The 115343-nt window shown below is 67.4% G+C and carries 89 protein-coding genes, 1 tRNA gene and 3 pseudogenes (2 of these 93 running past the window's edge); 44 read left to right on the top strand and 49 right to left on the bottom strand.

Annotated features, from left to right (window positions below; all coding sequences use genetic code 11):
- Nucleotides 1-1103, bottom strand: partial view of an FAD-containing oxidoreductase gene (locus ABFO07_RS26840; protein ID WP_060351161.1) — the 5' portion only. Its footprint begins 277 nt before the window's first position; 1103 of the gene's 1380 nt are visible here — the first part of the coding sequence; the start codon lies at nucleotides 1101-1103; its stop codon lies off the left edge, out of view.
- Nucleotides 1104-1366: 263 nt separating this feature from the next.
- Between ABFO07_RS26840 and ABFO07_RS26835 the strand changes: the two are divergent.
- Nucleotides 1367-1510: pseudogene (locus tag ABFO07_RS26835) on the top strand (LysE family translocator); the annotation flags it as partial.
- A 63-nt stretch (nucleotides 1511-1573) separates the two neighbouring features.
- On the opposite strand, the gene ABFO07_RS26830 reads toward ABFO07_RS26835, so the two are convergent.
- The gene (locus tag ABFO07_RS26830; RefSeq protein ID WP_060149610.1) at nucleotides 1574-2785 is read right to left on the bottom strand and encodes a DUF1444 family protein; all 1212 of its coding nucleotides are present in this window, start codon (nucleotides 2783-2785) and stop codon (nucleotides 1574-1576) included.
- A gap of 235 nt (nucleotides 2786-3020) precedes the next feature.
- Here ABFO07_RS26830 and ABFO07_RS26825 point away from each other — a divergent pair, with 235 nt between their 5' ends.
- The 9 genes from ABFO07_RS26825 to ABFO07_RS26785 all read left to right on the top strand — a co-directional run bounded on the left by ABFO07_RS26825 (nucleotide 3021) and on the right by ABFO07_RS26785 (nucleotide 17359).
- Entirely contained in the window at nucleotides 3021-3749 is a 729-nt protein-coding gene (locus ABFO07_RS26825) for a DUF3348 domain-containing protein (RefSeq protein WP_060291025.1), read from the top strand.
- Between the two features lie 10 nt (nucleotides 3750-3759).
- A complete protein-coding gene (locus tag ABFO07_RS26820) occupies nucleotides 3760-6807 on the top strand; it encodes a DUF802 domain-containing protein (protein WP_322237397.1) in 3048 nt (1015 codons plus the stop codon).
- Nucleotides 6808-6810: 3 nt separating this feature from the next.
- Nucleotides 6811-7461: an OmpA family protein gene (locus tag ABFO07_RS26815; RefSeq protein WP_059564078.1), complete on the top strand. Its 651-nt coding sequence runs from the start codon at nucleotides 6811-6813 to the stop codon at nucleotides 7459-7461.
- On the top strand, nucleotides 7451-8089 hold the full coding sequence (locus ABFO07_RS26810) for a DUF2894 domain-containing protein (RefSeq protein WP_155635994.1): 639 nt from the start codon (nucleotides 7451-7453) through the stop codon (nucleotides 8087-8089). The genes ABFO07_RS26815 and ABFO07_RS26810 overlap by 11 nt, the downstream gene beginning before the upstream one ends.
- Nucleotides 8090-8636: 547 nt before the next feature.
- On the top strand, nucleotides 8637-11450 hold the full coding sequence (locus tag ABFO07_RS26805; RefSeq protein ID WP_347468886.1) for a type VI secretion system Vgr family protein: 2814 nt from the start codon (nucleotides 8637-8639) through the stop codon (nucleotides 11448-11450).
- Between the two features lie 88 nt (nucleotides 11451-11538).
- Nucleotides 11539-11985, top strand: a complete 447-nt coding sequence (locus tag ABFO07_RS26800; protein ID WP_059886457.1) for a hypothetical protein — start codon at nucleotides 11539-11541, stop codon at nucleotides 11983-11985.
- Nucleotides 11986-12071: 86 nt separating this feature from the next.
- Nucleotides 12072-12551, top strand: a complete 480-nt coding sequence (locus ABFO07_RS26795) for a DUF1795 domain-containing protein (protein WP_059890245.1) — start codon at nucleotides 12072-12074, stop codon at nucleotides 12549-12551.
- Between the two features lie 15 nt (nucleotides 12552-12566).
- Nucleotides 12567-16766, top strand: coding sequence for an RHS repeat-associated core domain-containing protein (locus tag ABFO07_RS26790; protein ID WP_230962941.1), 4200 nt, complete (start codon nucleotides 12567-12569; stop codon nucleotides 16764-16766).
- Nucleotides 16763-17359 carry a hypothetical protein gene (locus ABFO07_RS26785; protein ID WP_155628626.1) on the top strand — a complete coding sequence of 199 codons (597 nt, stop codon included), beginning with the start codon at nucleotides 16763-16765 and terminating at the stop codon, nucleotides 17357-17359. The genes ABFO07_RS26790 and ABFO07_RS26785 overlap by 4 nt, the downstream gene beginning before the upstream one ends.
- Before the next feature lie 643 nt (nucleotides 17360-18002).
- Here ABFO07_RS26785 and ABFO07_RS26780 read toward each other — a convergent pair.
- The 3 genes from ABFO07_RS26780 to ABFO07_RS26770 form a co-directional block, all read right to left on the bottom strand.
- Nucleotides 18003-18656 (bottom strand): histone acetyltransferase, encoded by a 654-nt coding sequence (locus tag ABFO07_RS26780; RefSeq protein WP_347468884.1) that lies wholly within the window; start codon nucleotides 18654-18656, stop codon nucleotides 18003-18005.
- Between the two features lie 466 nt (nucleotides 18657-19122).
- Entirely contained in the window at nucleotides 19123-20406 is a 1284-nt protein-coding gene (locus tag ABFO07_RS26775; RefSeq protein ID WP_347468883.1) for an isoprenylcysteine carboxylmethyltransferase family protein, read from the bottom strand.
- Between the two features lie 103 nt (nucleotides 20407-20509).
- A complete protein-coding gene (locus ABFO07_RS26770) occupies nucleotides 20510-21904 on the bottom strand; it encodes a collagen-like triple helix repeat-containing protein (protein WP_347469697.1) in 1395 nt (464 codons plus the stop codon).
- Between ABFO07_RS26770 and ABFO07_RS26765 the strand changes: the two genes are divergently transcribed.
- Together ABFO07_RS26765 and ABFO07_RS26760 are read left to right on the top strand one after the other, a co-directional pair.
- The gene (locus ABFO07_RS26765) at nucleotides 21786-22553 is read left to right on the top strand and encodes a highly repetitive protein (RefSeq protein WP_347469696.1); all 768 of its coding nucleotides are present in this window, start codon (nucleotides 21786-21788) and stop codon (nucleotides 22551-22553) included. The genes ABFO07_RS26770 and ABFO07_RS26765 overlap by 119 nt on opposite strands.
- A 379-nt stretch (nucleotides 22554-22932) precedes the next feature.
- Nucleotides 22933-23331, top strand: a complete 399-nt coding sequence (locus ABFO07_RS26760) for a carboxymuconolactone decarboxylase family protein (protein WP_059886436.1) — start codon at nucleotides 22933-22935, stop codon at nucleotides 23329-23331.
- A gap of 42 nt (nucleotides 23332-23373) precedes the next feature.
- Here the strand turns inward: ABFO07_RS26760 and ABFO07_RS26755 are convergent, their stop codons facing one another.
- The 3 genes from ABFO07_RS26755 to ABFO07_RS26745 are packed head-to-tail and all read right to left on the bottom strand — an operon-like array spanning nucleotide 23374 to nucleotide 26862.
- Nucleotides 23374-24360: an alpha/beta fold hydrolase gene (locus ABFO07_RS26755; RefSeq protein WP_347468881.1), complete on the bottom strand. Its 987-nt coding sequence runs from the start codon at nucleotides 24358-24360 to the stop codon at nucleotides 23374-23376.
- Between the two features lie 7 nt (nucleotides 24361-24367).
- Complete coding sequence (locus tag ABFO07_RS26750) at nucleotides 24368-25969, bottom strand: flavin-containing monooxygenase (protein ID WP_347468879.1); 1602 nt, start codon at nucleotides 25967-25969, stop codon at nucleotides 24368-24370.
- The gene (locus ABFO07_RS26745; protein ID WP_059963577.1) at nucleotides 25966-26862 is read right to left on the bottom strand and encodes an SDR family NAD(P)-dependent oxidoreductase; all 897 of its coding nucleotides are present in this window, start codon (nucleotides 26860-26862) and stop codon (nucleotides 25966-25968) included. Before ABFO07_RS26745 ends, ABFO07_RS26750 begins: the two co-directional genes overlap by 4 nt.
- An 89-nt stretch (nucleotides 26863-26951) precedes the next feature.
- Here ABFO07_RS26745 and ABFO07_RS26740 point away from each other — a divergent pair, with 89 nt between their 5' ends.
- Nucleotides 26952-27614: a TetR/AcrR family transcriptional regulator gene (locus tag ABFO07_RS26740; RefSeq protein ID WP_347468877.1), complete on the top strand. Its 663-nt coding sequence runs from the start codon at nucleotides 26952-26954 to the stop codon at nucleotides 27612-27614.
- A 13-nt stretch (nucleotides 27615-27627) separates the two neighbouring features.
- Here the strand turns inward: ABFO07_RS26740 and ABFO07_RS26735 are convergent, their stop codons facing one another.
- The 12 genes from ABFO07_RS26735 to ABFO07_RS26680 all read right to left on the bottom strand — a co-directional run bounded on the left by ABFO07_RS26735 (nucleotide 27628) and on the right by ABFO07_RS26680 (nucleotide 40218).
- A complete protein-coding gene (locus ABFO07_RS26735) occupies nucleotides 27628-28524 on the bottom strand; it encodes a LysR substrate-binding domain-containing protein (protein WP_347469695.1) in 897 nt (298 codons plus the stop codon).
- 23 nt (nucleotides 28525-28547) lie between these two features.
- Entirely contained in the window at nucleotides 28548-29273 is a 726-nt protein-coding gene (locus ABFO07_RS26730; RefSeq protein ID WP_322237420.1) for an amino acid ABC transporter ATP-binding protein, read from the bottom strand.
- 40 nt (nucleotides 29274-29313) lie between these two features.
- On the bottom strand, nucleotides 29314-29970 hold the full coding sequence (locus ABFO07_RS26725) for an amino acid ABC transporter permease (protein ID WP_059963571.1): 657 nt from the start codon (nucleotides 29968-29970) through the stop codon (nucleotides 29314-29316).
- On the bottom strand, nucleotides 29967-30731 hold the full coding sequence (locus ABFO07_RS26720) for an amino acid ABC transporter permease (RefSeq protein ID WP_059801815.1): 765 nt from the start codon (nucleotides 30729-30731) through the stop codon (nucleotides 29967-29969). The genes ABFO07_RS26725 and ABFO07_RS26720 overlap by 4 nt, the downstream gene beginning before the upstream one ends.
- Nucleotides 30732-30774: 43 nt before the next feature.
- Nucleotides 30775-31599 (bottom strand): transporter substrate-binding domain-containing protein, encoded by an 825-nt coding sequence (locus ABFO07_RS26715; RefSeq protein ID WP_124491573.1) that lies wholly within the window; start codon nucleotides 31597-31599, stop codon nucleotides 30775-30777.
- Between the two features lie 40 nt (nucleotides 31600-31639).
- Nucleotides 31640-32710 (bottom strand): ABC transporter ATP-binding protein, encoded by a 1071-nt coding sequence (locus ABFO07_RS26710; RefSeq protein WP_060018686.1) that lies wholly within the window; start codon nucleotides 32708-32710, stop codon nucleotides 31640-31642.
- 39 nt (nucleotides 32711-32749) lie between these two features.
- On the bottom strand, nucleotides 32750-33592 hold the full coding sequence (locus tag ABFO07_RS26705; protein ID WP_347468875.1) for an ABC transporter permease: 843 nt from the start codon (nucleotides 33590-33592) through the stop codon (nucleotides 32750-32752).
- Nucleotides 33589-34509 (bottom strand): ABC transporter permease, encoded by a 921-nt coding sequence (locus ABFO07_RS26700; protein ID WP_059563358.1) that lies wholly within the window; start codon nucleotides 34507-34509, stop codon nucleotides 33589-33591. The genes ABFO07_RS26705 and ABFO07_RS26700 overlap by 4 nt, the downstream gene beginning before the upstream one ends.
- A 4-nt stretch (nucleotides 34510-34513) precedes the next feature.
- Nucleotides 34514-35611: an ABC transporter substrate-binding protein gene (locus ABFO07_RS26695; protein WP_347468873.1), complete on the bottom strand. Its 1098-nt coding sequence runs from the start codon at nucleotides 35609-35611 to the stop codon at nucleotides 34514-34516.
- Between the two features lie 162 nt (nucleotides 35612-35773).
- Nucleotides 35774-37246 carry an aldehyde dehydrogenase family protein gene (locus ABFO07_RS26690; RefSeq protein ID WP_347469694.1) on the bottom strand — a complete coding sequence of 491 codons (1473 nt, stop codon included), beginning with the start codon at nucleotides 37244-37246 and terminating at the stop codon, nucleotides 35774-35776.
- Nucleotides 37243-38937, bottom strand: a complete 1695-nt coding sequence (locus ABFO07_RS26685; RefSeq protein ID WP_347468871.1) for a 5-guanidino-2-oxopentanoate decarboxylase — start codon at nucleotides 38935-38937, stop codon at nucleotides 37243-37245. Before ABFO07_RS26685 ends, ABFO07_RS26690 begins: the two co-directional genes overlap by 4 nt.
- A 330-nt stretch (nucleotides 38938-39267) precedes the next feature.
- Entirely contained in the window at nucleotides 39268-40218 is a 951-nt protein-coding gene (locus ABFO07_RS26680) for a LysR family transcriptional regulator (protein ID WP_059563355.1), read from the bottom strand.
- Nucleotides 40219-40343: 125 nt separating this feature from the next.
- Between ABFO07_RS26680 and ABFO07_RS26675 the strand changes: the two genes are divergently transcribed.
- The 6 genes from ABFO07_RS26675 to ABFO07_RS26650 all read left to right on the top strand — a co-directional run bounded on the left by ABFO07_RS26675 (nucleotide 40344) and on the right by ABFO07_RS26650 (nucleotide 48031).
- Nucleotides 40344-40988 carry a glutathione S-transferase family protein gene (locus ABFO07_RS26675; protein WP_059563354.1) on the top strand — a complete coding sequence of 215 codons (645 nt, stop codon included), beginning with the start codon at nucleotides 40344-40346 and terminating at the stop codon, nucleotides 40986-40988.
- A gap of 33 nt (nucleotides 40989-41021) precedes the next feature.
- A complete protein-coding gene (locus tag ABFO07_RS26670; protein ID WP_347468870.1) occupies nucleotides 41022-43085 on the top strand; it encodes a pyridoxamine 5'-phosphate oxidase family protein in 2064 nt (687 codons plus the stop codon).
- Nucleotides 43086-43267: 182 nt separating this feature from the next.
- Nucleotides 43268-43471, top strand: coding sequence for a DUF2970 domain-containing protein (locus ABFO07_RS26665; RefSeq protein ID WP_059563352.1), 204 nt, complete (start codon nucleotides 43268-43270; stop codon nucleotides 43469-43471).
- 429 nt (nucleotides 43472-43900) lie between these two features.
- Complete coding sequence (locus tag ABFO07_RS26660; protein WP_347468869.1) at nucleotides 43901-46135, top strand: TonB-dependent siderophore receptor; 2235 nt, start codon at nucleotides 43901-43903, stop codon at nucleotides 46133-46135.
- 33 nt (nucleotides 46136-46168) lie between these two features.
- Entirely contained in the window at nucleotides 46169-46804 is a 636-nt protein-coding gene (gene pnuC, locus ABFO07_RS26655) for a nicotinamide riboside transporter PnuC (protein ID WP_059801830.1), read from the top strand.
- A 24-nt stretch (nucleotides 46805-46828) separates the two neighbouring features.
- Complete coding sequence (locus ABFO07_RS26650; protein WP_347468868.1) at nucleotides 46829-48031, top strand: phosphotransferase enzyme family protein; 1203 nt, start codon at nucleotides 46829-46831, stop codon at nucleotides 48029-48031.
- 51 nt (nucleotides 48032-48082) lie between these two features.
- Here ABFO07_RS26650 and ABFO07_RS26645 read toward each other — a convergent pair whose 3' ends face one another.
- Nucleotides 48083-49375 carry an O-acetylhomoserine aminocarboxypropyltransferase/cysteine synthase family protein gene (locus ABFO07_RS26645; RefSeq protein ID WP_059801832.1) on the bottom strand — a complete coding sequence of 431 codons (1293 nt, stop codon included), beginning with the start codon at nucleotides 49373-49375 and terminating at the stop codon, nucleotides 48083-48085.
- A gap of 156 nt (nucleotides 49376-49531) precedes the next feature.
- On the opposite strand from ABFO07_RS26645, the gene ABFO07_RS26640 reads away from it, so the two are divergent.
- Complete coding sequence (locus tag ABFO07_RS26640; protein WP_347468867.1) at nucleotides 49532-50200, top strand: O-methyltransferase; 669 nt, start codon at nucleotides 49532-49534, stop codon at nucleotides 50198-50200.
- Nucleotides 50201-50227: 27 nt separating this feature from the next.
- Here the strand turns inward: ABFO07_RS26640 and ABFO07_RS26635 are convergent, their stop codons facing one another.
- Nucleotides 50228-51535, bottom strand: a complete 1308-nt coding sequence (locus ABFO07_RS26635) for an XAC2610-related protein (protein ID WP_347468865.1) — start codon at nucleotides 51533-51535, stop codon at nucleotides 50228-50230.
- Between the two features lie 224 nt (nucleotides 51536-51759).
- Entirely contained in the window at nucleotides 51760-53028 is a 1269-nt protein-coding gene (gene fabF, locus ABFO07_RS26630; RefSeq protein WP_059963528.1) for a beta-ketoacyl-ACP synthase II, read from the bottom strand.
- A gap of 179 nt (nucleotides 53029-53207) precedes the next feature.
- Here fabF and ABFO07_RS26625 point away from each other — a divergent pair, with 179 nt between their 5' ends.
- Together ABFO07_RS26625 and ABFO07_RS26620 are read left to right on the top strand one after the other, a co-directional pair.
- Nucleotides 53208-54239 carry an AraC family transcriptional regulator gene (locus ABFO07_RS26625; protein WP_059563345.1) on the top strand — a complete coding sequence of 344 codons (1032 nt, stop codon included), beginning with the start codon at nucleotides 53208-53210 and terminating at the stop codon, nucleotides 54237-54239.
- Nucleotides 54240-54267: 28 nt separating this feature from the next.
- Nucleotides 54268-54360 (top strand): annotated as a pseudogene (locus ABFO07_RS26620) (ATP-dependent protease); the annotation flags it as partial.
- A 275-nt stretch (nucleotides 54361-54635) separates the two neighbouring features.
- On the opposite strand, the gene ABFO07_RS26615 reads toward ABFO07_RS26620, so the two are convergent.
- From ABFO07_RS26615 to ABFO07_RS26600, 4 genes are all read right to left on the bottom strand, one after another.
- A complete protein-coding gene (locus tag ABFO07_RS26615; protein WP_347468864.1) occupies nucleotides 54636-55451 on the bottom strand; it encodes a nucleotidyltransferase domain-containing protein in 816 nt (271 codons plus the stop codon).
- A 51-nt stretch (nucleotides 55452-55502) separates the two neighbouring features.
- A complete protein-coding gene (locus ABFO07_RS26610) occupies nucleotides 55503-56726 on the bottom strand; it encodes an RtcB family protein (RefSeq protein WP_060352254.1) in 1224 nt (407 codons plus the stop codon).
- Nucleotides 56727-56783: 57 nt separating this feature from the next.
- Nucleotides 56784-57905, bottom strand: a complete 1122-nt coding sequence (locus ABFO07_RS26605; protein ID WP_347469693.1) for a slipin family protein — start codon at nucleotides 57903-57905, stop codon at nucleotides 56784-56786.
- Between the two features lie 732 nt (nucleotides 57906-58637).
- Nucleotides 58638-58710, bottom strand: a tRNA-OTHER gene (locus ABFO07_RS26600).
- Between the two features lie 342 nt (nucleotides 58711-59052).
- Here ABFO07_RS26600 and rtcR point away from each other — a divergent pair.
- Nucleotides 59053-60663, top strand: a complete 1611-nt coding sequence (gene rtcR / locus ABFO07_RS26595) for an RNA repair transcriptional activator RtcR (RefSeq protein WP_059963522.1) — start codon at nucleotides 59053-59055, stop codon at nucleotides 60661-60663.
- Between the two features lie 13 nt (nucleotides 60664-60676).
- Here the strand turns inward: rtcR and ABFO07_RS26590 are convergent, their stop codons facing one another.
- Nucleotides 60677-61267 carry a nuclear transport factor 2 family protein gene (locus ABFO07_RS26590; protein ID WP_347468862.1) on the bottom strand — a complete coding sequence of 197 codons (591 nt, stop codon included), beginning with the start codon at nucleotides 61265-61267 and terminating at the stop codon, nucleotides 60677-60679.
- Nucleotides 61268-61276: 9 nt separating this feature from the next.
- On the opposite strand from ABFO07_RS26590, the pseudogene ABFO07_RS26585 reads away from it, so the two are divergent.
- Nucleotides 61277-61462, top strand: a pseudogene (locus ABFO07_RS26585) (MarR family transcriptional regulator); the annotation flags it as partial.
- A 9-nt stretch (nucleotides 61463-61471) separates the two neighbouring features.
- Here the strand turns inward: ABFO07_RS26585 and ABFO07_RS26580 are convergent.
- The 4 genes from ABFO07_RS26580 to ABFO07_RS26565 form a co-directional block, all read right to left on the bottom strand.
- Nucleotides 61472-62695 (bottom strand): IscS subfamily cysteine desulfurase, encoded by a 1224-nt coding sequence (locus tag ABFO07_RS26580; RefSeq protein WP_059884463.1) that lies wholly within the window; start codon nucleotides 62693-62695, stop codon nucleotides 61472-61474.
- Between the two features lie 196 nt (nucleotides 62696-62891).
- Nucleotides 62892-63641 carry a class I SAM-dependent methyltransferase gene (locus ABFO07_RS26575; protein WP_347468860.1) on the bottom strand — a complete coding sequence of 250 codons (750 nt, stop codon included), beginning with the start codon at nucleotides 63639-63641 and terminating at the stop codon, nucleotides 62892-62894.
- Complete coding sequence (locus ABFO07_RS26570) at nucleotides 63638-64264, bottom strand: LysE family translocator (RefSeq protein ID WP_059892380.1); 627 nt, start codon at nucleotides 64262-64264, stop codon at nucleotides 63638-63640. The genes ABFO07_RS26575 and ABFO07_RS26570 overlap by 4 nt, the downstream gene beginning before the upstream one ends.
- An 89-nt stretch (nucleotides 64265-64353) precedes the next feature.
- Nucleotides 64354-65274, bottom strand: a complete 921-nt coding sequence (locus tag ABFO07_RS26565) for a LysR substrate-binding domain-containing protein (RefSeq protein WP_059563337.1) — start codon at nucleotides 65272-65274, stop codon at nucleotides 64354-64356.
- Between the two features lie 108 nt (nucleotides 65275-65382).
- Between ABFO07_RS26565 and ABFO07_RS26560 the strand changes: the two genes are divergently transcribed.
- Together ABFO07_RS26560 and ABFO07_RS26555 are read left to right on the top strand one after the other, a co-directional pair.
- The gene (locus ABFO07_RS26560; protein ID WP_059563336.1) at nucleotides 65383-66465 is read left to right on the top strand and encodes a tartrate dehydrogenase; all 1083 of its coding nucleotides are present in this window, start codon (nucleotides 65383-65385) and stop codon (nucleotides 66463-66465) included.
- A gap of 126 nt (nucleotides 66466-66591) precedes the next feature.
- On the top strand, nucleotides 66592-67902 hold the full coding sequence (locus ABFO07_RS26555) for an MFS transporter (protein WP_059563335.1): 1311 nt from the start codon (nucleotides 66592-66594) through the stop codon (nucleotides 67900-67902).
- A gap of 68 nt (nucleotides 67903-67970) precedes the next feature.
- Here the strand turns inward: ABFO07_RS26555 and rpsU are convergent, their stop codons facing one another.
- The 4 genes from rpsU to ABFO07_RS26535 all read right to left on the bottom strand — a co-directional run bounded on the left by rpsU (nucleotide 67971) and on the right by ABFO07_RS26535 (nucleotide 69521).
- Nucleotides 67971-68183 carry a 30S ribosomal protein S21 gene (gene rpsU / locus ABFO07_RS26550; protein ID WP_059563334.1) on the bottom strand — a complete coding sequence of 71 codons (213 nt, stop codon included), beginning with the start codon at nucleotides 68181-68183 and terminating at the stop codon, nucleotides 67971-67973.
- Nucleotides 68180-68416, bottom strand: coding sequence for a hypothetical protein (locus ABFO07_RS26545; protein ID WP_059563333.1), 237 nt, complete (start codon nucleotides 68414-68416; stop codon nucleotides 68180-68182). Before ABFO07_RS26545 ends, rpsU begins: the two co-directional genes overlap by 4 nt.
- A gap of 49 nt (nucleotides 68417-68465) precedes the next feature.
- Nucleotides 68466-68741 carry a hypothetical protein gene (locus tag ABFO07_RS26540; protein WP_059563375.1) on the bottom strand — a complete coding sequence of 92 codons (276 nt, stop codon included), beginning with the start codon at nucleotides 68739-68741 and terminating at the stop codon, nucleotides 68466-68468.
- Nucleotides 68742-69014: 273 nt separating this feature from the next.
- Entirely contained in the window at nucleotides 69015-69521 is a 507-nt protein-coding gene (locus tag ABFO07_RS26535) for a hypothetical protein (RefSeq protein WP_059985778.1), read from the bottom strand.
- Between the two features lie 214 nt (nucleotides 69522-69735).
- On the opposite strand from ABFO07_RS26535, the gene ABFO07_RS26530 reads away from it, so the two are divergent.
- The 10 genes from ABFO07_RS26530 to ABFO07_RS26485 all read left to right on the top strand — a co-directional run bounded on the left by ABFO07_RS26530 (nucleotide 69736) and on the right by ABFO07_RS26485 (nucleotide 94667).
- Nucleotides 69736-71892, top strand: coding sequence for a filamentous hemagglutinin N-terminal domain-containing protein (locus ABFO07_RS26530; protein ID WP_347468857.1), 2157 nt, complete (start codon nucleotides 69736-69738; stop codon nucleotides 71890-71892).
- An 8-nt stretch (nucleotides 71893-71900) separates the two neighbouring features.
- On the top strand, nucleotides 71901-73685 hold the full coding sequence (locus tag ABFO07_RS26525; RefSeq protein ID WP_347469692.1) for a ShlB/FhaC/HecB family hemolysin secretion/activation protein: 1785 nt from the start codon (nucleotides 71901-71903) through the stop codon (nucleotides 73683-73685).
- Between the two features lie 89 nt (nucleotides 73686-73774).
- Nucleotides 73775-74641 (top strand): peptidylprolyl isomerase, encoded by an 867-nt coding sequence (locus ABFO07_RS26520; RefSeq protein ID WP_430733082.1) that lies wholly within the window; start codon nucleotides 73775-73777, stop codon nucleotides 74639-74641.
- Between the two features lie 138 nt (nucleotides 74642-74779).
- Nucleotides 74780-86242 carry a filamentous hemagglutinin N-terminal domain-containing protein gene (locus tag ABFO07_RS26515; protein ID WP_347468854.1) on the top strand — a complete coding sequence of 3821 codons (11463 nt, stop codon included), beginning with the start codon at nucleotides 74780-74782 and terminating at the stop codon, nucleotides 86240-86242.
- 8 nt (nucleotides 86243-86250) lie between these two features.
- Nucleotides 86251-86970 (top strand): hypothetical protein, encoded by a 720-nt coding sequence (locus tag ABFO07_RS26510; protein WP_124649197.1) that lies wholly within the window; start codon nucleotides 86251-86253, stop codon nucleotides 86968-86970.
- Between the two features lie 77 nt (nucleotides 86971-87047).
- Nucleotides 87048-87338 (top strand): hypothetical protein, encoded by a 291-nt coding sequence (locus ABFO07_RS26505; RefSeq protein WP_059563330.1) that lies wholly within the window; start codon nucleotides 87048-87050, stop codon nucleotides 87336-87338.
- 659 nt (nucleotides 87339-87997) lie between these two features.
- Entirely contained in the window at nucleotides 87998-88909 is a 912-nt protein-coding gene (locus ABFO07_RS26500) for a hypothetical protein (RefSeq protein ID WP_322228375.1), read from the top strand.
- Nucleotides 88910-89692: 783 nt separating this feature from the next.
- Nucleotides 89693-91075, top strand: a complete 1383-nt coding sequence (locus tag ABFO07_RS26495) for a hypothetical protein (RefSeq protein ID WP_063899257.1) — start codon at nucleotides 89693-89695, stop codon at nucleotides 91073-91075.
- Entirely contained in the window at nucleotides 91072-94050 is a 2979-nt protein-coding gene (locus ABFO07_RS26490) for a tetratricopeptide repeat protein (RefSeq protein ID WP_230961526.1), read from the top strand. The genes ABFO07_RS26495 and ABFO07_RS26490 overlap by 4 nt, the downstream gene beginning before the upstream one ends.
- A gap of 296 nt (nucleotides 94051-94346) precedes the next feature.
- Entirely contained in the window at nucleotides 94347-94667 is a 321-nt protein-coding gene (locus tag ABFO07_RS26485) for a hypothetical protein (RefSeq protein ID WP_196481529.1), read from the top strand.
- Between the two features lie 233 nt (nucleotides 94668-94900).
- Here ABFO07_RS26485 and argG read toward each other — a convergent pair whose 3' ends face one another.
- From argG to ABFO07_RS26470, 3 genes are all read right to left on the bottom strand, one after another.
- On the bottom strand, nucleotides 94901-96238 hold the full coding sequence (gene argG / locus ABFO07_RS26480; protein WP_059563327.1) for an argininosuccinate synthase: 1338 nt from the start codon (nucleotides 96236-96238) through the stop codon (nucleotides 94901-94903).
- Nucleotides 96239-96519: 281 nt separating this feature from the next.
- Nucleotides 96520-97590 carry an FUSC family protein gene (locus ABFO07_RS26475; protein WP_059563326.1) on the bottom strand — a complete coding sequence of 357 codons (1071 nt, stop codon included), beginning with the start codon at nucleotides 97588-97590 and terminating at the stop codon, nucleotides 96520-96522.
- A gap of 129 nt (nucleotides 97591-97719) precedes the next feature.
- Nucleotides 97720-99255: a sensor domain-containing diguanylate cyclase gene (locus tag ABFO07_RS26470; RefSeq protein WP_347468852.1), complete on the bottom strand. Its 1536-nt coding sequence runs from the start codon at nucleotides 99253-99255 to the stop codon at nucleotides 97720-97722.
- A gap of 558 nt (nucleotides 99256-99813) precedes the next feature.
- On the opposite strand from ABFO07_RS26470, the gene ABFO07_RS26465 reads away from it, so the two are divergent.
- Nucleotides 99814-101358, top strand: a complete 1545-nt coding sequence (locus ABFO07_RS26465; RefSeq protein ID WP_060018649.1) for an amino acid permease — start codon at nucleotides 99814-99816, stop codon at nucleotides 101356-101358.
- Nucleotides 101359-101447: 89 nt separating this feature from the next.
- On the opposite strand, the gene ABFO07_RS26460 is transcribed toward ABFO07_RS26465, so the two are convergent.
- Nucleotides 101448-101741: a hypothetical protein gene (locus ABFO07_RS26460; protein ID WP_059807381.1), complete on the bottom strand. Its 294-nt coding sequence runs from the start codon at nucleotides 101739-101741 to the stop codon at nucleotides 101448-101450.
- 330 nt (nucleotides 101742-102071) lie between these two features.
- Here ABFO07_RS26460 and ABFO07_RS26455 point away from each other — a divergent pair, with 330 nt between their 5' ends.
- From ABFO07_RS26455 to ABFO07_RS26445, 3 genes are all read left to right on the top strand, one after another.
- A complete protein-coding gene (locus ABFO07_RS26455; protein WP_059563372.1) occupies nucleotides 102072-102317 on the top strand; it encodes a DUF3717 domain-containing protein in 246 nt (81 codons plus the stop codon).
- A gap of 98 nt (nucleotides 102318-102415) precedes the next feature.
- Complete coding sequence (locus ABFO07_RS26450) at nucleotides 102416-102817, top strand: hypothetical protein (protein WP_230942601.1); 402 nt, start codon at nucleotides 102416-102418, stop codon at nucleotides 102815-102817.
- On the top strand, nucleotides 102814-103290 hold the full coding sequence (locus ABFO07_RS26445) for a DUF2846 domain-containing protein (RefSeq protein ID WP_059892390.1): 477 nt from the start codon (nucleotides 102814-102816) through the stop codon (nucleotides 103288-103290). The genes ABFO07_RS26450 and ABFO07_RS26445 overlap by 4 nt, the downstream gene beginning before the upstream one ends.
- A 33-nt stretch (nucleotides 103291-103323) precedes the next feature.
- Here ABFO07_RS26445 and ABFO07_RS26440 read toward each other — a convergent pair whose 3' ends face one another.
- The 5 genes from ABFO07_RS26440 to catA all read right to left on the bottom strand — a co-directional run bounded on the left by ABFO07_RS26440 (nucleotide 103324) and on the right by catA (nucleotide 108031).
- Nucleotides 103324-104118 (bottom strand): 1,6-dihydroxycyclohexa-2,4-diene-1-carboxylate dehydrogenase, encoded by a 795-nt coding sequence (locus ABFO07_RS26440; RefSeq protein ID WP_060018645.1) that lies wholly within the window; start codon nucleotides 104116-104118, stop codon nucleotides 103324-103326.
- The gene (benC, locus tag ABFO07_RS26435) at nucleotides 104115-105134 is read right to left on the bottom strand and encodes a benzoate 1,2-dioxygenase electron transfer component BenC (RefSeq protein ID WP_059563320.1); all 1020 of its coding nucleotides are present in this window, start codon (nucleotides 105132-105134) and stop codon (nucleotides 104115-104117) included. The genes ABFO07_RS26440 and benC overlap by 4 nt, the downstream gene beginning before the upstream one ends.
- A gap of 13 nt (nucleotides 105135-105147) precedes the next feature.
- Nucleotides 105148-105639: a benzoate 1,2-dioxygenase small subunit gene (gene benB / locus ABFO07_RS26430; protein WP_059563319.1), complete on the bottom strand. Its 492-nt coding sequence runs from the start codon at nucleotides 105637-105639 to the stop codon at nucleotides 105148-105150.
- Nucleotides 105636-107003 (bottom strand): benzoate 1,2-dioxygenase large subunit, encoded by a 1368-nt coding sequence (gene benA, locus ABFO07_RS26425; protein WP_059922462.1) that lies wholly within the window; start codon nucleotides 107001-107003, stop codon nucleotides 105636-105638. The genes benB and benA overlap by 4 nt, the downstream gene beginning before the upstream one ends.
- 107 nt (nucleotides 107004-107110) lie before the next feature.
- Complete coding sequence (gene catA, locus ABFO07_RS26420; RefSeq protein WP_347468849.1) at nucleotides 107111-108031, bottom strand: catechol 1,2-dioxygenase; 921 nt, start codon at nucleotides 108029-108031, stop codon at nucleotides 107111-107113.
- A 200-nt stretch (nucleotides 108032-108231) separates the two neighbouring features.
- Here catA and ABFO07_RS26415 point away from each other — a divergent pair, with 200 nt between their 5' ends.
- The 3 genes from ABFO07_RS26415 to ABFO07_RS26405 all read left to right on the top strand — a co-directional run bounded on the left by ABFO07_RS26415 (nucleotide 108232) and on the right by ABFO07_RS26405 (nucleotide 111076).
- The gene (locus ABFO07_RS26415) at nucleotides 108232-109149 is read left to right on the top strand and encodes a LysR family transcriptional regulator (RefSeq protein ID WP_059563316.1); all 918 of its coding nucleotides are present in this window, start codon (nucleotides 108232-108234) and stop codon (nucleotides 109147-109149) included.
- A 161-nt stretch (nucleotides 109150-109310) separates the two neighbouring features.
- Nucleotides 109311-110111, top strand: a complete 801-nt coding sequence (locus ABFO07_RS26410; protein WP_347468847.1) for an alpha/beta fold hydrolase — start codon at nucleotides 109311-109313, stop codon at nucleotides 110109-110111.
- Complete coding sequence (locus ABFO07_RS26405; RefSeq protein WP_347468846.1) at nucleotides 110108-111076, top strand: WD40/YVTN/BNR-like repeat-containing protein; 969 nt, start codon at nucleotides 110108-110110, stop codon at nucleotides 111074-111076. The genes ABFO07_RS26410 and ABFO07_RS26405 overlap by 4 nt, the downstream gene beginning before the upstream one ends.
- 59 nt (nucleotides 111077-111135) lie before the next feature.
- Here ABFO07_RS26405 and ABFO07_RS26400 read toward each other — a convergent pair whose 3' ends face one another.
- The gene (locus ABFO07_RS26400; protein ID WP_059563313.1) at nucleotides 111136-111483 is read right to left on the bottom strand and encodes a hypothetical protein; all 348 of its coding nucleotides are present in this window, start codon (nucleotides 111481-111483) and stop codon (nucleotides 111136-111138) included.
- 185 nt (nucleotides 111484-111668) lie between these two features.
- A complete protein-coding gene (locus ABFO07_RS26395) occupies nucleotides 111669-112313 on the bottom strand; it encodes a TetR/AcrR family transcriptional regulator (protein WP_347468845.1) in 645 nt (214 codons plus the stop codon).
- 95 nt (nucleotides 112314-112408) lie between these two features.
- On the opposite strand from ABFO07_RS26395, the gene ABFO07_RS26390 reads away from it, so the two are divergent.
- Nucleotides 112409-113656, top strand: a complete 1248-nt coding sequence (locus ABFO07_RS26390) for a glycosyltransferase (RefSeq protein WP_347468843.1) — start codon at nucleotides 112409-112411, stop codon at nucleotides 113654-113656.
- Here the strand turns inward: ABFO07_RS26390 and hutC are convergent.
- Together hutC and ABFO07_RS26380 are read right to left on the bottom strand one after the other, a co-directional pair.
- Nucleotides 113640-114335 carry a histidine utilization repressor gene (gene hutC / locus ABFO07_RS26385; protein ID WP_059807408.1) on the bottom strand — a complete coding sequence of 232 codons (696 nt, stop codon included), beginning with the start codon at nucleotides 114333-114335 and terminating at the stop codon, nucleotides 113640-113642. The two genes, ABFO07_RS26390 and hutC, sit on opposite strands and share 17 nt — an antisense overlap.
- Before the next feature lie 169 nt (nucleotides 114336-114504).
- Nucleotides 114505-115343, bottom strand: the 3' portion of a protein-coding gene (locus ABFO07_RS26380) for a porin (protein ID WP_347468842.1). It continues 286 nt past the right edge of the window; only the last 839 of its 1125 coding nucleotides appear in the window; its start codon lies off the right edge, out of view; its stop codon occupies nucleotides 114505-114507.

The raw sequence follows: 115343 nt of genomic DNA, 5'->3' as shown, positions 1-115343 counted from the left end.
CGGCCCGACTGCCGCGCCTCGGCCTCGGTCATCCCGACGCGTCCGAGCGGCGGGTCGATGAACATCGCGTATGCGGGGATGCGGTCCGACACCTTGCGCGGATCGTTGTCGAGCAGGTTCGCCGCGACGATCTCGTAGTCGTTGTAGGCCGTATGCGTGAACGCGCCGCGGCCGTTGCAGTCGCCCATCGCCCAGATGCCGGGCACGCTGGTGCGCAGCTGTTCGTCGACCTTGATGTAGCCGTGCGCGTCGGTATCGACGCCGGCGCGTTCGAGCCCGAGGTCGTCGGTGTTCGGCACGCGCCCGACCGCGAGCAGCAGGTGCGAGCCCGCGACTTCGCGCGCGCCGCCCGTGCAATCGAGGCCGACCACGACGCCGCTGCCGTCGCGCCGCGCGCTCAGGCAGTTCGCATCGAGCTGCACGTCGATGCCTTCGCGCTCGAGGATCTCGCGCACCGCATCCGATACGTCCTCGTCCTCGCGCCGGATCAGGCGCGGCCCCTTTTCGACGATCGTCACGCGCGAGCCGAAGCGCCGGTACATCTGGCCGAATTCGAGCCCGACGTAGCTGCCGCCGACCACCACCAGATGCTCGGGCAGGAAGTCGACGTCCATCATCGTCGAGTTGGTGAGGTACGGCACCTGGTCGAGGCCGGGCATCGGCGGCACCAGCGCCCGCCCGCCGACGTTGATGAAGATCCGTTCCGCCTCGAGCAGCGCATCGCCGACGCGCACCGTGTTCGCGCTGTCGAAGCGCGCGTGGCCCTCGAACACGGTCGCGTGTTCGAGGCCGCGCACCCACTGCTCGACGCCGTGGTTCGACCGCCCGGAGATCTGGTCCTTGCGCGCCTTCACCTGCTTCATGTCGACCGTTACCGGCCCGCCGAGCGTCACGCCGTATTCGCCGGCGCGCCGCGCGAGATGTGCGGCGTACGCGCTGGCGATCAGCGTCTTGGTGGGAATGCAGCCGGTGTTCACGCAGGTGCCGCCGAACCGGCCCCGTTCGATCACGGCCACGTTCATGCCCGCGCCGGACAGCCGGGCGGCGAGCGGCGGGCCGGCCTGCCCGGTGCCGATGATGATTGCGTCGAAGCGTTGGGCCATGGCGTTCTCCTGCGCTGCGGGTGCGTTGCGTCGTGAACGATGCATGACGGAAGCATCATGCGTGCCGGCCGGGCCGCGTTCGCGGCGCACGGTTCGTCTATGGTAGACCTTGTCGATCTGGCCGGCTGGGTCAGTCCTTGCGACGCCGCGCGCCGAAGGCAGTCGGCCGCTTCGGGGCCGCGCGTGTCGCGTACAGGCGCGGTCGAATGGGGGCAGGTTGCGGCGGGGAACCGGCAGCATGGCCGCTCGCATGGCGCCGTTGCACGATCGTCGCGCTGTGCTTCTCGACCCGCCGGCCGCGCGAATGGTATCTGCGCGCGAAGAAATGGGTCGACCGCGCCGCGGCCGGCGCGATCTCCGCGCTCGGGCTGCGGCTGATCCTGACCGCGCCGAAAGCGGGGATCTGACGCGGGGCGCGAAGGGCGACGCATGATGCGGTGCCGCATCCGCCCGCGCCGCCGTTCACCCCCTCAGCATTCCGGGTATTGCGCGAGCAACGCGCCGAATACCGCGTCGTCCGGGAACGCATCGACCTCGTAGCGCACGGGGCGATGCCCGGTCGCCTTCATCAGCCCGCCGCACGCGCGCATCAGCTCGGCCATCGGCACGTACGCCGACTGCCGGGTCGACTGCCGGTACAGCACCACGCAGTCCGTTTCAGGCAGCAGCGCGCGCACGCCTTCGGTCCACACGCACACGCTGAACACTTCCCCGCTCGGGCGCTGGTACGCGCCGTACTTCGCCACGAAGATGTCGACGCCGTCGCGGGCATGCGCCTCGTTCAGCAGCGCCTGCTGGTCCTGGTAGTCGCCGGCGAGCTCGTTCACGCGCAGCTGCTGCAGTCTCGGCGCGAGCGCGTCCGGCACGAACTGCCGCCAGGCTGTGCCGTCCCAGCGGAGCATCAGCGGTGACAGCGGGCGCGGCTGCGCGAGCGCCTGCTCGGCGAGCCCGAGCAGGGTGTCGAGCCCCGCCGCGTTGCGGTCGCCGGTGAGCAGCAGCACGGACCGGTTCGGCGCCATCACCACCGGCGCGCCGGCGATCGGCTGCCGGTAGAGCAGGTCGGTCAGCAGCAGCCGGGCCGCGTCGTAGTAGTCGCCGAACTGCGACAGGAATACGCCGTGCTGCAGCGGCAGCCACGCGCGCGACGAAGCGGCGCGCAGGTTGTCGAGCGCGACGTCGTACGCGTCGTCGAACGTGACGCCCCATTCGTCCAGCTTGGCCGTGGTCAGCCGCGTCACGGTGAATTCGCTGTCGTACGCGATGCCGATCTCGAGGTTCTCGCACAGCGGCCGGTGCGCGATTGCCGGACGGTTCGCGCGCGTCTCCATCTGCAGGTCGATCACGCCGCGCTCCGTCGCGCTGCGGATCACCGGCCGCAGCTGCGCCCTCGCCTCGGCGAACGCGGCGGGAATGGCGTGCTGCAGCATCCCGCTCGCCTGGCGCGCCAGCGTGGCTTGCCGGTCCGCCGGTTTCGCGCCGACGTAGTCGCGGAACAGGTTGTGCAGGTTGATCACGTTCGAGCGGGTGTCCGACTGCACGAGGCGGCTCTTGTCGCTTTCGTAGATCCACGCGCGCGTGTCGCCGGCCGCGCGCAGCGCGTTCGTCAGCCGTTCGGCGAATTGTTGCTGGGTGACCGGCTTGCGGAAGCGGTCGAGAAAGCGCAGGGCAAAATCGGGAAGCATCGTGTGGAGTCGAGTCGGGCCGGCAATGCAGACGCGCGGGGCAAGCCCGCCGTGTCCGGTTTATCGGTCCGGCGCGCCGGATTCTTGAGCGCCGGCCGCCGCCAATCGCGCTGCGAGCCTTGTCCGGTGGGCGTTCGCGGGCTCTGCCGCGGTGCGTTGCCGCACCCGCCGGGCGCAATCCGGCGGCGGACCCCGCGCCGACGTGTAAACTGCTGCCTTTTTTGACGGTTGCAGCATGGTGCAAGCCCCCCAGCGCACGGCACTGAGCGGCCCGACGCTCGTTCGCCTGCTCGCGCGGCTGGCGGATGCCGACGTACCCGAATCCCGGCAGACGCTGGCGGACCGGCTGAGCCAATGGCTCGGCTGGACCGACGCGATCACGCTGTCCTCGGCGCTGAACGGCAGTCCGCCCGCGCTCGCCGGCGGCGCGCGCGCGCCCGGCGGCGACGCCGAGCGCGAGTGCGCGCGCGTGCGCCACGAGCTGGCGCAGGCGGTGACGCGCAGCCGCGCGGCCGGCGCGAGCCGCCGCAACGGCGCGATGCCGGCGGCGCCGGCCGCCGAGACGGCCGACTTCGCGGATTTCCGCCAGCGCTATCTGTCCCTGCAGCAGGAGATGGAAACGGCGATCGGCCAGCTGCGCGGCCGCCTGCGGGTCGCGCTCGCGGCGCGCACGCCCGGCATGGCGCGGCTCGCGACGCTCGACGCGATCATGGAGCGGGTGCTCGGCGCGCGCGAGCGCAGCCTGCTGGCCACCGTGCCGGCGCTGCTCGGCGCGCACTTCGAGCGGCTGCGCGACGCGGAGCGGCAGGCGCTCGGCGATGCCGAGGAATCGGGAAACACGGCGGTCACGTCCGGCGCATGGCTGGACGTGTTCCGCAAGGATATGCAGAGCGTGCTGCTCGCCGAGCTCGAAGTTCGGTTTCAAACGGTGGAAGGGCTGCTCGAAGCCCTTCGCGCCAGCTAAACAAGACGTTATGTCCAGAATTCGTATTGATCTCGTTGTATTCGTGGCCGGTCTGATCGCGGTGTGCTGGATCGGCGCCGGTTATGTCGCGTCGAACCCGGTGGCGGCGGCCGTCACCCTGTTGATCGCCGCCTGCTATCTCGCCGGCGGATTCGAACTGCTGCGCTACCGGCAGGCCACGGCGACCCTTTCGCGCGCGGTGGCCGGCCTGTCCGAGCCGCCGGCTGCGCTCGACGCGTGGCTCGACACGCTGCCCCCGGGCCTGCGCGGCGCGGTGCGCGCGCGCATCGAGGGCACCCGCGCGGCGCTGCCGGGGCCGTCGCTCACGCCTTACCTGGTCGGCCTGCTCGTGCTGCTGGGGATGCTCGGCACGCTGCTCGGGATGGTGGTGACGCTCAAGGGCACCGGCGCCGCGCTGGAAAGCGCGACCGACCTCGACGCGATTCGCGCGTCGCTGATCGCGCCGGTCAAGGGCCTCGGCTTCGCGTTCGGCACGTCGATCGCCGGGGTGGCGACGTCCGCGATGCTCGGGCTGCTGTCCGCGCTGCTGCGCCGCGAGCGCATCGATGCGGCGCAGCAACTCGACGCGAAGATCGCGACGACGCTGCGCGTGCATTCGCATGCGCATCGCCGCGACGAGTCGTTCCGGCTGCTGCAGCGGCAGGCCGACGTGATGCCGGCGCTGGTCGACCGGCTGCAGACGATGATGACGACGCTCGAGCAGCGCAGCGTCGCGCTGCACGAGCAGCAGGCCGCGAGCCAGCAGGCCTTTTTCGACCGGACCGAGCACGCATACGGGCGGCTCGCGTCGTCGGTCGGGCAGTCGCTGCAGGACAGCGCCGCCGAGAGCGCCCGCGTGGCCGGTGCCGCGCTGCAGCCGGTGATGGAAGCGACGATGGCGGGGCTCACGCGCGAAATGACCGTACTGCGCGACACCGTCACGCAGGCCGTCGATCGGCAGCTGGATGGCCTGGCGAGCGGCTTCGAGGCGACCACCCACAACGTGGCCGGCATCTGGAACCGCGCGCTCGCGGACCAGCAGCGTTCGAACGACGCATCGGCCGAGCAGCTGCGCACCACGCTCGGCCAGTTCACCGACACCTTTGCGCAGCGCTCGACCGACCTGCTGGACGGCGTCGCGACGCGCCTCGAGGCGACCGAGCAGCGGATGTCGGACGCGTGGCGGCACGCGCTGGCGCAGCAGGCGCAGGCCGGCGAGACGATGGCCGGCCACAACGCGCGCGCGCTGGAGACGGCCGCCGCCGCGTTCGGGCAGCATTCGGCGTCGCTGCTGGACACGATGCGCGCGTCGCACGCGGGGCTGCAGACGGAACTCGCGTCGCGCGACGAACAGCGCCTCGCGGCATGGCGCGACTCGCTCGCGGCGATGGCCGCCGCGCTGCGCGACGACCTCGCGCAGACGAGCGCAAGCCAGACCACCCGCCAGCAGGCGATCAGCGATGCACTGGCGCAAACGGCGCGCGACATCGGCGCGCAAACGTCGGCGTTCGAGCAGCATTCGGCATCGCTGCTGAATACGATGCGCGAATCGCATGCGGGCCTGCAGAGCGAGCTCGCATCGCGCGACGAACAGCGTCTCGCGGCATGGAGCGCGTCGCTTGAAGCGATCGCGGCGAAGCTCGGCGACGAATGGGCGCAGACGAGCGCGAACCACACGAGCCGCCAGCAGAAGATCATCGACGCGCTTGCGCAATCGGCAAGCGATATCGGCGCGCAGACGTCGGCGTTCGAACAGCATTCGGCATCGCTGCTGAATACGATGCGCGAATCGCACGCGGGCTTGCAGAGCGAACTCGCATCGCGCGACGAACAGCGCCTCGCGGCATGGAATGCGTCGCTTGCAGCGATCGCGACGAAGCTCGGCGACGAATGGGCGCAGACGAGCGCAGACCACACGAGCCGCCAGCAGAAGATCATCGACGCGCTTGCGCAATCGGCAAGCGATATCGGCGCACAGACGTCGGCGTTCGAACAGCATTCGGCATCGCTGCTGAACACGATGCGCGAATCCCACGCGGGCCTGCAGACCGAACTCGCATCGCGCGACGAACAGCGCCTCGCGGCATGGAATGCGTCGCTTGCAGCAATCGCGACGAAGCTCGGCGACGAATGGGCGCAGACGAGCGCGGACCACACGAGCCGCCAGCAGAAGATCATCGACGCGCTTGCGCAATCGGCAAGCGACATCGGCGCGCAGACGTCGGCGTTCGAACAGCATTCCGCATCGCTGCTGAACACGATGCGCGAATCTCACGCGGGGCTTCAGGCCGAACTCGCATCGCGCGACGAACAGCGCCTCGCCGCATGGAACGCGTCGCTCGCGTCGATGGCCGCGACGCTGCGCGACGAGTGGGCGCAGGCGAGCACGCAGGCCGCGAGCCGTCAGCAGGACATCTGCGACACGCTCGCCCGCACCGCGAACGACATCACCGCGCACGCGCAGGCGCATGCGAGCGACACGATCAACGAGATCTCCCGCCTCGTGCAGGCTGCATCGGAGGCGCCGAAGGCCGCGGCCGAGGTCGTCGCCGAACTGCGCCAGCGCCTGTCCGACAGCATGGTGCGCGACACCGCGATGCTCGAGGAGCGCAGCCGCCTGCTGGCGACGCTGGAAACGCTGCTCGACGCGGTCAACCACGCATCGACCGAGCAACGCAGCGCGGTCGATGCGCTGGTCGGCACGTCGGCCGACTTGCTCGAACGCGTGGGCGCGCGCTTCAACGACACGGTCGACGCGGAAACCCGCAAGCTCGACGCGGTTGCGGCGCAGGTGACGGCGGGCGCCGTCGAAGTCGCGAGCCTCGGCGACGCGTTCGGGATGGCCGTGCACGCGTTCGGCGAATCGAACGACAAGCTGCTGTCCCACCTGCAGCGCATCGAGGCCGCGCTGGAGAAGTCGCTCGTGCGCAGCGACGAGCAGCTCGAATACTACGTCGCGCAGGCGCGCGAAGTGATCGACCTGAGCATGATGTCGCAGAAGCAGATCGTCGAAGACCTGCAACAGCTCGCCGGCCGGCGCGCGTCCGTCGGAGCGTAACGCATGCACGACGAAATCGACGGCGGCGCGGAATCGGCCGCGCCGGTCTGGCCTGCGTTCGCCGACCTGATGTCGGTGCTGCTCGGCGCGTTCGTGCTGATCCTGGTCGGCGTGATCGGCATGCAGCTGCAACTCACGTCGAAGCTCGAGGAAGCGGTGCGGCAGCGCCAGCAGGAAGCGCAGCAACGCAAGTCGCTCGAGCAGGCGCTGGCCGGCCCGCTCGCGGCCGGCCGCGTGACGCTCGTGAACGGCCGCATCGGCATCGCCGGCAACGTGCTGTTCGCGCTGAACTCCGACCAGCTGCAGCCCGAGGGCCGCGAGCTGCTGAAGACGCTGGCCGGGCCGCTCGCCGCGTACCTGAAGAACCGCGACGAGATCCTGATGGTCAGCGGCTTCGCCGACGACCAGCAGGTGCACGCCGGCAACCGCCAGTTCGCGGACAACTGGGAGCTGTCCGCGAAGCGCGCGCTGACGGTCACGCGCGCATTCATCGACGCGGGCGTGCCGAGCGCGTCGGTGTTCGCCGCCGCATTCGGCTCGGAGCAGCCGGTCAGCTCGAACGCCGACGATGCGGGGCGCGCGAAGAACCGCCGCGTCGAGATCGCGCCGGTGCCGCGCCGCACGGCGTCGAACGGGGGCCGGCGTGGGCAGTGACGCGACGCAGGCCCGCGCGATGCTCGACGCGTGGCGCGAGCAGGGCGCGGATCGCCTCGACCCGGTGCGGTTTCACCTGATGGACGCGCTGGCGCGTCGCGCGGCCGGCCACGACGGCGACGCGCGGCGCCTGCTCGACGCGCGGCTGGCGACGCTGCTCGCCGGCTATGCCGATATCGTCGAACGTGGTGCGCCGAATGCGGCTGACGTGGGCATTCCGCCCGGCGAGCCTGCGCGCGGCGAACCCGCGCCCGGTGAGCCCGCACGCGGCGCGCTGGCGGCGCTCGTCGCGCAGCTCGCGCGCGATGCGCAGGCGGACCGCGCCGGCATCGATCCGGCCATGATCGAGTTCTTCCGGGAGACGTGGTCGAAGGTCCGCACCGAGAAGCAGTATCGCCAGGCGCTCGACCAGGTGCCGCGCAATGCGGGCCCGCTGAATTCGAGCAGCCTCGTGCACCGCTCGCTGTCGCTGATGCGCGACCTGTCGCCGGGCTATCTTCAGCAGTTCCTGTCGTACGTGGACGCGCTGTCGTGGCTCGAGGATCTGATGGGCGGCGGCGCGCAGGCCGAGAAGGAAGCGCCGCGCGCGAAGGGCGCGAAGAAGGCGGCGCGGGGCAAGACGCGCTAGCGGCACGCATCACGGCCTCCGCGCCGGTGTCGTGCCGTCACGCGGCGGCGGCATTCATTTCTCGTCAATCGACCAATCATGCATGAATGGGGCGATTGAATCTTCCGGGTTATCAAACCGGACTTCAAATGAATCGGTAAATATGACAATCGGGTTGCGTAAAACCCGATTTTGATCGGTATTAATTTAACGGCCGGTTATCAAGACGTCGAAGTCGATTCACGTATATGGGTTGGGCAGGATGACACATCGCTGCGTGACACATGAATGACAGGCATTCATGCGCGGGGGGCCGGCGATTGCCTGACGCATTGCAGCACAACGGCCTGTAGCCAGTGCACGGCCGATCACTGGCGCTGTTTGACGGAGGAGGCTGAACCGCCGAGCGCCACGGTGATTTAAACGAGCGTTACATACTCCGAAATGCTTATGAATTTTCCTCCAATTTGTTATATTTGGCGACGCGCGAGGAACTGAGAGACCCTCGCAGCCGGGCGCATTGCGAATTCGGCAATCGGCCCGCCCGAATAGAATAAAGAGGTTAATCATGAGTTTCGTGGAAGACAGGGGCGCCAGCGGGCTGGCCGGTGGCGCCGTCCCCGCGACGGCGGGCGGCCTGGCGAGCCTGGGCTCGATCGCCGGCATGGCGGGGCAACTCGGCGCACTGACCGGCATGCCGGGCGCGGGGCTGCTCGGCGGCGCGGCAAGCGCCGTCCAGCTCGCACAAACCGGCATGGCGATGCTCGGCAAGACCCCCGAATCGATCGCCGACGCACTCAACAGCGTGACGGGCGGGCGCCCGCAACTGACCCAGGACAACCGCTACGTCACGCTCGACACGCCGCTGGGCCAGGACGTGCTGCTCGTCAACGCCGCCGTGATCGACGAGCACGTCAACCAGTTGCCGGAGATTCACCTCGACCTGCTGTCTCACCGGAACAATATCGGGCCCGAGCAGATCGTCGGCCAGCGCGTGAAGATCGCGCTGGATCCGCAGGGCAAGACTTTCAGCCTGACGAAGATCGTGGCCGCGTCGGCCGAGACTGACGCGCGTCGCTATTTCGACGGCTACGTCGCGTCGTTCGGCCGGGTCGGCAATTCCGGCACGGTCACGCGCTACGAGATGTCGGTCGTGCCGTGGTTCTGGTTCCTCACGCGCTCGACGGACTGCCGGATCTTCCAGAACCTGGCGCCGCAGGACATCCTGCGCGAGATTTTCCAGGAGATGGGGTTCGCGGATTTCGAATTCGACATCCGCAGCGAGCGGCCGCCGCTCGAATACATCGTGATGTACGACGAGTCGTACTACCACTTCTGCACGCGATTGATGGAGCAGGAGGGGCTCGTCTGGACGTTCCGCTTCGAGAAGGACAGGCACGTGCTGGTGATCGGCGACAGCAATTCGCTGTTCCGGCCGATCCCGAATCTCGAGACGATCCCGTACTACGCGGACAGCGCCGCCAGCGAACTGAACGGCATCGACCGGTGGGACGAGGCGTTCAGCTTCCGGGTCGGCAAGATCACGTTCCGCGACTTCAACTACAACCAGCCGTCGTCGAGCCTGATGCATGTCGAGGTGCCGACCGTCAGCCTCAAGCACGACAACATTCAGGGCACCGAACGCTATCAGTACCACTCGCTGTACGACCACGGCGAGGACGGCGAACGCTATGCGCGTTACGCGATGGAAGCCGAAGAAGCGCAGGCGCGGCGCTTCAACGGTGCCGGGTATGCGCGCGGGATGACGACGAACGGCCGGTTCACGCTCGTCAATCACGCTTCGTCCAGCTACAACGACAAGGAATTCGTGATCCTGCGCGTGCGCCACCAGGCGGTGAACGATTACACGCGTCAGGGTGCCGAGCTGCCGTACCACAATACGTTCACGTGCCTGCCGTTCGACATTCCGTTCCGGCCGGAGCGGCGTACGCGCAAGCCGTCCATGCACGGCACGCAGTCGGCGATGGTGGTGGGGCCGAAGGGCGAGGAGATCCATACCGACGGCAGCCGCGTGAAGCTGCATTTCCCGTGGGATCGGCGCGGCAAGCGTGACGGCTCGGATTCGATGTGGGTGCGTGTGTCGCAGCCGTGGGCCGGCAAGGGCTGGGGCGGCGCGGCGATTCCGCGGATCGGGCAGGAAGTGATCGTCGCGTTCAACGAGGGCGATCCGGACAACCCGGTCGTGGTCGGGCGCGTGTTCAACGGTGATTCGGGCAACCCGTATCACGGCAGCGGCGGCCAGACGATGGGGATCAAGAGCCAGACGCACAAGGGCGCCGGCTCGAACGAGCTGCGCTTCTCGGATGCGAACGGCGCGCAAGAGTTCTTCATGCACGCGCAGAAGGACATGAACACGGTCGTCAAGGATAACGAATCGCATACGGTCGAGGGCGGTGCGCGGAAGGTGTCGGTGCTGAAGGGCGATGAAACGAAACACGTCGCGCAGGGCAGCCTGACCGAGACGATCGCGCTGACGCGCTCGTCGACCGCCAACGTGATCAACACCCAGGCGGTGGCGAACGCGGCCGGCCCCGGCACGCAAAGTCACGAAGCGAGCGACGGCATCGAGCACCGGGTCGGCGACAGCGTCGTGACGATGACGAAGGGCAGCATCAAGCTGACGCATGGCGCGTCCACCATCCTCATCGACGCGAGCGGCATCTATATCGACGGGCCGGTCATCCACCTGAACCAAGGGGGCGCGTCTGCGCCGCCGGGCGGGACCGGCGCGGCCGGCGGCGATGCGGCAGCGGCGGCCGGAGCCGCCGGTGCAGGCGCGGCCGCGGCAGGCGGCGCCGCCGCGCCGCAGCAGACCGGCCTGGGCGACGACGTCGACAAGCTCGCGGCGAAATCGCCGGGGCTGCAAGGCGACCTGAAGAAGCTCAAGGACGACGGCTGGAAGTTCAAGTACGGTGCGCCCGGCGGCGGCTCGTTCGCGAATCGCGGGGAGCAGACCGTCACGCTGGACGGCAACCTCAAGGGCAACACGGCGGCAACGACCCAGGCGCTCGCGCACGAGGCCGGGCACGCGACCTATCCGTTCAAGCCCGACTATTCGTCGAAAGCCGCGTACGTCGATGGCACACTGGCGGACGAGGGCGCGGCGACGCTGAACAACATCAAGGCGCAACGCGAAATCCTCGCCAACGGCGGCCAGGACATCGGCATTGCCGGCAACAGCGCCAATCACGCGGCGTACAACAAGGCCTACGACCAGTTCCTGAAGGACGGCAACGCCGACGCGGCGAGACATGCGATCGGCGCGCAATTCGGCAAGGGGGAAATCACGTCAACCACGAAACAACCCTATGCGGAGTATTACGGAGGCTGGTATGACAAGAATTTCCCGCCCAAGAAGTAACTTGCGACGGGTTCTGATGACGCTCGGCGTCGCGGCCTGGCTGGCCGGATGCGGTCAGGCCGATGGAAAAAACGTACAGGATTCACACATGACGCAACCGAAGATGACGCTGTGGCAAGCGATCGACGCGCTGGCACGGCAAGTCCCGTTCTCGAAGTCCGGGATCGAAAACACGCTGTCGACGCGCCTGAGCGAGACCGACGACGAAGGCAGCGACGTGTTCCAGTTCTTCAAGGGCACGCCCGTCAAGCTGACGGACGGCGTGGTCATCGAGAACGTGGACCTGCGCATCAAGCGCCAGGGCGCGCACCCCGGTTTCATGGTGCTGCGTCTCGGCGGCCCGTGTGTCGGACTGGATGCGGTGCGCGGGCACTACGGCGGGCTCGAGATCACCGACGTGCCGCGCGGGCGCTCGCTCGACGAGGCCACGACGCATTCTGCGCGCCTGCCGTGGGGGCAATTGTCGTTCAGTTTCACGGAGCGCAATCCAGGCTGTCTCGCGTCCGTGGCGTTCAAGCCCAAGCAGGGGGAGTGAGCCGGGCGAGGGCGTTTCCGTACCAATGATCCGATGCGCCTGCCGGCAACACCGATCCATTCCTCAAGATTCGTCCGATGACCCGCATGACCGATCCAGACAACCGCATCCGGATTCACGAAGGCAGCATCACGCTGCCCGCCGGCTTCGAGGACCGCACCACCAACGTGTTCGTGCCGGCCGATCCGGCGAACCAGCCGAACCTGAGCGTCGCGCGCGACTGGCTGAAGGACGGCGAGACGCTCGCGCCGTACGTCGACCGGCAACTCGCGCTGCTCAAGTCGCGCCTGCAGGGGCACAAGCTGATCGCACGACAGGCCGAACGGCTCGGCCCGGACGACCGGGCGCTCGCCGGCGAACGCATCGACGCGAGCTACCGCAACGGCGCACGGCTCGTGTACCAGCGGCAGGCGGCCTTCATCGTGGCGCCCGGGCGCGTGCTGATCTTCACGGCCTCGGGCACGCGCACCTTCAACGACGAGATGGACGCGCTATGGCGCGGCTGGCTTGACGACTACCGGCCGGCGGACGAGACCGGCGAGACCGGCGAACCCAGGCCGGCCTGACGAGGGCAGCACATCATGTTCGAGGCCGCACGCGTTACCGATCCGATCGAGCATACGAGCGCGCTGACGGGGTTCCTGATCGGCGCCGTGATCGGCATTGCGCTGATCGCCGCCGTCGCGTTCGCGACCTTCACGTGCGGCTTCGGCGTCGCGCTGCTGGCGGGCCTCGCGGCCGGCGTCGGCGCCAGCGGGATCCTGTCGCTGGGGGAGGCGATCGGCAAGATGTTCACGTCGACGTCCGGCGCGATCGTGTCGGGCTCGCCGAACGTCTTCATCAACGGCCGGCCCGCCGCGTATGCGACGCTGAGCGGCGTCATGTGCGACAAGCACAATCCGGTGCCGCTCGTCGCGCAGGGCTCGACCAACGTCTTCATCAACGGGCGGCCCGCCGCGCGCAAGGATGACAAGATCACGTGCGGCGCGGCGATCGGCGACGGCTCGCACGACACGTTCGTTCACGGCGGCACGCAGACCTACCTGCCGGTGGACGACGAGGTGCCGCCGTGGCTGCGCACCGCGGTCGATTGGGCCTTCGCGCTGGCGGGGCTCGTCGGCGGGCTCGCGGGGCTCGTCAAGGCCGCGGGCGGACTGTCGCGCGCGGTGCTGCCGTGCGCGGCGAAGTTCATCGGCGGCTTCGTGCTCGGCGAAGTCGTCAGCCGCTACGTGGCCGGGCCCGCGATCAACCGCGCGATCGGCGGCCTGTTCGGCAACCCGGTCGACGTGACGACGGGGCGCAAGGTCCTGCTGGCCGACGCGGAAACCGATTACGTGATTCCGAGCCCGCTGCCGGTCCCGATCAAGCGCTTCTACTCGAGCCACCTCGACCAGGTCGGGACGCTCGGCCGCGGCTGGGTGCTGCCGTGGGACCTGCGGCTGCAGGCGCGCGACGGGCGGCTCTGGTACACGGACGCGCAAGGGCGCGAAAGCGGGTTTCCGCTGGTTCGCAGCGGGCAATCGTCGTTCAGCGACAGCGAGCAGCGTTACCTCACCTGCACGCCCGATGGCCGTTATGTGCTGCACGACGTCGGCGAAACATACTGCGATTTCGGGCGGCTCGATCCCGATACGGACCGGATCGCATGGGTGCGCCGCATCGAGGATCAGGCCGGGCAGTGGATGCAGTTCGAGCGCGACAGTCAGGGGCGCGTGCGCGAGATCCTCACCTGCGGCGGCATTCAGGCAGTGCTCGACTACGAGGCCGTCCACGGGCGGCTCGGGACGATCACGCTCGTGCATGGCGACGAACGCCGTCTCGCGGTGGCCTATGGCTACGACGACCACGGGCAGATGGCGTCGGTGACGGACGCCAACGGCGCCGTCGTGCGGCGTTTCACGTATGCCGACGGCTTGATGACGAGCCACGCGAATGCGCTCGGCTTCGTGTCGAGCTACACGTGGGCGACGATCGGCGGGCAGCCGCGGGTCGTCGCGACCCAGACCAGCGAGGGCGAGCGCTGGACCTTCGAATACGACCTCGACGCGCGCGAGAGCCGCGTTCGCCATGCCGACGGACGCTCGGCGCGCTGGCGTTACGACGCGCGCTTCCAGATCGTCGAATGCACGGACCTGGATGGCGCGCAGTACCGGGTCGAATACGACGATGCCGGGATGCCGACCGCGTTCCTGCTGCCGGGCGAACGCAAGGTGACGCTGGAATATGACGAAGCGGGACGCATCGTCGCCGAGACCGATCCGCTCGGGCGTACGACGCGCACGCGGTATGACGGCAACAGCCTGCGGCCGGTGGAAGTCACCGCGCCGGACGGCGGCGTCTGGCAGGCGGAATACGATCGCCAGGGGCGTCTCGTGCTCGGCCGCGATCCGCTCGGCCGGACCAACCGGTACACGTATCCCGACGGACTGACGTCGCAGCCCGACGCGCATGTCGATGCGCGCGGCGGGCGGAAGGTGCTGGCGTGGAACCGGCTGGGCCAGTTGATTGCATATACGGATTGCTCGGGGAAGACGACGCGTTACGCATTCGATGCATTCGGATTGCCGGTCGAGACGGTCAACGCACTGGGGCAGCGCGTCGCGTATGCGATGCGCCCGACCGGCGAGCCGGTGCGTATCGCCTATCCCGACGGCAGCGAGGAATCCTTCGAATACGATGCGGCGGGGCTCCTCGTGCGGCAGGTCGGGCCGGGCGGACGCATCCGGCAGTGGCGTCGCAATGCGCGTGGCCAGTTGTGCGAAGCGATCGACCCGGCCGGGCGCAGGTTGCAGTATCGCTACGATGCGGAAGGGCGCCTGTTCGAGTTGCTGAACGAGCATGCCCGCTATGCATTCGCTCATGACGCGGGCGGGCGACTCGCGTCCGAAACGCGGCCGGACGGCGTGACGCGGCGCTTCGCGTACGACGACGCGGGCGGGCTGCGGGAATTGACGATCGTCGGCGCGGCCGACCCGGCGAATCGTCGCGACGCGGGCCCGGTGCGGGTGATCCGCTTCGAGCGCGATCCGATGGGGAACCTGACGGCGCAGCACACGCCGACCGACGTGACCCGCTATGAGCGCGATGCGGGAGACCGGCTGCTGGCGGTCGAGCGGGCGCCGACGGACGCGGGTGCGGCGCTCGGCATCGGGCCGGATGTGGTCCGGTTCGAATACGACAAGGGCGGCCGGCTGATTGCCGAGCATGGCGTGAACGGCGCGGTCGGGTATGGGCTCGACGAGCTGGACAACGTGTCGACGCTGTCGCTGCCGCATGCGCAGACGCTGCAGATGCTGCGCTACGGTTCCGGGCACGTGCATCAGATTCGCTGCGGCGACCAGGTGGTCAGCGATTTCGAACGGGACGACCTGCATCGCGAGATCTCGCGGACGCAAGGGCGCCTGATGGAACGGTCGGGTTATGACTTGCTGGGGCGCAAGCTGTGGCAGGCGGCGGGCATGTCGCCGGAAACGACCGGGCGGATGCGCGGGCAGTTGTGGCGCAACTACGGCTACGACGCGGCCGGCGAACTGACGGAGATGCACGATAGTCTGCGGGGCAGCACGCAGTATGGCTACGATGCGGCGGGGCAATTGGTGCGTCAGTACCGCGCGGCGGACCGGCATCTCGAGGAATTTGCGTGGGACGCGGCCGGCAACCTGCTGGATGACCGGCAACGCCTCAGCCGCGGCTATGTGGAAGGCAACCGGCTGCGGATGTGGCAGGACTTGCGGTTCGCCTATGACGCGTTCGGCAACCTGGCGACGAAGCAGCAGGGGCCGAACCGGACGCAGCGCTTCAGCTACGACGGGCAGGACCGGTTGATCGCCGTCCGCACGGAAGATGCGCGTGGCGCGGTCGAGGCGCGGTTCGAGTACGACCCGCTCGGAAGGCGGACGGCGAAGAGCGAGACGTATTTCGATGTCCGGGGCGTCGAACTCCGCAAGGCGCGCAAGCGCTTCGTGTGGGAGGGGCTGCGGCTCGCGCAGGAGATTCGCGAGACGGGCGTCAGCAGCTATGCGTATAGCCCGGATGCGCCGTATTCGCCGGTTGCGCGCGTCGACGCGGTGATCGCGGATGCGGTGGCGGCCGTCGCGATCGAGCAGGCGAGGCATGCGGCGCGGATTTACCACTTCCATACGGATCTGGTGGGGGCGCCGCTGGAGGTGACGGACGAGGCGGGACAGGTTGCGTGGGCCGGGCGGTATGCGGCGTGGGGGAAGGTCGAGGCAGGCGATCGGGAACTGGTGGCGCCGCGCACCGAGCAGCCGCTGAGGTATGCGGGGCAGTATGCGGACGACAGTACCGGGCTGCATTACAACACGTTCCGGTTTTACGATCCGGACGTGGGGCGGTTCGTCAATCAGGATCCGATTGGGGTGCTGGGGGGCGAGAATCTTTACTCGTATGCGCCCAATTCAGTGCGGTGGTCCGATCCGGTCGGGTGGTTTTGCGGTGCATCCCAAAAACACCATCCTATTCCCAAGTTCCTGGGTGGTAACGAAAAGCAAAACCTCATCGCTCTCGCGAAAGATCCGCACGTCGACTTTCATGGAGCCTTGAACAAGCGTCTTATGGATTTGTTCGGGATGCGAGGCGGAGGTCGAGGAGGGGGAGCCGCAGATTGGGCGGTTGAAATGGCCAACACGCCGGGAATGCAAAAGGAAGCATTGGATGCGGTGCTTGATGCGGCTCGTTCGGTTGATGCCACGCATGGTACGAATTTGACGAGTGCGGTGTGGGAAAATATTGTTAACGGAAATTTCAAGGTTTACCCATGAGGAAGCGAGAGTTATATCACCTTTATTATTCTGGAATGGATCGATATGATTTCGATCAGGACTGGCTGAATCGCAATGCTGAAATTTTTTGCGGGAGTTGTCGTAGGTTAAAGATATTTGATCGTGAGATTGATGTCAGGCTGGATCGAAAAATATCGGGTAAGCCCGACATGCTGTTTGCCGGCTACTTGCCGGTTCCGGGTATTGCGTCAGATCGGCTTATAGGTTTGCTTGGGAGCGAGGGGCGTCGCTTTTTGAATGTGGGAAGGGTGATTTCCGTTGAGGGTGGGGTGGAGTTCGAGCAGCCCTATAAGTCGTTTTCAGGAAAGTATGGATATGTAACGTTGAGAGGGAAAAAGCCAAGTATTTTCAAAGGTGTTCCTTTCCCTGAAAATGAGCGGCTTGTTGTTTGCAATGAATGTGGTTTTGAGTCAAGGCGTGAGAGGGCGCCATGGTTTTTGCTGGAATCGGAATGCCCTGATGCGCCAATTTCTTGTACCGGCTTGGGGATTTTGATCGACGAGAATATCTATAAGGAAGTTGAAGGGGTGAAGCTGAAGGATGTTCTGGTCCAGAGTGTGGAGATACTGTGAGGAAAATCCGGTATTTGATCATGCTGATGGCCAAATTGAAGATTTTCCCGGTGGGTTCGAATTGATGTGCCGTGACAGGCGAGCCGGGATGGCGACCCTGCATTTCATTCTTCCCCCGGGATTGTGACAACGCCCTTGGCGTGACACATCAACGACCATCCGCCCGTACGTCCCGTTTCGATCCCGATTGCATTTCTCCCTCCGGCAAGGCCGGCCAGCATGTGTTCATATAGGCATTTCAATCGCACGCTGGCGTTGTCCTGTCTGTCCTCCATGTCGCCGCGGCGAAATCTTCCACTGTTCACCCGCTTCCCGGCAGTAGGCGGCGCGTATGCAGTGCACCGTGTCAGGCTGGATCGAAAAATATCGGGTAAGCCTGACATGCTGTTTGCCGGCTACTTGCCGGTTCCGGGTAATGCATCAGATCGGCTCATAGGTTTGCTTGGGAGCGAGGGGCGTCACTTTTTGAATGTTGGAAGGGTGATTTCCATTGAGAGTGGAGTTAGAGCAGCCCTATAAGTGGTTTTCACGCAAATATGGATATAAGTTTAAGTTTCGATAAACGGAGCCTGTCCGAAACTTTCCGCGTTTTTGCGGGCGAGGTGAAGTGATACGTGTGCGCCCAAAGCCGGTACACGCAGGGTCATATCGATTCACGCGCGTCATCCACGGGCCACGCCGGCCAGCGCTTGCGCGCGTGCGCATCCCGATCCTCGGCCGGCGCAGGCGCATCGCTCATCCCCGCCACGGCCGCGAAGTCCGCCACCGTCCACCCGGTGCCGAGCAACAGACGCCGCGTATGCAGCGCACCGTGCACGTCATCGGGCACGCACTCGCCCAGATACCGCAGCGCCCGCCCTTCGACATCGACGAACCCGTGCAGATAATCGTGCGCGAGCATCGTCCACAGCCACGCCGCGCCGTGCGATTGCCGCGCACCGCTGATCAGGCACAGGCCCGCGTCGAGCCCCCAGCGGTACAACGTGCTCGCGAGGCCGCGCCTTTGGTACGCGATACGAAACTTGGAATGCGGCGCGCGCAGGTAGCGATCCGCGCGGCGAGGGATTTCGGGCAGCCGGTTGAACACCGTATAGCCGGCGAGCTGCCGGGCCGCCGGATCCTCGACGTAAAGAAAGTATTCGCCGTCCGCCTCGCGGTGGCGGACGATCAGCCCGGACGCGCCGAGCGTGACGGCGGGCAGGCCATGCAGGCGGTGGCCCGGTTGATGGAGACGCGCGTGGAGCGTGTCGAGTTCATCGTCGATGGTGTGCTGGCAGTGCTGTACGTCGATACGCATGGCAAAGGAAGGCCGTGTCGGGCGAGTCGAATGAATGGGTCATGGCGATGGGAAATGAAGAACGCGGCCCCGTGGCTCGACGCGCGAGCCGGGGCCGCCAATCAGCTGGGGATGTGCTGGAAACCGGCGGCGATCGCGGCGAGGCCCGCGATGCAGAGAGCGATCAGGATCAGGACTTTGTGTATCACGCCTCTTCCCTCATGAATGCGCGGCGCCGACGGGCGGCGTCGCGGAGACGGTGAACGGCGGGCCGAAGCCCGCGCGGCCGTCGTCGTGGACGACGTTCGGGTGACCGTGGCGGGGCTGGCGTCAGGTGGCCCGGCGAGCCGCCGCGCTTGCGGACGGAACGCACCATACGCGGTTGCGGCCGAGTCGGCAATCCGATCGGGCGGGAAAGGCGTCAATTCGCTTCGTTTCGCGACAATAGGCCGCAAGTTTGGCTAATTTAGAGATAACTGGCGACCCATCAGGCCGCCCGCGGCTGCCCGAACACCCGCCGCACCCGTGCGAACAACCCGTGCTCGGCGATCCACGCGGCATACGCGCGATAGTCCGGGTCGCGCATCAGGTGGCGCTCCTCGGTTTTCGCGCGCAGGTAGTAGATCAGGTTCACTGCGGCGAGCGCCGAGCAATGCGCGAGCGCGATCTGCCAGCCGAGCGGCTCGACGAACGGCACCGAGACCATCCAGTACGACAGGTTCTTCGTGATGTACGCCGGATGCTTCGTGAAGCGGTACGGGCCGGACGTGATGATCCCGCGGTTGGTCAGGTTCGAGAAGCGCAGGCCGAACGAGATCGTCGACAGCGCGTAGCACAGCAGCAGCGCGATGATCGTCGCGCCCCAGATCACGCGGATCACCGGCGCGGAGAGCAGCCAGTTGTCCCAGAACAGCGAGCCTTCGTAGCGGATGTAGTTGCTGGAGATCAGCGACCAGAACGGCTGGTAGCAGATCAGCGCGGCGAGCCAGCCGAGCGTGGTCGGCTCGACGGTGCGCACGTGGCTGTCGAGGAGGCGGAACGTGCACAGGTAGCCGACGGTGCCGAACATCAGGTCCATCGTGAACGACAGGTCGTACATGAACACGAACAGCGCGAGCGACATCGGCGCGTGCATCGCGTTCGCGAGCGACGCGCTCAGGTGATCGGCGTCCTTCGACAGGTAGACCGTCATCAGCGGCAGGAAGAACGCCTTCACCATCCAGCCGGCGAGCATCTCGCGCACCGGCTGCCAGCTCGCGGGCCGCTCGCCGCGGAACAGGAAGCGCCCCCACAGCAGGTACGCGTCGTCGGTTTCGCGTTGATGGCGATCCATCCACGCGAAGTAGAACGGCGCGGCGGCGATCACGTACGGCGCGAGCGAGCGCAGCAGCGACCAGAACGGCTGGTAGAACGCGCCGTGATACTCGGGCAGCAGCCAGTACAGCATGCCGATGCCCGCGTAGACCGACGCGAGCGCGGCGAGCCGCACCGCGACGCGGGCGATGCCGAGCGGCCGCACGGCCTGTCGCGACAGCCCGGCGCTCGGGCGCAGGTGGACGCGCGAGATGAGGAGTTCGTGCAGCGCGATCGTGCCGATGATCGCGAGGCTCGCGATCACCGCGCGCGTGGCGCCGTCGAGCGCGGGCTGGTCGCGCGTGATCCACAGCGCGAACAGGCCGGCCGCGATGCCGAGCAGGCCGGCGCGGAGCGGGGTGGCGGAGCGGGGCGGCCGGTCTTGGACGGCTGCGATGCCTTCGAGCGTCGAGTTCATGTGATCCTCGTATGGATGAGGCCGGCGTCGCCGTGGCGGCGGCGCCGGCGGGCGGCCGGGCGTGGAGTTGTTGTGTGCCCGGCCGCCTTGCGCTGCGGGTCGATTACTTCTTGACGGTGCCGCCGAGCAGGCCGCCGACCAGGTTCGTCACCGGCGCGAGCAGGTTGGCCGCCCCTGCCGTGCCGCCGCTCGAGCTGCCGGTCAGGCCGCTCGTGACGGTGCCGCCGCCGCTGCTGCCCGGCGTCGTCACCGTGCCGCCGGTCACGCCGCTCGGGCTGCCCGTGACGGCTGCGCCCGTGGTGCCGAGCGGCGACGTCAGCGCGCCGGCGAGCGTGCCGACCGGGCCGCTCGTCAATGCGCCGCCGAGGGTGCCCGTCGTGCTGCCGCCCGGTGTCGTGACCGTGCCGGTAAGGCTCGCGCCGAGCGGCGTCAGCGAATTGACGAGGTTCGTGACGGGCGCGAGCAGGCCGCCTGCGCCGGTGCCGCTGGTGCCGCCCGTTGCGCCGCCGAGCGAGCCGAGCAGGTTCGTGACGGGGGCGAGCGGGCCGCTGCCGCCGCTGCTGGTGCCGCTCGTTCCGCCCGAGCCGCTGCTGCTGCCGCCGATCGAACCGAGCGAGCCGAGCAGGTTCGTGACCGGTGCGAGCGGGCCGCTGCCGCTGCTGCTGGTGCCGCTCGTTCCGCCTGAGCCGCTGCTGCTGCCGCCGATCGAACCGAGCGAGCCGAGCAGGTTCGTGACCGGCGCGAGCGGGCCGCCGCTGGTGCTGCCGCTGGTCCCGCTGGTGCCGCCGGAACCGCTGCTGGAACTGCCGGTCGTGCCGCCGAGCAGGCCGCCGACGCTCGTGACCGTGTTGCCGAGCTGCGTCACGACGCTGCCGAGATCGGCGCCGGCCGGATTGCCGGTCGCGCCGCCGATCTGCGAGCCGGCCGTGCCGAGGCCGTTGCCGACCGTGGTCAGCAGGTTGCCGACCGGCGTGCCGAGGCCGGTGGCCGAGCCGGCGTTCTGCGTCGTGCCGGGCGTCTGCACGCCGCCGGTCAGCGTGTTCGTGATCGGGTTGATCAGGCTGCCGGCCTGCGTCTCGAGCTGCTGGATCGGCGTGGTGTTCAGCGTCGTGTTCAGGCCGGACGCGGCGGTGTTGATCACGCTGCCGACCGTGTTCACGAGGCTGCCGACGGTCGTCGTCACCGGTGCGAGCGGCGACAGCGGGCCGCTGCCGAGGCTCGTCACCGCGTTGCCGAGGTTGTTGACGGCGGCGCCGGTGCCGCTCAGCAGGCCGGTGGTCGACGTGACCGTCGGGCCGAGCGGGTTGGCCGACACGCCGATCGAGCCGAGGCCGGCCGCGATGCCGTTGCCGAGCGACTGGACGCCGTTGCCGAGGCTCGTGACCGCATTGCCGACGCTGGTGGCTGCCGGGTTGCTGGATACGCCGCCGACTTGTGCGCCGCCGTTCGCGACCGTCGTGCCGAGCGATGTGACGAGGTTGCCGGTCTGCTGGAGGATGTTGCCGAGCGGGGTGGCGCCGGAGGTGCCGGAGGAAGTACCGGAAGACGTGCCCGACGAAGTGCCCGACGAAGTGCCCGAGGAAGTACCGGAAGACGTACCGGACGAGGTACCTGAAGACGTACCGGACGAAGTACCCGAGGACGTGCCGGACGAAGTACCCGAAGACGTACCGGAGGACGTGCCCGACGAGGTACCCGAAGAAGTACCGGAGGACGTACCCGACGAGGTACCCGAAGAAGTACCGGAGGACGTGCCCGACGAGGTACCCGAAGAAGTACCGGAGGACGTACCCGACGAGGTACCCGAAGAAGTACCGGAGGACGTGCCCGACGAGGTACCCGAAGAAGTACCGGAGGACGTACCCGACGAGGTGCCCGAAGAAGTACCGGAGGACGTGCCCGACGAGGTACCCGAAGACGTGCCGGAGGACGTGCCCGACGACGTCCCGGAGGATGTACCCGAAGACGACCCCGAACTCCCCGAACTCCCCGAACTCCCCGACGACCCCGATGTACCTGATGCCCCCGATGTCCCCGACGTCGTCGGCTTGAGCGTGCTCGGCGTGGACGGTCCGTCGACCGAACTGCAGCCGTACAGCGCGAGCAGTGACGTGATGGCGAGTGAGAGCGTCGTTTTTGTGAAGTAATTCTGCATATTGGCCTCGACAATTGATGTTTGTCCGGGCCAGAACTGCAATTTCCGCGCCACCCGCGCCGGCGCGGAGCGTCGCCATTTAGCGTTGCAGAATGTGCGACGTTCGCTGCGTTTTGTTCTGAGTAATTGTGTTTTTGCTCGACGACGGCACGATGTACGGCGAGATGTTCCCGTCAGGCCCGTAACGCGCACGGAAAACGTTACGTAGCGCCGGCGCGCCGCCCCGTGCGCGCGTTCACAACCTTACTGGCGAGCATGCCGCGCCGGCCGGACCGAGTCCCGCGTCTTTGACGAATCGCCCGCGCGCCGCGAACATCACGTGAACGCGCGGGCCGGCCCCGTGGCGGCAATCGAACCGACAGGACAGGGACATGAGCGAACACGACAGGGAGCAGGGCAAGGCGCGCCGCATCGACGTGATGGGCGAGGCGTTCGTCGAACGGGCGATGCGCGATCTCGACGGATTCTCGCGGCCGCTGCAGGACTGGCTGAACGAGCACGCATGGGGCAGCACCTGGCAGCGCGGCGGGATCGACCTGAAGACGCGCAGCCTCTGCACGTGCGCGATGCTGGCAGCGCTCGGCCGCGGCAACGAACTGAAGGGCCATGTGCGCGGCGCGCTCAACAATGGCGCGAGCCTCGTCGAGATTCGCGAGGTGCTGCTGCACAGCGCGCTGTACGCGGGCGCGCCTGCGGCGGTCGAGGCGTTCCGCAACGCGCGCGAGGTGCTGGCGGAGCTCGGCCTGACGCTGCCCGACGACGAAGGCTGAGCGCGGCGGCGCCGTGGCCGGCCGCCGCGCCGGGGCGAGACGTCAGCGCCCGGCCTGCGCCGCCGGCGCATCCGCGGCAACCGGTTCCGCCGCCACTTCGGCCAGCCATTGCGCGGTCGGGCCCGGAATCGTCACCGGCAGCATGTGGCCGCCCTCGACCACCCGCAGCCGCACGTGCGGCGACTTCTGCGCAAGCGCCTCGCCGTGGCTGCGCCAGTTCAGGATGCGGTCGCCGCGGCCGTACAGCACGTCCACCGGCAGCGCGAGTTCCGCGTAGCGGCGCTCCAGCGCGGGCATGTCCTCGGGCACCGCGATCAGGTCCGACGCCGTTGCATAGAAGCTGCTCGGCCGCAGCCCGAGCAGCCCGCCGCCCTTCACCGGGAAATCCTTCGGCACCGCTTCCGGCGCGAACACCGCGTCGACCGCCTTGCGGCCGGTGAGGATCGTCAGCGGAATCGCGAACGTCCACGACACGAAGCGGCGCACGAGCCGCGACGGAATCAGCAGCGGGCGGAACGGCGCCGGCGGCGCGGCTTCCTGGTGCGTGAGCGGCGCGATCAGCGCGAGGCGGCTCACGTGCTGCGGATGGTTGAGGCCGACCGCGAGCGAGATCGCGCCGCCGAGCGAGTGCCCGACGAGCACCGGCTTGTCGAGCTGCAGCGCGTCGATGAAGCCGGCGACCATGCGCGCCTGCGCGAAGATGTTCGCCTGCGAGCGCGCGCCGCGGATCGAATGCCCGGCGCCCGGCCGGTCGATCAGGATCACGCGATGCCGTTCCGCGAGCCGCTGCAGCGGCAGGTACGCGAAATTGCGCAACTGCCCCGCGAGCCCGTGCACGAATACGATCGGCGGGCCGCTGCCGTATTCGACGTAATGGATGCGGTCGCCGTTGACGTCGACGAAGCGGCCTTCGGGCCGGAACGCGCGCGTCACGCGGCGCGCGATGTACCAGGTAAACACCGCGAGCGCCGCGCACACGGCCACGACGGCGATCAGCGCCTGCTGGATAAGATGGAGCGTAGGGCTCATGTCGGCCTCACCGGGTTTCGAAAGCGGGTTGCGGGACGGGCGCGGCCGCCGCGCCGGGCTGCGCGCGGCGTTCGAAGCGCATCGCCGAATCGGCGAGCGCGCTGAACTTCAGCGACGCGAGGTCGAGCACGTAGTTCTGGTGGAACTTCCACGGCTTCTTCTCCCCCTGTTTCGGCAGGATGCCGGCCGCGCGCTGGATGTAGCCCGAGCTGAGGTTCACCGCCGGCACGTTGCCGAGATCGCCCGGCGCGAGGCGCGGCACGCAGGTGTCGTAGTCGTGCGCGCGCATGTGGTTGAGCAGGCGGCACACGTAGCGCGAGATCAGCTCGGCCTTCAGCGTCCAGGACGCGTTCGTGTAGCCGAACGACGACGCCAGGTTCGGCACGTCGCTGTACATCATTCCTTTATACGACACCGTTTCCGACAGGTCGACCGCGCGGCCGTCGACGGTGATCTGCGCGCCGCCGAGCATCTTCACCTTCAGCCCGGTCGCGGTGACGATCACGTCCGCTTCGAGCCGCTGGCCGCTTTTCAGCAGCAGGCCGGTGGGCGTGAAGCGCGCGATCTCGTCGGTGACGATCGACGCGCGGCCCGAGCGGATCGCCTTGAACAGGTCGCCGTTCGGCACGAGGCACAGGCGCTGGTCCCACGGCTGGTAGCGTGGCGTCAGGTGCTTCGCGACGTCGAAGCCGGGGCCGAGCTGCTTGCCGGCCGCGCGGATGATGAACTGCTTCGTCCGGTCGGGCTTGCGGCGCGAGACGTTGTACAGGTACATCGTCAGCAGCACGTTCTTCATGCGCACGAGCCGGTGCGCGAGCCGCGACGGCAGCACGCGGCGCAGCGCGTTCGCGATCTTGTCGCGCGCGGGCAGCGACACGATGTAGGTGGGCGAGCGCTGCAGCATCGTCACGTGCCGCGCTTCGCCGGCCATCGACGGCACCAGCGTCACCGCGGTCGCGCCGCTGCCGATCACGACCACGCGCCGGTCCGCATACGACAGGTCCTTCGGCCAGCGCTGCGGATGCACGAGATCGCCGGTGAACGCGTCCATGCCGGGCCAGTCGGGCAGGTAGCCCGCGTCGTAGTCGTAGTAGCCGCTGCACATGTACAGGAAGCGGCAGGTCAGCACCAGCGTCTCGGCCGTTTCGGCCGTCTCGCCGGCGGTGCGCTCGACGCGCACCGTCCAGCGTGCGCGGTTCGAATCCCAGTCCGCGCCGACCACCTTGTGGCCGTAGCGGATCGACCGGTCGATGCCGTACGCGCGCGCGGTGTCGCGGATGTAGTCGAGGATCGTCTGGCCGTCCGAGATCGCCTTGTCGCTGTGCCACGGCCGGAAGCTGTAGCCGAGCGTGAACATGTCGGAATCCGAACGGACGCCCGGATAGCGGAACAGGTCCCAGGTGCCGCCGATCGCGTCGCGGGCTTCGAGGATCGCGACGCTCGCGAACGGGCAGCGCTGCTGCAGGTGATAGGCCGCGCCGATGCCGGACAGGCCCGCGCCGACGATCAGCACGTCGAGGTCGGTCGCGTCGCGGTGCGCGCCGCCGGCGGGCGCGGCGCGGTCGAAGGCGGGCGGCGCGGCGCGCCGGTCGGTCGTCGTCGGGGTCATGCGAGGTCCTTGGTCGGCGTGGTCGGGAGTGCGCCGGGTGCGCGCTCGAGGTTGCGGGCGCGGGCGCGGCGCACGTGGCGCAGCATCAGCGTCTGGTAGGCGGCGCCCAGCAGGCGCGCGAGCCGGTCGAGGCGGCGTGCGTCGGCGCCCACCAGCACGCGTCGCGCGTTGCGCTCGACGCCGGCGAGGATCTGCCGCGCGGCGGCGTCGGCCGTCGTCGCGTTGATCAGGCGGTTCGCCTGGCGGCGGTGCGTGGCTTCGTCCTGGCCGGTCAGCGCATGGATGCTGGTGTCGACGCGCGACGCGTCGACGATGTTCGTCGCGACGCCGCCCGGATGCACGCAGGTCGCGCTGACGGGCGCGCCGTCGAGTTCGAGCTCCATCCGCAGCGCCTCGGTGAAGCCGCGCACCGCGAACTTGGTCGCGTTGTACGCGCTTTGGGTGGGCATCGCGATCAGCCCGAACAGGCTCGACGTGTTGACCACGTGGCCGTCGCCGGACGCGCGCAGGTGCGGCAGGAACGCCTGCGTGCCGTGCACGACGCCCCAGAAGTTGATGCCGACGATCCACTCGAGATCCTCGATGCGCGCGGTCTCGGCGCTCGCCGCGAGCGACACGCCCGCGTTGTTGAAGATCAGGTTGACCTTGCCGTGCGACGCGCGCACGAACGCGGCCCATGCGAACACCGCGTCGCGGTCGGCGACGTCGAGCCGCTGCGAGCTCACGCGCACGCCGTAGCGTGTGCAGGCGGCCGCCGTGCCGGCGAGCCCGGCCTCGTTGACGTCGGAGAGCGCGACCTCGCAGCCGCGCTTCGCGAGCTCGACCGCGAGGCTGCGGCCCATGCCCGAGCCGGCGCCGGTGATCGCGGCGACCTTGCCGGAAAACCCCTTCATGCGTCGTTCCTCCTGTGTCCGCTGGCGCTGCGCGGCGGCGCGTCTAATTGTGGTGTTGGTCGTCACCACTTTAGTTTTCGGGTGTCCTGATGTCAAATAGCGGAATGGAGAAAGCACTCGAAACGGATAAACGGGGCCGCTCGTACGGCGGCGTGGCGCCCGAGGTACGCGCGGCGGAGCGGCGCGACGCGCTGATCCGCGCGGCGACGCGCGTGTTCGGCACGGTCGGTTTCCGGAAGGCGACCGTGCGGTCGATCTGCCAGGAAGCGAAGCTGAACGACCGCTATTTCTATGCGGCGTTCGACAGCACCGAGGATTTGCTGCGCCGCACCTATCTGCATCACGCGGAGCAGTTGCGCGACGCGGTCGCGCAGGCGGTCGCCGCGCGCGGCGGCGAGCTCGGCGCGCGCGTCGACGCGGGGCTCGCGGCGTTCTTCGGGTTCCTGCGCGACCGCCATGCGGCGCGCGTGCTGCTGCTCGAGGTGATGGGCGTGAGCCTGGACACCGACGCGACCTACCAGCGCGTGCTCGTCGACTTCGGCAAGCTGATCATGGCGATCGGCGCGCCGGGCGAGGCGGCCACGGCCGCGGCCGCGGCGCGCGCCGAGCAGCGGCTGATCGGAATCGCGCTGGTCGGCGCGATGACGAACGTCGGCGCGGCGTGGCTGCTGACCGACTATCGCGATCCGGAGGCGCAGGTGATTGCGAGTTGCCGGAAGGTGCTGATGGGGACGTTGAGGGAGGCGGGGTAGCGGCGCGCCCGCCTCAACGCGCCGCATTGCCCATCGTGCGCTCGCGTTCGTCCGCGATCCACGCGCCGAACAGCAGGAGCTTCTGGTGCTGCTCGACGCCGGCCGGGTAGACGAAGTAGTAGCCCATCCCGGTCGGCATCGACACGTCGAACGGCATCACGAGCCGGTTCGATGCGACGTTCTCGTCGACGAGCGTCCGGTCGCCGATCGCGATGCCGTAGCCGTCGATCGCCGCGTGCGTCGCGAGGTCGAGCGTGTCGAAGCTCAGCCCGCGCGTCGCGTCGACGTGCGGCGCGCCGGCGTGTTCGAGCCACCGTTTCCAGTCCCGATGATCGCGGGTCGGATGCAGCAGCGTCTGGCCGGCGAGGTCGTCGAGGCCCGCGAGCGGCTGCCGCGCCAGCAGGCCCGGCGCGCACACGGGCGTGAGCTGCTCGTCGAACAGCGGGATCGCATGCATGTCGGGGCCGGCGCGGGCCGCGTAGATCACCGCGGCGTCGAACGGCTCCATGCGGAAATCGACGTGATGCTCCCACGTCGTCGTGATCTGCACCTGGAGTTCGGGATGCTCGGCCTGGAACCGCATGATCCGCGGCAGCATCCACTGCATCACGCAGGTCGGCACCTTCAGCGCGAGTTCGGTGCGCCGGCGCGACAGGCGCATCGACACTTCCTCGATGCGCGCGAAGCTCTCGCGCACGGTCGGCAGCAGCAGTTCGCCTTCCGCCGTCAGCGTCAGGCCCTTCGGCGTGCGCTTGAACAGCGGAAACTGATAGAACCCCTCGAGCGCGAGGATCTGCCGGCTCACGGCGCCCTGCGTCAGGCACAGTACCTCGGCGGCGCGCGTGAAGCTGCCGTGTCGGGCGACGATGTCGAAGATCTGCAGCGCGTTGAGGGAAGGCAGGCGTCTCATCATGGTGGGTCCGGCGCGCCCGCTCAGTGCAGGATCTTCGCGAGGAAGTCTTTCGCGCGATCCGACTTCGGGTTCGCGAAGAACGCTTCCTTGCGGTCGTCCTCGACGATCGCGCCCTGGTCCATGAAGATCACGCGATGCGCGACCTTCTTCGCGAAGCCCATCTCGTGCGTGACGACCATCATCGTCATCCCTTCCTGCGCGAGTTCGACCATCACGTCGAGCACTTCGTTGATCATCTCCGGATCGAGCGCCGAAGTCGGCTCGTCGAACAGCATCGCGATCGGGTCCATCGACAGCGCGCGCGCGATCGCGACCCGCTGCTGTTGGCCGCCCGACAGCTGGCCCGGATACTTGTGCGCGTGCGCCTTCAGGCCGACGCGATCGAGCAGCTTCAGCCCCTTCTCGTTCGCCTCGTCCTTGCCGCGGCCGAGCACCTTGACCTGCGCGAGCGTCAGGTTCTCGGTGATCGACAGGTGCGGGAACAGCTCGAAGTGCTGGAACACCATGCCGACCTTCGAACGCAGCTTCGACAGGTTCGTCTTCCTGTCGCCCACCGACTGGCCGTTGACGAGGATCTCGCCCTGCTGGAACGGCTCGAGGCCGTTCACGGTCTTGATCAGCGTCGACTTGCCCGAGCCCGACGGCCCGCACACCACCACCACCTCGCCCTTCTTCACCTCGGTCGTGCAATCGGCGAGAACCTGGAACGGGCCATACCACTTCGAAACGTTGCTGATGGAAATCATGTCTGAACCTGCATCGTAATGAGGCGCACGCGGCGCCGGGTCAGCGCGGCCGCGCGACGCGATAGCGGCGTTCGAGCATGCGCGCATACCAGGTCAGCGGGAAGCACATCGCGAAGTAGAGCAGCGCGACCATCGCGTAGATCGGAAACGGCTTGAACACCGCATTGGTGATGATGTTGCCGGTCTTGGTCAGCTCGGTGAGCCCGATGATCGACGTGAGCGCGGTGCTTTTCACGGCCTGCACGAGAAAACCGACGGTCGGCGGCAGCGCGATCTTCCATGCCTGCGGCCAGATCACGTAGCGCAGCTGCTGCGTCCACGTCATGCCGAGGCTCGCCGCCGCGCTCCACTGGCCGCGCGGCACCGCGTCGACGCAGCCGCGCCAGATATCGGCGAGATACGCGCTCGCATGCAGCGTCAGCGTGACCGACGCGGCGACCCACGGGGTCACGTCGATGCCGACGAGCGGCAGCCCGAAGAAGCCGAGGAACAGCTGCATCAGCAGCGGCGTGCCCTGGAACAGCTCGACATACAGGTTCACGAAGCGGCGCAGCGCCGGCGCCGGCGACACGCGCATCGCGAGCAGCACGAACCCGGCGAGGCTGCCGCCCACGAATGTGACCAGCGACAGCAGCACGGTCCAGCGCGCGGCGAGCAGCAGGTTCCACGCGATATCCCAGGTGGTGAATTCGATCATCGGGCACGCTCCGTCGGCAGCGCGGTTTCGGGGGCGCGGGCGCGCCATGTGAAGCGGGCGAGGCGCGTGCGCGGCGGCGCGGCGGCCGCGCCGTGCGGCGTGCGGCCCGCGAACAGCCGGCGGCCGGCGCGATTGAGCAGCACGCGCAACGCGATCGACAGCAGCAGGTAGATCGCCGTCACGACGATGTAGATCTCGAACGCGCGGAAATTGCGCGACTGGATGAAGTTCGCCGCGTAGGTCAGGTCGGGCACCGAGATCTGCGAGACGACGGCCGAGCCGAGCATCACGATCAGCACCTGCCCGAGCAGCGCGGGGTAGACGTTCGCGAGCGCCTGCGGCAGCACGACGTGGCCGAACACCTGCCGCCCGTGCAGCCCGAGCGCCATCGCGGCCTGAGTCTGGCCGCGCGGCACCGATTCGATGCCCGCGCGCAGGATCTCCACCGCGTATGCGCCGAGGTTGACCGTCATCGCCAGCACGGCCGCCTGTCCTTCGTCGATGTGCACGCCGATGCCGGGCAGGCCGAAGAAGATGAAGAACAGCTGCACCAGGAACGGCGTATTGCGGATCAGCTCGACGTAGGCCGCGACGAGCGCGCGCGCCCACCGCGGGCCGGCGAGCGCGGCCCACGCGCCGGCCGTGCCGACCAGCGCGCCGAGCACGGTGGAGGCCGCGGTGAGGCCGAGCGTCACGCCGATTCCGCGCGCGAGCATGCCCGCGTACAGGCCGAAATCGCTGAAATCGAACACGTAACTCATCGCAGTGCCTCTCGTCGGGCGTGCGGGGCGGGCGCGGCGCGCATCACAGGTCCGCCGGCAGTGCCGCGTGCAGCCACTTCTGCGCCAGCGCGTTGAGCGTGCCGTTCTTCTTCGCGCCGGCGATCGCGTCGTTGACCTTCTGCATCAGGCGCGGCTCGTTCTTGTTCAGGCCGACGTGATCGGGCGAACTGAACAGCGAGAACTTCTGCTCCGGATCGATCGACGGGTGGCGCGCGATGATCGTCGCGCCGACGTCGTTGCCGACGACGAGCAGCTGCGCCTGCCCCGACAGGAAGGCGGCAATCGCGCCGTTCGGATCGTCGAAGCGCTTGATCGTCGCGGACGGCGGCGCGACCTTGCTCACGCTCAGGTCCTCGAGCGTGCCGCGCGCGACCGCGACCGATTTGCCGGCGAGATCGGCGGTGCCCTTCACGGCGAGCGTTTTCGGGCCGAACACCGCGAGATAGTACGGCGCGTACGCGTTCGAGAAGTCGATCACCTTCGCGCGCTCCGGCGTCTGGCCGACCGACAGCAGCATGTCGGTCTTGCGGTCGGCGAGGTAGGCCATCCGGTTGTCGCCGGTCACCTGCACGAGTTCGACCTTCGCGTTGAGCGCCTTGCCGATCAGGTTCGCCATGTCGATGTCGTAGCCCCGCGGCTTCATGTCGGGGCCGATCGAGCCGAACGGCGGGTAGTCCTCGAACACGCCGATGCGCACGACGCCGGATTTCGCGATCGTGTCGAGCGCGTCGGCGTGCGCGGGCGGCGCGAAGGCGGCAAGGCTCGCCGCGCCGGTGCAGGCGGCGACGAGCGCGGTACGGGCGATGAGGCGCCGCACGAGGCGGGCGGCTTGGGTCGATGCGTTCATGGTGAGGTCCTTGTTGCTGCGCTGGGGGAAAGAAGGGGCGTCAGGCGCCGCGTGCGGCGATCAGCTTGCACGCGTGCGCGGGCAGTTCGGCGAACACGGGCATGCCGACGTGCAGGTCGGGCGTCTCGCGCGGCGTCGTCGCGGCCGTCAGCGTGAAGCCCCGGCAATCGATCGTCGCCTCGATCGATGCGCCGACGTCGCGGACGAACGTGATCGTGCCGGCGAGCGCATTCGGCGCGGCGGGCGACGACGTCGGGCGCACGCAGACGTCCTCGGGGCGGATCAGCAGGCGCACGTCATGCGCCGTGCGGCGCGCGGGCGACGCGGGCCGGATGGCGAGCCGCTGCCCGCCCGGCAGGACGATCGCGTCGTCGCCGTCGCAGGCAACCGGCAGGATGTTGCCGAGGCCGATGAAATCGGCGACGAATTCGTTGACGGGATCGCGATAGATGTCGAGCGGGCGGCCGACCTGCTGGATGCGGCCTTTCTCCATCACGACGATCTCGTCGGCCATCGTCATCGCCTCGCGCTGGTCGTGCGTGACCATGATGGTCGTGATGCCGAGCCGCTGCTGGAGCAGCCGGATCTCGACCTGCATCGCCTCGCGCAGCTTCGCGTCGAGCGCGGACAGCGGCTCGTCGAGCAGCAGCAGGCGCGGCGACGATGCGATCGCGCGCGCGATCGCGACACGCTGGCGCTGTCCGCCCGACAGCTGCGTGACGAGCCGATCGGCCATGTGCGGCAGCTGGATCAGTTCGAGCAGCTCGGCCACGCGCCGGGCCTGCGCGGCCTTGGCCGTCTTGCGCAGCCGCAGCGGGTACGCGATGTTCTGCGCGACGCTCATGTGCGGAAACAGCGCGAGCGACTGGAACACCATCCCGAAGTCGCGCCGGTTGGCCGGCACGTGCGTGAGATCGCGGCCGGCGAACGCGATGGTGCCGGAGGTCGGCCTCTCGAGGCCGGCGATGATCCGCATCAGCGTGGTCTTGCCGCAGCCCGACGGGCCGAGAAAACAGACGAGCTTGCCGTCCGGCACCGACAGGTCGACGTGGTCGACCGCATGCGTGTGCTGGAAGCGCTTCGTCACGTTCTGGAGGATGAGCTGGGTCATGAGGGTTCCTTGCACGGGCGAGGGCGGGGCGGCGCGCGCTCAGAGCGCGATGCCCTTGTCGCCGACGAGTTTTTCGAGCAGCCAGATCAGCGCGAAGTCGATCGCGACCGTGAACACCGCGAAGCAGAACACGGTCGGGTCGAGCGACGACACGGTGCGGCTGTAGAGCCACACGGGCAGCGTCATCGTGTCGATGCTGTACAGGAAGAACGTCACCGTGAATTCGTTGAACGACACGATGAACGCGAACAGCATGCCGGCGAGGATGCCCGGCCGCATCAGCGGCAGCACGACGTCGACGAGCGCGCGGCCCGGGCTTGCGCCCATCAGGCACGCGGCTTCCTCGAACTCGGGGCCGATCGACGCGACGGACGCCGCGCAGTTCTTCACGGTGAACGGCAGCGTGAGGATCACGTGCGCGACGACGAGCCGCAGCGTGCCGAGCTCCACCGGCAGCAGGTTGAACACGAGCAGCAGCGCGAGGCCCAGCATCACCAGCGGATAGACGATCGGCAGCGCGACGAGCTGCTCGACGAGCGCCTTGCCGCGGAACCGGTAGCGTGACAGCGCGTAGGCCGCGGGCACCGATACGGCGGTTGCGATCAGCATCGTCGCGAGCGCGACGACGAGGCTGGTCGTCAGCGCGGCGCCCATCGACAGCGAGCCGCCCGTGTCGTTCGACACGAAGGTCTGCCACGCGGCGCGATACCAGTGCAGGCCGAACTGGCGCGGCGGAAATTCGAGGGTGTCGGACGTGCCGAACGACATCGTCACCATCGTCAGGATCGGCAGCGCGGCGAGACACAGCACGATCGTCGCGCACAGGCTCGTCGCGCGTCCCAGGCGGCCGGGCATCGGCGCGTGCAGCGGCAGGGCATTCATCGGGGCACCTCGTCGATGCGTTGCAGGTTGCGCGCGAGGCGCTGCGAGACGGCCATCACGACGAGGGTCGCCGCCATCAGCACGACGCCCGACGCCGACGCGGCCGGCCAGTTCAGGAGCGGCGCCACCTGGTCGTGGACGAGCACCGCCAGCATCGGCACGCGCCGGCCGCCGAGCAGCAGCGGCACCGCGAACGCGCTCGCGTTGTAGGCGAACACGAGCAGCGCGCCCGACACGAGCCCCGGCATCGCGAGCGGCAGCGTCACGTGGCGCAGCGTTTGCCAGCGCGACGCGCCGAGCGTCGCGGCCGCCTCGTCGTAGCTGCGCGACACCGCGCGCAGCGCGCTCGACAGCGGCAGCACGGCGAGCGGGAACGCGGTCTGGATCAGGCCGAGCAGCACGCCCTGCTCGCGGTACAGCAGCTGCAGCGGCCGCCCGATCACGCCGGCCGCGAGCAGCGCGTGATTGAGCAGGCCGGCCGGGCCGAGCATGATCAGCCAGCCATAACCTTGCAGCAGCAGGTTGACGAGCAGCGGCAGCAGCACGCCGGCGAGCAGCAGGCGGCGCGCGAGCCGCGATTCGGCGCGCGCCATCGCGAGCGCGACGGGGATCGCCAGCAGCACCGCGCAGACCATGCTCGTGAACGCGAGGCGCAGCGTCAGCCACAGCGATTTCAGGAAATACGCATCGGCGAGATCCGCGTAGTTCTGCAGTGTGAACGCGCGCCATTCGTTGCCGGATACGCCGACGCTCATCCGCAGCACCGCGAGCGACGCGGCGACGAGCACGGCGAGAAACGCGAGGATCGGCGCGAGCAGCAGCCACGGCGGCACGCCGGGCAGCGCAGGCGCGCCGGCGGGGCCGGCGCCGCCGCCGGCGGCGAGGGCGCCCGCATCGCGGGAGGGAAGCGAGGACATGGCGTCAGGCCGAGAACAGGTCGGTATAGCGCTTGATCCAGGCCGGCTGGACGACGGCGAGCGCCTTGTCGTCGTGCAGCACGGCCTTCTCGGCGATCTGCTGCGGCGACGGCACGAACGCGCGGCTCTCGGCGGGAATCACGGCCTTCGCGTTGACCGGGCCGTTCAGCACGTCGGCCGCCATCCGGCCTTGCACGCCCGCGTCGAGCGAATGATTGATGAACGCGTGGATCAGGTCGAGATCGCCCGGATGCGCCTTCGGAATCACCGTGAACATCAGTTGCGTCGCAAAACCTTCCTTCATCCCGTACGTGATGCCCATCCGGTACTCCGGCTTGCGGATCTGGGCCGGCAGGAACGCGGGCGAGTAGAGGCCGCCGATGTCGAGCGAGCCGGTGCGGAACAGGTCGGCCACCTGGTTCGGGTTTTCGCCGAGCGTCATCACGCGGTCCTTGAGCTGCGCGAGCTTCCTGAAGCCCGGCTCGATGTTCTGCTGCGAGCCGCCCGCGAGCTTCGCGGCGATGATCGCGAGATCGACGGCTTCCGCCCACTCGGGCGGCGGCAGGAACAGGCGGCCCGCATATTTCGGATCCCACAGCGCCTCGTAGCTCGACGGCGCGCTCTTCACGGTGGACGTGTTGTAGATCAGGCCGTCCGACCACAGCAGGTAGCCGATGCCGAAGCCGTTCGCGCCCGTGCGGTACTGCGGCGCGACGTCCTTCAGGTTCGGCAGCCGGTCGAGGTGGGGCTTCGCGAGCAGGCCCGCGTCGGCGAGGCCGGCCGCGCCGACCCCGGCCAGCGTGATCACGTCGTAGGTCGGCCGCTCGCCCGCGGCCTTGACCTTCGCGACCATCCCCGACGTGCCGTCCGCGCGATCGGCGATCACGCGTGCGCCGGTCTTCTTGCTGAAGGTCTCCGCGATGTTGCGCAGCGCGGCCGCGCCGGTATCGTCGGACCACGTCAGCAGGCGCAGCGTCTTGCCCGCGAAGCTGCGCTCCTGGGCATTCGCAGTGCTGATGAACGGCATCGGAAGGGCGGATGCGGCGAGCGCCGTGCCGAGCGTTTTGATCACCTGCCGTCTTCCCGCCTTGAAGTGTTGCATGGCCGTCTCCTGATGAACGATGCCGGGTGGTTCGATGCCGCTCGCCGATCGGCGGTGCGGAGGGGTGAATGCACTGTAGGGAGGTCAAATTTCCGCAACAAACGAAATCTCTGCATGCGCGGCATGACATAAACTCATGCGCCGGTGGCCCGGCGGCCGGCCTCAGCAGGCCGGCATCATCACCTGCTTCACTTCCTGGAATGCGGCCAGCCCGAACGGGCCGAGCTCGCGCCCGACGCTGCTGCGCTTGTAGCCGCCCCATGAGGTTTGCGGATAGATGATCTGCGGCGTGTTGATCCACACGACGCCGGCTTCGAGCGCGTCGGCGGCCCGCTTGCCGCGCGCCGTGTCGCGCGTGACGACCGTCGCGACGAGCCCGTATTCCGTGTCGTTGGCGGCGGCGATCGCATCGTCGTCGGTGTCGAATGCGCGCACGCACAGCACCGGGCCGAAGATCTCCTCGCGCCATAGCGCACTGTCGGCCGGCACGTCGGAGAACAGGGCCGGCCGGATGAAGTAGCCGGGGCCGTCCGGCGTGTCGCCGCCCGTGACCAGGCGTGCGCCGCCGGCCTTGCCTTGCGCGATGTAGCGCTTCACGCGTTCGTACTGCGCGCGGTTCGTGAGCGGCCCCATCTGTACGCCGGGGGCGAACGGCGGGCCGACGACGGTCGCGTCGATCCGTTGCGCAACGCGCGCAATCAGCGCGCTGGCGAGCGGGGCGGCGACGAGCACGCGCGACGTGGCCGAACACATCTGCCCGGCATTGAACAGGCCGCCGCCGGCCACCAGGTCGACGGCGAGTTCGAGATCCGCGTCGTCGAGCACGAGGATCGACGACTTGCCGCCGAGTTCGAGCCCGACGCCCTTGATCGTGTCGGCGGCAGTCTTCATCACCTGGGCGCCGACGGCGGTGCTGCCGGTGAACGACACTTTCGAGACGAGCGGATGCGCGCACAGCCGCGCGCCGACTTCGGCGCCGGTGCCGGTCACGACGTTCAGCACGCCCGGCGGCAGGCCCGCTTCGGCCGCGATCGCCGCGAGCGCGAGCTCGGGCAGCGGCGTGACCTCGGATGGCTTCAGCACGACGGTGCAGCCGGCCGCGAGCGCGGGCGCGAGCTTCCATGCGGTCGTCACCATCGGGAAATTCCACGGCACGATCAGCGCCGCGACGCCGGCCGGCTCGCGGCGGATCCATGCGCGATGCTCGGGGCCCGGCAGCGCGACGGCGGTTTCGCCGTCCGTGTCGAGCTGCTCGGCCAGGCCCGCGTAGTAGTCGAAGGTGGCGATCACGTCGCCGACATCGAGCTGCGCCTCGGCGAACGGCTTGCCGTTGTTCAGCGACTGCAGCGTCGCGAGGCGCGTGCGCTGCGCGTCGACGCCGCGCGCGATCGCGCGCAGCAGCGCGGCGCGCGCGGCGCCGGTCGTGCGTTTCCAGCCGGGGAACGCGCGGGAAGCGGCCTGCACCGCGCGTTCGACATCGACCTCGCCGCCTGCGTCGACGTCGGCGATGACCGTTTCGCTCGACGGATCGATGACGGGCAGCGTGGCGCCGCCGACACCGCGGCGCCACGCGCCGTCGATGAACAACTGCGTGTGCAGCGGCGGGTCGAATCGGAGATCGGCGGCCGGATTCATCGCTGCACCTGCTCGAACCATGCGGCTTCGTCGATTTCGATCACGGTCGGGATCGTGCGCGCCGCTGCGTCGTGCAGCTCGCGCGCCAGCGCGTCGGGCGTCGCGGCAGCGTGCGCCGCACAGCCGAAGCCGCGCGCGAGCGCGAGGAAATCCGGCGTGTACGGATCGACGCCGACCGGCGTGATGTCGCGCGCCACCATGTATTTGCGGATCTCGCCGTAGCCGCGGTTGTTCCACACGATCACGATCACCGGCAGGCCCGCCTCGACCGCGCTCGCGAGTTCCGGCAGCGTGAACTGCAGGCCGCCGTCGCCGATCAGGCAGACGACGGGGCGCGCGGGCGCTGCGAGCTTCGCGCCGATCGCGGCGGGCAGCCCGTAGCCGAGCGTGCCGTAGCCGGTCGACGAATTGAACCAGCTGCGCGGCGCCGGCGCATCGTGCGTGAAGTTGCCCACGTAGACGGGGCTCGTCGAATCGCCCGCGATGATCGCGCCGGGGAGCGCCGCGACGATCGTGTCGATCAGCCGCGCCTGCGCGCGCGCCGGGCCGTCGTAGCCGGCGGCGACCGCGGCGCGCACCGCCGCCACGCGTGCGGCGCCCCAGCCGGCCTCGGGCGCGGGCGCCGGCAGCTCGTGCAGCCGTGTCGACAACGCGCCGAGCGCCAGCCGGGCGTCCGCGGCGATCGCGAGGTCCGCGCGCAGGTTGCGCATCAGCTGTTGCGCGTCGATGTCGATGCGGATCAGGCGGCCGTCGATCGCGAAGCCGCCGTCGAACGCGACGTCGTAATCCGTTTCGCCGAGCTCGGTGCCGACGGCGAGCACCACGTCGGCGTCGCGGATCATCGCGCGCGTGGCCGGCAGCGACTGCGTCGAGCCGATCAGCAGCGGATGGCCGGCCGGCAGCAAACCCTTCGCGTTGATCGTCAGCGCGACCGGCGCGTGCAGGCGCTCGGCGAGTTCGCTCAACTCGGCCGCTGCATGTACCGCGCCGCCGCCCGCGAGGATCAGCGGCCGGCGCGCGTGCGCGAGCAGCTCGGCGGCCGTCGCGAGCGCATGCGCGTCCGGCGCGGGTTTCGCGGGCCGTGCGGCCGGGATGGCCGGCATGTCGTGCGCCGGCATGACGATCACGTCGAGCGGAATCTCGATGTGCACCGGCCGCGGGCGCGCGCTCTCGAACACCGCGAACGCGCGCGCGAGGACTTGCGGCAGGTCGGCCGCATCGAGCAGCGTGTGCGAGAACGCCGTGAGCCCTGCGAAGACGTCGCGCTGCGACGGCAGCTCGTGGAGGCGGCCGTCGCCGCTGCCGAGCTCGCGTCGCGCGTTGACGCTCGAGATCACCAGCATCGGAATCGAATCCGCGTAGGCCTGCGCCATCGCGGTCGCGATGTTGGTCATGCCGGGCCCCGTGATGATGAAGCAGACGCCGGGCCGGCCCGTGACGCGCGCATAGCCGTCGGCCATGAAGCCGGCGCCCTGTTCGTGGCGCGGCGTGACGTGGCGGATCGACGACGCGGCGAGGCCGCGGTAGAGCTCGACGGTATGCACGCCGGGAATGCCGAACACACATTCGACGCCGTGGCGTTCGAGCAGGCCGACGAGGGCTTCGCCACAGGTGCGGTGGCGGGCCTTGGGCGGTTCGGCCGTGGCCGCGTGGGCCTCGGCGACGCGGACAAGCGGTTCCGGATGGTTCATGGGTCGTGACGTGCCGGTTAGGAGTGGGAAGCGCCCCACGCGCAACGGAGGGGCATGGAGCCGATTGTCGTCGTCGATCCGGGCAGCCAACAATCGATTAGTTCTCATGGTGCGCATGAGCTTTGCGCATGGTGGGAGGGCGTGAAGGGGCGGGGAAGCGCAAGTAAGATGCCAGTGTGCGGCTTGGGAGGCGGGCGCCTCGATTGATGTGAGGAAAACGACGCGACGCTCGATATCGCGATGCTTCGTTTCAGCGCAAGCAAACCGGACATTCATTCGCATGCGGGTGCTGCTGCGCGCCGATCGAATGTCGGCCGCGCACGGCGCGATTCAGCCGGCCGCGCGCTTCGTTTTCGATGCGCGCGCCCCCCGCGCCGGCGCTTCGCCGATCTTCTCCCGCATCGCATCGATCAACGCGCGCACCTTCGGCGACGGCAGCCGTGTCGACGGGAACACCGCGTGAATCCCCGCCGGCGGCGAGCGCCACGCGGGCAGCAGGCGCACGAGCCGGCCCGCGGCGACGTCGTCCGCGATCGAGAAATCGGTCAGCAGCCCGAAGCCGCCGCCCGCCAGCGCGATCGCGCGGCACGCGGTCGCGGTGTTCGACACGACGTGCGCAGTGCAGCGCACCGACGCCTTGCCGCCGCGCGCATTCTCCAGCTCGAGCGTCTGCGGGCGCGGCAGCGTCGACAGCATCACGAACGGCAGCGCGGCCAGCGCCGCCGGGTCGCGCGGCAGCCCCCAGCGCGCGACGAACGCCGGGCTCGCGACCGGCCATTTCTCGTAGTCGCCCAGCCGCACCGCGCGGTAGTTCGAATCCGCGAGCCGGCCGATGCGGATCGCGACGTCGATGTTGTCCGCGACGAGGTCGACGAGCCGGTCGTTCGCGATGAGCTCGACGTCGAGCGCCGGATGCGCGTCGCGCAATGCGACGATCGCCGGCGCGACCACCTGCGCGCCGTAGTCGATCGGCGCGCTCACGCGCAGCGTGCCGCGCAGCGGCCCCGTTTCCGACGACACCGCGTCGAGCGCGCTTTCCGCCGCGCGCACGATGTCGCGGCACGCGTCGTAGAACGCGCGCCCCGCGTCGGTCACGGCCAGCCGCCGCGTGGTGCGCACCAGCAGGTTCGCGCCGACTTCCGATTCGAGCCGCTGCATGTGCGTGCTGACCACCGTCTTCGCGAGGCCGAGCCGTTCCGCCGCGGCCGTCAGCGAGCCCGCTTCGACCACCGCCACGAAAACCGCGAGCCGGTTCAGGTTCACGTCGCGCAGATCCGCCATCGTCGATTGTCCTGTCAAAGAGGAAGATGTTTCCACGATTATCCGTCTTCTGGCGACGCACGGCGCGCGTTACGCTGGGCCGTCCGTCGCCGATTCCCGGCGGCGCCCGTTTCTGGAGTGTTTCCATGCCTGCTGCCGACAAGCCGTCCGCGCCGATCCGCGTGTGGTCGTTTCCGCTGTCCGGCCACGCGCATCGCGTGCGCCTGTTCCTGTCGCTGCTCGACGTGCCGTTCGAAACCATCGACGTCGACCTGCGCGGCGGCGAGCAGCGCCAGCCGGCGTTCCTCGCGCTGAATCCGTTCGGGCAGGTGCCGGTGATCGACGACGGCGGCACCGTGCTGTTCGATTCGAACGCGATCCTCGTCTATCTCGCGAAGCGCTACGGCGACGCGCACTGGCTGCCCGACGATCCGGCCGGCGCGGCGGCCGTGCAGCGCTGGCTGTCGCTCGCGGCGGGGCCGATCGCATCGGGCCCGGCCGCGGCGCGGCTCGTCACCGTGTTCGGCGCGCCGCTCGATCACGATGCGGCGAAGCGCACCGCGCTCAGGCTGTTCGACGCGATCGACGCCGAGCTGGCGCACAAGCCGTTCGTGGCCGGCACGCGCCCGACCATCGGCGATGTGGCCGCCTATTCGTACATCGCGCATGCGCCGGAAGGCGGCGTGTCGCTCGACCCGTATCCGCACCTGCGCGCATGGCTGGCGCGCGTGGAGGCGCTGCCCGGCTTCGTCGCGATGCCCACGACCCGCGCCGGCTTGCTCGCCGCGTAGCGCGCCGGGTCAATTTCCTCAGGAGTGCAAGCGATGACCGCGCCGACTGCCGTGATACCGGGCTGGGAGCTGGACGTTTCGCCGTTTCATGCGGGCGAGCTCGCCGTGCAGCGGCAGGCGGGCGTCGCCGATGCGGCCGCCGCCGTCGGCCAGCGCGGCATCCGGCGCTTCATGCCCGACCAGCACCGCACGTTCTTCGCGCAATTGCCGCTGTTCGTGCTCGGCGGCGTGGATGCGAGCGGCCAGCCGTGGGCGACGCTGCGCGTCGGCGCGCCGGGCTTCGTGCGCTCGCCCGACGCGCGCACGCTGCGGATCGCGGGCGACACGCCGCCCGGCGATCCGCTCGCCGGTACGTGGCGGCCCGGCGCGCCGCTCGGCGGGCTCGGCATCGAGTTCGACACGCGGCGGCGCAATCGCGTCAACGGCGTCGTGCAGGCCGTCGACGGCAATGCGCTGACGATCGCCGTCGAGCAGAGTTTCGGCAACTGCGCGAAGTACATCCAGGGGCGCGTGCCGACGTTCGCGCCGCGTGCGGCTGGCGTGCCGCATGCGATCGAACGGTCGGCCCGCCTGAGCGACGCCGATCGTGCGCTGATGTCGCGCGCGGATACGTTCTTCGTCGCGAGCGCGAACACGTCGGCGGATGCGGGCGCGGCGCGCGGCGTGGACGTGTCGCATCGCGGCGGGATGCCGGGCTTCGTGCGCGTCGACGACGACGTTACGCTGACCACGCCGGACTTCAGCGGCAACCGCCTGTTCAACACGCTCGGCAACCTGCATCACGATCCGCGCGCGGGGCTGCTGTTCATCGATTTCGAGCGTGGCGATCTGGTGTATGTCGCCGCGCTGGCCGAGATCGTCTGGGACGGGCCGCTCGTCGCGTCGTTCGACGGCGCGCAGCGGGTCGTGCGGTATCGCGTGCAGGAAGTGCGGCGCAGCCCGGCGGCGCTGCCGTTGCGCTGGTCGCCGGTCGAATGGGCGCCGCAGTTCGCGGCGCGCATGGGGCAGGGCGGTGCGGGGGATGCGGCTTCGTCGCCTGCGCCGGCATCGACCGTAGCAGGACCGGCATGGCGGCCGCTGCGCGTCACCGGCATCGTCGACGAAGCGCACGCGATCCGCTCGTTCCACTTCGAAGCGGCAGACGGCGGCGCATTGCCGTCGTACGAAGCGGGACAGCACATGCCGATCCGCGTCGCGATTCCGGGGCGCGATACGCCGGCGATGCGCAGCTACACGCTGTCCGCCGCGCCCGATGGCCGCCGCTACCGAATCACCGTCAAGCGCGAGGGCGTGGTGTCGGCATGGCTGCACGACCATGCGCGGATCGGCGCGACCGTCGACGCGCAAGCGCCGCGCGGCCTGTTCACGTTCGACGCGGCGAGCCCGCGCCCGGCCGTGCTGATCTCGGCCGGCATCGGCATCACGCCGATGATCGCGATGCTCGGCCAGGCGCTGGCCGGCGACCACCCGGCGCGGCGCGTGTATTTCGTGCATGGCGCGCGCACGCCTGCCGACCGGCCGTTCGCGGCGGAACTGATGCGCCGGGCCGCCGCCGATGCGCGCTTGTCGCTGCACTGGTTCGACAGCCGGCCGGGTGACGACCAGAGCGCGATCGCGCAGCCGGGCCGACTCGATGTCGCGCAACTGAAGCGCATCCTGCCGTTCGACGACTACGACTTCTACCTGTGCGGGCCGTCCGCATTCATGCGCGATTTGTATGAAGGCTTGCGCGCGCTCAACGTGGCGGACGAACGCATCCGCTTCGAGGCGTTCGGGCCGTCGAGCGTGACGCGCCGGCCGACCCGCGCGGCCGGCGTGCCGACGGGCGACGTCAAACAGGTCGCGTTTCGCCGTGCGGGGCGCGAAGCCGCATGGGCGCCCGGCGGCGGTACGTTGCTCGAGCTGGCCGAAGCGCACGGCATCGCGGCGCCGTTCGAATGCCGCTCGGGCGCATGCGGCACGTGCGCGACGCGCGTGCTGTCCGGGCAGGTCGATTACGCGCACGCGCCGGATGCCCCTGTCGGGCCGGGCTGTGCATTGCTCTGCGTCGCATACCCGGCTGCCGGCGCCGAAGAGCCGCTGGTGCTCGATCTCTGACCCGCCTGCGGCACCATGCCGCGGTGCCGCGCGGCGTGGCCGGATGCGCCCGGACCCGCGGATTCAGGCGTCGACGGGCGGCGCGCGATGTGCTGCCCGAAAAGCGTTCGCAACTGCTTCTTTTTTCGTGTGCCGATCGGATCGACCATCGCGTCAACCGATACGTAGAAAGGAGCAAAACCATGAAACTGCTCGGCATGATCCGCCTGGTCCTGTGGAGTTTCTTCGGCGTGCGCAACAGCAAGGCGCACGCGAAGGATCTCGCGAACGTCAACTTCACGATGCTGCCGTTCGTGGCCATCATTCTCGCCGTGCTCGTCGGGGCGGTGATCTACGGCGTCGTGCATCTGGTCGCCGAGCCGACGTCGACGATGCAGGGTTTCTGAGCGCGCCACCATCCCCGGGGCGCCACGCGCGCCCGGAAGCGGCGGTCGCGCCGCCCGGCCATCGCGCCACGCAATCGGCTCCGCCAACCCCTCCCGCCGTTCCCCCGCCTTTTCCCGCTCCGGCCCGATTCCCCGGCCGCCACCCCGCACGGGGTAAAATGCGCGCCGCAACGCGTTGCGCGCCCGGGCGTCGCGATCGGGCCACGGCGCCGCCGCCGCCCGCCGCCCGCCGCGCGACATGCCGGCGGATGCCCGTCGCGCATGCGACGAACCGGCGACGCGCGCCCGCGTGCCGCCCGGCGCGGCACCGATCCGACTTCCCCTGATGCGTATTCCGGACCGATCGGCAGGCCCATGGCCTCGTCGCCGGCCGGCGCGCATCGGCAGGCGGCTTCGACAGATTGAGCGGCGAGTTTCAGATCCGGAAAGATGACAGTGAACAGAACAACTGCGTCGCCCGCACGGCGGCGGCGCGCGTGCGTCGGCGTGGGGCTCGGCATGACGCTTTTCGCCGCGCAGGCGGGCGCGGCCACCGGCGACGTGCCGGACGCGGCCTCGAATGCGGACGCGCCGGCCGGCGCCGCCACGCTGCCGGCCATCACGGTGAGCGGTGCGCGCGGCACTGCGCTGCGCGCGCGCACGGCCTCGGTTGCCGGGTACGACGATGCGCCGCTGCATGACACACCCGCGTCGGTCAGCGTCGTGACCCGCGCGCAGATGGACGACCAGCAGGCGAAGCGGCTCAGCGACGTGGTGAAGAACGACGCGTCGGTCAACAACGCATACGCGCCGGTCGGCTATTTCGAAGGGTTTGCGATCCGCGGCTTCCCGGTCGACCTCGCCAGCGCGATCCGGATCGACGGCCTGACCGTGTCGGGCGAGCAGAACGTGCCGCTCGAGAACAAGGAGCGCGTCGAGATCCTGAAGGGGCTGGCGGGCATCGACAGCGGCGTCGTCGCGCCGGGCGGCGTGGTCAACTTCGTGACCAAGCGCTCCGCGAACGTCGCGAGCGTGACCACGGGCGTCGACAGCCGCGGCTCGACGTCGGCCGCGGTGGATCTCGGCCGGCGCTTCGGCGTCGACAACCAGTTCGGCATCCGGATCAACGCGGCGAAGGAGAACATGCACTCGTACGTCGACGGGACGAACGGCCGCCGCACGTTCGGGTCGATCGCCGCGGACTGGGACATCAGCCCGCGCGCGAGCCTGCAGCTCAATGCCGAGTTCCAGCAGTGGATCCAGCGTTCCGCGCCCGGCTACCAGTTGCTCGGCGGCACCGTCGTGCCGTCGGTCAAGACGACGTCGAAGGCGCTCGGCACGCAGCCGTGGGCGAAACCGCTGACGACCGATGCGCTGAATCTCAACGCGCGCTTCGACTACCAGTTCAACGACGACTGGAAAGCCTATGTCGCCGCGGGCCGCAGCCGCACGATGATCGACGACAACAGCGCGTTCGCGTACGGGTGTTCGTACGCGGCGAGCTGCGCGGCCGGCAACACGTCGCCGTTCTTCTTCGGCGCGAACGGCGATTACGACGTGTACGATTTCCGCAGCCCGGGCGAATACCGCCGCAACGACGACGTGCGCGCGGTGGCGACCGGCAAGTTCGCGACCGGGCCGCTGCGCCACGAGCTGACCGTCGGCACGAGCGTGCAGCGGCGCGTGGTGCACATGGCCGACGCCGTGTACGACTATGTCGGCAGCGAGAACATCTACGGCCCGGACACCACGTTCGCGCCGTCCTCGAACGTCGCGGGGCCGTCGTATCCGCGGCTCGACGCGTGGCAGTACGCGGTGTTCGGCGTCGACCGGGTCAGCATCGGCGATCACTGGCAAGTGCTCGCGGGCGGCAAGGAAGTGCTGCTGCGGCAGCGGAGCTGGAGCAGCCTCGACGGCCCGCAGACCCGCACCGACCGCTCCGTGTTCCTGCCGCAGGTCGCGCTGGTCTACAAGCCGGTGAGCGCGCTGTCGCTCTATGCGTCGTACAGCAAGGCGCTGTCGCTCGGTGATCAGGCGCCGGTGCGCGCGAGCAACGCGTATGCGTTCCTGCCGCCGGTCGAATCGCATCAGGTCGAGGTCGGCGCGAAGTACGACTGGCTCGATCGCTTGAGCCTCACGGCCGCCGTGTTCTCGATCAGCAAGCCGTTCCAGTTCGCGCAGCCCGACGCGTCGAACAGCAGCTACACGTTCGTGCAGCGCGGCACGCAGCGGCACCAGGGGATCGAGCTCGGCGCGGCGGGGCAGCTCACGCGGCGGCTGTCGCTGACCGCGTCCGTCGCGGCGATTCGCGCGCGGGCGTACGATTCGGGCTCGCCGGCCTACGAGGGGCATCAGGTCATCAACGTGCCGGCGCTGCGCGCGTCGCTGTATGCGGACTATGCCGTGCCGGGCGTCGCGGGGCTCGACGTGCTCGGCGGCGTCGACTACAGCGCGAGCCGCAACGCGAACGAGGAGGGCTCCGCGCGGGTGCCGTCGTGGTTCGTGTTCAACCTCGGCGCGCGCTATGCGACGAAGATCGGCGGGCACCGCACCGTGCTGCGCGTGTCGGTCGACAACCTGTTCAACAAGTTCTACTGGCGCGACGCGGGCGAGCAGCAGGGCGACGCGTACCTGTTCGCCGGCGCGCCGCGCACCGCGCGCATGTCGTTGACGGTCGATTTCTGAGCGCCGCGCCGACTACACTGGAGAGTACGAACGATGTCCACCCTTGAAATCGCCGGCGTGATCGTCAGCGCGCTCGCGATCTGGCTGACCGCGAAGCGGCGCATGCTGTGCTGGCCCGTGGGGCTCGCGTCGGTCGCGCTGTACGGCTGGATCTTCTTCGACGCGAAGCTGTATTCGGACATGCTGCTGCAGGGCGCGTTCGCGGTGCTGCAGGTGTATGGCTGGCGGCGCTGGCTCGCGCAGCGCGACGGCGCGGCGGCCGGCGATCACGCAGCGCACGGCGCGGTGGTGCCGGTCAGCGGCGTCACCGCCACGAAGGTGTTGCCGGACCTGCTCGCGGCGGTGGTGGGCAGCGCGCTGCTCGGCGGCATCATGGCGCGCTGGACCGATGCCGCGCTGCCGTTCGTCGACGCGTCGCTGACGGCGTTCAGCCTCGTCGCGCAATACTGGACCGCGCGCCGCTACATCGCGTCGTGGGGCCTTTGGATCGTCGTCAACGTGGTCTACGTCGGGATGTTCATCGTCAAGGAGCTGTACCTCACCGCGGGGCTGTATGCGCTGTTCATCGGGCTTGCCGTCGTCGGCTGGCGCGACTGGCGCAATGCGGCCGCGGCGGTTCGGGCGGCGGCGGGCGCCGCGGTGCTCGCGCCGCGCGAACGCGGGCTCTGATTCGTTTCCGGAGGAATGTCGCCGATGTCCAATCCGACCGAGCCGACCGCGCTGGCGGCCCATGCCGCGGCCGACGCGGTCGCGCCGCCGCAGTTCGGCGTCGACGGCGAGCAGGCCGAACGCGACTGGCCGCTGATCACGCGCGACGAGGCCGCCGCGATCCTCGCGCGGATCGACGGCGCCGGTGCGCCGGCGCGGCTTGCATGGCACAGCCCGCGGCCGTTTTCGGCGGCGGTGCTGGTGCATACCACCAGCGGCCGCGCGCTGTTCGTGAAGCGCCACCACGTGCGAATCCGCGACGTCGCGGGCCTCGAGGAAGAGCATCGGTTCATCGCGCACCTGCGCGGGCATGGCATTCCGGTGCCCGACGTCCTCGCGGACCGCGACGGCGCGACAGCCGTCACGCTCGGCGACTGGACCTACGAAGTGCATGCGGTCGCGCCGGGCGTCGACGCGTATCGCGGCGTGATGTCGTGGAAGCCGTTCATGCATGTGTCGCATGCATACGAGGCCGGCGGCGCGCTCGCGCGGCTGCATCGCGCGGCGGCCGGATTCGACGCGCCGGCGCGGCCGGTGCGGCTGCTGCTGTCGAGCTTCAGGGTGCTGTCGTCGGACGATCTGCCCGGCGCGCTCGAACGCTGGGTCGACGCGCAGCCGCTACTGGCGCGCGCGCTGGCCGCGCGCAACTGGCGCGACGACATCGCGGCCGCGATCGGCCCGTACCACGCGCGCTTTGCACCGCTGCTGCCCGCGCTGCCGCCGCTGTGGACGCATGGCGACTGGCATGCGTCGAATCTGCTGTGGAGCCATGGCGAGCCCGGCGCGCAGGTGCGCACGGTGCTCGATTTCGGGCTGTCGGACCGCACCTGCGCGGTGTACGACATCGCGGTCGCGATCGAGCGCAATGCAATCGACTGGATGGCGCCGGCGGATGCGCGCCGGATCGAGTACGCGCAGATCGATGCGCTGCTCGACGGTTACGAATCGATCACGCCGCTCAGCGATGACGCGTACGCGGCATTGGTGGGGCTGCTGCCGATCGTGCACACCGAGTTCGCGTTGTCGGAGGTCGCGTATTTCGACGGCATCGTCGGCTCGCCGGAGACGGTCGATGTCGCATACGACGGCTACCTGATCGGGCATGCGCGCTGGTTCGGCGAGCAGGACGGGCGGCAGTTGCTCGCGTGGCTGGCGAATCGCCGGCGGGCGCGCAACGCGGGGGCATAGGCTGCGCGCGAGCGGCGGCGCGCTGCCCGCCGCCGGCGCACGCCTGCGTCGTCAAAGCTGCGCGAGCGCCTGGTCGAGATCCGCGATCAGGTCGTCGATATGCTCGATCCCGATCGACAGCCGCACGGTTTCTTCCTTCACGCCCGCCTTCGCGAGTTCCGCCGGCGACAGCTGCCGATGCGTGGTCGACGCCGGATGCGTCGCGAGCGATTTCGTGTCGCCGATGTTGACGAGCCGCGTGAACAGCTTCAGCGCATCCTGGAACTTCGCGCCGGCCGCGCGGCCGCCGCGCACGCCGAAGGTCAGGATCCCCGGCGCGCGGCCGGACAGGTAGCGCGCGACCAGCGCATGATCCGGATGATCGGGCAGCCCCGCGTAATTCACCCACTCGACCTGCTCGTGACGCGCGAGGTGCTGCGCGATCTTCAGCGCGTTGTCGCTGATGCGCTCGACGCGCAGCGCGAGCGTCTCGATGCCCTGCAGGATCTGGAACGCGTTGAACGGCGAGATCGCCGCGCCCATGTTGCGCAGCGGCACCACGCGCGCGCGGCCGATATACGCGGCCGGGCCGAACGCTTCGGTGTAGACGACGCCGTGATAGCTGACGTCCGGTTCGTTGAGCCGCTTGAAGCGATCCGCATGCTCGGCCCACGGGAACTTGCCGGAATCGACGATCGCGCCGCCGAGGCTCGTGCCGTGCCCGCCGAGATACTTGGTCAGCGAATGCACGACGATGTCCGCGCCGTGCTCGAACGGCCGCAGCAGGTACGGCGACGGCACGGTGTTGTCGACGATCAGCGGGATGCCGTGCCGATGTGCGATGTCGGCGAGCGCCGCGATGTCGGTTACGTTGCCGAGCGGATTGCCGACCGATTCCGCGAAGATCGCCTTCGTGCGCGCGTCGATCAGCGGCGCGAACGACGCGGGCTCGCGCGGATCGGCGAAGCGCGTCGTGATCCCGTATTGCGGCAGCGTGTGCGCGAGCAGGTTGTAGGTGCCGCCGTACAGCGTGCTCGCCGACACGATGTTGTCGCCGGCTTCGGCGATCGTCAGGATCGCGTTGGTGACGGCCGACTGGCCCGACGCGAGCGCCAGCGCGCCGACGCCGCCCTCGAGCGCGGCGATGCGCTGCTCGAGCACGTCCGTCGTCGGGTTCATGATTCGCGTGTAGATGTTGCCCTGCACCTTCAGGTCGAACAGGTCGGCGCCGTGCTGCGTGTCGTCGAACGCGTAGGCGACGGTCTGGTAGATCGGCACCGCGGCCGCGCGCGTGGTCGGGTCCGGGCGATAGCCGCCGTGCACGGCGATGGTTTCGAGGCGCCAGGAAGAGGCCCGTTCGGTCATGGTGTGCTCCGTCTGTTGTTGTGATGGTTCGAGGTCCGGCCGATTATAGGAGCGGCCGGGTGCGGACCTTAGAACGATTGGTTCGTTGCATATTCGTTGCGTGTCGGCGCGCGCGGCATAGAATGCCTTTTTCCTCAGACGAAAGGAAGGTACGCGATGAATCAGGATCTGTGGACGCAGATGGACGCGTATTTCTCCGCGACGCTCGTTCCGTCCGACGCGGCGCTCGATGCTGCGCTGGCCGCAAGCGAAGCGGCCGGGCTGCCGGCGATCAACGTCGCGCCGAACCAGGGCAAGCTGCTGCAACTGCTCGCGACGATTCGCGGCGCGCGGCGCATTCTCGAAGTCGGCACGCTTGGCGGCTACAGCACGATCTGGCTCGCGCGTGCGCTGCCGCCGGGCGGAAGGCTCGTGACGCTGGAGCTGAACCCCGAGCATGCGAAGGTCGCGACGCAGAACATCGCGCGCGCCGGGTTCGCGGAGGTCGTGTCGGTCGTCGTCGGCAGCGCGAAGGACAGTCTCGCGCAGCTCGTCGAAGCGGGCGCCGAGCCGTTCGACTTCATCTTCATCGACGCGGACAAGGAGAACAACGCGGTGTATCTGGACGCGGCGCTGAAGCTGTCGCGCCCGGGCACGGTGATCGTCGTCGACAACGTCGTGCGGCAGGGGCGCGTGGCGGATCCGGACAACTATGATCCGGACGTCGCCGGCGTGCGTGAAGGGTTCAGGTTCACCGCGGCGCAACCGCGCCTCACGACGACGGCCGTGCAGACCGTCGGGCTGAAAGGGTGGGACGGGTTTGCGATTTCGATCGTCGGGGAGTAGTGAGCGGGCGTCGGGCGCGCCCACCGGTCATGGTCGCCCCGGGTCCGTCTCGCTGCATCGTTCCCGGTCGTCACGCAGCACGATCCGGCGAATCCGCCCACGGTCGTAGAAGGGCACTTCGGGACAGAAGCGCGGCCCGCCAGCGGTCTGTGTGCGCTTCCACCTGACTGCCTCGGTGCGCACGATCGTGGGTGCATGGCCCGCCGCACCGGGCTTCCAGATATCGACATGCGTGCGCGCCAGAAAGGATGGTTCGCCGATGTCGCATCCCTTGAGATCGCGGATCGTCGACTTCAACCCGGTGGCGGTCTGTTCGATGCGTTGCGGATAGTCGATGTAGCCGTCGCCGTACTCGGGAATGACGTAGCAGTAGCGGCGCGTATCGCCGTCGAGAACGGGCAGGATATGGCTGCTTTGCGTGTCGATCTCCGTCACGTCGCTGCCTTGCCACCGGTAGGTCGTGACGCCGTGGTCGCAGCAGCTCGCCCGCCAGCTCGTCCAGATGATCCGGTGCACCGGGTCGTAGTCCGGCGATGTGATGTCCTGCAGCTTCGGCGGCGCGTCGACGAAGCGCCGCGTCTTCGGATCGAAGAGCCAGGTCTGGTACGGAATGTTCGGGCTGGCGCCCAACGACTGCGCAAGCATCAGGTCGGGCCAGCCATCGAAATTCGCGTCGACGATCTCCGGCGTGAACAGGCCGCATGGGCCGACGGAAGCAGTCGCCAGCGTTTGCACGAGCCGGCCCTTGTCGTACAGGCGGATGGCCGAGACGCTTGCGGAATCGCTACAGCGGCCGTCGCTGGGCACGCCGTGCGCGACGAGCCGGATCTCGTATGGAAACGGCTTGCCCGTATGCGATTGCGATAGCGCGACAGGAAGCATTCGCTTGCCGTCGGGAGAGTGCCAGGTGCCGGCAGCTGTTTCATCGAGCGCGCTCATGTCCCAGCTGCCGGTGGCGCGATCGGGATTCGAACGTGCGCCGATGTCGCGCTCGGCCAGCTGGGTGCGCTGCGCGTCGAATTTGCCTTCGAGCGTCAGGCGATTGCGCTTGTCGAGCGTGCACGGCAGATAGCAGTATGTGCCGGACACGGCGTCGCCGGTGCGCGTCAACGCCACCTCGACGCGTTTCGTGCCGACCGTGCCGGACCACTCGCGTATCCAGAACGGAAGTTCGACGGTGTCGGCGGGTTGCGGCGTTGCGGAGGCCGCCGCGGCCGCATGCAGGCCGGTGAGGGCGCACGTGGCCGCGATGGCGCGGGACAGGATGGTGCGCCAGCGGTTGAGGCGGAAAGATGCCGATCTTGGCGGCGATTGGTCGGATGCCGGGTGGCGCATGTAGCGATTTCTCTCGATGTTGTTGTTTGCGCGGTCGGTGAAGCGGGCAGTTTGCCATCGGACTGGCGATCCGCAATGTAACGTCAGCGCGCGTTGCGGTTCAGGTGTGCGAGGGGATGCCCGTATCTGTGTCGGTCGAACTGCGGCCTTCGGCGAGCGTTGTGGCGGAGATAGCCTGGCGCCATGGCCTGTTATCGCGCTCTTCCTTTAGCTCGCAGCCACGATCAAAGTCGACCGAATACCAAGCTGGCATTGACGCCCCCAAAACCAAAGCCATTGGAGATCGCATAATCCGTCGATATCTTGCGGGCCGTACCGCTGACAATGTCGATGCCTTCCGCGGCCGAATCGGGCTCTGTCAAGTTCAGCGTGGGCGGCGCAAGCTGATCGCGCAGAGCAAGCACGGTGAAAATCGCCTCCACACCGCCCGCCGCTCCGAGCAAATGTCCCGTCGAGGACTTGGTGGCTGATACGGCCGGACCTCGACCCGTCCCGAATATCGCCTTGATGGCAGCCAGTTCACTGATGTCGCCGACCGGCGTGGACGTTGCATGGGCATTCAAATGCCCGATCAGCCCGGGTTCGAGATTCGCCTGCCGGATTGCCAGTTCCATCGCTCGCTGTCCGCCGGCGCCGTCTTCGGGCGGCGACGTCATATGGTGTGCGTCGGCGCTGGTGCCATAACCGAGCACTTCTGCAATCGGAGTGGCGCCGCGCCGCAATGCGTGCTCAAGGTCTTCGATAACGAGCATGCCGGCACCTTCTCCCATGACAAAGCCATCTCGTCCAGCATCGAACGGGCGGGATGCCTGCGTTGGACGGTCATTAAAGCCCGTGGACATGGTTCTCGCAGCGGCGAATGACCCCAGGCTGACGCGATCGATGCAGGCCTCGGCTCCGCCACACACCGCAATATCGGCTTCACCGGCACGAATGAGGCGCGCCGCGTCGCCGATGGCCTGTGCGCTCGCGGCACAGGCCGTCACCGGCGCGCCGAGGGGACCACTGAAGCCGTGGCGGATGGAGATGTGGCCAGCTGCCATATTGGCCAGGAAACTGGGAACGGTGAAAGGAGACAGGCGCCTCGGCCCGCGGTTATCCGTGATCCTGACCGCTTCCACGATCGCCCCGAACCCGCCTACGCCAGATGCCACAATGGTTGCCGTCCTTTGACGAGCGCCTTCGGTCTCAGGTTGCCAGCCGGCGTCCTTCAATGCCTCTTGCGCCGCGCTCAGCGCAAACAGACTGAAGCGGTCCATCTTCTTCTGGTCCTTGGGTTCAACTGCGAGGCCCGGATCGAACCCCCACGGGCAGCCGGACGTCAACATGGGCACGACGCCCCCGACCTTTGTTGCGATGCCTTCCGTGATGTCGTCAGGCAAACCGGCCAAGCCTGAATGACCCTTCAAGAGACGGCTCCATACGGATTCAATCTCACATCCCAACGGCGACACGATACCCATTCCGGTCACGACAATGCGTCTCGAATTCAAACCAAAACTCCTATTTCGATAGACGAAGAAATGCAGCCAGTTATTGGCACAATGCGCCATCTGGCAATTACAGGGGGCTTGAGGAATTCCGGAACTCGCGTGCAGTATAGGCAGGCTGGAAGCAAAAAATTGGCGCATCGCGCCAATCGATATGCGAAGTGCGCCATAATGCGCGGACCATGAACCTGTCCCGCCAAAGCCCGCTCACGCTTTCCGCTCACTTCTTGCACGGGATGCTGCGCGTCATTCGCACCCGTCACGGAGAAGACGTGGCGGCGAAGGCACTCGCAAGCGCCGCCATCCCCCGGTCCTTGCTCGATCAGCCTGATGCACGAATGACACGCGAGCAATATGTCGCGTTGTACCGGGCGGTCGCGGCGAGACTCGATGACGAGATGCTGGGACTTTGGTCCAGGCCAATCCGGGGCGGCACGTTAAAGTACCTCATGCTCAGCTTGCTGGACGCGCCTACCGTGCTGGTCGCGTTCAATCGATTTGTGCGCTTCTGGAATCTGCTGCTCGATGACTACCGGCTGCTGATTTCCACGAAGAACAATCTGGTGCGATTAGCTCTGGTGGAAAGGATGTCCTGCACGCAGGTCACGCCACTCGGACATGAGTTGATGATGAAGCTGGTTCATGGCATAGCCTCATGGTTGCTCGGCAGGGAGATCATCCTGCACCGTGTCGAGTTCGGCTTCGCCAGGCCGAGGCATGTGGACGACTACGCGTTCCTGTTCCCCGGCGCAGTGCATTTCGATACACGAGTGACGAGTATTTATTTCTTGTACCAGGACTGCGCGGAACCGTTCAAACGCGAGAAGCACGAGCTATGGGCATTCCTGAAACGTGCTCCGGGAGACTGGACGTTCAGTGCATTTCATCACGGCTCCATTGTGGCCAAGACGCGGGAATATCTTGAACAGAACATCGCGCGGGCGGTGACGATACAGGATCTTGCAGAAGCATTGCACACCTCTGTACGCACGCTCAACCGTCGGTTTGCAGAGGAGGGCACGCATTTCCAGCTGGTGAAAGACGGGCTGCGACGGGATATTGCAGTTCATCGGCTGACAAACTCAAATACGAGCGTGGCGGTGCTGGCATTTGATCTCGGCTTTTCCGATGCCACCGGCTTTTGCCGCGCATTCAAGCATTGGACCGGCAGCAGTCCTTCCGACTATCGCAAGGGCAGCCGTCAAGGTGAGTGACGGGAAATTGATATGTTTCGACACATCGATGCTGCGCAATGACGACAGCGATGCGCTTTGGGCGGAAGCCAACCGGCAGCGGAGCGCGCTGGGAACCGGTGAAGTGCGCGGAGATCTCTGACCATTGCCTGCAATTGGGGTCTCAAGTCGTGCTGGATGCGGGGCTAGAGGCAGGTCGGTCACGTGGTACGCCGGACTCTCGGTTGCTGCAACCGATCCGCTAAAGGAGGACAAGCTTTCGGATCTTCGGAACAAGTGACCGTTGTGCGCTGACGCCTGCACCTCGTTGGTGCAACCGCTCGACCGGCAGCAACGGGTCGGTAAGCGACCTCGACGGAAATCCGCGATGAACCAAAAAAGCGGCGCGATGCCCTGAAGCATCGCGCCGCCCACGCATCACCGGCCTTCGAGCGCATCCAGCATGAACGCATCGAGCATGGCGACATCCCCCCACGGCCGCTTGTATTCGCGATCATGCTCGGCATCGGCGAGCATCGACTCGACGAGCGTGTGGATAGCAGGCCGCCGCGGCCCATACTCCCCTTCGCCCGCCCGCATCTTCAGCTCGATCAATGCATCGAGCTCCGCGAGCACCGCCGGTTCGTGCACGGTGCCCGCCACGAGATCCGCGAACCGCATCGGCGGCATCCCGAGCCCCATGTCGATCCAGCGCACCGCGAGCAGCGGCCGCAGCACATACAGGTACTTCTTGTAGCGTACCGTCTCGCCTTGCAGATACCCGCGAAAGTTCTTCTTCGCCATCGACAGGTAATGATGCCGCCCGCGCATCGGTGAAAAGAACGCGTTGGCGAGCGCTCTGAGCCGCAACGCCAGCAGCGCGTCCTCGCGATACACGACCGGCGAATCGAGCCATTCGAGCAGCGTCGGGTTCGAGCGATGCAGCAGTTGCAGTGCCTTGCGCAGTTCCCAGCCGCTGACGTCGAGTTCGTCGTCGAGCGGCCGCTCGATCACGTCGCGTTGCGGCTCGACGCGCAGATACCAGTCGCGTCGGTGCACGTAGACGAAGCGCACGTCGTAGTCGCTGTCCGGCGACGCAAACCCCCAGCCGCGGCTGCCCGATTCGCACGCGAACAGCACCTTCACGTCGTAGCGTCGTTCGACATCGTCGAGTTCCGCGAGCACGCGCCTGCGCACGGCCGGGTCGACCGGATGGGCGCTGTGCACGGTTTTCATGTCTTCTTCTCGTTTCATCTTGTTCTCTCGTATTGCGCGCGGCCGCCCGGCCCTCGGCCGCGCCCCGCGCTATCCCTTCACGCACACCACCTGCCGCAGCGTATGCACGACCTCGACGAGGCTGCGCTGCGCGGCCATCACCGCGTCGATGTCCTTGTAGGCCATCGGGATCTCGTCGACCACGCCCGCGTCCTTCCGGCATTCGACGCCTTGCGTCGCCTTCACCTGATCCTCGACCGTGAAGCGGCGTTTCGCCTCGGTACGGCTCATCGAGCGCCCCGCGCCGTGGCTGCACGAACAGAAGCTCTCCGGATTGCCGAGCCCGCGCACGATGAAGCTCTTCGCGCCCATCGAGCCCGGAATGATCCCGAGCTGCCCCTTCTGCGCGGACACCGCACCCTTGCGGGTCACGAGCACGTCCTCGCCGAAGTGGCGCTCCCGCTGCACGTAGTTGTGGTGGCAGTTCACCGCGTGCTCGTCGATGCCGAACGGCTTGCCGATCACGCCGCGCGCCGCCTCGATCACCGCGTCCATCATCACCTGGCGGTTGCGTCGCGCGTAGTCCTGCGCCCAGCCCACCGCTTCGACGTAGTCGTCGAAGTGCCGGCTGCCCTCGGTGAAATACGCGAGGTTGCGATCCGGCAGGTTCGCGATGTGCTGCCGCATGTCGGCCTGCGCGAGTTCGATGAACAGGCTGCCGATCGCGTTGCCGACGCCGCGCGAGCCGCTGTGCAGCATGAACCACACGCTGTCGTTCTCGTCGACGCACACTTCGATGAAGTGGTTGCCGGTGCCGAGCGTGCCGAGATGCACGTAGTGGTTGGTCTTCTCCAGCTTCGGATACTTGTCGACGATCCGGCGGAACCCCGGCGCCAGCACCTTCCACATCTCGTCGACCTGCTGCGGCGCACGGTTGCCCCATGCGCCGGGATCGCGCCGGCCCGGCGCGCGGCCGTGCGGCACCGCGCGTTCGATCGCGCTGCGCAGCCCGGCCAGCGAATCCGGCAGGTCCGACGCGACGAGCGTCGTGCGCGCGGCCATCATCCCGCAGCCGATGTCGACGCCCACCGCGGCCGGAATGATCGCGCCTTTCGTCGGAATCACGCTGCCGATCGTCGAGCCCTTGCCGAGGTGCACGTCCGGCATCACGGCGACGTGCTTGAAGATGAACGGCATCTGCGCGGTGTTGCGCAGTTGCGCGCGCGCATCTTCCTCGACGGCGACGCCTTGGGTCCACATCTTCACCGGCTTGCCGTGCGCCAGTTCCATCACTTGATAATCCAGTTCACTCATTGCCTTCACCTGCATTCGTTATGGTTCGCGCGGCGCTCGTGCGCCGCGCCGCCGCGTTCATTGCGCGGCCTTGATGTTGACCAGCCCGTTCAGCACCTGGTCGAGACCGCCGAACACCGAGATGCGGTCGATCCGTTCCGCGATCCGCTCGAGCGTTTCCAGCTCCTTGAGCCGCAGCGCGGTCGGGTTCTCTTCCATCACCTTCGCGGTGTTCAGCAGCGAACGGGTCGCCGCGGTTTCCTCGCGGCGGCGGATCACGTTCGCCTGCGCGGCCTTCTCGGCCTCGACCACCTGCGCGAGGATCGTCTTCATGTCGCCCGGCAGCACGATATCCTTCACGCCGACGCTGCGCACATCGACCCCCGAATCGGCGAGCCGCGGGAGCACCTGTGCAATCACGACCTCGTCGATCGCCTGCTTGTCCTCGAGCAGCTCGTCCAGCGTGCGCGTGCCGACGGCGGCGCGCAGCGCGAACTGCAGCTCGCGGTACAGGTGCTCGACCGGCTTCTGCAACTGCCCGTATGCGCGCAGCACGTCCGCGTAGCGCCAGGTCGCCGACAGGTTCAGCCGCAGCGCGACCTTGTCGCGCGTCAGGATTTCCTGCCCGCCGACCTCGAGCGCCTGCAGTCGCAGGTCGACGAGCTCGACCGTCACGTCGCGATTGAAGCGCCAGAATGCGGACAGGCCGGCATCCAGCAAGCGCTCGATCTTGCCGTCGATCTTCAGCACGCCGACATGGTAGGCCGGCACCTGGGCCAGCAGCACGCCTTCGAGCCCCGAGACGCCGCGCGCGCGCAGCGCCGGCTGCGTCAGGCGCTTCGCCAGTTCGGCCGGCAGCGTGCCGCCCTGCGCGAGATCGATCCGCTCGAGGCGGTGCTCGATCAGGCCGCGCCAGTACAGCCGGCGCGTGCCCGGCGGCACGATCTCGACGAGCACGTCGTCCTCGTAGCGCAGGCCCGTCTCGTCGTCGGCCAGATCCATCGCGACGAAGTCGCGCGCCAGCACGTCCTGCGCGTCGTGGCGCAGGTAGTCGGCGAGCGCCTGGCTTTCCTTCCCGCCGACCTCGAGCGCCTGCTGGCGCAGGTCGACGAGCTCGACGGCCACGTCGCGGTTGAAGCGCCAGAACGCGGACAGGCCGGCGTCCAGCAGGCGCTCGATCTTGCCGTCGATCTTCAGCATGCCGACATGGTAGGCCGGCACCTGGGCCAGCAGCACGCCCGCAAGCCCCGCGACGCCGCGTGCGCGCAGCGCCGGCTGCGTCAGGCGCTTCGCCAGCTCGGCCGGCAGCGTGCCGCCCTGCGCAAGATCGACGCGTTCGAGACGATGCTCGAGCTGGCCGCGCCAGTAAAGCCGGCGCGTGCCCGGCGGCAGGATCTCGACGAGCACGTCGTTCTCGTAGCGCAGGCCTGCCTCGTCGTCCGCGAGATCCATCGCGATGAAATAGCGCGCGAGCACGTCCTGCGCATCGTGGCGCAGGTAATCGGCGAGCGCCTCGTCGGCGAGCGGCGCGTCGAGATGCGCGGTCTGCACCGTCAGACGATTGAACGGATCGAAAGCCTTGAACACACCCGGTTCGAGCACCTTCACGAAATCGCCCTCGCTCATCAGCAGCGCGCGTTCGTTCTTTTTCACAACATGACGCTTCCACATATTCTTGTCCTTTTCTTCTTGGTCCGCCGGCGGACGCGCATCGCACGGATCGGGGTGCGGCGCGAACGGGCGGGCGGGGCGTCGGGCGCCGCACTGGCGCGCGCGGCGACGCGTACTGCATGGCGTCGTCGTGCGCGTTCGCGCGGGCCGTCGGGCCGCCCGGCCGTTCGCGCGGAACCGCGACCGGTCCGACGCGCGGCGGGCCTTGCGGCCCGCGCCGGCGGGTACTGCTTTTCATCTACGAGACTGTCCTCGCGGACAGCGTTCGAGCGGGATTCGAACCCGCTGCACATCGGTTTTCACCGACTGCTCTACCCGAATGAGCTACCGAACAGGTGGGCGCCCCGGGATTCGAACCCAGGCTCACGCATCCAGCGCGCCCGTTTGCCTTCGTCCGTCCATGGCGGCATGCGCGACCGCGACGAACCGGTCAAGGTTCGGCGGCGGCGCACCAGCAGGGCTTGTGAACCCTGGCTCGCGGGCCAGCGGGACATCCGGCGCTTTTTATATAGCGAGGAGCGTGCCAGCGGGGCGGATGTCGATCGAATGTGCTTGGCAACGTATTGAATTGAAAAGGGAAATTTTTTTGGTGGACAGGATCGGGCCGGTTCGCCGTCGATCGCGGGATCAGGAAAATCTGATACGATCCGATCGTCATTTATAAATATGGATAAACATGCGCAAGACTGTCGCGATCGGCTTTCTCGGCACCGTGCTCGACCAGGGCGGCCGCGCACACCGCCGCTGGCAAAAGTGGCGGCCGACGGTCTCGCTGTGCCAGCAGCCGGATCAGCCGATCGACCGGCTCGAACTGCTGCACCCGCCGAGCCACGCACGCCTCGCGAACCGCTTGAAGGACGATCTTGCGCGCGTGTCGCCGCACACCGACGTGCGGCTCACGCCCATCACGATCCACGACCCGTGGGATTTCGAGGAGGTCTACGCGACGCTGCACGACTATGCGCGCGCGTATCCGTTCGATCTCGATCGCGAGGATTACCTGATCCACATCACGACCGGCACGCACGTCGCGCAGATCTGCTGGTTCCTGCTCGCCGAGGCGCGCTACCTGCCCGCGCGGCTCGTGCAGACCGGGCCGCCGGAGCGGACCGACGAGGGGCCGAGCGGGCCCGGCACGGTGTCGGTGATCGATCTCGACCTGTCGCGCTACAACCGGATCGCGCAACGCTTCACGCGCGAACGCGACGAGACGGTGTCGTTCCTGAAGGCCGGCATCGCGACCCGGAATGCGCGCTTCAACGCGCTGATCGAACAGCTCGAACGCGTGGCCGTGCGCTCGCGCGCGCCGATGCTGCTGGTCGGGCCGACCGGCGCGGGCAAGTCGTTCCTCGCGAAGCGGGTGTACGAGCTGAAGCGCGGCCGGCATCGGCTCGCGGGGCCGTTCATCGAGATCAACTGCGCGACGCTGCGCGGCGACGCGGCGATGTCCACGCTGTTCGGCCACGTGAAAGGCGCGTTCACCGGCGCGCAGAATGCGCGCGCGGGGCTGCTGCGCGCGGCGGACGGCGGCCTGCTGTTTCTCGACGAGATCGGCGAACTGGGGCTCGACGAGCAGGCGATGCTGCTGAAGGCGATCGAGGAGAAGCGCTTCCTGCCGGTCGGCGCGGACGTCGAGACGGCGAGCGATTTCGAGCTGATCGCCGGCACGCACCGCGACCTGCGGCAGATGGTGGCGGCCGGCACGTTCCGCGAAGACCTGTACGCGCGGATCAACCTGTGGACCTATGAATTGCCGGGCCTCGCGGCGCGCCGCGAGGACATCGAGCCGAACCTCGATTTCGAGCTCGACCGCTTCGGCCGCGAGCAGGGCGAGCAGGTGCGCTTCAACGTCGAGGCGAAGCGGCGCTATCTCGCATTCGCGGCGTCGCCGCGCGCGGCGTGGGCCGGCAACTTCCGCGAGCTGTCCGCATCGGTCACGCGGATGGCGACGCTCGCCGATGCGGGGCGCATCACCGAGGCCATCGCCGATCAGGAGGTCGAACGGTTGACGCAAACGTGGTCGGCGACGGATGGCGCCGACGATCTCGTCGACGCGGTGTTCGGCGCGCGCGCGGCGGAACTCGACCTGTTCGACCGCGTGCAGCTCGAGCGCGTGCTCGACGTATGTCGTGTGGCGGCGAGCCTGTCAGAGGCCGGGCGCACGCTGTTCGCGGTGTCGCGGCAGAGCAAGAAGCAGCCGAACGACGCGGACCGGCTGCGCAAGTATCTCGCGCGGTTCGGGCTGGATTGGGACGGCGTCCGGCAGGCGCTCGACGCGCTGCGCTGAGCGACGGCGTGCGTCAGGCGCCCGCGTGCATTGCGGGTTGCAGGAACGGCTGCACGAAGGTCCAGCCAGGATGGGCGGCGGCGACGTCGCCGAGCCCGCGCGCGAGCGCATGCGGCGGCAGCCACGGATAGCCGAGCGCGCCGTGCAGCGCATCGAGCCTGTCGGCGCGCGGATCGTCGATCGTATCCATCCGCACGATGTGAATGTGCAGCCGCGCGATCCGCTCCGCGCCGTCGTGTTCGCGCGCGAACTGCCAGCGATACGTGCCGTTGCCGATCCGCAGCGCGCCGCTGTCCTTCTGCCGCATCACGACGAGCCAAGGCATCTCGCACGCGCCGTCGCCATTCACGTGCGGTTCGACGCACACGTAATGGGTGCGGCACCGCTCGAAACGCTCGCCGAAATCGCCGACGAGCGTTTTCGCGATCGCCGGCGCGCCGTCGGCGCGCGCCGGAAAATCGATGTCGTTGCTGGCGAGCGAGAAGCTCAGTTCGGCATCGGCGGCGAAGCAGGCCGCGATGAGTTCGGGGCGGTTCAGGTCCTTGGCGCGCAGATAGCCTTCGAGCAGCGCGCGGACGGTGGCCCGATCGGGCGATGAAAACATGGGCATTCCTCCGGCATCCAGTACTCGCTGCTCGTGTCGGTCGCGCATCTGTCCCGCGACGACGTCATCACTGTCAGCCGCCTCGCGGATCACCTGCACCTGAGCGGCGTGTTCGTCACGATCGAAACCATCGCCAACGGCGACCGCGCGACGCTCGATCTCGCGCACATGATCGCCCGTCAGGACAAAAGCTGACGTACGCGTTCAGTGCGCCGCCCACTCGATCGCGTTCATGTCGACGCCGTCGAGATGCATGTCCCACAGCGGGCTCAGCTCGCGCAGCCTGACGACGGTGTCGCGCACCTGCGCAATCACGTCGTCGACTTCCGCCTCGGTCGTGAAGCGGCCGAGCGTGAAGCGGATCGAGCTGTGCGCGAGTTCGTCGTTGCGGCCGAGCGCACGCAGCACGTACGACGGCTCCAGCGACGCCGACGTGCATGCGGAGCCTGACGACACAGCCACGCCCTTGATCCCCATGATCAGCGATTCGCCTTCGACGAAGTTGAAGCTGATGTTCAGGTTGTGCGGAATGCGCTGCGCCATGTCGCCGTTCACGTATGCTTCGTCGAGTTCCGACAGGCCGGCCAGCAGCCGGTCGCGCAGCACGCGGACCCGGCGGCTCTCCTCCATCATTTCCCGCTTCGCGAGCCGGAACGCCTCGCCCATCCCGACGATCTGATGCGTCGGCAGCGTGCCCGAACGCATGCCGCGCTCGTGGCCGCCGCCGTGCATCTGCGCCTCGATGCGCACGCGCGGCTTGCGCCGCACGTACAGCGCGCCGATGCCTTTCGGGCCGTAGACCTTGTGCGCGGTCATCGTCAGCAGGTCCGCATTCAGCGCATTCACGTCGACCGGGATCTTGCCGATCGCCTGCACCGCGTCGCAATGAAACACGATGCCGCGTGCGCGGCACAGCGCGCCGATCTCGGCGACCGGCTGCACGACGCCGATCTCGTTGTTCGCGAACATCACCGACACGAGGATCGTGTCCGCGCGTAGCGCGGCCTTGAACACGTCGAGATCGACCAGGCCGTTTTCCTGCACGTCCAGATACGTCACGTCGAAGCCTTGCCGCTCGAGGTCGCGGCAGGTGTCGAGCACGGCCTTGTGCTCGGTCTTCACCGTGATGATGTGCTTGCCCCGGCCCTTGTAGAAGTTCGCCGCGCCCTTGATCGCGAGGTTGTCGCCTTCGGTCGCGCCCGACGTCCACACGATCTCGCGCGGATCGGCGCCGATCAGCGCGGCAACGTGCGCGCGCGCTTCCTCGACCGCCTGCTCCGTCTCCCAGCCGTAGCTGTGGCTGCGCGACGCGGGGTTGCCGAACTGCTCGTGCAGGAACGGCACCATCTTGTCGACCACGCGTGGATCGACCGGCGTCGTCGCGCTGTAGTCCATGTAGATCGGACGCTTCGTCTGCTTGTCATGCATGGGGCGTGGCTCCTTGTGACAGTGCCGTGCGCGTCGGGCGGCAGGCACCGGGATGCGGAAGCCGAAGTGTAAGTGCAGCCTTCACCCGCGCGCGCAACATCCATCCCGCGAGTAGGGGCGCTTTCAAACAGCGCTTTGAACCCGGGACTGATGTTTGCGAGAGGGGGAGAACCATGTGACGACAAGCGCGCGTGCGTCACGCGCGGCAGATCGCGATGATCTCCGCGCTGGATGCGGCGTCGAACGGCGCGCCGCGCCAGTCGCCGAACCAGTCGATGTCGGCGAACCCGGCTGCGCGGAGCCGCTCGTGCAATGCGGACTGCGCAATGAAGCGCAGCCGGCTCGCATTTTTCAGCAGCGCGCCGTCGCGCGCGAAGCGATAGTGCGTGTCGAATGAGACGATCTGCCCGTCGGCGCGGCACGCATCGTGATGCACGTCCACCGCGCCGGACACGGGCGAGTGCACGGTGCGCGCGGTGCGTTCGGGCGTCCACGTGCGCCACGGTTCGATCTTCGGATTGCGCGTTTCGAACAGGAAGCGGCCGTGCTCGGTCAGCGCGCCGCGCACGTCGCGTAACGTGGCGTCGATGGCGTCGTCGGTCAGCAGGCACTGGAACGCATGCCCCGTCATCACGACGACATCGAACGGCGGCAGCGCCGCCGCATGCGTGCTGTCGCCGCCGAGCCACTGCACGGCGTCCGCGCCGGGCTGGCGGCGCGCGTAGTCGAGCATGGCGTGCGCGGGATCGATTGCGACCACCTGATGGCCCGCGGCCGCGAGCCGCCGCGCGAACGTGCCGGTGCCGCAGCCGAGATCGAGGATGCGCTGGCGCGCAGTGCCGATGCGCGACGCGTAGAACGCGAAGTCGTGATCGCCCGCGTTCAGCAGGTCGTAGATCGCGACGAGGCGCGAATCGGTGTAGAGCGTGTCGCCGGTCGACCTCATCGCTGCTGCGCGGCGACCTTCAGTCCGAGCGAGATGAAGATCGTGCCGATGATCTTGCCCTGCCAGCGCGTGAGCCACGTGAGCCGCTTCACGAGCCGGCCGAGCGGGCGGACCGAGCATGCGATCAGCGTCGTGTAGAGCGAGCTGAGCGCGACGAAGATCAGCCCGAGCACCGCGAACTGCACGAACGTCGAGCCGCGCTCCGGGTGCACGAACTGCGGCATGAACGCGAGGAAGAACAGCGCGGTCTTCGGGTTCAGCACTTCGGCGGGGATCGCCTGCAGATACGCATTGAACGGCGTGACGGGCGACATCTTCGGCAGCGACGGATCGGAGGGCTTCTCGAGCAGCGCGCGCACGCCGAGGTAGATCAGGTACGCGGCGCCGGCCAGCTTGACGACGTTGAACGCGAGCGCCGACGTCATCAGCAGCGCGGACAGCCCGACGGCCGCGAACAGCGTATGGACGAAATCGCCGCTCGCGACGCCGAGGCCGGTCAGGATGCCGGTCTTGCGCCCGGCCTGCACGGTGCGGCTCAGCACGAGCAGCACGGCCGGGCCGGGAATCAGGAACAGGCCGAGCACGACGGCGACGAAGGTGGTCAGCGTGGTCAGGTCGAACATGGCGGCTCCGGTGGCAATGCGACGGGGCGAGGGATCGGGGCATTGTAGTCCGTTCGCCGCCGCGTTGCCGGCGGTGCCGCTGCCGGCAATTACGCCTTCTGCGAGCGCCCCAGCTCCGCCGCCAGGAACTCGACGAACGCACGAATCCGCGCGGACATCTGGTGGCGCTGCGCGTACACCGCGTAGATGTCCGCGCTCGGCGTCTCGTGATCGGGCAGCACGACGACGAGGCGGCCGTCGGCCAGATATTCGTTGATGTCCCATTCGGCGCGCATCAGGATTCCGTGCCCGTCCAGCGCCCATTTGACGGCGATCTCGCCATCGTTGGTGGTCAGGTTGCCGTTGATCCGCACCGCGTCGGTCTTGCGCGCCGCGCCGCGGCCGCTCGTCAGCCGCCACACGCCATAGCTTTCGTCGCCCTGGCGGATGCCGATGCAGTTGTGTTTCGCGAGATCGTGCGGCGTGGCGGGCACGCCGTGCTTCGCGAGGTACGCGGGCGCCGCGCACAACAGCCGGCGGTTCGGCGCGAGCCGCCGCGCGACCACGCGGGTGTCGGGCGGCTCGCCGAAACGGATGCAGACGTCGAATGCGTCGTCGGTGAGCGGCGGCGGCATCACCGACAACTGCAATTGCACCGCGACTGCCGGATAGCGCGCGACGAAGCGCGAGATCGCCGGCCCGACATGGCTGCGCCCGAAGCCAAGCGTTGCGTTCACGCGCAGCAGCCCCTTCGGGTTTTGCTTCGCGCTGCCGAGCAGTTCGCCGAGCTCGTCCATCTGGTCGAGGATTCGGCGCGCGTATTCCAGGTAGACCTCGCCTTCGGGCGTCAGCATCATCCGCCGCGTCGTGCGGTTCACGAGCGTGACGCCTGCGCGCTGCTCCATCAGCGTGAGCCGCTTGCTGACGGCCGCCGCGGTGAGGCCGAGCTCGCGTGCGGCGGCGCTCAGGCTGCCCGACGCGGCAAGCGTGGAAAAGAAGCCGAGATCGGCCGGCTGGACGGCGTCCGCCATCGCGTCACTTGTGAATTCAGGTTAAAGATGCTTTGAGTGTAGCACCGGTTGCTGCGCTTCAAGTTGAGTACAGTGCGTTCACGATCACGATCAACAGAGGACGGAGACATGAAGACGTACCGTATCGCAACGATTCCCGGCGACGGCATCGGCAAGGAGGTGGTGCCGGCCGGCAAGCAGGTGCTGGAGGCGCTCGCGCGCGGTAGCCGGCGCTTCGCGTTCGAGTTCGAGAATTTCGATTGGGGTGCTGACTATTACCGCGCGCACGGCGTGATGATGCCCGCCGACGGGCTCGACGCGCTGCGCGGCAAGGACGCGATCCTGTTCGGCTCGGCGGGCGACCCCGGCGTGCCCGACCACGTGACGCTGTGGGGCCTGCGCCTGAAGATCTGCCAGGGGCTCGACCAGTACGCGAACGTGCGCCCGACGCGCATCCTGCCCGGCATCGACGCGCCGCTGAAGCGCTGCCAGCCGGAAGACCTGAACTGGGTGATCGTGCGCGAGAACTCGGAAGGCGAGTATTCGGGCGTCGGCGGCCGCGTGCACCAGGGGCACCCGATCGAGGCCGCGACCGACGTGTCGATCCTCACGCGCGCGGGCGTCGAACGCATCATGCGTTTCGCGTTCCGGCTCGCGCAATCGCGGCCGCGCAAGCTGCTGACGGTGATCACGAAGAGCAATGCGCAGCGCCACGCGATGGTGATGTGGGACGAGATCGCGAAGCAGGTCGCGCAGGAATTTCCCGACGTGGCATGGGACAAGGAACTCGTCGACGCGGCCACCGCGCGGATGGTCAACCGCCCGGCGACGCTCGACACGATCGTCGCGACCAACCTGCACGCGGACATCCTGAGCGATCTCGCCGCCGCGCTCGCGGGCAGCCTCGGCATCGCGCCGACCGGCAACATCGATCCCGAGCGCCGCTATCCGTCGATGTTCGAGCCGATCCACGGCTCCGCGTTCGACATCATGGGCAAGGGGCTCGCGAATCCGATCGGCACGTTCTGGTCGGTCGTGATGCTGCTCGAGCATCTCGGCGAAGCGGACAGCGCCGCGCGCGTGATGCACGCGATCGAAGCCGTGACCGCCGATCCGCTGCTGCACACCGGCGATCTCGGCGGCCGTGCGACCACCGCGCAGGTGACGGCGGCCGTCTGCGAACGCATCGAGAAAGTCGAGGTCGCGGCGTAAGCGCCGGCGATCTTCCGCCCGCGACTCGCGCATGCGACGCGAGCCGGGCAGCGGCGCCTGCGCCATCGGCGGGCGCCGAACGGCTTCACCCTACAGAGCACGGCTCGACCTCGAAGGAGGAGACACATGCAAGCCAACCTGGAATCCCGCGTCGCCCACAAGCTGATGTGGCGCATCATTCCGTTCGTGATGCTGCTTTATTTCATCAGCTTCCTCGACCGGGTCAACGTCGGTTTCGCCGCGATGACGATGAACAAGGCGATCGGCCTGTCGCCGACCGCGTTCGGGTTCGGCGGCGGGCTGTTCTTCATCGGCTACTTCCTGTTCGAGGTGCCGTCCAACCTGATCCTGCACCGCGTCGGCGCGCGCATCTGGATCGCGCGCGTGATGATCACGTGGGGCCTCGTGTCGGCCGTGTCCGCGTTCGCGGCGGGCCCGACCAGCTTCTACGTGCTGCGCTTCCTGCTCGGCGTGGCCGAGGCGGGCTTCTTTCCCGGCATCATCCTGTACCTGAGCCTGTGGTTTCCGGCGAAGCAGCGCGCGGTGGCCGCCGCGTGGTTCATGGCGGCCGCGCCGATCTCGACCGCGATCGGTTCGCCGCTGTCGGGCGCGATCATGCAGTTGCCGCCGATGTTCGGGCTTGCGGACTGGCAGATGCTGTACATCATCGAGGCGCTGCCGGCGATCGTGCTCGGCTTCGTGGTGCTGAAGCGGATGACCGATGCGCCGTCGCAGGCGGCGTGGCTCGCGCCGGACGAGCGCGACTGGCTGATCGCGAAGCTGAAGGCCGAAGCCGACGCGCGCCACACGCACGCGGGGCATACGGCCGGCGCATGGCAGGCGCTGCGCGACCCGCGCGTGCTCGCGCTTGCGCTGATCTACTTCGGCACGTCGGCGGGGCTGTATACGCTCGGGCTGTGGGCGCCGCTGATGGTCAAGCAGTTCGGCTTCAGCGCGCTGCAGACGGGCCTGCTCACCGGCATTCCGAGCATCGCGGCCGTCGCTGCGATGATCCTGTGGGCGCGGCATTCGGACCGCACGGACGAGCGCACGTGGCACGTCGTGATTCCGTGCGTGCTGGCCTGCGTGGGCTTCGTGTTCGCGGGGCAGGCGAGCACCGCGCTGCTGACGGTGCTGGCGCTGGTGGTCGTCAACATCGGCATCAGCGCGGCGAAGGCGCCGCTGTGGGCGATGCCGAGCATGTTCCTGTCGGGCGCCGGCGCCGCCGCCGGGATCGCGATGATCAATTCGATCGGCAACCTCGGCGGGTTCGTCGGGCCGTTCGCGATCGGCTGGCTGAAGAACGTGACGGGCGGCTATGCGGCCGGGCTGTACGTGGTCGCGGGGACGCTCGCGGTGTCGGCGGTGGTCACGCTGCTGCTGAGCCGGAAGGCGTCGCAGCAGGCGATCGTGTCGGGGGTGCGGCACCATCATTGAACGGATTGCGGCGATCGCCGTGAGCGCATCGTCGCGACCCGCCGGGTGCCGATGTTCCGTCGCCGCGCTTAGTACATCTTGCGCGGCGGCAGCAGGCGCTTCGTCAGTTTGCGTTGCCTGGCCACGGCGCTGGCCTTCTTTCGCTTGCGCTCGGCCGTCGGCTTTTCATAGCTGGTGCGGCTGCGCAGTTCCTTGATCAGGCCGGTTCTTTCGATCTCCCGGCGAAATCGTCGCAGCGTGACTTCGAGTGGTTCGTTGAGCTTGGGAAGAATTGTCGTCATGCGTGATTCGGTTGGAGGTTGGATGGATGGGATGGATAACGAAGCTTTTCCATCACCGCTTCGGCCTTCGTAATGGCTTCGAATTCGGCGCAACCCGTATCGAGAAGCAGCGCGCGAACAGCCGCGAAGATCTGGAACTCGGGTTGTTGGCGAGCGATCTCGTCCGAGAGGGAGGCAGCGACGTGCTTGACTTCGTGGCGCTGGATCAACGCAAGAATTTCATCGACGGTCATATTCTGGTTACCTCGTTCATGGCCCTGGCGCAGTGCGGATTGCGACGTGTCACGCAAGGGTCCAGCGTTCGCCGTCGTTCGTGTCGATGAGATTCTCCGCATAGCGGATCGATGCCCTGCGCGCGGCGCCTGAGCAGGAGAATGGGGCGGCATCCGCCACGCGGAACGTCAGGCTGCGCGTCAGCGTGGAATCCGTGCCGCGAAGGCAGATTTTCACCGCGGCGTCGAAGCCGTCGTCGTAATCGTGCCCGGCCGCCAGCGTGGTCGGGGAATGGGGGTAGATCAGCGGGTAGATCTCGAACCCGCGATATGCATGCATGCTCATGACGAACTCCTCGCGATCCACGGGATCGCCGCGCGAAGACAATCTTTCCTGCGCACGCCAGTCGCGGGGGAGATCGATAAGGCCGGGGGAATGAAGTAGGAGGGCGTGGCGCGTGGCTAGCGAGTGCCATGCGACGAGCAGTCAGGTGGGCAGGCGGGAGGAGAAGCAGCCACGCTGATACGGCCCATCATACCCGCATATCGGCGGAAGTCCACCGCTCATTTTGTCGAGCACGCGGGCGCAGGCGATGCGGCCCCCCGGACGCAGGCCGCTTCAACCGGTGGCACGCAAATGCGATTCCACGAAACGGGCGATCTCCGCCGCACATGCGTCCACCGGCAACCGCGACGTATCGACGAGACAATCGCTGAAATCCCGCGATGCATAGCCTTCGCGATACATCTGCGCGATTCTTTCCCGCTCCCAATCCGTCAGCACGCGCTCGCCACGGTCGGACCGCGCGACCGCTTCCGGCGGCGCCAGCGTCACGATGAACAGACGCGCCGAACGCGCATCGCATGCCGCGCGCAGCCGCTCGTATTCCATTTCGCCGATCGGATAGGCAACGACCAGAAAACGTTTGCGCTCGTCGGCGATGCAGCGAACGAGGCGCTCCAGCGCGATCGCCCATTGCACGTCGAACGGGGCGTCTTCGGGCGCGTCGTGATCGTCGCCGTCGATGAAGCGTGCGTCGGGCAGCGTGCGCGCGAGCGCGGCGCCGATCGTCGATTTGCCGCTGTTGATCGGGCCGTTGAGGTGGATGACGGTGAGTGGGGGCATGGTCGCGCGCGGAATGGGCTGAATGCGGGTGTGATGGGGCGGTAATTTTAACCGTAAGGGTTGGGAAAGGAAATTTTTCCCTCCGTCTCTCTAAAGAAAGCCCGGCAGCCGCCGTTAGCGTTCAGCAGAAGCTTAAAAAGCAATACAGACAGAAAACCACACGACCAAACAACCGAGGACCGCACGGCTGGCCAAGCCGTGCGGATGACCAAGAATGGCACGCCGAAACTCGATACGGCGCGCGGGCACCGGGGGCCTGCGCGTGATCTTTTTTTGCCTGGCCGCGGCAGGTGCGCTGCCGCGCGCAGCGTCGGCCGCCGGCATCGTGCCGGACGGCGGCACGTCCACGCATGTGTCGATCGGGCCGAACGGCCGGCAGCTCGTCGATCTGGCGCCGGCCATGGGCGGCGTGTCGAGCAACACCTATTCGTCGTTCAACGTGACGACGGCCGGCGCGACGCTGAACAACGTCGGCATCAATGCGCGCACGATCGTCAACCAGGTGACGAGCACGAACCCGAGCCTGATCGAAGGCCAGATCGACGTTGCGGGGGCGCGCGCGAACGTCGTGCTCGCCAATCCGAACGGCATCACGGTCAACGGCGGGTCGTTCGTCAATACCGGGCACGTCGCGCTGTCCACCGGCAACGTGAGTTTCCACGACCTGCAGATCGCGCCCGGGCTGTACCAGCGCAACGTGCTGCTCGACACCGCGACCGGCACGATCGTCGTCGGCCCCGGCGGCCTCGCGGGCGCGCTGATCGGGCTCGACCTGATCGCGAAGAACATTCGCATCGACGGGCCGGTGCACAACACGTTCTCGTCGCCGACAGCCGGCGTGCGACTGCTCGCCGGCCGCAGCAGTGTCGAGCTGAACACCGGGCTATCGCCGGACGACAACGCGAACGACTGGCTTTCTCGCAAAGCGACGATGAACCCCGACACGGCATCGTCGTACGCGATCGACATCACGGCCGCCGGCAGCCTGACGAGCGGGCGCGTGCAGCTGATCGTCACGGACCGCGGCCCCGGCGTGCGCAGCGCCGGCCCGCTGAACGCATCGCTCGGCGATTTCACGCTGACGTCGAACGGCAGCGTCGAGCTGTCGAACACGAAGATCGACGTCGCGCGCGACTTCAGCGTGACCGCGCAGGGCGGCATCGCGCTGTCGGACACGCAAATCAAGGTCGACAACGGCAGCGCGAGCGTCGCGTCGGCCGGCGCGATCACGTTCGCCGGCAGCAGTCTGCTCGCGTCCGGCGGCGTGAAGTTGAACGGCGCCGGGATCGCGCTCGCGCCCGACGCAGCGCAGGCGCGCTCGACCATCGCGTCGTCGCAGAGCGGCGTCGTACTGAAGAGCAGCGCGGACATCGCGAACGTCGGCTCGCTCGTGCAGGGGCAGGCCGCGAACGCCGCGGATGCCGATTCGGCCGGCGCCGTGACGCTGAACGCGGCCGGCCGCATCCTGAACCAGTCGCTGCCGCAGACGGCGCTCGGCATCCTGTTCGGCGTGCAGGGCGACGTGTCGTTGACCGCGGGCGCGGACATCGTCAACCAAAATGCGCGGATCCTGTCGAACCGGAACGTGTCCGTCGTCGCCGGCGGCGACGTGAACAACGTCGTCGACCACAGCACCGGCGAGCAGAACGGCGCGGTGATCGGATTCTCCGAGCGCGGCGGGCGCTTCCTGTTCCTGCAGCATCGCAGCGACGGCTTCACCGTCGATTACGGCGCGCTCGCGGATGCGTCGAAGCTCGCGTACATCACCGCGGATGCGGGCAGCGTGACGATCCGCGCCGCGAACGTGACCAACATCGGCGGCTCGATCCTGTCGAACGGCGGCGCGATCGACATCGCCGCGCGCGACCGGCTGCTGACGCAGGCCGTCTTCACGGGGCAGGCGTCGTACCGGCGCACGTGCTTCGTGTTCTGCCGTGCGAGCGCGTCGTCGAACGTGCGGGCGTTCGGCGGCGTGATCGAGGCCAACACCGACATCACGCTGAAGGCCGGCACGCAGATCACCAATACGGGCGGGACGGTGCTCGCGCTCGGCAACCTGACGCTCGATGCGCCGAAGACGCTCGCGCAGGGCGTGGCGGGCTACACGGCGATCAACCGCGACCACGACCTGAAGGCGTGGTTCGGCAATCGCTGGGCGGCGATCTACGCGGCCGATACGGGCGGCATCTTCACCGGCGGGTCCGGCAAGGTGCGCCTGACCGGCGAGGCCGACATCGAGGGCGGCGCGTTCAACGCGCCCGGCGGCGTGTCGGCGGCGGGCGGCGTGGTGACGATTCGTCCGCCGCGTCGCGAACCGATGACGATCGGCAACGGCAATCATCTGGGGCTCGTGTCTTGGTTCGGCCTGTGACGGCCCGCATGCCGCTCGCGCTGGCCCGCGCGCTCCTGCTGACGGCAGGCGCGGCGTCGCTGCACGCGCATGCGCAGCTCGCGGGCGGGATTCCGCCGGGCATCGCCGTGCCGCGCGCCGAACAGGATCCGGCGCAGCGGCTGCTGCAGGAGCAGCGAGACCGGCAACGCAACGACGAGATCGCGCAGCCGCCCGCACAGATCGCCGTGCCCGAGCAGCCGGCGATGCCGAACCTGCCGGCCGATGCCGACGTCGAGACGCTGCCCGATGTCGCGCCGACGTTCCGGATCGACCATGTCGAATTCACCGGCGACACGATCCTCGGCCAGCCCGAACTCGACCGCATCGCCGCGCCGTTCATCGGCAGGCAGCTCGGGCGCAACCGCATCAACCTGCTGCTGCGCCGGCTGACGGAAGCGTTCATCGCGCGCGGCTACATCACGACGCGCGCCTATCTCGGGCCGCAGAACCTTGCGTCCGGCACGCTGAAGATCAACCTCGTGCCCGGCCGCGTGGCCGCGCTGACGCTGAACGGCAAGCCGCTGCGCCCGCGCGACCCGAACGAGAAGTGGTACGAGGTGCGCGGCGGCGGCCTGCTCACCGAAGCCGGCACCGCATGGGCGTTCGCGAGCGGCCCGGGCGACCTGCTGCGCCTGCCCGATCTCGAGCAGGGCGTCGACCAGATCAACCGGCTGCGCCGCAACCAGGCCGAGATCCAGATCCTGCCGGGCGAAGCGCCGGGCGATTCGATCGTCGCGATCTCGAACCGCAGCGGCGATCGCCTGCATTACGACTTCGGCGTCGACACCTACGGCAGTTCGCAGACGGGCAAGACGCGCTACCGCGCGGGCGTCGAAGCCGACAACGTGATCGGCCTGCAGGAATCGCTGTCGTTCAGCTATGTCGGCACGACCGATACGAACGCGGTCGTGTTCTCGGCGGCGGTGCCGTATGGCTACCAGACGTTCAGCTACACGGTGTCGATGTCCGAGTACCAGCAGGCGATCGGCGACGTCGCGCTGCTCGAAGGCCGCACGTTCAGCCAGATGCTCGGCTGGAACAGCGTGCTCGTGCGCTCGCCGCGCGGGCGCCTGAGCGTCGACGTGACGCTCAACAAGCTGCGCACCGAACGCGACGTGAACGGCCTGCCGCTGTCGCCGCAGAACCTCACGATCTTGCGCGTCGGGCTGAACGGGCTCGCGCGCTTCGTCGCGCGCGGCCAGGGCGCCGCGGCGACCTGGGACGTCGGCGTGTCGCAGGGGCTGCCGTGGCTGTCGGCCAGTCGCGATGCGTCCGACATCGGCATCGACGACGCGCACAGCCAGTTCACCAAGCTCGACGCCACCGCGACGCTGCAGATGTCGCTCGGCACGCTGGCGGGCGCCGCATGGGCCTATCGCGGCACGCTGCGCGGCCAGTACAGCCGCGTGGCGATGTTCGGCAACGCGCAGATCTTCCTCGGCGGGATGAGCTCCGTGCGCGGGTTCACCGAAGGGGGGATCGCCGGCGACAGCGGCGTGTTCATGCGCAACGAGGCCGCGTGGCAGAACGTGCCCGCGTGGCGGGACGCGCGCATCGAACCGTACGTGTTTCTCGACGGCGGCAAGGCGCACCTGAATGCGCAGGGCGGCTGGCCGACGCTCGTCGGCGCGGGCGTCGGCACGCGTGCGCAATGGCGCCTGAAGAGCGGCACCGTATCGGCCGAGGTGCTGCTCGGGCAGGCGCTCGCGCAGCCGGCAGCCCTCGGCAGGAAAGCCAGCGTATTGCTGGCCACACTCAACTGGACCGATTGAAGGAGAACCTCATGCATCGCCTGTCGAACCGTCGTGCGAACCGTCGTGTCGTCGCAACCCGATCGAACCTCGCCGCGCACGTGCGCCACATGGGCCTCGGGCTCGTCGTCGCCGCGCTCTGCGGCGTGGCCGCGCCGCATGCGCACGCGGCGAACAAGACCGCCCGCAAGGCCGCCGACGCGGCGCTCGCCGCTTCCGCACCGTTGCCCGCCGATGCGGTGGCGAGCGTGAACGGCGTGCCGATCACGAAGGCGCAGATCGACGACGCCGTGCGCGCGGGGAAAGCGCCCGACACGCCTGCGCTGCGCGAGGCGCTGAAGAACCAGCTGATCGCGCGCGAGCTGTTCCGCCAGGCCGCGCTCAAGCAGCACTACGACACGAAGCCGCAGGTTGTCGCCGCGGTCGAGCAGGCGAAGGCGCTCGCGATGACGCAGGCATACCTGCGCGACCAGGTCCGGCCGGCACCGGTGGCCGACGCCGACGTGAAGGCGCGCTACGACGCGATCGTCGCGACGCTCGGCGAGAACGAATACAAGCCGAGCGTGATCGCGGTGAACGATGCGGACACCGCGAAGCAGATCATCGCGCGCCTGAAGAAGGGCGAGGACTTCGGCAAGCTCGCGCAGGAATTCAGCAAGGGGCCGGCCGCCGCGCAGGGCGGCGTGCTGAACTGGATTTCGTTCAAGACGCCGATCGCCGCCGGCAATACGCAGAACTGGCCGCAGCCGCTCGCCGAGGCGCTCGTGAAGCTGCCGCAAGGCGGGCTGACGCGCGAACCGGTGCAGGTCGGCGATGCGTACTGGATCGTGCGCGTCGACGACAAGCGGCCGACGCAGGTGCCGGCGTTCGACCAGGCGAAGGACACGCTGCGCCAGCAGCTCGAACAGGTCGCGCTCGAGAAGGCGACCGCGCAGGTGGTGGCGGATTTGATCCGCAACGCGCGCATCCAGCAGTAAGCGGCCACGCCGGGCGTAGACCCGGCCAACCGTCGACGCGATCCCGGGCAGGGAAACCCGGCATCGCGTCCCGCCACGGCCGGGCCGGCCGGTGGCATGCAACGCACGGAAAAGAACCGATCACGAATCGAACAAGAAATGAACACGTCCAAGCGTAAGGTCTTGCAGCAACTGGCTGCCGCGGCAGCGGCGCGCGTCGGCGCGCGCGAGCGTGCGGAAGCGTTGATGTCGCGTTTCTTCCGCGTCAACGCTTTTGCATTGCGCGAGTACAGCTGGTGGCAACGCGTGATGTGCGCGCTGGTTGCGACGACGATGTTCATCGGCCCGATTACCGTGACGGTCGAACAGAGCCGCGATGCGGCCGGCATGCTCGGTGCCGGCAACCGCCGCCTGGACGACGACACATGGCAGCAACTGCTCGACATCGCATCGCTGCGCGTGCGCCTGTCGATGCAGCTCGCCGCTGCCGCACCGATTACGGACCCCACAGCCCCCATCACCTTCCAGCCCGCGATCACGCAATCGACGGGCGCCGGCGGCGGCGTGCCGGTGGTCAACATCACCGCGCCGAACGCGGCGGGCATCTCGCTGAACCAGTACCAGCGCTTCAACATCGACCCGGTCGGGCTGATCCTGAACAACAGCCTGATGTCGGGCACGTCGCTGACGGGCGGGGACGTGCAGGCGAACCCGAACCTGAACGGCCGGGCCGCGAGCGTGATCGTGAACCAGGTCACGTCGACGGGCAGCGGATACGCGAGCTTGCTGAACGGCCCGCTCGAAGTGTTCGGCGCGCCGGCGACGGTGATCATCGCGAACCCGAACGGGATCACGACGCGCGGCACGGGCTTTACGAACACGATCGGCGTCACGCTGTCGACGGGGGCGCCGCAGTTTCTGAGCGGCGTCGGTGGTGCGCCGACCGATTACGCGAACGCAAAGGCGATCGGCTACAACGTGACGGGCGGCCATCTGCAGATCGAGGGCAACGCGGGCGTGAACGGCCCCGGCGCGGGGATCGAAGGCACGGTCGGCACGATCGACCTGATCGGCGAGACGATCGGGATCAACGCGCCACTGTATGCAGGGATGCGAATCAATACGATCGCGGGTCGGCAGTTCGTGACACCGTCCACCTCGGATGGAACCGGCACGACCTACGGCACGGCGTCTAACGGCGCGATCAATTCGGCCGCGGCGATCAACGCGGCGAACGGCGGCGCGAATCGCTCGCTCGCGATCGACGCAACCGCGTTCGGTGCGATGACGGCGGGGCAGATCCAGGTGATCAGCACCGCAGCAGGGATGGGCGTGCGCACCGATGCGCAGCTCGCCGCGAACGCGGGCGACCTGCTGCTGTCGTCGAACGGCGACGTATCGATTGCGGGCACGGCGGCGCAGCATCAGGCGACGGTGCAGAGCGCGGGCAACGTGTCGATGACGGGCACGCATATCGGCGTGGGCGGCTACGCGATCAACGCGAACGGCGACGTGACGTCGGCCGGGGCGATCCAGTCGGGCGGCAAGCTGGCGGTGTCGGCGGGCGGGAACGTGAACGTCGCGAACGCGCAGGCGAACAGCGACATCGCGATTACGGGCGGGGCGAACGTCGTGCTGGGCGACATGCAGGGCAGCGGCGCGCTGTCGGTGACGGCGCGCGGCGCGGACGGCGCGGGCGACGTGAACCTGAACGGCACGTCGGTCGTGACCGGTGCGACGACCTTGCAGGCGGCGCGCGACGTCAACGTGAACGGGCAGACCAACAGCGGCACGCTGCAGGCGAGCGCGCAGCGCAATGCGACGGTCAACGCCGCGGTGCAGACCTCCGGCGATCTCGCGCTCACGGCGACCCAGGGCAACGTTGCGACGAACGCCGGCGTAAAGAGCGGCGGCAATCTCGCGCTGGCCGCCGGGCAGGACACGGTGATTGCCGCGCAAGCGACCGCACAGAACGCGGCAAGCGTGCGAACCGGGCGCGACCTGAGCGTGAGCGGGTCGCTCGCGAGCGGCACGACGCTGTCGGCGGACGTCGCGCGCGATGCGTCGGTCGGCGGATCGATGATGGTCGGCACAGATGCGCGAGTCAATGCGGGGCGCAACGTCGACGTGTCGGGCATCGCGATCGTCCAGCACGACGGCACGCTGAGCGCGGGGAACGACATCACCGGCAGCGGCTCGATCGCGTTCGGCCAGCGCGGTGCATTGAACGCTGCGCATGATGTCGCGCTGACCGGCAAGCTGCTCGCCAACGACCTGCAGGTGAATGCGGGCAACAGCGCCAGTCTCGCGGCGGTCCAGGCGGGCGGCGCTTTCAAAGTTACGGCGAGCGGCCTCGCAGGCGGCGGCGACCTGACGTTCAACGGCAGCACGGCGATGCTCGGCGCGGCCGATGTGCGTGCGGCACGAGACGTCATCGTAAACGGCACGCTGGCCGGCGGTTCGCAGCTTGCGCTCGCGGCTGCCCGCAACGTGACCGTGAACGTTGGCGGGACCGTGCAGGCCGTCGGCGATCTCGCAATGACGGCGGCGACCGGCAGCGTCACGTCGGCCGGCACGCTGAACGGCGCGAGTGCGTTGACGGTGCAGGGCGCGCATGACGTCGCGCTGACCGGTGCGACGACGGTCACCGGCGACGTCACGGCCACGGCGGGCCGCGACCTGACGATCGGCGGCGCGTTCGCCGGACAGGGCGCCGCGACGCTCGCGGCCGGGCGCGACATCGTCGCGGGCGGCACGAGCGGTTTCGTGCGCGACGCGACGCTGAACGCGGGCCACGACATCAACGTGACGGGCGCGTTTCAGGGCCGTGCGGTTTCGATGACCGCGGCGAACGCGATCGCGCTGAACGACGTCCAGGCCAATGCAGCGCTGCAGCTCGCGACGCACGGCGGCGACGTCACGATCGGCGGCAACGTGAATTCGTTGACGAGCGGCGCGATCGACGCTGCGCGCGATGTCGTGGTGAACGGCACGCTGCGAACTGCGAACAAGCTCACCGTCAGCGGCGGCCGCAATACGTCGATCGGCGGAACCGTGCAGTCGAACGGCGACGTCACGCTGACGAATTCGGCCGGGGCGTTGACGAGCACCGGCACGATCCAGTCGGGCGGCGATCTGTCGATGACCGCCGCACAGTCGATCGACCTCGGCTCACAATCCACGTCGTCGCTCGGCAACCTCACGGTGAACGCCGGCCAGAACCTGACGATGAACGGCTCGGTCGTCGCGCAGGGGAATGGTTCGCTGACGGCGGGCGGCGTGATCGGCGGCGCGGCTGCCGTGGCGTTTGGGCTCGCGGCGAACGTGAAGTCCGGCGGCGACACGAACCTGAGCGGTTCGCTGCGCGGCGGCAACGTGCAGACGACGGCCGGCGGATCGGCCACGCTGCATGACGTGCAGGCGGCGTCCGCGCTCGCGCTCGGCGCGTCGAACGACCTGAGCGTGACCGGTGCGGCGAACGGCGGCGCGGACGTGACGCTGAGCGCGGGGCGCAACGTCGACATCAGCGGATCGCTGCAGTCGGCCGGCAATACGTCGCTGCTGGCAACGGCCGGCAGCATCGGGTCGAGCGGCACGATCGCGAGCAACGGCGCGTTCGGTGCGCAGGCGGGTGCGGACATCAATCTTGGCGGCAAGACGACCGTCGCGCGGGACACGACGCTCGCGGCGGGACGCGACGTCAACGTGAGCGGCACGGTGGCCGGGCAGGGGCAAGGCGCGGTCAACGCGGCGCGCGACACCGTCGGCGCGGGCGCGCTGACGTTCGTGCAGCAGGCCACGCTCACGGCCGGGCGCGACGTCGCGCAGCAAGGGCTGATCCAGGGGCAATCCGTCAGCGTGACGGCGGCCGGCAACGCGACCGTGCACAACGTCGAATCGGCCGGCGCGATCGCGCTGCGCGCGAACGGCACGAATACGGAGACGGGCGCGGGCGATCTGGGGATCAACGGCACGGTCGCGGCGGCGGGTGCGGTGACGGCAGTCGCGCAGAACGACGTGTCGGTCGCCGGCAAGATCGCGAGCGGCACGACGGTCGGCGTGACCGCGCAGCGCAACGTCGCGGTGGCGGGCGCGATCGAATCGGTCGGCGACGCGACGCTCGTCGCGCAGCAAGGCAGCCTCAACGCGACCGGCGGCATCAACAGCGGCGGCAAGCTGGGCATCACGACGGGGCTCGACCTGTCGCTTGGCGCGAGCACCAGCGCGGTTGTCGACGCGACGCTTGCGGCCGGCCGCGACGCGACGCTGAACGGGATGTTCGTCGGTCACGGGAACGGCAGCGTGACGGCTGCGCGCGACATCAACGGTGGCGGCAAGCAGGTATTCGACGGGACTGCGAACTACACCGCGCAGCGTGACGTTGCGCTGACGGGCAGCGTGCAGGCGAACACGGTGACGGTGACTGGCGCGAACAATGCGTCGCTGCACGACGCGGCAGCGTCGACGACGTTGACCGTGACCGCGAACGGCAAGGCCGGCGAAGGCGACGCGGGGATCACCGGTGCGGCGTCGGCGGCGGGTGCGGTGAGCGTCACAGGTGCACGCGATGTGTCCGTGAGCGGCACGCTAGGCAGCGGCGATGCGCTGACGTTGACCGGTCAACACAACGTATCCGTCAGCGGTGGCGTGGAATCGAAGGGCGACCTGACGACGACCGCGACGAACGGCAATGTCGCGTTGACGGGGACGGCAACGACTGCGGGTGCGTTTACCAGCGTATCCGGACTCGACACGCAGCTGGGCGGCAAGATCTCGGCGACGAAGCAGGTCAGCGTGCAGGCCGGGCGCGACCTCGCGCTGACCGGCGCGCTGGCGGGGCAGATGGACGGCACGCTGAACGCGGCGCGCGACATCACGGGCGCGGGCTCGGCGGCATTTGCGCAGGCGGCGGCGCTTGACGCGACGCGCGACGTTGCGCTGACGGGTTCGCTGCAAGGCTCGACGGTCAACGTGACGGGCGGGAACAACGCAGGGCTCGGTTCGGTGCAGGCCGTCAGCGGCAACCTCGGCGTAACCGCGAAGGGGAACGCGGGCGGCGGCGACGTGACGTTCGGCGGCGCGGCGACGGCGTTCGGCACGATGGCGTTGCAAGCGGCGCGCGATGCCAATGTCGCGGGCGCGATCAATACCGGCGGCACCACGACGATCACCGCTGCGCGCAGCGTTGCGCTGGCGTCGGTCAATTCGGCGGGCGATCTCGGGGTGACCGCATCGGGCGGCAGCGCGAGCGCGCAGGACGTGACGACGCAGGGCAACCTGAACGTGACTGCTGCGCAGGGGATTTCGTTTACTGGGCCGACCGTCGCGGGCGGCAATGCCGTGCTGAACGCGGGCGGCGACATGACGCTCGCAGCGGCCATCAACGCGCAGCAAAGCGGCACGTTGACGGCGGGCGGCTCGGTGACAGCCGGTTCGATCGCGTTCGCGCGACAGGCGACCGTCAATGCGGGCGGCAGCGTAGCGGTGGCGGGCAATGTCGCGACCAACGGCGATCTCGCGATGACGGCGGGCAACGACCTGTCGGCCGGATCGGCACAGGCGGGTGGCGCGATCGCGCTGCAGGCGCAAGGGCACAACGGCGCGGGTGACGTGACGGTCACGGGTGACGTGAAGTCGGGCAAGGCGACGACGATCACGGCCGCGCGCGATGCGGGCATCGGCGGTGCGATGTCGAGCGGCGACAAGCTGAACATGACCGCGGGGCGCGACCTGAATGTCGCGGGCGCGATCCAGGCGAGCGCGGACGTGGCGCTGGCCGCGACGGCCGGCAAGCTCGGCGTCGGCGGGGCGGTGGTGACGGCCGGGAATCTTGGTGCGAACGCCGGTGGCGCGTTGGCGCTGCGCGGCGGCGGACTCGTGAACGGCGATACGACGTTGACGTCCGGCGGCGCGATGACGCTGGCCGGCGGCCTGTTCGGTCTCGGGCTCGCGAGCATCCATGCGGGCGGCGCGATTGATGGTGGCGGTGCGTTGACGTACGCGAAGGACATCGACGTGAATGCCGGCGGCGGCATCGCGCTCGGCGCGGTTCAGGGTGCGGGCAAGTTCACGGCGGCGTCCGGCGGCGACATGTCGTTTGGCGCGACGACGGCGGTTGGCGACGTGTCGGCGACGTCGCGCGCGGGCAGCGTGACGTTCGGTGGGCTGCTGCAGTCGGGCGGGAACGTCCGGGTTCAGGCGGCGAATGATGCTGCGCTGACGGGCGGCGTTGCGTCGATGGGGACGGTGAACGTCGAGGGGACGCGCGGGAATGTGACCGTCGCGGGCGTGTCGGCGAATGGTGATGCGACGCTGCACGGCGGACAGAATGTCACGCTGAGCGGCAACAGCGTGGTGGCCGGGCAGCTTGGCGTGTCGGGCGGGAATGTGACGCTGAGCGGGTCTGCGACTGGGTCGAAGAACGTGACCGTTTCCGCGCAGGGGACGGTGGATGCGGGCAACGCGTCGATCGTTGCGTCGCAGAACCTGCAGGTGAACGGCGCGAACGTCACGCTCGGCAATGCGACCGTGGGCGGGGCGCTGAATGCGCAGGCGTCGAATCAGCTCACGCTGGCCGGTGGGCGCGCGGTGAATGTCGTCGGCAATGCGACGCTGACGTCACAGAACTGGATATATAACGCGGCGCATGTGCTGGCTGGGTCGCTCAATGTGTCCGCGCCGAATCTGACGAATGCGGCAGGGGCGTCGCTTGCTTCGATCGGGACGACGACGATCAATGCGTCGAATTTCACGAACGCGGGGTTGGTGAATGGGACGACGACTAATGTCACGGTAGCGGGCGGGCTGACGAACGTCGGCGGGTCGCTGATGGGCGTGAATGCGCTCAACGTCAATACCGGTACGCTGAATAACCAGAACGGGATCATCTTTGCGGGGAATCCGAACGTCGGGACGGGTGCGACCGGCGATGTGTCGCTGACGATCAATGGCGGGAACGGGGCGTTCTATAACGCCGGTGGACAGTTGCTCGCGCAACGGAATATGGGCGTCAGTGCGGTGAATACTGCGTTCGATCCGTCGCAGGGGACGATCAGTCAGGGTGGATTCCTCACGTTGACGGCAGGGTCGATCGACGTCGGCGGGACGTGGAATTTCGGCGGGCAGGGTGCGTCGGTGACGGGGATCAATGGGATCAACAATCACGGGACGATTACGGGGACTTCGCCGCTTACGCTGGCGACGAGTGGGACGTTTACCAACTTCGGGCAGGTAACGGGTAACGACGTGACGTTCAACGGGACGTTGAATAACGTCGCCGGAGCGGTGGTGCATGCCGATAATGCGCTGACGTTGAATGGGGAGACGACGAACCGGGGGACGGTTGAGGCGGGGAATGTTCTCGACGTTAATGGCGGGAATTACGACAACCAGGGGGCGACGACGCAGTCGAAGGGGGATGCGAATTTCACTTTGGGCGGCACGCTGCTCAACACCGGGGGATCGATATTTTCCGGAAGGAATATCGGCATCACTGCCGTGCAGGTGATCAACGACCAGACGGCTCCTCAGGGTGCGGTCACGACGACTACGCAGGTAAGCGATCCGGCGCTCCTGATGTCGGGATCGGTCGGTACGGTGACGGAGGGCTATGAAAGGATCTCCGGGCACGAGCAAACGGTGAGTGCGGCATACGTGACGTCGGCTGCGACGCTCGGCGCGCTTTTGTCGCCGACCGGCACGAACAAGAAGGGTGGTTCGATGCCGGCTTCCGATCCGGTCGCGACATCCGGGACGGTCACGTTCAATCAGTATCAAGTGCAGACCGGCACAAATGATCATGGCGTTTCGCGCGATTCGACCTATTGGTATGTCGGTACCGCTCCCGATCCCGGTGCGCTCAAGTCCGCGACATTCACGTTGCCGACCGTCTACCAGACGGCGACAAACCAGCAAGCAGGAACGTCGGGCGTCATTTCCGCTGGCGGATCGATTACCTTGGCTGCCGGCACGCTATCGAATCGAGGCGGGCAAATCTCTGCGCAAGGCAATATTTCGCTGAATGTCCAGTCGTTGGGCAACGGTGCGGTCGCGCCGACCACCACGGTCACCAGCACGACATACGTCGAGCAGGCGCAATACACCGCATTTCTGACGCAACTGGCATCGCTTGGGGTAATCGGCGTCAAGGGTACGGGGAATGCAACCGGTGCATTCAATTGTTCCGGAGGCTGCCAAGTGGGGGAGCCCTACGCGCCAACCTCGTTTCAAATCAACAAGAGTGCGGCCGCACCTACTGCATCCGGTTCAGTCTCGTTCACGACGCCGACGGGCATGATTGCGGCGGGTAACAACCTGACGGTCGGTGGCGGCAATTTGGTCAACGAAGGTCTGCTGTACGCGGGCAACAATGTCGCCATCGCGTCGGGTACGCTCACCAATCAGGGCGGCAATCAGCAAAACTATTCGAGCCAGGTGGGTTGTGCGTCCGGTGTGCCGAACCCGGAATGCGGCAAGGCAGGTCAGCCGCGCGGCAACAATCCGATCACGACCACATTCGACTATTCGCAGAACAATGCGACGATCTACGCGGGCCATGACCTCGTCATTGCGGCCGGCCAGATCAACAACACGTACGGTAACCTGCTCGCGGGTCACGACATCGTCATCGGTGGCGTCGGCTCGACTGCAAGCTCGACCACGCCTGCACAGAGCCTGAACAACACGTCGGGCAATATCGTCGCGGGCAACAACATCACGCTGAACGTATCCGGTGCGATTACCAACAACCTTCCGCCTCCGGTTCCCGTACATGAAAACTACGGCAAGAAGGAACAGTACTCGGGCTGCATGACCGCAGGTGGCTACAAGGAAAGCTACTGCGAGGGTTACGTCGACCAGCAGTCCGGCAGTTCGTCAGTGATCAGCGCGGGCAACAACCTGCAGATCAACGCGGGCAGCCTGACAAACATCGGCAGCCTGATTGCCGCGGGCAACAACGCGACAATCGCCGTCGCGGGTCCAGTCGTCAACGAAGCGCAGGTGCTGAACGCCTACTGGCACTCACATTGGGTGCAGGAAACGGGCATGTTCAGCAGCGACAAGCGTCACGATATCTGGGCGTGCGGCACGCCTGAGCAGTGCAAGGCGCTGTACGGCAGTGCGTATACGAGCACGGGTGGCACGATCGATCCGCCGACGCCGGTCGGCAACATTGCGGCGACGATCCAGGCACCGAACCTGTCGATCTCGTCGAACGGCCAAATCCAGAACGTGGGCAACGTGCTCGGCACGTCGGTGTCGCTGAGCGGCCAGAAGCTGATCAACGGCATTACGACGGCGAATACCTACACGCCGCGCGTGAATGCGCCGTCGCAAGTCATCTCGCTGAGTCCGGTTGATTTGCCGGGGCTGAACCTGTCGATTCCGCGTGCGGTCGGCACCGGCACGCTGCCGACCCCAGTGGCCGGCAAGGCGTCTTACGTCAATGCATCGCTCGGCGGATCGGCACTCGGCTCGCGCGGTCCGCAGGATCTGCTGAACAATCTGCCGCCAAGCCTTCAACCATCGTCGACGCTGTTCTACTACAACCCACAGGAAGAAGACCTGCTGTTGCAGCAGGCGGCGTTGAAGCAAACCGGTAAGTCGAGCTTCGTCGATGGGCTGACGTATGACAGTAAGAACAACAAGTCGGTGACGACGCAGGAGAAGGAGTACCTCTACCAGAACGCGCTCGATTACTCGAAGACGCACGGCTTGCAGCTCGGCGCTGCCCTTACGCAGACGCAGCTCAATGAGCTCGACAGGCCGATGCTGTGGTACGTCGAGCAGACAGTGCCCGACCCGACGTGTCACGCGACAGGGGCGGCGACGTGCCCGACGATCACCGCGCTGATGCCGCAGGTGTATCTGCCGCAGGACACGACGACGATGTCTGCCGGCGGCAACATTTCCGGGCATGACGTCACGCTGAAGTTCAATCAGGACGGTAACGGAAGCATCCTTAACACGGGGAGCATTACGGCGTCGGGGACGCTGAGCGTCGATACCCACACGCTAACGAACCAGGCGAATCAGGTCGACGTCGGCGAGATCTGGCAGAAGGTCGATGGCGGCTATCTGAAGACGACCGGCACGACTGTGCAGCCGGGCGGGTTCATGAGCGCGGCGAACATGGACCTGAACACGCAGACGCTCAACCAGATTGGTGGAGCGCTGCAGAAGCTTGCGGCTGACGGGACGGTTGATCAGGCCGGTACGCAGCAGGTACTCGAAAACCTGCAGCATCAACTCGGTGTGAACTTCACGCAGACGTCGGTCAGCGACCATCTCCATTCGGACTTCGTGAAGGAAGGTGGCGGGCTGCCGACGTTTGTCGTCGCGGCCATCGCGATTGCAGCGTCGATCGTGACGGCCGGTGCGGCAGCGGCGGCCATGGGGGTGGCACTGACTGCCATGTCTCTGCCAGTGGCGATGACGGTGGGGGCCCTTAGCGCTATGGCGGGAAGTGCTGCTGGACAACTCGCGTCGGGAGGCGGACTGAATTTCGGGCAGATGCTCAAATCAGGCATGGTCGGCGCCTTGACTGCCGGAGCGTTCTCGGCGCTTGGGGCGAGTACTCAGGCGCTTCAGCAGATAGGCGGGAAGCTTGCTAGTGGTACGGTCGGTACGGTTGCCATGTCCGACGTTGGGCAAGCGCTCAAAATCATCGTTGAGCGTGGAGTAGTGTCCGCAGGTATTGGTACTGTCGTATATGGCGGTAGCTTTGGCGAGGCGTTCGCGCAAAGTGTAATCGCAGACGCGGGAGCAGTGGCGGCAAGTGCAATCGGTACGAAGTTCGATGTTCAGAATGGGCATGCAGATTCGAACAGTATCGGCTATATCGCAAGCCATACCGCGTTGGGGTGTGCATTGTCGGCCGCGAGCGGGACTGGATGCGCCAGCGGGGCGATTGGCGGCGCGGTGTCGGCGTTCAGTGCTAACGCGATTGCTACTGCCGTAACAGGGGGGCAGGGCAATCCGAACAGCGCTCAGCTTGCGATGATCACGGCGGCCACAACACTGTTCGGAGGGGCGACCGCGGAACTCCTTGGTCAAAATGTTTCCGCGGCAGTTGCGGCAGCGAAAAACGAAACGCTGAACAACACCTGTGGCAGCGAAAATCCGCATGGGTGCGGGTATAAGCTGGCGGCGGCGGGCGCGACGGCGGGTGGTGCCATTACCGCGATTGGGTCAGTCGGCGTCGATGTTGCGACCGGCGGGCTAAATATCATAGCTACGCCGGTCGAGGTGGCTGCTGGTTCCGCGCTGGGCGGAGCGATTGGGAGTGCATTTGGATCGGCTCTGGATTGGCTGTCTGCAAACGGCGGGCCGATTCTTAGCTCAGGTGAAACTAGCGACAAGACGTCGACTGACAATGGTACAAATAGCGGAGAGAAGCACGAAGGGCAAGGTAACTCGGTACCCGACAAGCCTGACGGCAAAGTAACTGTTCCTTCGGACAAATGGTGGAAGGATCAGGGGATTGATCCACATGAGATCAAGGATGGCCAAGGAGACTCACGTCGGAACTTAGGCGTCGACAAGAAAGGCAATATTTGGAGTGTTGATCGACGAGGTTCTGGTAATCCTCAGTACGAGGGTAACGTCCGAGATTATCGTTAAGGATTTATATGATGAATTCGATTGGCTGGGAGCGGGACAAGGCAGGTGTTGTCGCTTACATTAAGCCGCCAAAGTCTTCGCGCTTTATCTCACCGTCTGCCGCAGCTGCCATCGTGAAGAAATTAATGCACGAGGTCACTACTATCAGCGCGAGTTTCTCGCCTGATGATGTAGTCGTCTTTTCGCGGCTGGCAGGCATTTCGGTGTTTGGGGATAGACGCGCCGAGTATTACGGTTTGTATGCGTCAAGCGGTGCGACAGAGGGGGTGAATTATTGTTTGCGCCGCTGTACGTGGGAGCGGGAATTTCGTTCTATGGACGAAGTATTGAATGCATTGTCCGCACAAACGTTGTTCTTTGATGTTGAACGTCTGGTGCCGAGTAATCGGGATATGATATTAGCGGCTGACAGCCAAGCGAAGGATGAATATCAAATTTTGTCAGAATCATCGAAGAATGACGTTTTCGTTGGAAGGCAGATTTCGTATTTCGTATGCGATGAGAAAAAGGAACTAGCGGCTACCTATAGGGGGGAGTCCTCGACGAACCCTGCCGTTGAACGGCTCTTTCAAGGGCTAAAGACGGTGTTCGATGCACTTGTGGATGGTGGAACCGTAGATCCTTTGCCCGACAGCTTGCGCGTATCCTACTCGTTCTTTCCGATTGCGGAAACACTTGGATTCACAAGTGGCCAGCCGCTGCGCAATATCTCCAACCAATCTCCTTAACTAGACAGAATCGGCGTAACTGACCTGTCCTGGAATTTTAAACTTGAGAGAATGGCTTTTAACGGAGAACGGAAGTCATGAAGAAGAGCCGGTTCGCGGAGGAGTACGCGTTCTGTCTTTATGGAATACGTCCTGAGATCGCTGATGCGAACGCGAATGCGCCCGAGGTTCTGTTCGAAGCAGGACGACGTGTGCCGAAAGTGAACCTTAAGTCGAAGTGGTTCGGGACTGGGCAGTTCATTCATGGCGCGACTTGGTTGAAGATCGCCCACTGGAAAGGTGATGGCTCACTTACGCCGCTGCAGAAAATTCTGAAGGCATACGACGATATGTCGAATGTGAAGCGACCGGACTTTGTCGCTGGTTAGATGTCAGCATCCGAAAGGAATAAGTAATAATAAAAATGAATTCTGAAAGAAAATTCATCGAAACATCACCCTAAAGAACTCGAATCCGGTGCCGTTGCTTAGTATCAGAAAGTAATAAATCAAATCGAAGCAACCACATAACCAAAAACCGAGGACCGCACGAGCTGACTAGCCGCGCGGATGACCATCAAATGGCCCGTCGTTTTCCGATCTGGCGCGCAGGCATTGGCCGACTGCGCGTCGTTTGCATGTGCTTGCCGTCGCAAGCCTTCCGCCGCGCGTTGCCGGCGATTCCAGCGTGCCGGGCAATTCCTATTGGCCGGTCAACATCTCGTCGGCCCACGAGCCACGGAACGGCGTTGGCATCGATTCGCGCACGTTCGTCTGTCAGGTAACGAATCCGAGCAGAACGGCACCACTGTCAACGACGGAGCGTCGATTCTGCCATGGCGCCGGGCCAAGACCGTTGGCTGACATTACACCTGACGCATCTTCAAAACGACCACACACAAATCCTCAGTTGCACTGAAATTTTCAACGGAAAGGTTTTTGGGGGAGGTACGTAGAAGGGCAAAGCATGACGCGATTTCTTTAATGAACGAAATACACGGCAATTCAAATTTTAATTACCACAGATGCATCGTAACTCGGGGGTTGAATTGAAGAAGAGTTCTCTTGGTTTGTTGGCGGCTGGTGTGATCTCGATGTTCGTCGTCGCGGGATGTGGCGGCGGTGGCGATGGTGGCGGCACGCCGGCAAACTCCGGCGGCGCGGCGAATGCGGCCAGTGCGCCCGTCGTCGCGTCTACGCCTGTTGCTGCCAGCGCTCCGGTCGCTTCATCGCAACCGGTGACGGTTGGCGAGGCGCTACCCAGCCTGACGACTCCGCAGGCCGGATCGACGGCCGCGACGGCGACCACCCCGGTCGGAATCTGGACAGCCTCCGGCACCCTCGGCTACACGACCATAGCCCTCGTCGATCCGCACAACAACCTGACCACGATGAATACGTTGGGATCGTTCGTGATGTCCGATGATTTCACGAATCTGACGGTGAATGGCGCGACATGGACCCTGAATTCAGGAATCAACTTCAACGCCAGGACCGGATTCACCACGAGAATCGACTCCGGATCCGGGTCGTACAGCGCGAAGCAAACCTTGTCCGGAGCCATGAGCCAAGGCGGTACTGCGTCGAACTTCACGTGGACCTACAACGCGGCAAACGCCCTGAGCGTCACGCAGGATAGCGTCGTGGGCACGTGGGCGACGACGAACGCGTCGTTCACGATCGGATCGGGTGGCACGGTGAGCGGCACGCTGAGCGGTTGCAACATGAGCGGCACGTTGACGCTCGCCACGCCCGGCTCGAATCAGAACATGTACGACATGACCTTGACGGCATCGGCGTCGACGGGCTGCCAGGTGCCGGCAGGCGTTCCGCTGTCGGGGAGCGCGGCCATCATGTTCGTGCCGATCCGCGGGACCAACGGTTTCCAACGATCCATCCTGTATGTGCTGCGCGCGGCCGATTACAGCTTCGTCGCATACGGCCAGGTCATCAAGCAATAAACGTCGGATCGAATCGCACGCGGCGCTTTGACGGGCCGCGTGCGTCGCAAAGAACGTGACTCTTACGCGAAGTCTGGCGCAGCCGCTTCGAAGCCGATCGGCCGAACTGCATATTCATCGATCTCGTGCGAGCGCCAATGCACCCGGCAACGGTGACATCCGGTCGAGCGCAGGAATGACGCGGTACAGCCCGGACCTGGCAGCACGCGTTCGCCCCGGTTCGAGAGTGACGGCGCTTCGCGCGGCGCGAGGGTCGCGAAGAAATTTCTCCCCGAAAGCCCCCTAAAGAACGACCGGTCCGCGCCGTTATTTCATTCGGCGAAGGCTTGAAAAGCATTCCGGAATCAGATAGCAAACCACACGACCAACGACCGAGGTGCGCGCGGCCGGCGAAGCCGCGCGCATGACCACAAGATGGCACGCCGCAATTCGATTCCGCGCGCAGGCGCCGAGGGCTTGCGCGTGTTCTTCTTTTGCGTTGTCGCGGCACGTTCGCTGCCGCGCGGTGCAGTCGCTGCCGCCACCGTCCCGGAGGGCGGCGTGTCCACGCGCATTTCCGTTGTGCCGGTTGGCCGGTATCGCGTCTATCTCGCGCCGCGATCGGGAGCGTGCCGTACGACGCAGGCGTCAACGCGCTCACGCTCGTCAACCGGATGACGAGCCCGAATCCGATCGACGCGCTGGGCAACACGCCATGCAGAACCTTCAATCTCGAACTGCCACGCGGGCTCCAGGATCGGGAAAGTTGTCTCTTTTTTCACATGTAATTGGGTTTCGATAAACATGAAAATAAAGGCTGGACTCTGCGGGGCGTTGCTGTTGCTTGCGACAGCAACGGCATATGGACTGGGGGTGCAAAGCGGGCAAACGGAAGCGCCGGTGCCTGCATCGTCCGTCAATTCGATTTCAGACGCGATGGCGTCGCAGGTTGCCGAGCGCGCTCGTGTCTATGTGGGCAGCATCGGCGTGGATCCGGGCTCCGAGAATGGGCGCTTGCTCGTGCAGTGGTTGACCAAGGTCGCGCTCGTTCCGCAAAATCGCGCAAACCTGAACGCGTACGCTGCCGGCCGCAGTCCGTTCAGGACCGACATGCTGTCTCCCGAAAACCGGCTGAAGGTGCTGCGTCTGATAAAGGAAATCGCAAGCGGTCCGCGAAACAGCTGCACGATGCCGCAGGCGCAAGCGAACGATCTTGGGGGGATGGCGAAAGCCATGTCGCCGAAGGAATTCCGCAGTGCGCTGGAGGTGATGGAAATCATCGTGACGCAACGTGCGGGGCAGACCGGCGCAGAGGAGCATTACACCGTGGCCGAATTGCTCGATGCGGACGCGCGCCTCGACGCATTGGAATTGCCTGATTCGCTTTCGAAAGGCCGCGAAGCCGAGCCCTGCGCGGCGTTCCTGTTCATGATCGATGCGGTCGATGCGATGCCGGAGCCGCAGCGGCAGCGCACGACATACGAGTTCTTCAAGATGATGAATGGCGGCGCGCAGGCGACGGAAAGCGTGCTCGGCGATCCGGTCGCGTACCTGGATGACGTGTTCGACGAGCGCCGCTTGCCGGATTCCATCCGGCGTCACCTGCCGCCGGACGGGAGCCGCCCATTGCCCTTTTCGCGTTTGATCGTGGACGCGGAGCGGGTGAACAAGGCGGCGCCGGAAAGCGAGGGTCCGGTCACGGATACCTATGTCAATCGGCGCAATAACGGTGTCGTTGCCGAGCTCGTCACCTCGCCTGACCGTTCGGGCAAGGCGAAATGGGCGAGCTTCGTGTTGACCTTCGGCATCGTGGACCTGTCTTCCCAAGGCATATGGAATGGTGCAACGATGCTCAGTACGCTGAAGGACGACACGGCGATCGCGATCGCGAACCAGCCGATCATGACGGGCAAGCGAATCGAGATGCCCGTTCCTCAGCCGTCGAGCAAAGGTCAATTGTCGCGGCGCTGCGAAGTCGGGAAGACGGCGCCCGCGTCGTCGATCTTTCGTACGTTGACGGGGGATGCCGTTGACTTCGACTGCAGCGAGCTCCGGAAGGACGGCACGACGACGCGTGTCCGCGCTGTCTGGCTGGCCAATTACGGCATTACGCTGCCCACGGCCTATGACGATGAAGATGGGCGGACCGACGTCGTCATCAAGAACGTCACGATCGTGACGCCATGACGGCGACAGCAACGGTTCGACCGCGCATTCGTGCGAATGCGCGAGCGTCATATGGCGATGATCCGGTCAGAAACGAAACGTATGCGGATGCCGCGATCGCGGGGCGTCATCGAATGGCGTTCGTTCGTCAGGTGAAGCGATCGGCCGGCGTCGTCGGGCTGTTTGCCATGTTGGCAGGTTTGCCCGATGCCGCCTCGGCGTTGCCGCTTGCGCCACGTGTGGATGGTGCGACGACGCCGCCATTTCAGCGCAATGCGACGCATGGATTGCCGCTGCCGTTCGTCGATGACACGACGCCATGTGTGCTGACGCTGAGCGACCGTTTCTGGAGCGTTTCTCCGCTCGACAAGCCGCGTGTGCCGCGCGACACATGCAGGAACGAAGCGGCGGCGGGCAATCTGACCGCAAGGGCCATCTACGGCCAGATGATGTTGTACGGCTACACCGCGCGACCGGACGTGAACCGGGGCATGGCGATCCTGAGGGCGGCTGCGAACGATGGATCGGCGTTGGCGCGACGCTCGCTCGGCGGTGTTTACTACGACGGAGTCATCCTGCCGCGGGACTATGCACGGGCGCGGGCGTGGTTCGCGTCGGCGGCGAGCGACGGCGACATCGTGTCGGCGAACCTGCTCGGCCAGATGAGTGCAAACGGAGAAGGGCAGCCGGTCGACGATGTGGCCGCCTATCGGTACTTCGTTACGGCAGCCGAAGGCGGTTCCATCACTGGCGCCACCAATGCGGGGAAGCTCGCGCTGACCGGGCGGGGCGTCGCGCGCGATCCCGCGGTCGCGGCGGCCTGGCTGTCGCGCGGTGCGGTGGGCGGGGATGCCAGTGCGCAGTTCATCCTCGGCCTGATGCTCGTTCGCGGCGACGGCGTGCTGCGCGATGTCGACAACGGGGCCGCGTGGCTCGACATGGCGGCCGGGCAGGGCAACGCCGACGCGCGGGCCGCGCTTGGCAATCTCTATCTCGCGGGCGTTGGCCGGCCGCGCGACGATCGTCGAGGCTTCAGCCTGATGTCGGCTGCGGCTCTCGGCGGTTCCACCTACGCGCAGCGCAGGCTCGGCGAACTGTACGAAAGCGGAACGGGTGTCGGCCGGGACGACGCCAAGGCGCGCATTTGGTATCGGAAGGCTGCGCTCGGCGGCGATGCGTGGGCGCGCTTCGCGCTCGCCAACGTCTACCGGACCGGTCGCGGCGGCCCGGTCGATCTGGAAGGGGCGCTCGGATGGATGCAGGGCGCCGCAGATGCGGGGCTGGCTGTCGCCCAGAACGACCTCGGAGCGATGTTGAAGGATGGCATCGGGACGAAACCGGATCCCGCGGCAGCCAGGACGTGGTTCGAGAAGGCCGACGCACAAGGCTACGGGATCGCGTCGCTCAATCTCGCCCGTTTGGCGTCTCGCGGAGACGGTGAGCCGGCTGATCTTCGCAAGGCGTTTCAGCTTGCCAGCCGCGGCGCTGAGCACGGCAGCGACGCCGCTGCATTGGAGGCCGCGGGCATGGCGTGGCAGGGGCGGGGCACGGCGGTGGATCGACCGCGGGCCATGCAATGGTTCCGGTTTGCGGCCGATCGCGGCAACGTCGAGACGGCCCGGTGGGTCGGCTATCAGTATCTGTCAGGAACTGACGTGCCGCGCGACGAGCGCACGGGGCTGCACTACCTGAAGCTCGCGGCGGATGCCGGCGACCAGACCGCCGGCGTGTGGCTGGGCGCCTATCTGAACGAACGTTACATGTCCCTGGCCGACAAGACGGGCCTCCGGTGGCTGGAGGCGCTCGCGAACCGGCAGGTTCCCGCCGCTTATACGGCGCTCGGCTATGCATACTGGCGCGGACAGTCGGTCGGGCCCGATCCTAAGGCCGCGCTGGACTGGTTTTCGCGTGGGGCGAAACTGGGCGACCTGCAGTCGCAGGCCTGGCTCTGCTTCATGTATGCGGACGAAAACAGCACGGTGCGTTCTGCGGCCGATGCTGCGCGCTGGTGCCGGATTGCCGCTGACAAAGACAGTGTCGTTGCGATGCGCATGCTCGCGTCGTCCGGTGGCAGCCTCATTACGCCCGACGAGCGCGTCTACTGGCAGTGGAAGCTCGCTGAGCGCGGCGAGCAGAAGTATCAGTCGATGCTGGGCGACGCGTACGATCTGGGCGATGGTGTGCCGGAAGACTTCGATGCCGCGATGTACTGGTTTCGTCGCGCGGCGGAGCAGGGCGACGTGTCCGCGCAGGGCTCGCTCGCCTGGCATCTGTCGACCGGACTTGGGGGGCGAACCGACGAGTACGAGGCGTTTGCATGGGCGCTGCGTGCCGCGCCGGCAAGCGCCGAGGCGAAGCGGATGGTGGGTATCGCCTATCTTCGCGGCCGCGGCGTGGTGCGCGATCTGACCGAGGCGCATGCGTGGCTCGAGAAGGCGGTGAACGCGGGATCGCAGTGGGCGGAAAGCGATCTTGCGCGGATGTACGAAACGGGCGCGGGTGTGCGGCGCGACGAAGCGACTGCGCTGGACTGGCACCGCAGCGCCGCCAGTCGCGGCTCGGAGGTGTCCGAGATCGCGCTTGCGTTGCGCGGCGTGACGGCCGGCGCTGAAGCACGGCTTCCGTCCAACGAGACGCGGTGGCTGGTGCCTGCCGATGCGACCTCGACGTTGTGGCGCGACCCCGCGGCCAATTCGGCCGCCGCCGGGCGCCGCTGGAACGGCCTGTCGTGTCTGAGCGCGGCACTGCTCGGGGATCCGTTCATGCAGTACGCCGTTGGCATGCTCTTTCTGGTCGGCGACGGCGTTCCGAGAGACAGAGCGCTCGGCACTGCGTGGATTGCGCTGGCGCGCAAGCGCTTTGGGGCAGAACCCGCGTTCCGGATTTACGGTGCTGCGACGGCGATCATCGAGTCGCGGGTCGCGCAGCGTTTGGGTGACGACGAGAAGCGACGGGCCGCGGATATCGAAGCGAATCTGATCGCGACGGTGCATTGAGGCTGCCCGATCCGGCCTTGGATTCATGGGGGCGGCATGCCGTACGGTTTCGACGCGGTGACGATGTACGCATTGCGTCAGTGTCTTGGTAAATGTTCGCGGGACAATATGATTTTGATCGTTGATGTTGCCTATTCGGAAAGTGGTGCATGTGTCGCGGGAGTCGTTATCGAATCCTGGGAAAGCGATGCACTCGTCGATAGGCTGGTGGCCAAAATTGATGATGTGGCGGGCTATATATCCCGGGGAAATTCTATTTGCGGGAGCTGCCGTGCATCATCGAATTATTGAAGTGCGTGAAATATCCGCTCGAGTGTATCGTGATCGATGGATATGTGACACTTGGCGCTGACGAGCATCCAGGGCTTGGCATGCTGTTGTGGCAGCACCTCGACGGCAAGATTCCGGTCATCGGGGTCGCGAAATCGAAGTCCGTCGGAACTCCTGAAAATGCAGAGATACTGCGCGGGGGGAGTTTGAAGCCGCTATTTGTTACGGCTGCGGGCGTCGATCTGCAGCGGGCAAAGAATAATGTAATTAAAATGGGCGGGAAATTCAGAATTCCGGATTTGATCAAGGCCGCCGACAGGCTCTCGCGAAACCCCGGTGATGTGTAGTTGAACAACGGCAACACCCGTCGGGTCGTAGGCGGGGTGTTCTTTGCCTCCGGATGCTGCGCACGTAGCTCAGGCAAGTCGCGCTCGAGACGATCTCTAATCGTTTGGGTAGTCGGTGCGGGCTCGTGCAGATGCGCGAGATAGAAGCCGCGGAGCCGGGTATGACCGGCTGGTGACGGCACCAGCCGCTCGCGGCCGCCCTTGATTTCAAGCGGGCCGCGAGCAGAACCAATTTACTTGTTGCTTTCGTCCTTGATCTGCGGCAGCGCCGAAGCCTCACCCGGCGTCAGCAGCCCGACCTGCGTATACACGCGCAGCTTGTCGCGCGTATCGGTGATGTCGAGATTACGCATCGTCAGCTGCCCGATCCGATCGCGCGGCGAGAACGTCGACGCGACCTTCTCCATCGACAGGCGTTCCGGCTGGTACGTCAGATTCGGCGACTTCGTGCTGAGAATCGAGTAGTCATTGCCGCGACGCAGCTCGATCTTCACCTCGCCGGTCACTGCGCGCGCGACCCAGCGCTGCGCCGTTTCACGCAGCATGATCGCTTGCGGATCGAACCAGCGGCCTTGATACAGCAGGCGGCCAAGCCGGCGCCCATTCTCGCGGTACTGCTCGATCGTGTCTTCGTTGTGGATGCCGGTAACCAGACGCTCGTACGCGATGTACAGCAGCGCCAGCCCCGGAGCTTCATAAATCCCGCGGCTCTTCGCCTCGATGATCCGGTTCTCGATCTGGTCGCTCATCCCGAGCCCGTGACGGCCGCCGATGCGGTTCGCCTCGAGCAGCAGCTCGACCTGATCCTTGAACTCGACGCCGTTCAGCGCAACCGGCTGGCCCGCTTCGAAACGCACCGTCACTTCTTCCGCCGCGACCTTCACGTCATCGCGCCAGAACGCGACGCCCATGATCGGGTTCACGATCTTGATGCCGCTTTCGAGGCTTTCCAGATCCTTCGCCTCGTGCGTCGCGCCGAGCAGGTTCGAGTCGGTCGAATACGCCTTCTCCGCCGACATCTTGTACGCGAAGCCAGCCTGGTTCATGAACTCCGACATTTCCGCGCGGCCGCCGAGCTCGTCGATGAACGTCTGGTCGAGCCACGGCTTGTAGATCTTCAGATCCGGGTTCACGAGCAGGCCGTAGCGGTAGAAACGCTCGATGTCGTTGCCCTTGTACGTGCTGCCGTCGCCCCAGATGTTGACGCCGTCTTCCTTCATCGCGGCGACGAGCATCGTGCCCGTCACGGCGCGGCCGATCGGCGTCGTGTTGAAGTACGTGATGCCGGCGGTCGAGATATGGAACGCGCCGGATTGCAGCGCGGCGATGCCTTCGGCCACGAGCTGCGCGCGGCAGTCGATCAGGCGGGCGCCGGCCGCGCCGTATTCGATCGCACGTTTCGGGATCGCGTCGTAATCGTCTTCGTCGGGCTGGCCGAGGTTCGCCGTGTATGCGTACGGGACGGCGCCCTTGAGTTTCATCCAGTGCAGCGCGGCGCTGGTGTCCAGGCCGCCGGAGAAGGCGATACCGACCTTCTGGCCGGTCGGGAGGCTTTCGAGAATCGTGCTCATAGGAATTACCGAGGATTGAAGTCCGGTTGGATCGTATTTCGCGGAATATGCGAGTATCGGCTGTCCGGGAACTTGGGGCAAGGGTTGATTTCGGGCGGGCGGCCCCGCCGGGCCTGTCGCAGCGGGCCGGAGCGCCCGCCCGGCGGCACCGGAAGCGCGTCGCGGCCCGGGCCCGGCTCAGGGGCCGGATCGATGGCGGACAGCCCGCGCGCCCGCGCGAACCGGCAGGAATGCACCACGCGGGTGCATTCTCGGCCACGCACGGCCGCGGTGGCCGGCGCTCAGATATTCCACGCCCGCGCCGTATCCAGCAGCCGTTCCCGCAACTGGTCGACCTCGGCGGCCAGCTTCGCCGAAATCGACACGTATCCGGACAACTGCGGCGGCGGCGCGTCGACCTGCGCATCCTGCCGCCGCCGGGTCGCCCCGAGCCGGCTCGGCGTGCCGAACTTCAGCGCGCGGCTCGCGCCGACCAGCACGTCGCGGATGTTCCGGTTGGTCGCCTTCATCGCGACGCGCATATAGTCGCGTGCGGCCGTGTCGTCGCGGGCCGGCAGCGCGCTCGACAGGATCTCGAGATAGCCGATGCACAGGCGCAGGCCGCGCTGGATCGCCTCGAGCTGCGCCATCGAGATCTCGCACTCCTTCGACACGGACGGCATCAGCGAGCGCAGCTGCACGAGCAGCGCGCTCAGTGCGGCCATGTCCTTCAGGTGCGCCTCGTCGCTGACCTGCCGATCGCCGGCGATCCGCGCGTGCACGGCGGCGCACGCGCGCAGCGCGTCGGCGAGCTTGTAGCGCCACGAATAGGTTGCATAGAGCGGCAGCGCGAACGAGAACGACAGCGCGATCACGATGCCGACCAGCACGTTCACCGCGCGCCACAGGCCGTCGACGATCTCGTTGTCGCCGTGCCCGGCGACGATCACCATCGTGATCGCCGACAGCAGCGCGATATAGCCGGCCTTGCCGATCGCGTGATACGCGCAGACGCCGCACGCGACCGCCATCACCGCGTAGATCGCGAGCGGCGCGTGGACGACCGAGTGCAGCAGGATCAGCAGCAGCCCGGCGAGCGCGCCGATCGACGTGCCGAGCGCGCGCTCGGCCGCTTTCTTGCGGATGTTGCCGTGATGCTGCAGGCCGCCGACGACGATCAGCACGGTGATCGTCGACCACTCGCCGTGCGGAATCCGCAGGCCGGTCGACAGGCCGATCGACATCAGGATCGCGAGCGACACGCGCGCCGCGTGGATCAGCTTCGCGTGCCGGTAACGGCGGTAGGGGTCGAGCAGCGGGCGGAGCGCGCTACGGACGAGGGTCGGCAGCCGGGTGTGGAGCAGGGCGGTCATGGCGGAAAGCGGGTGACGAGGAAACGCGCCGGCGGGCGGCCCGGCCGGCGACGCGTCGCGGCTGCGATCAGACGTAACGCTAGCGGAACGGGCGCGGGCTGTCCACGCCAAGGGCCGAATGCCACCCCGTCACGCTTCCGTGCGGCTCAGCGCCGTGTCCCACACGCGGTTGCGGCCGCCGGATTTCGCGTGATAGAGCGCCTCGTCCGCGAGCTTGAGCAGCGTCGCGGCGCTCATCGCGCGCTGGCCGCCGCTGGTCGCGGTGCCGATGCTGACGGTGACGTGCCCGTACGGGCTCATCACGTGCTCGATGTCGAGCTCGGCGATCGCGCGCCGCAGCGCCTCCGCGACGGTCGCCGCGCCGCGCGTGTCGGTGTCGGGCAGCGTGACCACGAATTCCTCGCCGCCGTAGCGCGCGACATGGTCGCCCGGGCGGCGCAAGACGCGCAACGCGCACTGCGCGACCTCGCGCAGCACGTCGTCGCCCGCCTGGTGGCCGTAGAAGTCGTTGAAGGACTTGAAGTGGTCGACGTCGACGAACAGCACGGACAGCGCCCGGCCGCTGCGGCTCGCGCGCTGGGCCTCCTGCGCGAGCACGGCGTCGAACGTGCCGCGGTTGTCGAGGCCGGTCAGCGCATCGGTGTGCGCGAGGCGCACCAGCTTCGCTTCGGCCACCTGCCGGCGCCGCAGCTCGCGCGACAGCAGTACCGAGCCGGTCGCGATGATGACCGTGAAGGCCATCATCAGCACCACGATCCAGATCGCGCGGTCGCGCCACGGCGCATACACGTCCTCCTCGGCCGGCGCGACGTTGACGATCAGCGGCAGGCCGCTCATGTGCCGGTAAACGAAATAGCGCCGCACGCCGTCGATCGACGCGCTGCCGTTCAGCACGCCTTCGCGCTGCGCGAGCGCCTGGGCGAACAGCGGCGCCTTGCTCAGGTCGCGGCCGACCATGGCCGGGTCGTACGGCAGCCGGCACACGAGCGCGCCGTTGTCCTCGACGATCGACGCGGTGCCGCGCTTGCCGACCGCGATGCCGTCGAGCAGCGCGCGGAAGTAGTCGATGCTCAATGTGCCGACGACGATGCCGCCGAACGAGCCGTCCGGCCGGTCGATCCGGCGGCTAAGCGCGATCGTCAGCGCGCCGTTGCGCAGCCGGGACGCGTACGGCTTGCTGATGAACAGCCCGTGGCTGAGCTTGTCGCGCTGCGCGATGAAATAGTCGCGGTCGGCGAAATTGCCGCGCCGCGCGGGCATCGAGCGGGAATCGATGATGATGTCGCCCTGCGGGTCCATCACGAAAATCGAGCCGAGATAGCGGCCGGTGGCCGCGCGGTCGAACAGCATCCGGTGCCGCAGTGCCGGCGGCAGCGCCATCAAGGCCGGATCGGTGACGCCGTCGACGACGTTCTGCAGCGACAAATCGTACAGCTCGATATTCCGCGCGACGTCGCGCTCGATGAGCAGCATCAGGTTGCGGGCATTGTCGATCGCGTGGCGATAGGCGTCCTGGCGCGCTTCGGCCAGCACCGATACGCACAAACTCCAGCTGAACAGCAGCAGCGCGAAGCCGGAAACGATGATGCCGTTGGGCGACAGGATCCGTGCGACTGTCGCAGCAACAGGGCGGCGCAACGCTTGCAGCGGCGGGAAGGGGATCATCCTGATGGGATTAAGGGGCGGAAGATGCGCGCATTGGACGATCCCGCACGATTATTTCGAGATATTCCATATTATCTCGCGAACTTCAACGAACTGACCATATTGCCAAACGCGGTTCATGGTTTGACGCGAATCCGACCCGATTACAGTGCATGACCGTGATCGGCAGTAGCGCGCCCCGATTTGAATCGACACGGTAGTTTCTGCATTTTGTCCGATTATCGTCAATCTGGCGGGCCGGTTTTCAGGCTAATCGGTATTTTGACGGTTCCGGACCAGCCGGCCGGTGGGCGTCCGGCGCAGGCGCGCCTTGGTGGACACGCCTGACCCAGCCGGCCGCACCTCGCCGGCCGCGCCTGGCCGGCCGCACCCAACCCCTTGATTCCGCAAAGGCTGCGCGGTGGACGAATCAGGTAGAATCCGCGCTTCGCCGCAGGCGCCCGGCGCGCGACATGCCCGGGGCGCTGCATCGCTGCAAGCCGCGGAGCGCATCGTGCCCCGGTTTCGCACGGGCGCCGGCCCTGCCGGCCGTCGGCCCGCTCAACGTTCGTCCGTTTTATGTCCGCACTTCCGAATCCCGACCGACCCGGTTCGCCCGAGAACCCTCCCAAGCTCCACCGTGCGCTGAAAGCGCGCCACCTGACGATGATCGCGATCGGCGGCTCGATCGGCACCGGCCTGTTCGTCGCGTCCGGCGCGTCGATCTCGCAGGCCGGCCCCGGCGGCGCGATGGTCGCGTACATGCTGATCGGCCTGATGGTCTACTTCCTGATGACGAGCCTCGGCGAGATGGCGGCGTTCATGCCGGTGTCGGGCTCGTTCGCGACCTACGGCGCGAAGTACGTCGACGAAGGCTTCGGCTTCGCGCTCGGCTGGAACTACTGGTACAACTGGGCGGTGACGATCGCGGTCGAACTGGTCGCGGCGCAGCTCGTGATGCATTACTGGTTCCCGGATGTGCCCGGCGTCTGGTGGAGCGCGGCGTTCCTCGCGCTGATCTTCGCGCTCAACGCGCTCACCGTGCGCGGTTTCGGCGAGGCGGAATACTGGTTCGCGCTGATCAAGGTCGTGACCGTGGTCGCGTTCATCGGCGTCGGCCTGCTGATGATCTTCGGCATTCTGAAGGGCGCGCCGCACAACGGCTGGAGCAACCTGACGATCGGCGATGCGCCGTTCGCGGGCGGCCTGCCGGCGATGATGGGCGTCGCGATGATCGCGGGCTTCTCGTTCCAGGGCACCGAGCTGATCGGCGTCGCGGCCGGCGAATCGGAAAACCCGCGCACGACGATCCCGCGCGCGGTGCGTCAGGTGTTCTGGCGGATCCTGCTGTTCTACGTGCTGGCGATCTTCGTGATCGGCGTGCTGATTCCCTATACCGACCCGAACCTGCTGAAAAGCGACGTGACCGACATCGGCGTGAGCCCGTTCACGCTGGTGTTCCGTCACGCGGGCCTCGCGTTCGCGGCCGGCGTGATGAACGCGGTGATCCTGACCGCGGTGCTGTCGGCCGGCAACTCGGGCATGTATGCGTCCACGCGGATGCTGTACAACCTCGCGACCGAAGGCCGCGCGCCGAAGCTGTTCGCGAAGCTGTCGCCGGGCGGCGTGCCGCGCAATGCGCTGTATGCGACGACGGCGGTCGGCGCGCTGTGCTTCCTCACCTCGCTCTACGGCGACAAGACGGTCTACATGTGGCTGCTGAACACGTCGGGCATGACGGGCTTCATCGCATGGCTCGGCATCGCGGTGAGCCATTACCGGTTCCGCAAGGGCTACATCGCGCAGGGCTATTCGCTCGACCAGCTGCCGTACGAATCGAAGTGGTTCCCGTTCGGCCCGCTGTTCGCGTTCGTGCTGTGTATCGTGATCGCGCTCGGCCAGGATTATCAGGCGTTCCTCGCGAACCGGATCGACTGGGTCGGCGTGCTCGCGACCTACGTCGGCATTCCGCTGTTCCTCACGGTGTGGGGCGGCTACCGGCTCGCGAAAAAGAGCCGCTTCGTGCGCTACGAGGACATGGAAATCGCGCCGTGGGTGGACGCGAGCCGGGATTCGCAGCGCGTGAAGGTGCAGGCGGTGTCGACGCCGGAAACGGCGGCATGAACGATGCGGCGCATGACGCCGCCGCGCTCCGGACGAAACGGGAAGCCTGCGGGCTTCCCGTTTTTTTTCGCGTGGCGGATGACGGCGCGTCAGTAGCGGCCGACGACCCCATTCCGGTTGCCGTGCACGCCGATGCGCACATGCTCGCTTTCCAGGTCGGCGCGTGCGACGACGAAGGCCTGGTTGGCGCGCAGCCGCTTCGGATTCGGAATGCCGGACGCGCCGGTGAGCGCGCTCGACCACTGCGGTGCGTTCGCGGTGCCGCGGTTGTAGTCGACGTGGACGTCTACGTCGTCCGGGCCGGGATTGGTGATCGTGACCGGGGAATGCTGACCGAAGTCGAACGCAAGCGTACCTTCCGCGGCGATGTTGAACTGGGGCATGTCGCCCTCCTCGAAAGAATGTCGGTGATGCCGTCGTGGCGCGACGCGACGCACGCGCCGACGGCGGGAAACGCCGCACCGGTTGGCGATGGGCGGCTGGGAATCAGGTTAAGCGCGGCCGTCGTGCGGTGAAATGCGGCATTCGTCATGGACCGTTCGGCCCGATCGCGCGGCCGGCCCGCGTGATTTTTTTATCGGCACCGGCCTGCATGCGGTCAAAGCCGGTTATATTTCCCGACCCTGCCGGGCCGCGGATCGGCCGCCGCCCGGTGTTTCAATCGCTCCGTCGGGGCCGGCATGGCGCGCGGGGCGCGCAACCAAGAGGAATTCATGAGCGCATCACCTGCCGAGCGGACGGCCGAGACCGTCTCCATCGTGCGAATCGAAGCGGCGATCAATGCGTGGCGCGAAGTGTATCCGCCGGCTCCGGACGGCGAGGACGGCTATGCGCTCGACGCCGGCAGCAACTGCCTTGCCGAACTCTATGGCGCGATGATCTGCTACCAGCAGGCGAGCGTGCCGCTCGACACGTTGAACACCGATCAGCGCGACGCGCTGTTCGCGACGGAGGGGTAACAGGACGGTCCGGTCGGCCCGGCCGCCCGACGCCGTTGCCGCCGCTCAAGCCCGGGCCGATTCTGTCGACAACATGGGGATCACATTGGAGGGTCTCGATGAAATCGATGAAACGGCGGATGCCTGCATGGCGCGGGGCCGCGCTCATGTTCGCCGCGCTGGCGGGCTGCGCGCCGGCGATCGTGGCCGAGGACGCGCACCTGGTTGCGCCGGCAACCGGGTTGCCGAATCGGGTCGTGCAGCAGGAGGCGATCATCCACCTGTCGACCGGCTTCGATCGCCGGATCGCGGCCGGTACGCAGTGGCGATTCGTCGGAACCTTGCCTCAAGGCCGGGTGTTCCGCGCCGTTAACAAGGTCTTTGCCATCGTCGGCCGGCAAGAGCACGAAGCGTATCTGGTGCTCGACGACAACCGGCTCGTTGGCTTCTACTTGCCCGGCGTAGCGCATTTTTCTCCGCTGGACCCGCCTGTGTCACTTCAATTGGGAGATGTCCGATGATCGGAAAGTGCCGTGCATGGCTGTTCGCCGCCGGTGTAACGTTGCTCGCGAGCGGTTGCGCGTCGGGGCCGCAATACAGCGAGATGGCCAAGTCGATCCCGCCGCTGGCGTCCGATCACGGCCGCATCTACTTCTACCGCACGAACATGTTGTTCGGCGCGGCGATCCAGCCGCAGATCAAGCTGAACGACGAAGCCGTCGGCCGCTCGCAGCTCGGCAGCTTCTTCTACGTCGACAAGCTGCCCGGCAACTACAAGGTCACGACCACGACCGAAACGGAAGAGGCCGTGACGTTCAAGCTCGACGCGGGCGAAACGAAGTACGTGCGGACCTACGCGACGATGGGCGTGCTCGTGTACCGCGTCGTGCCGTCGCTGGAAGACGAGGCGGTGGGGATGGGCCGGATCCGCGAACTCAAGTACTCGGTCGACAACACGCCGGCCGACCAGCAGAAGTGGAACCGGCAGAAGTAACGCCGCACTGATCGACGCCGCGCGCAGCCGGCGTCACCCCTGATCCCCACCTCCCACCGGCAGCACCGACCCGGTGATGTACGACGCCTCGTCCGACGCGAGGAACAGGATCGCGCCGACCTGCTCGTCGATCGTCCCGTAGCGGTGCATCGGGCTCGACGCGATGGTCTGGTCGACGATCGCCTGATACCAGTGCGTTTCCTGCACGCTTGGCGGCTCGGCGTTGCGCGGCACGATGCGCGGCGGCGCGTCGGTGCCTCCGGTCGCCACCGCGTTCACGCGAATCCCGTGATGCGCCTGCTCGAACGCGAGGCTCGCGGTCAGCGCGTTGACGCCGCCTTTCGCGGCCGCGTACGGAATCCGGTGGATGCTGCGCGTCGCGATCGACGACACGTTGACGATCGCGCCGCGCTTGCGCTCGATCATCCCCGGCAGCACCGCGTGGCAGCACCACAGCGTCGGGAACAGCGAGCGGCGGATCTCGGCCTCGATCTGCTGCGGCTCGTACGCGTCGAACGGCTTCGCCCAGATCGTGCCGCCGACGTTGTTGACCAGCACGTCGATGCGGCCGAACGTGCCGAGCGCGGCCTGCGCCATCTGCGCGGCGCCGTCGGCGGTTTCGAGATCGGCGAGCACCGCGATCGCGCGGCCGCCTTCGCTTTCGATGTCGGCAGCGACGTCGCGCACGGTCGGCGCGCGATCGACGAGCACGAGCGTCGCGCCTTCCCGCGCGGCGCGCAGCGCGACGCCGCGGCCGATGCCTTGTCCCGCGCCGGTGACGACGACGACCTTGTCCGCGAAGCGGTCCGGATGGGGTGTGTTGTTCATGCCGCGTTGCTCGACGAGAATTTTTCGAAATACAGGTTGGCCGGCGTCACGCCGCATTCGCGCAGCCACGCCTGCACCGCATCGACCATCGGCACCGGGCCGCACAGGTAGATGTCGACGTCGCCGTCGTTCAGCCAGGCCGGATCGACGTGCGCGGTCACGTAGCCCTTGCGCGGATGCGCGCTGCCCGCATCGGCGACGCAGGTGCGGTATTCGAAGCCGGGCAGGCGGCGCGTGACGTCGTCGAGCTGGTCGAGCGCGACGAGATCGGCGTCGTTCGTCACGCCGTACACCATGTGCACCGGCTGGCCGTTCGCGCGCGCCGCGCACACGTCGAGCATCGACAGGAACGGCGCGATGCCGGTGCCGCCCGCGAGGAACAGCGCGGGCCGCGCCGCGTCGCGCAGGTAGAAGCTGCCGTGCGGGCCGGAGAACGCGATCCGCTGGCCGGGCGCGGCGTCCTGCGCGAGATAGCCGCTCATCCGGCCGCCCGGCACGTTGCGCACGATGAACGACACGCGCGGCGTGCCCGGCTGCGAGCTGAACGAATACGAGCGCGACGACGTCGTGCCGGGAATCTCGACGTTCACGTATTGCCCGGCGAGGAAGCCGAGCTGCTCGGGCGTGTCGAGGTCGATCGCGAAGTGCAGCGTCGAGTCCGACAGCTTCTCGACCGCCGCGAGCGTGCCTTCGTGGCGCGCGGCGCCGGTCTTGCACGCGCTCGACGAGGCCGGCACGCGGATCACGCAGTCGCCGCGCGGGCGGGTCTGGCAGGCCAGCACCATGCCCCGGGCGGCTTCGTCGGCGGTGAGCGCATCCTCGATGTAGCTCGATTCGGGCAGCTCGTAGTCGCCCGACTCGCACTGGCAGCGGCAGGTGCCGCAGGCGCCGTCGCGGCAGTCGAGCGGGATGTTGATCTGCTGGCGATAGGCCGCGTCGGACAGCTTCTCGCCGTCGCGGCACGAGATGAAGCGGGTCACGCCGTCTTCGAATTGCAGTGCGATGGTGTGTTCCATGATCGTCTCGAAATCAGATGTGATAGACGTCGATGACCTGATTGATGTAGTCGTTCTTCAGCACGACATACTTGTTCAGGATCTGCGGCGCGTCGCCGTTGAAATCGATCACGTAGCGCGACATGCCGAAATAGGTCGACACGGTCTTGTAGCGGAAGCTCAGCGTGTGCCAGTTGAAGCGCACCGTGCAGACGCCGCCCTCGTGCTTCTCCAGCTCGACGTTCGCGATGTTGTGGCAGGTGCGCGTGTCGGGCATCGTCGCGCTCGAGCGCTCGGTCTTGATGCGGAACACGCGATCCTCGAGGCCTTGCCGGTTCGGGTAGAAGATCAGCGAGATCTCGCGCTGCGGATCGGTGACGAGCGTGTCGTCGTCGTCCCACGACGGCATCCAGAACTGCGCGTCGGGGTGGTAGCAGGCGAGCCAGTCGTCCCACTGCTCGTCGTCGAGCAGGCGGCTTTCGCGGTACAGGAACGCCTGGACGTCGGCGATCGAAATCGTGTTCATGCGGGGCTCCGTTCGGCGTCGATGGCCTTTTTCATCGTCTCGGCCCAGTAGCGGTGCTGCACCGTGTAGAGCCCTTCGTCTTCGGTCTTCACGCCGCTCATCACCGGGTTCAGGCCGATCTTGCGCGCGGCGTCGTCCGGGCCGTCGATCCAGTGCGTCGAGCCGCGGCACATGTCGTTCCACGCAACCGCGATGCCCGCGTAGCCCTGCTGGCATGCGCGGAATTCCTCGAGATCGTCGGGCGTCGCCATCCCGCTCACGTTGAAGAAATCCTCGTACTGGCGGATGCGCCGCGCGCGGGCGTCGGCTTCCTCGCCCTTCGGCGCGATGCAGTAGATCGTCACTTCGGTGCGGTTCACCGACAGCGGGCGCAGCACGCGGATCTGCGAGCCGAACTGGTCCATCAGGTACACGTTCGGATACAGGCACAGGTTCCGCGAGTTCTGGATCATCCAGTCGGCGCTCTCGCTGCCGCAGCGCGCGGCGAATTCGTCGCGGCGGCTGAAGTTCGGGCGGTCCTCCGGGTTCGACCAGCGCGTCCACAGCAGCATGTGCCCGCGCTCGAATGCGTAGAAGCCGCCGCCCTGGCGGCCCCAGCTGCCGGCGTCCATCGCGCGGATCTTGTCCTCGCGCGCGTTCTGCTCCTTGCGGTGGTTCGTGGTCGCCGCGTAGTTCCAGTGCACGGCCGACACGTGGTAGCCGTCTGCGCCGTTCTCGGCGGTCAGCTTCCAGTTGCCTTCGTACGTATAGGTCGACGCGCCGCGCAGCACTTCGAGCCCTTCGGATGACTGATCGACGATCATGTCGATGATCCGCGCCGCTTCGCCGAGGTGTTCCTTCAACGGCGGCACGTCGGGGTTCAGGCTGCCGAACAGGAAGCCGCGATAGCTTTCGAAGCGCGCGACCTTCTTCAGGTCGTGCGAGCCTTCCTTGTTGAAGCACTCGGGGTAGCCGGCGCCTTCCGGGTCCTTCACCTTCAGCAGCTTGCCGCTGTTGTTGAAGGTCCAGCCGTGGAACGGGCACGTGTAGGTCGCCTTGTTGCCGCGCTTGTGGCGGCACAGCATCGCGCCGCGATGCGTGCACGCGTTGACGAACGCGTTCAGCTCGCCCTGGCGGTTGCGCGCGATGAACACCGGCTGGCGGCCCATGTACGTCGTGTAGTAATCGTTGACGTTCGGAATCTGGCTCTCGTGCGCGAGGTAGATCCAGTTGCCTTCGAAGATGTGCTTCATCTCCAGCTCGAACAGCGCTTCGTCGGTGAACGCGCTGCGATGCAGGCGATAGTCGCCGCTCGTCTTGTCCTCGACGAGGAAGTCGTCGAGCGAGCGCACGGCGGGCGCGCGGTCCGGATAGATCGGGATCATCGGGTGTCTCCAGTGTCGGCCGGCGCCAGCGTTGCGGTGCTGGTTCCGGCGCGATGCAAAGCGATGGGGCGATGCGCGCGCGGCGTGGCGAGCACCGGTGAATCGGCTCAGGCGGCGGCGCGGGTGCGCGCCACTTCGGCCTCGGGCGCCGCGGCATGCACGCCGTGCAGCCGGAAGTCGAAATCGATCGACGCGAACGGCCGGTCGACGCCGTGGCCGTCGAGCGCCGCGGGTGCGCTCACGCGCTCGATCGCGGGCACGAGGCCTTCGCGGCTCGCGAACGCGAAGTCGTCCCACAGGTACGCGTCGCCGTCGATGTTGATCTGCGTGGTCAGCTTGCGGTGGCCCGGCGCGGACACGAAGAAGTGGATGTGCGCGGGGCGGCGGCCGTGGCGGCCGAGCTTGTCGAGCAGGCGCTGCGTGGTGCCGTCCGGCGGGCAGCCGTAGCCGACCGGCACGATGCTGCGGAACTGGTAGCGGCCGTGCGCGTCGGTGACGATCGTGCGGCGCAGGTTGAACGCGCTTTGCGTCTTGTCGAAGAACGAGTAGTTGCCCCGCAGGTTCGCGTGCCAGACCTCGACCTTCGCGCCCGCGAGCGGCACGCCGTCGTCGCCGTACACGGTGCCCTGCATGAACAGCAGGTCGCCGTCCGCTTCGTCCGAGCCGTCGTCGAGGCGCGCGAAGCCGATGCTCGCCGGCGCGCCGGCCACGTACAGCGGGCCTTCGATCGTGCGCGGCGTGCCGCCGGTCAGGCCGGCCTTCGCTTCGGCTTCGTCCATGCGGATGTCGAGGAAGCGCTCGACGCCGAGGCCTGCGGCAAGCAGGCCGAGCTCCTGCGTCGCGCCGGCTTCGGACAGGGTTTCGATGCCTTTCCACACCTCGGACGGGGTCAGGTCGAGATCCTCGATCGCCTTGAACAGGTCGGCGGTCAGCCGCACGACCACCTGCCGGACGCGCGAGTCGGCTTCGCCGCGCGCCGCGCCGACGATGAACCCTTCGACGAGGGCTTCGATGTCACTGTGGGTCATTGTCTTCTCCTGGCTCTGATGGGCCGCGCTCCGGCGGGATGCGCGTATTTCCTCTGACCTGCACCGTTCGGACCGTTGGGGCGTTGATGCCCTGGGGGTATAGTTGTGGGGTTCCGAGCAGGCAGTTGAAGGATAGTTGCGCGTGAAATGCGCCGTCCAACACTGATTTAGTATCAGTTCCATATCTCAGAGGTATAGAAATGGAGTTGCGGCACCTTCGTTACTTCGTCGCGGTGGCCGACGAGCGGAATTTCACGCGCGCGGCGGAGCGGCTGCACATCGCGCAGCCGCCGCTGAGCCGCCAGATCCAGCAGCTCGAGGAGACGCTCGGCGTGATGCTGTTCGAGCGCAACACGCGGCCGCTGAGGCTGACCGACGCGGGGCGCTTCTTCTATTCGCACGCGGTGCAGCTGCTCGCGCAGACGGCCGAGCTGGAGTCGATGACGAAGCGGATCGGCAAGATCGAACGCAGCATGTCGATCGGCTTCGTCGGCTCGACGCTGTACGGGATGCTGCCGAAGATCATCCGGCGCTATCGCGACGAATGCCCGGCGGTCGAGCTGAGCCTGCACGAGATGTCGACGATGGACCAGATCAAGGCGCTGAAGGAGGGGCGGATCGATGTCGGGTTCGGCCGCATCCGCCACGAGGATCCGAGCGTGCGGCGCGTCGTGCTGCGCGAGGAGCGGATGATCGTCGCGCTGCCGCTCGGCCATCCGCTCGACGGCGCGAAGCAGGTGCTGTCGCTGCACGACCTCGTCAACGACACGCTGATCATCTTCCCGAAGGCGCCGCGGCCGAGCTACGCGGACCAGGTGCTGGCCGCGTTCCACGACCGCGCGCTGAAGCCGCGGCGCATCTACGAGACGCGCGAGCTGCAGATCGCGCTCGGCCTCGTCGCGATGGGCGAGGGCGTGTCGGTCGTGCCGCAAAGCGTGTACGGGCTGAAACGCGACGACGTCAGCTACAAGCCGCTCGACGATCCGAACCTCGTGTCGCCGATCATCATGAGCATGCGGATGCTCGACGAGTCGGAAGACATCCGCGCGATGCAGGCGCTGATCTATCGGCTCTACGACGAAGCGAAGATGGATTACCTGCCGCCGCAGCAGGAGTGAAGGCGGCGCGACGACGACGTGATTGCCGATGCCGTGACCGCGTCAGGCGCGGGGCAGCGGCGGCGTGCATGCTTGACGGGTTGCCCGTCGCCGCGCCAACATGGCCGCCAACTTGCCGGACCGCATGCGTCCGGCCGCGTTCAAACATCCGACACACCGACATGACCGATATCGTGACCGAGGAGACCTGGATCGCGACGCCGCACGGGCGTCTCTTTGCGAAACGCTGGCGCGGCGTACCTGCGCCCGCCGCCGCCGCGTGCCCGATCGTGCTGCTGCACGATTCGCTCGGCAGCGTCGCGCTGTGGCGCGACTTTCCGGAACAGCTCGCGCAGGCGACGCGCCGCGACGTGATCGCCTACGACCGGCTCGGCTTCGGCGAGTCCGATCCGCATCCGGGGCAACTGTCGCCGACGTTCGTGCGCGACGAGGCCGACCATGCGTTTCACGCGCTGTGCGAGCAGCTCGGCATCGCGTCGTTCGTCGCGTTCGGCCACAGCGTCGGCGGCGGGATGGCGGTGGGGGCGGCCGCCGCGTATCCCGCCCGGTGCCGCGCGCTTGTCACGGTGGCCGCGCAGGCCTTCGTCGAGGCGCGCACGCTGGACGGCATTCGCGAGGCCGGGCGCCAGTTCGCGGAGCCGGGCCAGCTCGAGCGGCTCGCGCGCTATCACGGCGACAAGGCGGAATGGGTGCTGCGCGCGTGGGTCGATACGTGGCTGTCGCCGGCGTTTCGCGACTGGAGCCTCGACGACGTGCTGCCGCAGGTGCGCTGCCCGACGCTCGCGATTCATGGCGCGCAGGACGAGTACGGCTCGTCCGCGCATCCGGACCGCATCGCGTCGCGCGTCGCGGGGCCGTCGTCGGTCGTGATGCTGAAGGCGTGCGGGCACGTGCCGCATCGCGAGCAGACAGGCGTCGTGCTCGATGCGGTGAAGGATTTTCTGGCGCGGCACGGGGTGTGAGCGATTCGATGCGCTATGCCCAATGGACCCGGACGATCGTTGCCGCAGCGTTGCTCGCATGCGGACGCGCGGCATGCGCCGACGATGCGGGCAATCCGTTGCACAAGCTGGAGATCGGCCGCCTCACGGTTTTCCAGAAGTATTCCAAATACCTGCGGTTCGAACTGGCCGACGGCCGGCGCGTTGCCGTAACCGATACGGCAGGCTTCTATTGGCCGCCGGTCAACGCCGACACGCAAGGGCGCTTCTACGTCGGCAACAAGGTCATCGATAGCGTCAGCGGCCGCATGGTAAAAACCGACCCGGACCGGCACGCGATCGTCCTCGGTTCCCGCTACACCGTGTCGGCCGACGACGCCCGTCATGCGGTGAAGATCCGGCGCGGCGCGCACGTATGCGAAGTCGACGTCAGGAAGCTGGGCCTCGATTCGGCGGACGAGCGTGCCGGCGCGTTCCTGCACGGCGCGATCCGCTTCGTGGATGCGGACGGGCCGCTGGTGGGCCTGGTGACGCTGAGCGGCTCGGACGCTGGCGATACCCGGTACCTCGCCGTCCGCATTGCGCCCGATACCTGCGCGGTCACGTCGACCGATCTCGGTAATCCGGATTTTCTCGTCGAACTGGGATGGACACCGGACGGACACTGGTGGATCACGGGCGCGACCGAGGGAACGCTGATTCGGTCCGACGACGGCATCACATGGGCCACGACCAAGCTGCCCGACCGCATTTCGCAGACGGTCAGTGCGTACGTGGCCGACCCGCGGCATGTGTGGCTCGCCGCCAATCATGCGGACATGACGAACGAGGACTACCCCGAGCTCGTGTATTCGGAGGATGGCGGCAAGACGTGGACGCCGCTCACTTGGCAAAGCAAGCTGATGTCACGCGTTCCACCATACTGGCTGGAAGGGCAGATGCGCGCGCGCGGCAAGCCGGTGGCGAACGCGCCCAGCGCTCGCTGACGCGCACGCCGGCGTATTCCCGCACCGCCCGGGCGCCTGCGCGCCCGATCCGGCGGCGGTCAGAACGCGAGCTGAATCGCGAGATCGACCGCCAGCAGCGCGATCGAACAGCCGATGCCGAGCATCACGTTCGGCAGCCGGTGCTCGAAGTCGCGATCCTTGCGCATCGCCGCGCCGAGCAGGAAGACCGCTTCGACGACGATCTGCGCGCCGACGAACAGCAGCATCAGCAGATACTCGTAACCCATCCCCTTGAAGCCGGCGAAGTGCATCCCGTGATCGCGGATCCACTGGCCGACGCGCAGCAATTCGTAGACGAACAGCGCGGCGGGAAACAGGTAGCTGATGAAATAGGTGGGCGCGCCGGCGTGCCGTAGTTCGAAGTGGAAATGATGCGTGGTGGCCATCACGAATCCTCCTTGCAAACGGGGTTGCGATCGCGACGGCGTGCGCATCCGAGGGTTTGCCCGGTGCACAGTGCGCAGCCGTACGCCACCAGCATACTGCCGCGCGGCGGATTTGGCATGAGCGGTGTATCGCAATGGCGACGCCGGCTTACGATTGCCGTACATCGGCTGCGATATCACGCCACTTATGCGCGCCGCGCGCCTTTCGACGGCGCCTTCATCTCCGCCCCTTCGACGAAAAACTTCGCGACCGCCTGAAACTCCCGCTTCAGCGACAGCCCCGGCGCGTTCAGCCAGCGCAGCATCGCCGCGAGATACAGGTGATGGAACCACGTCGCGAGCTGATCGGCGGGCAACGACGGGTTCAGTTCTCCCGACTGTTGCCCCGTGGCGATGAGCTGCTGCCACACGAGCGCGATGTCGCTGCCGTGCGCGTTGCCGCCTTCCGGTTCCGCCGCGTCGATGGTCAGGAAGCGGTGCTTCAGATACGCGAGCAGGTAGACCGGATGCTGCTCGCACCACGCGGCCGATGCGTCGAGCACGCACGCGATGCGCGACGCGAACGTCTTGCGACGCGCGACGTCGCGTTGCAGATGCGCGAGATCGCGTGCCAGCTCGCCTTCGAGCCAGTGCGCGAGCACGGCTTCCTTGGTCGGGAAATGGTTGTACAGCGTGCGCTTCGCGACGTCCGCTTCCGCCGCGATCTGTTCCATCGTGACCGTGTCGTAGCCGTGCGCGTCGAACAGGCGCGCGGCGGTTTCGGCGAGATGGGACAGCATCTGGGCACGCTTGCGCGCGCGGCGGCCCGGATCGTCGGAGGTGGGTTCCATGGCGAAGGTCTTTACAGAAAGTGTACGAGTTGCATTAGTATACGACGTGCATTTTTGTGATGCCATTCCATCGTACTGCGTTCACGGAGTCCAGCATGAAGCTCGTCATCGTCACCTACGGCACCGAAGGCGATGCGCGCCCGCTTGCGGCGCTCGGCCGCGCGTTGATCGACGCCGGCCACGACGTGCGGCTGCTGGCCGATGCCGCGACGCTCGGCTCGGCCGCCGCGCTCGGCGTGCCGTCGGCCGCGCTGTCGGGCGACATCCGCCGCGCGCTCGCGCCGGGCGAGGCGTTGTCGGATGCGGTGAACGGACGGGGCGGCTTCAACGACACGTCGAAGGCGCTCGCCGCAATCGCGAATGCGAACACCGCCGCGTGGATGCGCGAAGTCGCCGACGCGTCGGCCGGCTGCGACGCGATCGTCGCATCGGGGCTCGCGGCGTTCGTCGGCCTGTCGGTGGCCGAGTATCGCGGCATTCCGGCGATCGGCGCGGGCCTCATCCCGATCACGCCGACGGCGGAATTCGCATCGCCGTTCCTGCCGCCCGGCAAGCTGCCGCGCTGGCTGAACCGCGCGAGCCACCGGTTCGTGAATGCGCTGCTGTGGCACGCGTTCCGCCGCGCGACCAATGCGGCGCGTGCAAGCGTCTGCGGGCTGCCGCCGCGCAAGCGCGTGTGGACCGAGCATCCGATGCTGTACGGCGTGTCGCCGGCGCTATTGTCCGGCCCCGCCGACTGGCCGGACCACGCGTGCGCGTGCGGCCAATGGAGCGTCAACGATCCGGCGTGGACGCCGCCGCCCGAGCTCGCCGCGTTTCTCGATGCCGGCGAGCCGCCGGTCTATGTCGGCTTCGGCAGCATGGCGGGGTTTGACCGGCCGGCATTGGCCGATGCGCTGGCGAAGGCGCTCGACGGCCGCCGTGCGCTGTTCTATCCGGGGTGGAGCGGGATCGACGCGCGCACGCTGCCGGGCAATGTGTTCGTCGTCGGCGACACGCCGCATCGCTGGCTGTTGCCGCGCACGTCGATGGCGATTCATCACGGCGGATCGGGCACCACGCACTCGGCGGCGCGCGCGGGCGTGCCGTCGGTCGTCGTGCCGTTCGCGGGCGACCAGTTCTTCTGGGCGCACCGGCTGCGGCGGCTCGGCGTGGCCGGCGCGCCGGTCGCGGGCCGGCGGATGCAGGCCGTCGAACTCGCGCGCGGCATCGCGTTCGCGGAACGCGCCGACACGCGGGCGCGCGCCGCGGAACTGGGCGCGCGCATGGCGCAGGAGGAGGGATTGCGGCGCGCGGTGGCCGCGATCGAGCGCTGGGGCGCCCGCGTCAGAAATGCCCGGTAAAGCGATACCGGCTGCCCGGGTGCCACAGGTTGACGGTCGATGCGACCGCGCCTTGCGACCAGGTGCGCCGGTGCAGCATCAGGCACGGCTCGCGTTCGTCCATCGTCAGCAGGCTGCGCGTTTCGGCGTCGGGCATCGCGGCCTCGATCCGGTATTCGACGCGCTGCAGCGGCGCGACGCGCATCAGGTACTGGTTCGGCGTCGTCGCGGTGAAGTCCTGCAGCGCGTATTCGGGCGCGCAGGCCGGATTGACCCAGCGTTCCTCGAGCTGCACGGGGGTGTCGTTCTCGAAGTGCAGCACGCGCGAATGGAAGATCGGGCTGCCCGCGTCGAGCTGCATCTCGTCGGCGAGCTTCGCATCGGCGACGCTCGCGCCGACCAGCAGCACCTGCGCGCGATAGCCGTGGCCGCGCGCGGCGACTTCGTCGGAAATGCTGCGGATCGCGACGAGCGTCGATTCGTACTTCGGCGACGCGACGAACGTGCCCGAGCCGCGCGTGCGCGTCAGCACCTGCTCGGCGGTCAGCTCGCGCAGCGCGCGGTTGACGGTCATCCGCGCGACGTTGAATTCGCGCGCGAGCTCGTTCTCCGACGGCACCTGGTCGCCTTCCGCCCATTCGCCGGCATGAATGCGCGCGAGGATGAAATCCTTGATTTCCTGATAGATCGGTGTGGTCATGGGGATCGCAATTCCAGAGACGGCCGCCGCCCGCCACCGAATGCCGGCCCGGCGCGCGCCCGGCGCCGAGTGTACCGGTTTCCCGGCGGCACCGGCGCGAATTCCTGGATGATCCCTTGTCGGGCGGCGCGCGTCCATGCGGGATTGCACAGAGGCGCCCGCCCGCCGGTCAGAACCGGTGCCGCATGCCGACGGTGCCGACCACCTGCGAGTTCGTCGACGACGCCGCCACGCCGTTGATGTTCGCGAAGCCGAGCGTCGCGCCCGACGGCACGCCGAACTGGTGCTGGTACACGCCTTCCACATACACGTCGGTGCGCTTGCTCAGCGCGTAGCCGGCCATCAGCGTGACCTGGTGCCACTTCGGGCGGTGGGTGCCGGTGGCGTCGTCGTAGCGGCCGTTGGTGAACGTATACGCGCCGGCGAACGATACCGCCGGGTTCAGCGCGTAACGGGCGTTGACCTCGTAGTTGTCGAAGCGCAGCGAATTCAGCGCGCCCGGCAGCGACGACGCGGCCGTTTCGTCGAACATCGAATGGGTCCACAGCGCGCCCACCGTCAGCCGGTCGAACGCGTAGCTGCCGCCGGCGCCCACCACGCGCTGGCGCGCGGCGGGGAAGTTCGGCGTGTCGTTGCCGGACAGCGCGCCGGCGAGCGTCGTGCCGCCGCGATTGAGCTGCAGGTAGGCCGCGCCGAGGCTGACGGGGCCGTTCGCATACGATACGCCCGCGCTGTACGCGCGGTTGCTCGAGAAGCCGGGCTGGTTGCTGAAGCCGTACAGGCCGCTGAACTGCACGCCGGCGATCGTCGGGCTCGTGTACTTCACCGCGTTGTCGATGTAGAACGAATCGTCGACGTTGTCGTTGTCGAACGGGTGCGCGGCGAGATTGTTGCCGTCGCCGTTGTTCGACATCGCGAGCGGGCCGAGCATGTCGACGACGGAGTCGTATTGCCGGCCGAGCGTCAGCGTGCCGTAGCGGTCGCTCTGCAGCCCGACGTATGCGCGGC

This window comes from Burkholderia stagnalis (assembly GCF_039848545.1).
GTDB classification, from domain to species: Bacteria; Pseudomonadota; Gammaproteobacteria; order Burkholderiales; family Burkholderiaceae; genus Burkholderia; species Burkholderia stagnalis.
Note: the sequence above shows the minus strand (reverse complement) of the source record. Positions and strands in the feature narration are given on the sequence as shown.

Coding starts and splice junctions, on each gene's coding strand:
- ABFO07_RS26410 (WP_347468847.1), top strand. CDS start 109,311: ATGACCGATATCGTGACCGAGGAGACCTGGATCGCGACGCCGCACGGG.
- rpsU (WP_059563334.1), bottom strand. CDS start 68,183: ATGACGACAATTCTTCCCAAGCTCAACGAACCACTCGAAGTCACGCTG.
- ABFO07_RS26395 (WP_347468845.1), bottom strand. CDS start 112,313: ATGGAACCCACCTCCGACGATCCGGGCCGCCGCGCGCGCAAGCGTGCC.
- ABFO07_RS26745 (WP_059963577.1), bottom strand. CDS start 26,862: ATGAAGGGGTTTTCCGGCAAGGTCGCCGCGATCACCGGCGCCGGCTCG.
- ABFO07_RS26815 (WP_059564078.1), top strand. CDS start 6,811: ATGCACGACGAAATCGACGGCGGCGCGGAATCGGCCGCGCCGGTCTGG.
- ABFO07_RS26525 (WP_347469692.1), top strand. CDS start 71,901: ATGCCGCTCGCGCTGGCCCGCGCGCTCCTGCTGACGGCAGGCGCGGCG.
- ABFO07_RS26520 (WP_430733082.1), top strand. CDS start 73,775: ATGGGCCTCGGGCTCGTCGTCGCCGCGCTCTGCGGCGTGGCCGCGCCG.
- ABFO07_RS26650 (WP_347468868.1), top strand. CDS start 46,829: ATGTCCAATCCGACCGAGCCGACCGCGCTGGCGGCCCATGCCGCGGCC.
- ABFO07_RS26445 (WP_059892390.1), top strand. CDS start 102,814: ATGATCGGAAAGTGCCGTGCATGGCTGTTCGCCGCCGGTGTAACGTTG.
- catA (WP_347468849.1), bottom strand. CDS start 108,031: ATGACCCACAGTGACATCGAAGCCCTCGTCGAAGGGTTCATCGTCGGC.
- ABFO07_RS26625 (WP_059563345.1), top strand. CDS start 53,208: ATGAACCTGTCCCGCCAAAGCCCGCTCACGCTTTCCGCTCACTTCTTG.
- ABFO07_RS26720 (WP_059801815.1), bottom strand. CDS start 30,731: ATGAGTTACGTGTTCGATTTCAGCGATTTCGGCCTGTACGCGGGCATG.
- ABFO07_RS26575 (WP_347468860.1), bottom strand. CDS start 63,641: ATGAGGTCGACCGGCGACACGCTCTACACCGATTCGCGCCTCGTCGCG.
- ABFO07_RS26530 (WP_347468857.1), top strand. CDS start 69,736: ATGGCACGCCGAAACTCGATACGGCGCGCGGGCACCGGGGGCCTGCGC.
- ABFO07_RS26680 (WP_059563355.1), bottom strand. CDS start 40,218: ATGGCGGATCTGCGCGACGTGAACCTGAACCGGCTCGCGGTTTTCGTG.
- benC (WP_059563320.1), bottom strand. CDS start 105,134: ATGGAACACACCATCGCACTGCAATTCGAAGACGGCGTGACCCGCTTC.
- ABFO07_RS26670 (WP_347468870.1), top strand. CDS start 41,022: ATGACCGCGCCGACTGCCGTGATACCGGGCTGGGAGCTGGACGTTTCG.
- ABFO07_RS26640 (WP_347468867.1), top strand. CDS start 49,532: ATGAATCAGGATCTGTGGACGCAGATGGACGCGTATTTCTCCGCGACG.
- ABFO07_RS26460 (WP_059807381.1), bottom strand. CDS start 101,741: ATGCCCCAGTTCAACATCGCCGCGGAAGGTACGCTTGCGTTCGACTTC.
- ABFO07_RS26760 (WP_059886436.1), top strand. CDS start 22,933: ATGAGCGAACACGACAGGGAGCAGGGCAAGGCGCGCCGCATCGACGTG.
- ABFO07_RS26675 (WP_059563354.1), top strand. CDS start 40,344: ATGCCTGCTGCCGACAAGCCGTCCGCGCCGATCCGCGTGTGGTCGTTT.
- ABFO07_RS26535 (WP_059985778.1), bottom strand. CDS start 69,521: ATGCCCCCACTCACCGTCATCCACCTCAACGGCCCGATCAACAGCGGC.
- ABFO07_RS26740 (WP_347468877.1), top strand. CDS start 26,952: ATGTCAAATAGCGGAATGGAGAAAGCACTCGAAACGGATAAACGGGGC.
- ABFO07_RS26490 (WP_230961526.1), top strand. CDS start 91,072: ATGACGGCGACAGCAACGGTTCGACCGCGCATTCGTGCGAATGCGCGA.
- ABFO07_RS26780 (WP_347468884.1), bottom strand. CDS start 18,656: ATGCGTATCGACGTACAGCACTGCCAGCACACCATCGACGATGAACTC.
- ABFO07_RS26610 (WP_060352254.1), bottom strand. CDS start 56,726: ATGAGTGAACTGGATTATCAAGTGATGGAACTGGCGCACGGCAAGCCG.
- ABFO07_RS26795 (WP_059890245.1), top strand. CDS start 12,072: ATGACCGATCCAGACAACCGCATCCGGATTCACGAAGGCAGCATCACG.
- ABFO07_RS26825 (WP_060291025.1), top strand. CDS start 3,021: ATGGTGCAAGCCCCCCAGCGCACGGCACTGAGCGGCCCGACGCTCGTT.
- ABFO07_RS26560 (WP_059563336.1), top strand. CDS start 65,383: ATGAAGACGTACCGTATCGCAACGATTCCCGGCGACGGCATCGGCAAG.
- ABFO07_RS26565 (WP_059563337.1), bottom strand. CDS start 65,274: ATGGCGGACGCCGTCCAGCCGGCCGATCTCGGCTTCTTTTCCACGCTT.
- rtcR (WP_059963522.1), top strand. CDS start 59,053: ATGCGCAAGACTGTCGCGATCGGCTTTCTCGGCACCGTGCTCGACCAG.
- ABFO07_RS26540 (WP_059563375.1), bottom strand. CDS start 68,741: ATGAGCATGCATGCATATCGCGGGTTCGAGATCTACCCGCTGATCTAC.
- ABFO07_RS26615 (WP_347468864.1), bottom strand. CDS start 55,451: ATGAAACGAGAAGAAGACATGAAAACCGTGCACAGCGCCCATCCGGTC.
- ABFO07_RS26665 (WP_059563352.1), top strand. CDS start 43,268: ATGAAACTGCTCGGCATGATCCGCCTGGTCCTGTGGAGTTTCTTCGGC.
- ABFO07_RS26735 (WP_347469695.1), bottom strand. CDS start 28,524: ATGAGACGCCTGCCTTCCCTCAACGCGCTGCAGATCTTCGACATCGTC.
- hutC (WP_059807408.1), bottom strand. CDS start 114,335: ATGACCACACCGATCTATCAGGAAATCAAGGATTTCATCCTCGCGCGC.
- ABFO07_RS26580 (WP_059884463.1), bottom strand. CDS start 62,695: ATGCATGACAAGCAGACGAAGCGTCCGATCTACATGGACTACAGCGCG.
- ABFO07_RS26635 (WP_347468865.1), bottom strand. CDS start 51,535: ATGCGCCACCCGGCATCCGACCAATCGCCGCCAAGATCGGCATCTTTC.
- ABFO07_RS26505 (WP_059563330.1), top strand. CDS start 87,048: ATGAAGAAGAGCCGGTTCGCGGAGGAGTACGCGTTCTGTCTTTATGGA.
- ABFO07_RS26830 (WP_060149610.1), bottom strand. CDS start 2,785: ATGCTTCCCGATTTTGCCCTGCGCTTTCTCGACCGCTTCCGCAAGCCG.
- ABFO07_RS26710 (WP_060018686.1), bottom strand. CDS start 32,710: ATGACCCAGCTCATCCTCCAGAACGTGACGAAGCGCTTCCAGCACACG.
- ABFO07_RS26820 (WP_322237397.1), top strand. CDS start 3,760: ATGTCCAGAATTCGTATTGATCTCGTTGTATTCGTGGCCGGTCTGATC.
- ABFO07_RS26470 (WP_347468852.1), bottom strand. CDS start 99,255: ATGATCCCCTTCCCGCCGCTGCAAGCGTTGCGCCGCCCTGTTGCTGCG.
- ABFO07_RS26495 (WP_063899257.1), top strand. CDS start 89,693: ATGAAAATAAAGGCTGGACTCTGCGGGGCGTTGCTGTTGCTTGCGACA.
- ABFO07_RS26715 (WP_124491573.1), bottom strand. CDS start 31,599: ATGAACGCATCGACCCAAGCCGCCCGCCTCGTGCGGCGCCTCATCGCC.
- ABFO07_RS26455 (WP_059563372.1), top strand. CDS start 102,072: ATGAGCGCATCACCTGCCGAGCGGACGGCCGAGACCGTCTCCATCGTG.
- ABFO07_RS26545 (WP_059563333.1), bottom strand. CDS start 68,416: ATGACCGTCGATGAAATTCTTGCGTTGATCCAGCGCCACGAAGTCAAG.
- ABFO07_RS26690 (WP_347469694.1), bottom strand. CDS start 37,246: ATGAATCCGGCCGCCGATCTCCGATTCGACCCGCCGCTGCACACGCAG.
- ABFO07_RS26775 (WP_347468883.1), bottom strand. CDS start 20,406: ATGAACTCGACGCTCGAAGGCATCGCAGCCGTCCAAGACCGGCCGCCC.
- ABFO07_RS26730 (WP_322237420.1), bottom strand. CDS start 29,273: ATGATTTCCATCAGCAACGTTTCGAAGTGGTATGGCCCGTTCCAGGTT.
- ABFO07_RS26555 (WP_059563335.1), top strand. CDS start 66,592: ATGCAAGCCAACCTGGAATCCCGCGTCGCCCACAAGCTGATGTGGCGC.
- ABFO07_RS26695 (WP_347468873.1), bottom strand. CDS start 35,611: ATGCAACACTTCAAGGCGGGAAGACGGCAGGTGATCAAAACGCTCGGC.
- ABFO07_RS26660 (WP_347468869.1), top strand. CDS start 43,901: ATGACAGTGAACAGAACAACTGCGTCGCCCGCACGGCGGCGGCGCGCG.
- benA (WP_059922462.1), bottom strand. CDS start 107,003: ATGATCCCGATCTATCCGGACCGCGCGCCCGCCGTGCGCTCGCTCGAC.
- ABFO07_RS26790 (WP_230962941.1), top strand. CDS start 12,567: ATGTTCGAGGCCGCACGCGTTACCGATCCGATCGAGCATACGAGCGCG.
- ABFO07_RS26800 (WP_059886457.1), top strand. CDS start 11,539: ATGACGCAACCGAAGATGACGCTGTGGCAAGCGATCGACGCGCTGGCA.
- ABFO07_RS26605 (WP_347469693.1), bottom strand. CDS start 57,905: ATGCTGAAGATCGACGGCAAGATCGAGCGCCTGCTGGACGCCGGCCTG.
- ABFO07_RS26515 (WP_347468854.1), top strand. CDS start 74,780: ATGAACACGTCCAAGCGTAAGGTCTTGCAGCAACTGGCTGCCGCGGCA.
- ABFO07_RS26590 (WP_347468862.1), bottom strand. CDS start 61,267: ATGTTTTCATCGCCCGATCGGGCCACCGTCCGCGCGCTGCTCGAAGGC.
- ABFO07_RS26705 (WP_347468875.1), bottom strand. CDS start 33,592: ATGAATGCCCTGCCGCTGCACGCGCCGATGCCCGGCCGCCTGGGACGC.
- ABFO07_RS26725 (WP_059963571.1), bottom strand. CDS start 29,970: ATGATCGAATTCACCACCTGGGATATCGCGTGGAACCTGCTGCTCGCC.
- ABFO07_RS26510 (WP_124649197.1), top strand. CDS start 86,251: ATGATGAATTCGATTGGCTGGGAGCGGGACAAGGCAGGTGTTGTCGCT.
- argG (WP_059563327.1), bottom strand. CDS start 96,238: ATGAGCACGATTCTCGAAAGCCTCCCGACCGGCCAGAAGGTCGGTATC.
- ABFO07_RS26685 (WP_347468871.1), bottom strand. CDS start 38,937: ATGAACCATCCGGAACCGCTTGTCCGCGTCGCCGAGGCCCACGCGGCC.
- ABFO07_RS26400 (WP_059563313.1), bottom strand. CDS start 111,483: ATGGCCACCACGCATCATTTCCACTTCGAACTACGGCACGCCGGCGCG.
- ABFO07_RS26805 (WP_347468886.1), top strand. CDS start 8,637: ATGAGTTTCGTGGAAGACAGGGGCGCCAGCGGGCTGGCCGGTGGCGCC.
- ABFO07_RS26785 (WP_155628626.1), top strand. CDS start 16,763: ATGAGGAAGCGAGAGTTATATCACCTTTATTATTCTGGAATGGATCGA.
- ABFO07_RS26645 (WP_059801832.1), bottom strand. CDS start 49,375: ATGACCGAACGGGCCTCTTCCTGGCGCCTCGAAACCATCGCCGTGCAC.
- ABFO07_RS26750 (WP_347468879.1), bottom strand. CDS start 25,969: ATGACCCCGACGACGACCGACCGGCGCGCCGCGCCGCCCGCCTTCGAC.
- benB (WP_059563319.1), bottom strand. CDS start 105,639: ATGAACACGATTTCGATCGCCGACGTCCAGGCGTTCCTGTACCGCGAA.
- ABFO07_RS26450 (WP_230942601.1), top strand. CDS start 102,416: ATGAAATCGATGAAACGGCGGATGCCTGCATGGCGCGGGGCCGCGCTC.
- ABFO07_RS26415 (WP_059563316.1), top strand. CDS start 108,232: ATGGAGTTGCGGCACCTTCGTTACTTCGTCGCGGTGGCCGACGAGCGG.
- ABFO07_RS26570 (WP_059892380.1), bottom strand. CDS start 64,264: ATGTTCGACCTGACCACGCTGACCACCTTCGTCGCCGTCGTGCTCGGC.
- pnuC (WP_059801830.1), top strand. CDS start 46,169: ATGTCCACCCTTGAAATCGCCGGCGTGATCGTCAGCGCGCTCGCGATC.
- ABFO07_RS26440 (WP_060018645.1), bottom strand. CDS start 104,118: ATGAACAACACACCCCATCCGGACCGCTTCGCGGACAAGGTCGTCGTC.
- ABFO07_RS26700 (WP_059563358.1), bottom strand. CDS start 34,509: ATGTCCTCGCTTCCCTCCCGCGATGCGGGCGCCCTCGCCGCCGGCGGC.
- ABFO07_RS26465 (WP_060018649.1), top strand. CDS start 99,814: ATGTCCGCACTTCCGAATCCCGACCGACCCGGTTCGCCCGAGAACCCT.
- ABFO07_RS26475 (WP_059563326.1), bottom strand. CDS start 97,590: ATGACCGCCCTGCTCCACACCCGGCTGCCGACCCTCGTCCGTAGCGCG.
- ABFO07_RS26755 (WP_347468881.1), bottom strand. CDS start 24,360: ATGAGCCCTACGCTCCATCTTATCCAGCAGGCGCTGATCGCCGTCGTG.
- ABFO07_RS26390 (WP_347468843.1), top strand. CDS start 112,409: ATGAAGCTCGTCATCGTCACCTACGGCACCGAAGGCGATGCGCGCCCG.